This is a genomic window from Pseudomonas sp. AB39(2026) (assembly GCF_059831485.1).
Map to the genome: position 1 here is coordinate 3,650,158 of NZ_CP195212.1, position 112,343 is coordinate 3,762,500.

The 112,343-nt window shown below is 60.0% G+C and carries 103 protein-coding genes and 1 tRNA gene (2 of these 104 only partly in view); 40 read left to right on the forward strand and 64 right to left on the reverse strand.

What is annotated here, in order from left to right; translation table 11 throughout:
* On the forward strand, positions 1-131 hold the end of the coding sequence (fdhA, locus tag ACSAMW_RS16800) for a formaldehyde dehydrogenase, glutathione-independent (protein WP_168085447.1). It extends 1,069 nt beyond the left edge of the window; 131 of the gene's 1,200 nt are visible here — the last part of the coding sequence; the start codon falls outside the window, past its left edge; it ends in the stop codon at positions 129-131.
* Positions 132-560: 429 nt separating this feature from the next.
* On the opposite strand, the gene ACSAMW_RS16805 is transcribed toward fdhA, so the two are convergent.
* Positions 561-1,475, reverse strand: a complete 915-nt coding sequence (locus tag ACSAMW_RS16805; RefSeq protein ID WP_500591258.1) for an RHS repeat-associated core domain-containing protein — start codon at positions 1,473-1,475, stop codon at positions 561-563.
* A 181-nt stretch (positions 1,476-1,656) separates the two neighbouring features.
* On the opposite strand from ACSAMW_RS16805, the gene ACSAMW_RS16810 reads away from it, so the two are divergent.
* On the forward strand, positions 1,657-2,220 hold the full coding sequence (locus ACSAMW_RS16810) for a DUF2780 domain-containing protein (protein ID WP_500591259.1): 564 nt from the start codon (positions 1,657-1,659) through the stop codon (positions 2,218-2,220).
* On the opposite strand, the gene yihG is transcribed toward ACSAMW_RS16810, so the two are convergent.
* Complete coding sequence (gene yihG / locus ACSAMW_RS16815) at positions 2,217-3,104, reverse strand: 1-acylglycerol-3-phosphate O-acyltransferase, YihG family (RefSeq protein WP_500591260.1); 888 nt, start codon at positions 3,102-3,104, stop codon at positions 2,217-2,219. The two genes, ACSAMW_RS16810 and yihG, sit on opposite strands and share 4 nt — an antisense overlap.
* Positions 3,105-3,295: 191 nt before the next feature.
* On the opposite strand from yihG, the gene rloA2 reads away from it, so the two are divergent.
* Positions 3,296-3,799, forward strand: coding sequence for a retropepsin-like aspartic peptidase RloA2 (gene rloA2, locus ACSAMW_RS16820; protein WP_500591261.1), 504 nt, complete (start codon positions 3,296-3,298; stop codon positions 3,797-3,799).
* Here the strand turns inward: rloA2 and ACSAMW_RS16825 are convergent.
* Complete coding sequence (locus ACSAMW_RS16825) at positions 3,796-4,503, reverse strand: 3'-5' exonuclease (RefSeq protein ID WP_500591262.1); 708 nt, start codon at positions 4,501-4,503, stop codon at positions 3,796-3,798. The two genes, rloA2 and ACSAMW_RS16825, sit on opposite strands and share 4 nt — an antisense overlap.
* Positions 4,500-6,434, reverse strand: a complete 1,935-nt coding sequence (locus tag ACSAMW_RS16830; protein WP_500591263.1) for a putative nucleotidyltransferase substrate binding domain-containing protein — start codon at positions 6,432-6,434, stop codon at positions 4,500-4,502. Before ACSAMW_RS16830 ends, ACSAMW_RS16825 begins: the two co-directional genes overlap by 4 nt.
* Before the next feature lie 215 nt (positions 6,435-6,649).
* On the opposite strand from ACSAMW_RS16830, the gene ACSAMW_RS16835 reads away from it, so the two are divergent.
* Both ACSAMW_RS16835 and ACSAMW_RS16840 read left to right on the forward strand, forming a co-directional pair.
* A complete protein-coding gene (locus ACSAMW_RS16835) occupies positions 6,650-7,093 on the forward strand; it encodes a response regulator (protein WP_500591264.1) in 444 nt (147 codons plus the stop codon).
* Positions 7,094-7,355: 262 nt separating this feature from the next.
* On the forward strand, positions 7,356-8,708 hold the full coding sequence (locus tag ACSAMW_RS16840) for an OprD family porin (protein ID WP_500591265.1): 1,353 nt from the start codon (positions 7,356-7,358) through the stop codon (positions 8,706-8,708).
* 70 nt (positions 8,709-8,778) lie between these two features.
* Here the strand turns inward: ACSAMW_RS16840 and ACSAMW_RS16845 are convergent, their stop codons facing one another.
* Positions 8,779-10,953 (reverse strand): malate synthase G, encoded by a 2,175-nt coding sequence (locus ACSAMW_RS16845; protein WP_500591266.1) that lies wholly within the window; start codon positions 10,951-10,953, stop codon positions 8,779-8,781.
* A gap of 182 nt (positions 10,954-11,135) precedes the next feature.
* Here ACSAMW_RS16845 and ACSAMW_RS16850 point away from each other — a divergent pair, with 182 nt between their 5' ends.
* Positions 11,136-11,654: a glycine cleavage system transcriptional repressor gene (locus ACSAMW_RS16850; protein ID WP_500591267.1), complete on the forward strand. Its 519-nt coding sequence runs from the start codon at positions 11,136-11,138 to the stop codon at positions 11,652-11,654.
* Positions 11,655-11,867: 213 nt separating this feature from the next.
* On the opposite strand, the gene rarD is transcribed toward ACSAMW_RS16850, so the two are convergent.
* From rarD to ACSAMW_RS16875, 5 genes are all read right to left on the reverse strand, one after another.
* Complete coding sequence (rarD, locus tag ACSAMW_RS16855) at positions 11,868-12,755, reverse strand: EamA family transporter RarD (RefSeq protein ID WP_168085436.1); 888 nt, start codon at positions 12,753-12,755, stop codon at positions 11,868-11,870.
* 35 nt (positions 12,756-12,790) lie between these two features.
* On the reverse strand, positions 12,791-13,765 hold the full coding sequence (locus ACSAMW_RS16860; RefSeq protein ID WP_500591268.1) for a serine/threonine protein kinase: 975 nt from the start codon (positions 13,763-13,765) through the stop codon (positions 12,791-12,793).
* Positions 13,766-13,816: 51 nt separating this feature from the next.
* Positions 13,817-15,721: a PhoX family protein gene (locus ACSAMW_RS16865; protein WP_500591269.1), complete on the reverse strand. Its 1,905-nt coding sequence runs from the start codon at positions 15,719-15,721 to the stop codon at positions 13,817-13,819.
* A gap of 117 nt (positions 15,722-15,838) precedes the next feature.
* Positions 15,839-16,597, reverse strand: a complete 759-nt coding sequence (locus ACSAMW_RS16870) for a TOBE domain-containing protein (RefSeq protein ID WP_500591270.1) — start codon at positions 16,595-16,597, stop codon at positions 15,839-15,841.
* A gap of 53 nt (positions 16,598-16,650) precedes the next feature.
* Entirely contained in the window at positions 16,651-17,388 is a 738-nt protein-coding gene (locus ACSAMW_RS16875; protein ID WP_500591271.1) for a ComFC family protein, read from the reverse strand.
* An 83-nt stretch (positions 17,389-17,471) separates the two neighbouring features.
* Between ACSAMW_RS16875 and bioB the strand changes: the two genes are divergently transcribed.
* The 8 genes from bioB (at position 17,472) to ACSAMW_RS16915 (ending at position 26,535) form a co-directional block, all read left to right on the forward strand.
* The gene (gene bioB / locus ACSAMW_RS16880) at positions 17,472-18,530 is read left to right on the forward strand and encodes a biotin synthase BioB (protein WP_168085431.1); all 1,059 of its coding nucleotides are present in this window, start codon (positions 17,472-17,474) and stop codon (positions 18,528-18,530) included.
* Between the two features lie 4 nt (positions 18,531-18,534).
* The gene (bioF, locus tag ACSAMW_RS16885) at positions 18,535-19,722 is read left to right on the forward strand and encodes an 8-amino-7-oxononanoate synthase (protein WP_500594065.1); all 1,188 of its coding nucleotides are present in this window, start codon (positions 18,535-18,537) and stop codon (positions 19,720-19,722) included.
* Entirely contained in the window at positions 19,715-20,425 is a 711-nt protein-coding gene (locus ACSAMW_RS16890) for an alpha/beta fold hydrolase (RefSeq protein ID WP_500591272.1), read from the forward strand. Before bioF ends, ACSAMW_RS16890 begins: the two co-directional genes overlap by 8 nt.
* Positions 20,418-21,212 (forward strand): malonyl-ACP O-methyltransferase BioC, encoded by a 795-nt coding sequence (gene bioC / locus ACSAMW_RS16895; protein ID WP_500591273.1) that lies wholly within the window; start codon positions 20,418-20,420, stop codon positions 21,210-21,212. Before ACSAMW_RS16890 ends, bioC begins: the two co-directional genes overlap by 8 nt.
* 13 nt (positions 21,213-21,225) lie before the next feature.
* Positions 21,226-21,906: a dethiobiotin synthase gene (gene bioD / locus ACSAMW_RS16900; protein ID WP_500591274.1), complete on the forward strand. Its 681-nt coding sequence runs from the start codon at positions 21,226-21,228 to the stop codon at positions 21,904-21,906.
* Between the two features lie 68 nt (positions 21,907-21,974).
* Entirely contained in the window at positions 21,975-22,265 is a 291-nt protein-coding gene (locus ACSAMW_RS16905) for a pyrroloquinoline quinone biosynthesis protein PqqE (RefSeq protein WP_500591275.1), read from the forward strand.
* A 260-nt stretch (positions 22,266-22,525) separates the two neighbouring features.
* A complete protein-coding gene (locus ACSAMW_RS16910; protein ID WP_500591276.1) occupies positions 22,526-24,331 on the forward strand; it encodes a phenylacyl-CoA dehydrogenase in 1,806 nt (601 codons plus the stop codon).
* Positions 24,332-25,833: 1,502 nt separating this feature from the next.
* On the forward strand, positions 25,834-26,535 hold the full coding sequence (locus ACSAMW_RS16915) for an RES family NAD+ phosphorylase (RefSeq protein WP_500591277.1): 702 nt from the start codon (positions 25,834-25,836) through the stop codon (positions 26,533-26,535).
* A 46-nt stretch (positions 26,536-26,581) separates the two neighbouring features.
* On the opposite strand, the gene ACSAMW_RS16920 is transcribed toward ACSAMW_RS16915, so the two are convergent.
* Positions 26,582-27,226, reverse strand: a complete 645-nt coding sequence (locus tag ACSAMW_RS16920) for a hypothetical protein (RefSeq protein WP_500591278.1) — start codon at positions 27,224-27,226, stop codon at positions 26,582-26,584.
* A 915-nt stretch (positions 27,227-28,141) separates the two neighbouring features.
* Between ACSAMW_RS16920 and ACSAMW_RS16925 the strand changes: the two genes are divergently transcribed.
* From ACSAMW_RS16925 to ACSAMW_RS16935, 3 genes are all read left to right on the forward strand, one after another.
* Positions 28,142-29,428: a GGDEF domain-containing protein gene (locus ACSAMW_RS16925; RefSeq protein ID WP_500591279.1), complete on the forward strand. Its 1,287-nt coding sequence runs from the start codon at positions 28,142-28,144 to the stop codon at positions 29,426-29,428.
* 98 nt (positions 29,429-29,526) lie between these two features.
* A complete protein-coding gene (locus ACSAMW_RS16930; RefSeq protein ID WP_500591280.1) occupies positions 29,527-31,302 on the forward strand; it encodes an acyl-CoA dehydrogenase C-terminal domain-containing protein in 1,776 nt (591 codons plus the stop codon).
* A gap of 368 nt (positions 31,303-31,670) precedes the next feature.
* Positions 31,671-31,829 carry a YqaE/Pmp3 family membrane protein gene (locus ACSAMW_RS16935; RefSeq protein WP_168085420.1) on the forward strand — a complete coding sequence of 53 codons (159 nt, stop codon included), beginning with the start codon at positions 31,671-31,673 and terminating at the stop codon, positions 31,827-31,829.
* Here ACSAMW_RS16935 and ACSAMW_RS16940 read toward each other — a convergent pair.
* The 24 genes from ACSAMW_RS16940 to ACSAMW_RS17055 all read right to left on the reverse strand — a co-directional run bounded on the left by ACSAMW_RS16940 (position 31,826) and on the right by ACSAMW_RS17055 (position 60,031).
* Positions 31,826-33,661, reverse strand: a complete 1,836-nt coding sequence (locus tag ACSAMW_RS16940) for a S9 family peptidase (protein WP_500591281.1) — start codon at positions 33,659-33,661, stop codon at positions 31,826-31,828. The genes ACSAMW_RS16935 and ACSAMW_RS16940 overlap by 4 nt on opposite strands.
* The gene (gene pqqE / locus ACSAMW_RS16945) at positions 33,627-34,784 is read right to left on the reverse strand and encodes a pyrroloquinoline quinone biosynthesis protein PqqE (RefSeq protein WP_500591282.1); all 1,158 of its coding nucleotides are present in this window, start codon (positions 34,782-34,784) and stop codon (positions 33,627-33,629) included. Before pqqE ends, ACSAMW_RS16940 begins: the two co-directional genes overlap by 35 nt.
* Positions 34,756-35,031, reverse strand: coding sequence for a pyrroloquinoline quinone biosynthesis peptide chaperone PqqD (gene pqqD / locus ACSAMW_RS16950; protein ID WP_500591283.1), 276 nt, complete (start codon positions 35,029-35,031; stop codon positions 34,756-34,758). The genes pqqE and pqqD overlap by 29 nt, the downstream gene beginning before the upstream one ends.
* Positions 35,028-35,780 carry a pyrroloquinoline-quinone synthase PqqC gene (gene pqqC, locus ACSAMW_RS16955; RefSeq protein ID WP_168085416.1) on the reverse strand — a complete coding sequence of 251 codons (753 nt, stop codon included), beginning with the start codon at positions 35,778-35,780 and terminating at the stop codon, positions 35,028-35,030. Before pqqC ends, pqqD begins: the two co-directional genes overlap by 4 nt.
* An 8-nt stretch (positions 35,781-35,788) precedes the next feature.
* On the reverse strand, positions 35,789-36,700 hold the full coding sequence (pqqB, locus tag ACSAMW_RS16960; protein WP_500591284.1) for a pyrroloquinoline quinone biosynthesis protein PqqB: 912 nt from the start codon (positions 36,698-36,700) through the stop codon (positions 35,789-35,791).
* A 66-nt stretch (positions 36,701-36,766) separates the two neighbouring features.
* Positions 36,767-36,838: a pyrroloquinoline quinone precursor peptide PqqA gene (gene pqqA / locus ACSAMW_RS16965; RefSeq protein WP_168085465.1), complete on the reverse strand. Its 72-nt coding sequence runs from the start codon at positions 36,836-36,838 to the stop codon at positions 36,767-36,769.
* 132 nt (positions 36,839-36,970) lie between these two features.
* Entirely contained in the window at positions 36,971-39,445 is a 2,475-nt protein-coding gene (pqqF, locus tag ACSAMW_RS16970) for a pyrroloquinoline quinone biosynthesis protein PqqF (RefSeq protein ID WP_500591285.1), read from the reverse strand.
* 254 nt (positions 39,446-39,699) lie between these two features.
* Positions 39,700-40,782: a polysaccharide biosynthesis/export family protein gene (locus tag ACSAMW_RS16975; protein WP_500591286.1), complete on the reverse strand. Its 1,083-nt coding sequence runs from the start codon at positions 40,780-40,782 to the stop codon at positions 39,700-39,702.
* A 48-nt stretch (positions 40,783-40,830) separates the two neighbouring features.
* Positions 40,831-42,243 carry an undecaprenyl-phosphate glucose phosphotransferase gene (locus ACSAMW_RS16980; protein ID WP_500591287.1) on the reverse strand — a complete coding sequence of 471 codons (1,413 nt, stop codon included), beginning with the start codon at positions 42,241-42,243 and terminating at the stop codon, positions 40,831-40,833.
* A gap of 64 nt (positions 42,244-42,307) precedes the next feature.
* On the reverse strand, positions 42,308-43,513 hold the full coding sequence (locus ACSAMW_RS16985; RefSeq protein ID WP_500591288.1) for a glycosyltransferase family 4 protein: 1,206 nt from the start codon (positions 43,511-43,513) through the stop codon (positions 42,308-42,310).
* Positions 43,510-44,622 (reverse strand): glycosyltransferase family 4 protein, encoded by a 1,113-nt coding sequence (locus ACSAMW_RS16990; RefSeq protein ID WP_500591289.1) that lies wholly within the window; start codon positions 44,620-44,622, stop codon positions 43,510-43,512. Before ACSAMW_RS16990 ends, ACSAMW_RS16985 begins: the two co-directional genes overlap by 4 nt.
* 59 nt (positions 44,623-44,681) lie before the next feature.
* The gene (locus ACSAMW_RS16995) at positions 44,682-45,914 is read right to left on the reverse strand and encodes a hypothetical protein (protein WP_500591290.1); all 1,233 of its coding nucleotides are present in this window, start codon (positions 45,912-45,914) and stop codon (positions 44,682-44,684) included.
* Positions 45,880-47,187 carry a hypothetical protein gene (locus ACSAMW_RS17000; RefSeq protein ID WP_500591291.1) on the reverse strand — a complete coding sequence of 436 codons (1,308 nt, stop codon included), beginning with the start codon at positions 47,185-47,187 and terminating at the stop codon, positions 45,880-45,882. Before ACSAMW_RS17000 ends, ACSAMW_RS16995 begins: the two co-directional genes overlap by 35 nt.
* The gene (locus ACSAMW_RS17005; RefSeq protein ID WP_500591292.1) at positions 47,159-48,406 is read right to left on the reverse strand and encodes a glycosyltransferase family 4 protein; all 1,248 of its coding nucleotides are present in this window, start codon (positions 48,404-48,406) and stop codon (positions 47,159-47,161) included. Before ACSAMW_RS17005 ends, ACSAMW_RS17000 begins: the two co-directional genes overlap by 29 nt.
* Positions 48,403-49,404 (reverse strand): glycosyltransferase, encoded by a 1,002-nt coding sequence (locus ACSAMW_RS17010; RefSeq protein ID WP_500594066.1) that lies wholly within the window; start codon positions 49,402-49,404, stop codon positions 48,403-48,405. Before ACSAMW_RS17010 ends, ACSAMW_RS17005 begins: the two co-directional genes overlap by 4 nt.
* A gap of 19 nt (positions 49,405-49,423) precedes the next feature.
* Positions 49,424-49,897 carry a transcription termination/antitermination NusG family protein gene (locus tag ACSAMW_RS17015; RefSeq protein ID WP_500591294.1) on the reverse strand — a complete coding sequence of 158 codons (474 nt, stop codon included), beginning with the start codon at positions 49,895-49,897 and terminating at the stop codon, positions 49,424-49,426.
* Between the two features lie 9 nt (positions 49,898-49,906).
* Positions 49,907-50,692, reverse strand: a complete 786-nt coding sequence (locus ACSAMW_RS17020) for a WbqC family protein (RefSeq protein WP_500591295.1) — start codon at positions 50,690-50,692, stop codon at positions 49,907-49,909.
* Positions 50,693-50,722: 30 nt separating this feature from the next.
* The gene (locus ACSAMW_RS17025) at positions 50,723-52,933 is read right to left on the reverse strand and encodes a polysaccharide biosynthesis tyrosine autokinase (RefSeq protein ID WP_500591296.1); all 2,211 of its coding nucleotides are present in this window, start codon (positions 52,931-52,933) and stop codon (positions 50,723-50,725) included.
* Between the two features lie 118 nt (positions 52,934-53,051).
* Positions 53,052-53,981, reverse strand: coding sequence for a glycosyltransferase family 2 protein (locus tag ACSAMW_RS17030; RefSeq protein ID WP_500591297.1), 930 nt, complete (start codon positions 53,979-53,981; stop codon positions 53,052-53,054).
* Positions 53,978-55,501, reverse strand: coding sequence for a lipopolysaccharide biosynthesis protein (locus ACSAMW_RS17035; protein ID WP_500591298.1), 1,524 nt, complete (start codon positions 55,499-55,501; stop codon positions 53,978-53,980). Before ACSAMW_RS17035 ends, ACSAMW_RS17030 begins: the two co-directional genes overlap by 4 nt.
* A gap of 17 nt (positions 55,502-55,518) precedes the next feature.
* Positions 55,519-56,283 (reverse strand): hypothetical protein, encoded by a 765-nt coding sequence (locus tag ACSAMW_RS17040; RefSeq protein WP_500591299.1) that lies wholly within the window; start codon positions 56,281-56,283, stop codon positions 55,519-55,521.
* Positions 56,284-56,907: 624 nt separating this feature from the next.
* The gene (locus ACSAMW_RS17045) at positions 56,908-57,714 is read right to left on the reverse strand and encodes a carbon-nitrogen hydrolase family protein (RefSeq protein WP_500591300.1); all 807 of its coding nucleotides are present in this window, start codon (positions 57,712-57,714) and stop codon (positions 56,908-56,910) included.
* A gap of 4 nt (positions 57,715-57,718) precedes the next feature.
* Positions 57,719-59,401 carry a flavin monoamine oxidase family protein gene (locus ACSAMW_RS17050; protein WP_500591301.1) on the reverse strand — a complete coding sequence of 561 codons (1,683 nt, stop codon included), beginning with the start codon at positions 59,399-59,401 and terminating at the stop codon, positions 57,719-57,721.
* 171 nt (positions 59,402-59,572) lie between these two features.
* Positions 59,573-60,031: an Lrp/AsnC family transcriptional regulator gene (locus tag ACSAMW_RS17055; RefSeq protein ID WP_500591302.1), complete on the reverse strand. Its 459-nt coding sequence runs from the start codon at positions 60,029-60,031 to the stop codon at positions 59,573-59,575.
* Between the two features lie 271 nt (positions 60,032-60,302).
* On the opposite strand from ACSAMW_RS17055, the gene ACSAMW_RS17060 reads away from it, so the two are divergent.
* From ACSAMW_RS17060 to ACSAMW_RS17070, 3 genes are all read left to right on the forward strand, one after another.
* Positions 60,303-61,742, forward strand: a complete 1,440-nt coding sequence (locus tag ACSAMW_RS17060) for a DUF2723 domain-containing protein (protein ID WP_500591303.1) — start codon at positions 60,303-60,305, stop codon at positions 61,740-61,742.
* Positions 61,743-61,862: 120 nt separating this feature from the next.
* A complete protein-coding gene (locus ACSAMW_RS17065; protein WP_500591304.1) occupies positions 61,863-62,960 on the forward strand; it encodes an alpha/beta hydrolase in 1,098 nt (365 codons plus the stop codon).
* A gap of 120 nt (positions 62,961-63,080) precedes the next feature.
* Complete coding sequence (locus ACSAMW_RS17070) at positions 63,081-63,524, forward strand: hemerythrin domain-containing protein (protein ID WP_500591305.1); 444 nt, start codon at positions 63,081-63,083, stop codon at positions 63,522-63,524.
* A gap of 282 nt (positions 63,525-63,806) precedes the next feature.
* Here the strand turns inward: ACSAMW_RS17070 and ACSAMW_RS17075 are convergent, their stop codons facing one another.
* Positions 63,807-64,754: a hypothetical protein gene (locus tag ACSAMW_RS17075; RefSeq protein ID WP_500591306.1), complete on the reverse strand. Its 948-nt coding sequence runs from the start codon at positions 64,752-64,754 to the stop codon at positions 63,807-63,809.
* A gap of 146 nt (positions 64,755-64,900) precedes the next feature.
* On the opposite strand from ACSAMW_RS17075, the gene ACSAMW_RS17080 reads away from it, so the two are divergent.
* Positions 64,901-65,593, forward strand: a complete 693-nt coding sequence (locus ACSAMW_RS17080; protein ID WP_500594067.1) for an SOS response-associated peptidase — start codon at positions 64,901-64,903, stop codon at positions 65,591-65,593.
* Between the two features lie 287 nt (positions 65,594-65,880).
* Here ACSAMW_RS17080 and ACSAMW_RS17085 read toward each other — a convergent pair whose 3' ends face one another.
* Positions 65,881-67,017 carry a Fic family protein gene (locus ACSAMW_RS17085; protein ID WP_500591307.1) on the reverse strand — a complete coding sequence of 379 codons (1,137 nt, stop codon included), beginning with the start codon at positions 67,015-67,017 and terminating at the stop codon, positions 65,881-65,883.
* A gap of 249 nt (positions 67,018-67,266) precedes the next feature.
* Between ACSAMW_RS17085 and ACSAMW_RS17090 the strand changes: the two genes are divergently transcribed.
* Entirely contained in the window at positions 67,267-69,819 is a 2,553-nt protein-coding gene (locus ACSAMW_RS17090; protein ID WP_500591308.1) for a M10 family metallopeptidase C-terminal domain-containing protein, read from the forward strand.
* A gap of 509 nt (positions 69,820-70,328) precedes the next feature.
* On the opposite strand, the gene ACSAMW_RS17095 is transcribed toward ACSAMW_RS17090, so the two are convergent.
* The 6 genes from ACSAMW_RS17095 to rpsU all read right to left on the reverse strand — a co-directional run bounded on the left by ACSAMW_RS17095 (position 70,329) and on the right by rpsU (position 75,534).
* A complete protein-coding gene (locus ACSAMW_RS17095) occupies positions 70,329-70,583 on the reverse strand; it encodes an AbrB/MazE/SpoVT family DNA-binding domain-containing protein (protein WP_500591309.1) in 255 nt (84 codons plus the stop codon).
* Between the two features lie 68 nt (positions 70,584-70,651).
* Entirely contained in the window at positions 70,652-70,870 is a 219-nt protein-coding gene (locus ACSAMW_RS17100; RefSeq protein WP_500591310.1) for a hypothetical protein, read from the reverse strand.
* Positions 70,871-70,966: 96 nt separating this feature from the next.
* Positions 70,967-71,043, reverse strand: a tRNA-Ile gene (locus ACSAMW_RS17105).
* A 185-nt stretch (positions 71,044-71,228) separates the two neighbouring features.
* Positions 71,229-73,076 (reverse strand): RNA polymerase sigma factor RpoD, encoded by a 1,848-nt coding sequence (rpoD, locus tag ACSAMW_RS17110; protein ID WP_500591311.1) that lies wholly within the window; start codon positions 73,074-73,076, stop codon positions 71,229-71,231.
* Positions 73,077-73,143: 67 nt separating this feature from the next.
* Positions 73,144-75,105 carry a DNA primase gene (gene dnaG, locus ACSAMW_RS17115; RefSeq protein ID WP_500591312.1) on the reverse strand — a complete coding sequence of 654 codons (1,962 nt, stop codon included), beginning with the start codon at positions 75,103-75,105 and terminating at the stop codon, positions 73,144-73,146.
* A gap of 213 nt (positions 75,106-75,318) precedes the next feature.
* Positions 75,319-75,534, reverse strand: a complete 216-nt coding sequence (gene rpsU, locus ACSAMW_RS17120) for a 30S ribosomal protein S21 (RefSeq protein WP_002551877.1) — start codon at positions 75,532-75,534, stop codon at positions 75,319-75,321.
* A 201-nt stretch (positions 75,535-75,735) separates the two neighbouring features.
* Here rpsU and tsaD point away from each other — a divergent pair, with 201 nt between their 5' ends.
* Entirely contained in the window at positions 75,736-76,761 is a 1,026-nt protein-coding gene (gene tsaD / locus ACSAMW_RS17125) for a tRNA (adenosine(37)-N6)-threonylcarbamoyltransferase complex transferase subunit TsaD (protein ID WP_500591313.1), read from the forward strand.
* Here tsaD and plsY read toward each other — a convergent pair.
* A complete protein-coding gene (gene plsY / locus ACSAMW_RS17130) occupies positions 76,758-77,327 on the reverse strand; it encodes a glycerol-3-phosphate 1-O-acyltransferase PlsY (protein ID WP_500591314.1) in 570 nt (189 codons plus the stop codon). The genes tsaD and plsY overlap by 4 nt on opposite strands.
* Positions 77,328-77,398: 71 nt before the next feature.
* On the opposite strand from plsY, the gene folB reads away from it, so the two are divergent.
* Positions 77,399-77,752 (forward strand): dihydroneopterin aldolase, encoded by a 354-nt coding sequence (folB, locus tag ACSAMW_RS17135; protein WP_500591315.1) that lies wholly within the window; start codon positions 77,399-77,401, stop codon positions 77,750-77,752.
* Positions 77,743-78,246 carry a 2-amino-4-hydroxy-6-hydroxymethyldihydropteridine diphosphokinase gene (gene folK, locus ACSAMW_RS17140; protein ID WP_500591316.1) on the forward strand — a complete coding sequence of 168 codons (504 nt, stop codon included), beginning with the start codon at positions 77,743-77,745 and terminating at the stop codon, positions 78,244-78,246. Before folB ends, folK begins: the two co-directional genes overlap by 10 nt.
* Here folK and ACSAMW_RS17145 read toward each other — a convergent pair.
* The 11 genes from ACSAMW_RS17145 to ACSAMW_RS17195 form a co-directional block, all read right to left on the reverse strand.
* Positions 78,237-79,358 carry a tRNA nucleotidyltransferase/poly(A) polymerase-related protein gene (locus tag ACSAMW_RS17145; protein WP_500591317.1) on the reverse strand — a complete coding sequence of 374 codons (1,122 nt, stop codon included), beginning with the start codon at positions 79,356-79,358 and terminating at the stop codon, positions 78,237-78,239. The two genes, folK and ACSAMW_RS17145, sit on opposite strands and share 10 nt — an antisense overlap.
* 51 nt (positions 79,359-79,409) lie before the next feature.
* Entirely contained in the window at positions 79,410-80,972 is a 1,563-nt protein-coding gene (locus ACSAMW_RS17150) for a SpoVR family protein (RefSeq protein ID WP_500591318.1), read from the reverse strand.
* Positions 80,969-82,240 (reverse strand): YeaH/YhbH family protein, encoded by a 1,272-nt coding sequence (locus tag ACSAMW_RS17155; protein WP_500591319.1) that lies wholly within the window; start codon positions 82,238-82,240, stop codon positions 80,969-80,971. Before ACSAMW_RS17155 ends, ACSAMW_RS17150 begins: the two co-directional genes overlap by 4 nt.
* A 119-nt stretch (positions 82,241-82,359) precedes the next feature.
* Positions 82,360-84,282, reverse strand: coding sequence for a PrkA family serine protein kinase (locus tag ACSAMW_RS17160; RefSeq protein WP_168085383.1), 1,923 nt, complete (start codon positions 84,280-84,282; stop codon positions 82,360-82,362).
* 290 nt (positions 84,283-84,572) lie between these two features.
* On the reverse strand, positions 84,573-84,902 hold the full coding sequence (gene glpE, locus ACSAMW_RS17165) for a thiosulfate sulfurtransferase GlpE (RefSeq protein WP_500591320.1): 330 nt from the start codon (positions 84,900-84,902) through the stop codon (positions 84,573-84,575).
* A gap of 17 nt (positions 84,903-84,919) precedes the next feature.
* Positions 84,920-85,741, reverse strand: coding sequence for a symmetrical bis(5'-nucleosyl)-tetraphosphatase (locus ACSAMW_RS17170; protein ID WP_500591321.1), 822 nt, complete (start codon positions 85,739-85,741; stop codon positions 84,920-84,922).
* A complete protein-coding gene (apaG, locus tag ACSAMW_RS17175; RefSeq protein ID WP_500591322.1) occupies positions 85,741-86,121 on the reverse strand; it encodes a Co2+/Mg2+ efflux facilitator ApaG/CorD in 381 nt (126 codons plus the stop codon). The genes ACSAMW_RS17170 and apaG overlap by 1 nt, the downstream gene beginning before the upstream one ends.
* Before the next feature lie 63 nt (positions 86,122-86,184).
* Positions 86,185-87,009: a 16S rRNA (adenine(1518)-N(6)/adenine(1519)-N(6))-dimethyltransferase RsmA gene (gene rsmA, locus ACSAMW_RS17180; protein ID WP_500591323.1), complete on the reverse strand. Its 825-nt coding sequence runs from the start codon at positions 87,007-87,009 to the stop codon at positions 86,185-86,187.
* A complete protein-coding gene (gene pdxA / locus ACSAMW_RS17185) occupies positions 87,009-87,986 on the reverse strand; it encodes a 4-hydroxythreonine-4-phosphate dehydrogenase PdxA (RefSeq protein ID WP_500591324.1) in 978 nt (325 codons plus the stop codon). The genes rsmA and pdxA overlap by 1 nt, the downstream gene beginning before the upstream one ends.
* 5 nt (positions 87,987-87,991) lie before the next feature.
* On the reverse strand, positions 87,992-89,290 hold the full coding sequence (locus ACSAMW_RS17190; protein WP_195755889.1) for a peptidylprolyl isomerase: 1,299 nt from the start codon (positions 89,288-89,290) through the stop codon (positions 87,992-87,994).
* On the reverse strand, positions 89,265-92,036 hold the full coding sequence (locus ACSAMW_RS17195) for an LPS-assembly protein LptD (protein ID WP_500591325.1): 2,772 nt from the start codon (positions 92,034-92,036) through the stop codon (positions 89,265-89,267). The genes ACSAMW_RS17190 and ACSAMW_RS17195 overlap by 26 nt, the downstream gene beginning before the upstream one ends.
* Positions 92,037-92,164: 128 nt before the next feature.
* Between ACSAMW_RS17195 and ACSAMW_RS17200 the strand changes: the two genes are divergently transcribed.
* From ACSAMW_RS17200 to ACSAMW_RS17210, 3 genes are read left to right on the forward strand one after another with little or no spacing between them, the layout of a single operon-like run.
* Positions 92,165-93,190, forward strand: a complete 1,026-nt coding sequence (locus ACSAMW_RS17200; RefSeq protein WP_500591326.1) for an aminoglycoside phosphotransferase family protein — start codon at positions 92,165-92,167, stop codon at positions 93,188-93,190.
* A complete protein-coding gene (gene murU, locus ACSAMW_RS17205; protein ID WP_500591327.1) occupies positions 93,187-93,858 on the forward strand; it encodes an N-acetylmuramate alpha-1-phosphate uridylyltransferase MurU in 672 nt (223 codons plus the stop codon). The genes ACSAMW_RS17200 and murU overlap by 4 nt, the downstream gene beginning before the upstream one ends.
* Complete coding sequence (locus tag ACSAMW_RS17210; protein ID WP_500591328.1) at positions 93,858-94,622, forward strand: TerB family tellurite resistance protein; 765 nt, start codon at positions 93,858-93,860, stop codon at positions 94,620-94,622. The genes murU and ACSAMW_RS17210 overlap by 1 nt, the downstream gene beginning before the upstream one ends.
* A 5-nt stretch (positions 94,623-94,627) precedes the next feature.
* Here ACSAMW_RS17210 and ACSAMW_RS17215 read toward each other — a convergent pair whose 3' ends face one another.
* Positions 94,628-95,593: an alpha/beta hydrolase family protein gene (locus ACSAMW_RS17215; protein WP_246231500.1), complete on the reverse strand. Its 966-nt coding sequence runs from the start codon at positions 95,591-95,593 to the stop codon at positions 94,628-94,630.
* Positions 95,594-95,714: 121 nt separating this feature from the next.
* On the opposite strand from ACSAMW_RS17215, the gene rpe reads away from it, so the two are divergent.
* The 7 genes from rpe to ACSAMW_RS17250 all read left to right on the forward strand — a co-directional run bounded on the left by rpe (position 95,715) and on the right by ACSAMW_RS17250 (position 102,027).
* A complete protein-coding gene (rpe, locus tag ACSAMW_RS17220; RefSeq protein WP_168085371.1) occupies positions 95,715-96,389 on the forward strand; it encodes a ribulose-phosphate 3-epimerase in 675 nt (224 codons plus the stop codon).
* Entirely contained in the window at positions 96,386-97,204 is an 819-nt protein-coding gene (locus ACSAMW_RS17225) for a phosphoglycolate phosphatase (protein WP_500591329.1), read from the forward strand. Before rpe ends, ACSAMW_RS17225 begins: the two co-directional genes overlap by 4 nt.
* A 67-nt stretch (positions 97,205-97,271) precedes the next feature.
* Entirely contained in the window at positions 97,272-98,753 is a 1,482-nt protein-coding gene (gene trpE, locus ACSAMW_RS17230; RefSeq protein ID WP_500591330.1) for an anthranilate synthase component I, read from the forward strand.
* Between the two features lie 65 nt (positions 98,754-98,818).
* Positions 98,819-99,418, forward strand: a complete 600-nt coding sequence (locus ACSAMW_RS17235) for an anthranilate synthase component II (protein ID WP_500591331.1) — start codon at positions 98,819-98,821, stop codon at positions 99,416-99,418.
* A 10-nt stretch (positions 99,419-99,428) separates the two neighbouring features.
* Complete coding sequence (gene trpD / locus ACSAMW_RS17240) at positions 99,429-100,478, forward strand: anthranilate phosphoribosyltransferase (protein ID WP_500591332.1); 1,050 nt, start codon at positions 99,429-99,431, stop codon at positions 100,476-100,478.
* Positions 100,475-101,281 carry an indole-3-glycerol phosphate synthase TrpC gene (gene trpC / locus ACSAMW_RS17245; protein WP_500591333.1) on the forward strand — a complete coding sequence of 269 codons (807 nt, stop codon included), beginning with the start codon at positions 100,475-100,477 and terminating at the stop codon, positions 101,279-101,281. The genes trpD and trpC overlap by 4 nt, the downstream gene beginning before the upstream one ends.
* Before the next feature lie 29 nt (positions 101,282-101,310).
* The gene (locus tag ACSAMW_RS17250) at positions 101,311-102,027 is read left to right on the forward strand and encodes a lipoate--protein ligase family protein (RefSeq protein ID WP_500591334.1); all 717 of its coding nucleotides are present in this window, start codon (positions 101,311-101,313) and stop codon (positions 102,025-102,027) included.
* Here ACSAMW_RS17250 and crp read toward each other — a convergent pair.
* Entirely contained in the window at positions 102,012-102,653 is a 642-nt protein-coding gene (crp, locus tag ACSAMW_RS17255) for a cAMP-activated global transcriptional regulator CRP (RefSeq protein WP_500591335.1), read from the reverse strand. The genes ACSAMW_RS17250 and crp overlap by 16 nt on opposite strands.
* A 190-nt stretch (positions 102,654-102,843) precedes the next feature.
* Between crp and ACSAMW_RS17260 the strand changes: the two genes are divergently transcribed.
* Entirely contained in the window at positions 102,844-103,281 is a 438-nt protein-coding gene (locus tag ACSAMW_RS17260) for an OsmC family protein (protein WP_168085363.1), read from the forward strand.
* A gap of 206 nt (positions 103,282-103,487) precedes the next feature.
* A complete protein-coding gene (gene speD / locus ACSAMW_RS17265; protein WP_168085362.1) occupies positions 103,488-104,279 on the forward strand; it encodes an adenosylmethionine decarboxylase in 792 nt (263 codons plus the stop codon).
* A gap of 51 nt (positions 104,280-104,330) precedes the next feature.
* On the opposite strand, the gene coq7 is transcribed toward speD, so the two are convergent.
* The 5 genes from coq7 to hemJ all read right to left on the reverse strand — a co-directional run bounded on the left by coq7 (position 104,331) and on the right by hemJ (position 107,272).
* Entirely contained in the window at positions 104,331-104,978 is a 648-nt protein-coding gene (coq7, locus tag ACSAMW_RS17270) for a 2-polyprenyl-3-methyl-6-methoxy-1,4-benzoquinone monooxygenase (RefSeq protein WP_500591336.1), read from the reverse strand.
* A gap of 42 nt (positions 104,979-105,020) precedes the next feature.
* A complete protein-coding gene (locus tag ACSAMW_RS17275) occupies positions 105,021-105,359 on the reverse strand; it encodes a histidine triad nucleotide-binding protein (protein ID WP_500591337.1) in 339 nt (112 codons plus the stop codon).
* Positions 105,360-105,430: 71 nt separating this feature from the next.
* Positions 105,431-106,204 (reverse strand): SDR family NAD(P)-dependent oxidoreductase, encoded by a 774-nt coding sequence (locus ACSAMW_RS17280; protein WP_500591338.1) that lies wholly within the window; start codon positions 106,202-106,204, stop codon positions 105,431-105,433.
* A gap of 62 nt (positions 106,205-106,266) precedes the next feature.
* Complete coding sequence (locus ACSAMW_RS17285; RefSeq protein ID WP_500591339.1) at positions 106,267-106,761, reverse strand: DUF805 domain-containing protein; 495 nt, start codon at positions 106,759-106,761, stop codon at positions 106,267-106,269.
* Between the two features lie 85 nt (positions 106,762-106,846).
* Complete coding sequence (hemJ, locus tag ACSAMW_RS17290) at positions 106,847-107,272, reverse strand: protoporphyrinogen oxidase HemJ (RefSeq protein ID WP_500591340.1); 426 nt, start codon at positions 107,270-107,272, stop codon at positions 106,847-106,849.
* Between the two features lie 119 nt (positions 107,273-107,391).
* On the opposite strand from hemJ, the gene argC reads away from it, so the two are divergent.
* Positions 107,392-108,426 carry an N-acetyl-gamma-glutamyl-phosphate reductase gene (argC, locus tag ACSAMW_RS17295; protein ID WP_500591341.1) on the forward strand — a complete coding sequence of 345 codons (1,035 nt, stop codon included), beginning with the start codon at positions 107,392-107,394 and terminating at the stop codon, positions 108,424-108,426.
* A gap of 117 nt (positions 108,427-108,543) precedes the next feature.
* Positions 108,544-108,894, forward strand: coding sequence for an iron-sulfur cluster insertion protein ErpA (gene erpA, locus ACSAMW_RS17300; protein WP_168085355.1), 351 nt, complete (start codon positions 108,544-108,546; stop codon positions 108,892-108,894).
* Between the two features lie 48 nt (positions 108,895-108,942).
* Here the strand turns inward: erpA and ACSAMW_RS17305 are convergent, their stop codons facing one another.
* Both ACSAMW_RS17305 and ACSAMW_RS17310 read right to left on the reverse strand, forming a co-directional pair.
* Positions 108,943-110,034: an anhydro-N-acetylmuramic acid kinase gene (locus tag ACSAMW_RS17305; RefSeq protein WP_500591342.1), complete on the reverse strand. Its 1,092-nt coding sequence runs from the start codon at positions 110,032-110,034 to the stop codon at positions 108,943-108,945.
* 1 nt (position 110,035) lies between these two features.
* Positions 110,036-111,463, reverse strand: a complete 1,428-nt coding sequence (locus tag ACSAMW_RS17310; RefSeq protein WP_500591343.1) for a peptidoglycan DD-metalloendopeptidase family protein — start codon at positions 111,461-111,463, stop codon at positions 110,036-110,038.
* A 217-nt stretch (positions 111,464-111,680) separates the two neighbouring features.
* On the opposite strand from ACSAMW_RS17310, the gene tyrS reads away from it, so the two are divergent.
* Positions 111,681-112,343 carry the 5' portion of a tyrosine--tRNA ligase gene (tyrS, locus tag ACSAMW_RS17315; RefSeq protein WP_500591344.1) on the forward strand. Its footprint extends 537 nt past the window's final position, so 663 of the gene's 1,200 nt are visible here — the first part of the coding sequence; the start codon lies at positions 111,681-111,683; its stop codon lies beyond the right edge, outside the window.

Below are 112,343 nucleotides of genomic sequence, written 5' to 3' on the forward strand. Positions count from 1 at the left end.
TCAACATTGCCGAAGTAGTGGGTGTGCAGGTCATCAGCCTGGACCAGGCGCCACAGGGGTATGGCGAGTTCGATGCGGGTGTGCCGAAGAAATTTGTGATTGACCCGCATGGGTTGTTTAGCGCCGCTTGATAGGTTATTCATAAGCCTTTGCCAGAGCTGGCGAATTTAATATGTTTGTTAGCTCTGGCTAATAAAATTTGGTCAGAAGAGCGGACTCAAAGGCTAACCGCATCGCCATTTTGATCAGGCATTGGTAACCAAGCCGCTATTGCGGGCGAATATCAAACGAGTAGTCAATGGCGTCCAAATGCTTCTGAATGAGTCTGAGCAAGTTCGTGCTCTTGGGCAGTTACTAACGTATCAAGCCATTGATATCATGGCCTCGCTATCAAGGACGGAGGGGCGTAGAAGTAAACTGTTACGCCAGTACGCTAGGTAAGTTCGACATGGCGCGCCATTCACAATCGGCACGCCTGCCTGTAAGAAAATGATGCGCCTCATAGCCTTCGGGTCACCTAATACTGGAAGCAGTATATGTTTGCCCCGACGACTTTAATCCTAAGGCAGGCCTAAAGCACGCCGGTTAAGCAAGGCAGTAAAGTCAAATTTAGGTTCAAAGTATAAAGACGGCCCTGTTGGTGAACCAAAACTAAGTGCGGCCCTGTCTTTAACGACAATGTGACGATCAGTGTAGTTGGGTCCGTATCGACCTGAGCTTAGGGTCCTGGGCGAGGAGGAAGGATAATATGCAAGGTGGGGTTGATCTATCAGCGCCCCCCAAGCAGAGACTTCATTGCGGTAACTTTTTGTACGCAGCCCTGTGTGGTTTGCAATGGCTTGCCCGAAAGATATATTCCATACCGTTTGTTGGGCAGAATGACAGACTAGAGTGCGCACTCCGCCACTGCTGTAGGTGCTCAAATCTCCTGCACTTTGAATAACAAGTCTTGCTGCTTCATTGGAAGATACCCAGTTGCCAGGCCCCAAACCCACCATGCCGGGCTGTCCATGGGCTGCTATGTTCAGGCGCAGGGCGCCTTTACTAGTGTAGTCATCAAAAAGGTAACCGTTTTCTGAAAAGAAACGAATGTTTTTCGTTTCTGCTGTAAGGGTGTTGTTTTTTCTGGAATTTTTAAATATGGCTTTAGTCAGTGGTTTTAAAGCAACCTTTATGTGACCTGTGGGGTCGTCAAAATTTACCGGACTTGCTCCGACATACATATAGCTATTGATACCACCCGCTCCAAAGGGGCTCAATGAGTCCACTTGGCCGAACCGCATTAAACTCGGCAAGTACAGACGATATCCATTGCCCAGTAGATAACCATTGCTCGCTGCCTCATACCATTGCCCGTGGAAGGCGGAGTTCGACTCGTGATCCGGCGTATAGATGCCAAAAGGTGTATACCGCCGCCGCGCTTTGCCCTGTAGCGTTAATACGTTATTCAGTGCATCTGAATGAGTCAATGGCATAAGAAAGATCCTCGGTTGGCAGCCTGATGTTAGTTTAAGACATAGAAAGGCACTAGCTAGTAGTTAGATAGGCCGTTGATCGTACGCAAGCGTTGCAGCTATTTGTGAAGCAAAAGGCATCTGTTGAACCCTTGGCCTGAGGGGCGTCCAATGTGTGTCTTTTGTATCAGGAGCAACACCCATGCGTTTTCCCTCACGCCTGCTGGCCTTGTCACTCGCCCTTGCCGCCAGCCATGCCATGGCCTTCAACCTTAACGACGCGGTCAACGCCGCCGCCACCTTGCAGAACGGCAAGCAGAATGGCGCACCGGTGGCGGCGGCAGCCCCTGCAGCGGGGCTGCTCAACACCTTGGGCACTCAATTGAAGATCACGCCCGAACAGGCCATTGGCGGTACGGGCGCGATGCTAGGGCTGGCGAAGAACCAGATGCCTGCCACTCAATACACCGAGCTGGCTAAATCCGTGCCAGGGCTGGACAAGCTCTCGGGCAATAACGCGTTAGGTGGGCTGGTGGGTTTGAGCGGTTTGATGGGCAAATCCGATAGCAACAAGGTCAACGCCTTGAACAACGCCCTGAGCAACGTAAAAACCAAGCAGGACATGAACAGCGCCTTTACCCAATTGGGCATGAACAGCGGCATGGTGAGCCAGTTCGCGCCGATCATTTTGCAGTACCTTGGCCAGCAAGGGGCTACGGGTTCGGCCCTTACCAGCCTGGCGTCGGTATGGGGCACGAAACCCTAACCGTGCTGTGCCCGCAACGCCTCAATGCGGGCATCCTTCTCCACCCACAACTGGTTGACCCAGCCCTGCACCCGCTCACGAAAGACCGGGTCGTTCTCGTAGTCACCCTCGATCAAGGCCGGGTCGATGGGGCGGGCCTGAATGTCCACGATCACCTTGGGCACACGCCCGCACAGCAGGTCCCAGAAACCCGGGATGCGTTGGCTGGGATACACCACGGTCACGTCCAGCAGTTGGTTGAGCTGCGCGCCCATGGCCGCCAGTACGAAGGCCACGCCGCCTGCCTTAGGCTTGAGCAGGCGGCGGTAGGGTGAGGCCTGCTGGTCATGCTTGGCCTGGGTAAAACGCGTGCCTTCCAGGTAGTTCACCACGGTGACCGGCTGGCGCTTGAACAGCTCGCAGGCCTTGCGCGTGATGTCCAGGTCTTTGCCGCGCAGGTGGGGGTGTTTGGCCAGGAAGGCCTTGCTGTAGCGCTTCATGAAGGGGTAGTCCAGCCCCCACCAGGCCAGCCCCAGCAGCGGCACCCAGATCAGCTCCTTCTTGAGAAAGAACTTGAAAAAGGGCGCACGGCGGTTGAACGCCTGGATCAGCGCCGGAATGTCTACCCACGACTGATGGTTACTGACCACCAGGTAGGACGCATCCACCTGCAAGGCGTCCAGCCCACGGATGTCCCAGCGGGTGGGGGTGCACAGGGCAAAAATGGCCTTGTCGATTTCCGCCCAGCTTTCGGCGATCCACATCACCCCGCGCGAGGCGGCGTCGCGCAGGCGAACGGGTGTTACCAGCTTGACCAGCGCCAGCACCAGCAGCGGGCCGATCATGACCAGCGTGTTGAGCAGAAGCAGCGAGGCGGTAAGGCAGCCGTTGAGCAGGCGAAGCATGAAGAAACTCATATGCGAAGAAAGGTCGGCAATCATAAAGCCAAGTGCCATCGGCGCCAAATTTCGCCGACTGAACGGGACTTCACTAAATTTTTACTTTTTGTGTATGCGCTAACCCGTACTTTATTCCCACACGAACTAATCCGGGCCTGGGCATCTAACCCTTGGCGCCCCTGAAAAGGAAACCTTACGTGAAAGCTGTTCTTGCGTTGCTGTCCCTGCTGCCACTCACTGCCATGGCTGCCGACCCCACGCTGTATGGCCGCTACGAATACTTCAAGCTGCCGGAAATCGGGCAAACCCTTAAGGCAAAAATGGACACCGGTGCGCTGACCGCTTCGCTTTCAGCACGCGATATTCAGACCTTTACCCGCGATGGCGAAGATTGGGTGCGGTTCAAGCTGGCCACCCGCGACGCTGACGGCAAAGTGTACGAGCACAAGGTGTCGCGCATGAGCCGGATCAAGAGCCGCGCCGATGAGAACGATGGCGAGGAAGAGAACGTTGAAGTGGCCCACCGGCCGGTGATCGACCTGGACATGTGCCTGGGTGACGTGAAACGCACCATTGAGGTCAACCTTACCGACCGTAGCAGCTTCAACTACCCGTTGCTGATCGGCGCCAGGGGGTTGCGTGAGTTTGGTGCGGCCGTGAACCCGGCGCGGCGGTACGTGGCTGGCCAGCCCGAATGTTAAAGAGCAGGCTGATCGCGGCGCCTCCGCCAGCGCGCCAAGGCATCCTGCAGTTCACCTGATGTGGTCAAACCTTGGCGCCGCGCCAGGCTGAACAGCATCAGCCCCAGCTCTGCCGTCACAAGGGCATCGGCGCTGGCATGGTGGCGCTCGCCAATGCTCAGGCCAAACTGTTTTATCCAGTCATCCAGGCTGTGGTTATGGGCGGCCCAGTTGGGGCAGAGCAGCGGGGCAACTTCGGCAAGGTCGATAAACGGCGCTTGCCATTGAAACCCCAACGTCTGCTTGATGGCCCGCACCAGCATGCCTTGGTCAAACCCGGCATGAAACGCCAGCAAGGGCCGATCACCCACATATTCCAGAAACCGCAGCAGTGCTTCGGCCGGTGGCAGCCCTCGGGCCAGCACTGCCGGGCTCAGCCCATGGATAAGCGTACTGGGCACCGCCAGGTTGGCCTTGATCGCCAAGTGGCATTCAAAGCCGTCGCCTAAAGGAATGACAGGGCCTTCCAAGGCCACAGCACCGATAGCCACCACACTGTCTTTTTGAAGGTGTAGCCCTGTGGTTTCGACGTCTACCACCACCCACCGCTGGGCTTCCAGCGGTGTGTCATCCAGCGCGGCAGGTACATTCAGTGCTGCCAGGCGGCTGGCTTGCTCGGGTGCCACAGAGGGGGCGCGAAACCTGAACAGGTCAAGCAGGCTCATAGCTGGTATCGCACGGCAAGGCTGCCTTGCAGGCGCTGGGCCTGACGCAGAGATTCACGCAGGATGCGCCGGTCCAGTTGGTTGAGGCTGTCAGGGTCCAAACGGTTGGACCATGGCAGTTGCTGGCGGCTTTGGGCCTGATGCTGCTGCAGGCGCAGTTGCTGGATAAACGCGTAGGCCTCTTCATAGGCTGCCCCGTCCTGCGCATCAATCACGCCTCGCTGGGCCAACTGTCGGAACCGCTCCAGCGTAGGGGTGGCACTGATGCCATTGGCCAATGCCAACAACCGTGCGCCATCCACGAATGGCCCCAGCCCTTGTATTTTCAGGTCCAGAGTGGCGGTGCGGTCGGAGCCTTTGCGGGCCAGCACGAACTCGCGAAAACGCCCCACAGGGGGCCGCTGCCGCAAAGCGGTGCCTGCCAGCATGCGCTGAAAGATGCCGTTTTCCGCCACCTGGGCCAGCATGCGCTGCTGCAGCCAGTGGCCAGGTTCCGGGTTGCCCCAGACAGTTCGTACATCGAAATAGATAGTCGACGCCAACAGGTTTTCAGGGGTGGTTTCGCGGATAAACCCGGCAAAGCGCCGGGACCATTCCGCCCGAGATAGGCACAGCTCGGGGTTGCTGGCCATTACATTGCCCGTACACAAGCCAAAGCCACACAAGGCCAGGGCCTGGTTGATGTGATGAGCTAGGGGCAGCAACCGGCCACGCAGTTCGGCGGCATGCACCGGGTCGTCTGCGTCGAACAGCAGCCCGTTGTCCTGATCCGTGAACAGCGTTTGCTCATGCCGGCCTTCACTGCCAAAACATAACCAGCTGAACGGCACGCCGGGGTCGCCGTGGGTGGCTAGCGTCAGTTCGATCACACGGCACACGCTGTGGTCATTGAGCAGCGTCACAATGCGGGTGATCTGCTCCGAGGAGGCGCCGAAGGCCAGCATGCGTTCCACCAGCGGGCCAATGTCCTGGCGCATGGCGATTAGGCTGTCCAAGGTAGTGGCGGTACGGATGGCCCGCGCCAAATGGACCAGGTCTACCCTCTGCAGCGAGAACAGGTCCCGTTCGGAGACCACCCCACACAGGCGCCCCTCCCGTACCAGGCACACGTGGGCAATGTGCCGCTCGGTCATGGCCAACGCGGCTTCAAATGCCGTGGCCTCCGGGGGCAGTGCAAAGGGTGAGGGCACCATGGAGCGCTGGATCGGCTGGTTCAGGTCTGCATCGCCTTGGGCCACCAGTTCACGAAGGTCCCGCAGCGTGAAAATGCCCAGGGGCTCTTGGGCCGCATCCACCACCACAATGCTGCCCACTTGCTGTTCGTGCATCACCTTGACCGCCTGTTTTACGGGTAGGCTGGCTTCACAGGTGATGGGGTGGCGCATGGCAAGGTCGCCTAGGCGTGTGTCCAGGGAGTACTGGCTGCCAAGGGTTTCTGCAGCCTGGCGGCGCACTTGCCGGTTAACCTGGTCCAGCAGGCTGCTCACACCGCGCAGGGCAAAGTCGCGAAAGGGTGCCGACATGGCAAACAGGTGAATGAATGCCTCTTTTGGGAGGCGCAGGCAGAAGGTGTCATCGGCGGCCAAGTGTTCGGTACGGGTGGCCCTTTCACCCAACAGGGCGGCCAACGGAAAGCATTCGCCGCTGGCAATTTCGAACGTGGTTTCAATGCCGCCCGTGTCGCGGGGGCGCTGGCCGACCACGCGCCCTTGCTTCACGATATGAAAGTGCTCCACTGGCCCGTCATCGGGCCGCAGGATGCTTTCACCGTTGGCGTAAAAACGCAGGTGGCAGTGTTCTACCAGGTAGACCAGGTGCGGCTGTTCCATCTGGGCGAAAGGCGCAAAGCGTTGCAGGAACTGCAAGGTGCCTTGCACGTTTTGCAGGACGGCAGTTTTACCGGCTTGAAGGAAGGCGTCAGCTTTGCTCATGGGCTGTATCGTTTTTTTTATGCTTTATTGTCATCGTCTGCGCATGGGCAGCTTCTGCCCAGTGGACGTAAGTCGTATAACGCCCCTGCAATACACCGGTTTTTCACGTTGGCAATGCCGGGGCTATGCTTCACCGTATGCACCCTTACTGTGTGCTGGCACGTTTTCTGGCCAGCCTGTGGTCGTATGTTTGCATGTACTGGATGGCGAGCCCGATGTCTGACCTGGATATCCTCAGTGATGAGGAACGCGAGGCACTGAACGAAATTCTGCTCACGCCAACACTGGGGCCCCTTCGCGCGCTGGTGGTGGACGACGACGCCGACTCCCGCGAGCTGTTGGCGCAGATTCTCACTCTCCACGGTATTGAGTCCAGTACCGCTAGCACGGCACAGGCAGCGTTCGAGCGGCTTATGAGCGATCGCAGCATTGGCCTGCTGATCACGGACCTGCGCATGGCCCCCGCGTCTGGCCTGGACCTGATCCGGCAGATACGTGCATCTGAGCGCGCGGCATTGCCGATCATCATCATGTCTGGAGAAGCGGGCGTGAAGGATGCCATCGAGGCCATGCATCTGAGCGTGGTGGATTTTTTACTGAAACCCATCGATGTGGAGCAAATGCTGCTAATAGCACGGCGTGAACTGGGGGTAGGCTGAATAAACCCGATATTTGACATACCGATTTGCTATAAGCCATGGCACATCGATAAGTATCTTGAATCGGGTTAAATATGTGCCTTATCAACGAGTTAGCTTTATTGGCTGTTTGGGCCGAAGGCATCGGACAGCAAACCGCCGGTAAAATTGACAGTTTTTACTAAATTTTTTGTTACACACCCTGCAATACACCGTTGCAAGGGTCTAATCCGCCTGTTATCTATGCTCCCGAAAAAATTAGAAACACAACGGGGAGCACCAAATGACCATCAAAAACACCGCCACGCTTAGCGCACTGGCAGCGATTGGCGCGGGCCTTTGCCTGCCCTCGTTGGCATACGCTGATTTCATCAAGGACAGCAAAGCTACGCTGGCGATGCGTAACTTCTACTTCAACAACGATTTCCGTAACAACGAAAAGCCTGCCAGCAGCAAGATTGCAGAGTGGGGCCAGGGCTTTGTACTGGATTACAAGTCTGGCTTTACCGATGGCACCGTCGGCTTCGGTCTGGACGCGCAGGCCTTGTTGGGCCTGACCCTGAACAGCCCGAACGAAGACCACGTGGGCAGCACCATGATCCCGTCTGAGTCCAATGGCGATGCGGAAGATTCATGGACCCGCGCTGGGGTGACGGGGAAAATGCGTTTCTCCAAGACTGAAGCGCGTTATGGCAACCTTCAGCCCAAGCTGCCAATCCTGGTATCCAATGATGGCCGCCTGCTGCCTCAGACGTTCGAAGGCGGCATGATCACCTCCAACGAAATCGACAACCTCAAGCTGGTGGGCGGTCGTTTGGAGCACGTAGTTGGCCGCGCTTCGACCAACCGTACGGGCATGGGTGTAGCGGGTGCCACCCAGGACAGCAACGAATTCTGGTTTGGCGGCGGCGACTACACGGTCAATGACCAACTGACCCTGCAGTATTACTACGCCAACCTGGAAGATTATTACAAGCAGAACTTCGCAGGCCTGGTTCACGTGTACCCGATCAGCAAGGACTCGTCTTTCAAGACCGACCTGCGCTACTTCAAGACCGATGCGGATGGCAAGAACGACTCGGCAGCCGGGCGCTTGGCAGGTTACAAGACAAACGGATACAGCAACGGTACCAACGGCAAGATCGACAACGACACCTGGAGTGCCATCTTCACCTACAGCCTGGGCGGCCACTCGTTCACTGGCGGCTACCAGAGCGTGTCGGACAACAGCAACTTCGTTCAGCTGAACCAGGGCGGCCTGGTTAATGATCGCCGCGTCAGTGAAGGCGCCGGCGGCAGCAGCCTGTACCTGTTCACTGACCGCTTGATTGGCCAATTTATCCGAGCGGGCGAACAGACTCGCTTTGCCCAGTATGGTTACAACTTCAGCCAGGTAGGTGTGCCTGGCCTGACGGCTTCGATTACCTACCTGAAAGGTACCGGCATCGAAACCAATACCGGTGGCGATGCGAAGGAATGGGAACGTGACATGGCCGTGGACTATGTTGTCCAGGGCGGCACCTTCAAAGGTGTTGGCTTCGGCTGGCGTAACGGCAAGTTCCATACCGATGTAGCTAATGAATACAACCAGGACCAGAACCGCCTGATCGTCAGCTACACCCTGCCGCTTCTGTAAGTATGAAGTAAGCGCTGGCGCCGTTTGCGAAAACGGCGCCAGCTTAGTTACACAGTTTCTACCTCAGCTATTACCGGTTCGCCGCCTTGAACTCACGGCGCCGGCGGTGCAACACCGGCTCTGTGTAGCCATTAGGTTGCCGGGCGCCTTGCAGTACCAGTTCCAGCGCTGCCTGGAACGCGATGTTGGTGTCCAGGTTGGGGGCCATGGGCTTATAGGCTGGGTCATTGGCATTCTGCCGGTCCACCACTGCGGCCATCCGCGTCAGGCTTTCCACCACCTGAGCTTCACTCACTACCCCATGGCGCAGCCAGTTAGCCAGCAATTGGCTTGAGATGCGCAGCGTGGCACGGTCCTCCATCAGGCCGATGTCATTGATGTCCGGTACCTTGGAACACCCCACCCCCTGATCGATCCAGCGCACCACATACCCCAGAATGCCCTGAGCGTTGTTGTCCAGCTCGTTGCGGATTTCGTCGGCCGACCAGTGGGTGTCCGGCGCCAAGGGAATGCTCAGAATGTCATCCAGCGCAGCAGGCTCACGCGTAGCCAGTTCGGCCTGGCGCGCGAACACATCTACCTGGTGGTAATGCAGCGCATGCAAGGCAGCGGCGGTAGGCGAGGGCACCCAGGCGGTGTTAGCACCTGCCAGAGGGTGGGCGATTTTCTGCTCCAGCATGGCGGCCATCAGGTCGGGCATGGCCCACATTCCCTTGCCGATTTGCGCACGGCCCTGCAGGCCACACGCCAACCCCGTGTCCACGTTCCAGTTTTCGTAGGCCGCAATCCAGGGCTGTGCCTTCATCTGGGCTTTGCGCACCACGGCGCCAGCTTCCATCGAGGTATGGATTTCATCACCGGTGCGGTCCAAGAAACCTGTGTTGATAAACACCACGCGCTCGCGCGCCGCCTGGATGCAGGCCTTGAGGTTCACGGTGGTACGCCGTTCCTCGTCCATGATGCCCATTTTCAGCGTGTTTACTGGCAGGCCCAGCACGTTTTCCACACCGGCAAACAGCTCGTTGGCAAAAGCTACTTCATCCGGGCCGTGCATTTTGGGTTTGACGATGTACACCGAGCCAGTGCGGCTGTTGCGCCGAGGGCCATGGCCTTTAAGGTCGTGGGTGGCGGCCAGGCTGGTAAACAGCGCATCCAGGATCCCCTCGGGCACTTCACGGCCATCGCGGTCCAGCACGGCATCAATGGTCATCAGGTGGCCCACGTTGCGTATGAACAACAGCGAGCGCCCGTGCAGGGTCAGTTCGCCACCGCCTGGGGTCTGGTAAACACGGTCCGGGTTCATGGTGCGGGTAAAAGTTGTGCCTTGCTTGCTCACCTGTTCGGCCAAGTCGCCCTTCATCAGGCCCAGCCAGTTGCGGTACACCACCACCTTGTCATCGGCGTCTACGGCAGCGACCGAATCTTCACAGTCCATGATGGTGGTCAGCGCAGCTTCGACCAGCACGTCCTTCACACCGGCTGCATCGGTTTGGCCAATAGGGCTGTGCGGGTCGATCTGGATCTCGGCATGCAAACGGTTATGTTGCAGCAGCAGCCCGGTAGGCGCCTGGGCGGTGCCCTGAAAGCCTACGAACTGTTCGGGGTTGGCCAGGCCAGTGGTTTCGCCGTTTTCAAGTGTTACCACCAAGGCCCCGTGCTGAATGCCATAGCCGGTTGCCTGGGCATGGCTACCCGCTGCCAAGGGGGCCGCCTGGTCAAGGAACGCCTTGACGAAGGCCACCACCTTTTTGCCACGTACCGGGTTGTAGCCACTGCCTTTTTCGGCGCCGTCCGCCTCGCTGATTGCATCGGTGCCGTACAGGGCATCGTACAAGGAGCCCCAACGCGCGTTGGACGCGTTCAGTGCGAAACGGGCGTTCATGACGGGCACCACCAGCTGGGGCCCGGCCAACCGGGCGATCTCGTCATCAACGCCCGTAGTGGTGGCCTTTACATCGCCCGGCGCTTCCAGCAGGTAACCGATGTCTTTCAAAAAACGTTTATAGGCCGCCGCATCATGGTGCGTGCCCTTGTGGTCACGGTGCCAGCCATCGATACGGGCCTGGAGTGCATCGCGGCGTTCAAGCAGTGAGCGGTTTTTTTCACTGAGCGCGTGGATCAGCCTGCCTGCCCCAGCCCAGAACGTGTCAGCAGCCACGCCGCTGCCTGGAATGGCTTCGTTGTTCACGAAATCCAGCAGTACCTTGGCAACCTGAAGGTCACCTACCTTGACGTAATCGGTCATTGCGCGCTCGCTTTGGCTAAGGGTGGTTGGGGCGGTGGAATACAGGTATGTAGTGATTTTTTTCGGATACTACATGAGCCGGTCCCATAGGGAAAACCGGACTGGCCAGTCAGAAAACCGTTGCGTTAACGGCTTCGGTGGTGCCGCCTATACTACCTGTTCACTTCAGGGGGAGAAGTACCATGGAACAACTGGTGTTGACCGTGTTGGCGCAGGACAAGGCCGGGCATGTGGAACGTATCGCGCATTGCGTGGCAGAGCACCATGGGAACTGGCTGGAAAGCCGTATGGCGCGCATGGCTGGCCAGTTCGCAGGCATCCTGCGGGTTGAGGTGCCTGCTGCTGATCGCCCGGCATTGGTCCAGGCGTTGGAAGGGCTGAGCGAATACGGCATTCGCGTGCTGGTGGACCAGAGCAGCGGCGTGCAGGCGCAAGCCTTGAAGCGTGTGACCCTTCACCTGACGGCCAACGACCGGCCTGGCATTGTGCGGGATATCTCCCGCGTGCTCGCTGCCCGCGGCGTTAACGTGGAGCGCTTATCCACAGACGTGTCGCCCGCGCCCATGACCAATGAGCTGTTGTTCAATGCCGAGGCGCAATTGACCGTTCCGGAGGCCCTTACGCTGGACGCTTTGCAAGAAACCTTGGAAACCTTGGCGGATGAAATGATGGTGGACCTGAGCCTGCGTCAGGACCTTTGAAGTTATGCATACAAACCTTGCGCGTAGCTGTGGATAAGCTGGGGGGTATCCTCTACAGAGCACGTAATTCAAGGCTTGCAGAGGATTGATCAAAAAACGAGCAATAGTTTTAGTGTTGTGCACACCCTGAGTGGACTGGGCTGTGGATAAGCTTGGGAAACATGTCCACAGGCCAGGCAGCGCAGGCGTTTGAGAGAGCTGGTTAAAAAGTGATCAGCGATTTCGACGCAGCACCTGCCACACATCAACGCTGTACACCGCCAGTGCCATCCAGATAAACCCAAAGGCGATCAAGTTGGCGGTGCTCAAATGCTCGCCATAGAACGTCACCGCCAGTGCCAGCACCAGCGTAGGGGCCATGTATTGCAGGAAACCCAGCGTGGCGTAAGGCAGGTCACGGGCTGCTGCCGTAAAGCACAGCAGCGGTACCAGCGTGACCGGCCCGGCCGCAATCAGCAGCAGCCCTACGGGCGTTGGCCAGAACGCTGCCTGAGCTGTCATGGCATCCCCATGAAACAGCAGCCAGCCCAGCGCCAAGGGCAACAGCAGCCAGGTTTCTACCAGCAGCCCCGGCAACGCCGCCACAGGCGCCTTTTTACGAATCAGCCCGTAGAAGGCGAAGCTTAAGGCCAGTGCCAGCGACACCCACGGCAAGCTGCCTACCCGCCACAATTGCTGCGCAACGCCAATCACGGCTAGGCCAACGGCGATCCATTGCAACCGTCGCAGGCGCTCACCCAGCAACAACATGCCCAACAACACGTTCACCAACGGGTTGATGTAGTAGCCCAGGCTGGCTTCCAGCATGCGACCGTTGTTCACTGCCCACACGTACACCAGCCAATTGCCGGCGATCAACGACCCGCTGCACATCAGGATCAGGAACCGTTTGGGGTTATCCACAAGGGCTTTCCACCAGCCTGGGTGTTTCCACACCAGAAGGGTAAGTACCGCAAACACGGCGGACCACAGCACACGCTGTACGATGATTTCCATCGCGGGAACACTTTGCAGGGCCTTGAAGTAAATGGGGAACAGACCCCACAGGCCGTAGGCAATCAGGCCGAGAACATACCCGCGTCGCGGGTTGGCGGTTTGCATGGTGCGTCCTTTCTATTCTTGTAAGAGGATCAATATCAGAACAAACGCAGGGGCTCTTCATTGAGCGCTGAGATTTGTTCACGCAGTGCCAGTACCTGGTCGCCCCAGTACCGCTCGCTTCCAAACCAGGGGAAGCTATGGGGGAAAGCTGGGTCGTCCCAGCGACGGGCCAGCCAGGCACTGTAGTGCAGCAAGCGCAGGGCGCGCAAAGGCTCGATCAATGCCAGTTCACGCGGGTCGAACTCATGGAATTCGTTGTAGCCGTCCATCAGCTCGGACAACTGGCCCAGGCGTTCCTGGCGGTCGCCGGCCAGCATCATCCACAGGTCCTGAACGGCTGGGCCAGTGCGGCAGTCGTCCAGGTCTACCAGGTGATACACCTCGTCCCGGCACATGATGTTGCCGGGGTGGCAGTCGCCGTGCAGGCGCAGGCTGTTGAAACGGGTGGTGGCGTAGATGGCCTTGATACGGTCCAGCATGTCTTTGGCCACGGATGAATAGGCCGGTAGCAGGCTTTTGGGGATAAAGCCTCCCTCCAGCAAGGTGGCCAGGGAGGCATCGCCAAAGTTATCCACTGCCAGCGTTTCACGGTGCTGGAAGGGGCGGCTTGCGCCTACGGCGTGCAAGCGGCCCAGCAATTGCCCCAAGCGGTACAGCTGGTCAAGGTTGCCCGGCTCTGGTGCCCGGCCGCCACGGCGTGGAAACAGGGCAAAACGGAAATCGCCGTGTTCGAACAGGCTTACGCCATCGCGCACCAAGGGTGCTACTACGGGCACTTCACAGTCGGCCAGTTCGGCTGTAAAGGCGTGCTCTTCTAGAATGGCTTCGTTGGTCCAGCGGCCAGGGCGGTAGAACTTAGCGATCAGCGGCTCGGCGCCTTCAATCCCTACCTGATACACACGGTTCTCGTAGCTGTTGAGGGCGAGTACGCGGGCATCACTCAAGTACCCGATGCTTTCAATGGCATCGAGTACCCGGTCTGGGGTGAGTGTATCGAATGGGTGGGACATTACAGCTCCTGGGTGCGCCTGGCCTCACATGGTAGCGCACCCACACGGGCTTCATGCGCCTATCAGCCCGCCGTCTGCCCGGGTGATGGCCATGACCGAGGAGCGTGGCTTGCCATTGGGCAGGTGTTCCGGGAAGGTTGAGCCGCCGGTTTCGCCGGGGTGCTGAATGCCCACGAACAGCGTGCGGTAGTCCGGCGAAAACGCAATGCCGGTGACCTCGCAGCCCACCGGGCCGACCATGAAACGGCGAATTTCTCCCGTGGCCGGGTCGGCCGCCAGCATCTGGTTATTGCCCATGCCAGCAAAGTCTCCGCTGTTGCTCATGTCGCCATCGGTGAGTATCCACAGGCGGCCGGCGGCATCGAAGCCTAACCCGTCTGGGCTGTTGAACATGTTCTGCGCCGTGATGTTGGAAGAGCCGCGCTTGGGCGAGCCGGCATGGACGGCCGGGTTGCCAGCCACCACAAACAGGTCCCACTCGAAGGCGAGGGCGCCGTGGTCGTCGGCCTGTGGCTTCCAGCGCAGGATCTGCCCATACACATTTTTCTCGCGAGGGTTTGGGCCGCCCACGGGCTGGCCGTCTTCGCCGCGTTTGATGTTGTTGGTGAGCGTGCAATACACCTGCCCATCGAGCGGGCTCACTACGATCCATTCGGGGCGGTCCATGCGGGTCGCTTTCAGCTGGGTAGCGGCAAGGCGCGCATGAATCAGCACCTCAGCCTGGCTGGCAAAGCCTGCGGCGGCATCCAGCCCGCCCTGGCCATGGGTGAGCGCCACCCACTCGCCGGTGCCTTTGGGATGGTCCGGGTGGCTGTCTCCCGCGTCAAAACGCGCTACGTATAGGGTGCCGTGGTCCAGCAGGTCGCGGTTGGCTTTAGGGTTGGCATGGTCGATACGGTCGCGGCTGATGAACTTGTAGATGAATTCGCCGCGCTCGTCGTCGCCCATGTACACCACAGCATGGCCTTCGCGGGTTTCCGCCAGGGCGGCGTTCTCGTGCTTGAAACGGCCCAGGGCCGTACGCTTGACCGGCACTGACTTAGGATCAAAGGGGTCGATTTCCACCACCCAGCCATGGCGGTTCAGCTCGTTGGGGGTGCGCGACACGTCGAAGCGCTCATCGTGGGGGTGCCAGTTGATCTCTTTGCTGGCTGGCGTCAGGCCATAGCGCTTCTGCGCGGCATTCAGGCGCTGGTCGGCCTGGGTGCAGCCAAAGCAGTCAGTGAAGTTTTCTTCGCACGTGAGGTAGGTGCCCCACGGGGTCTTGCCGTTGGCGCAGTTCTGGAAAGTACCCAGCACGTCAAGGCCCTTGGGGTCGGCCTTGGTTTGCAGCAGGGCATGGCCAGCGGCGGGGCCGCTGAAGCGCAAGGGGCTGTTGCCATGGATACGGCGGTTGTAGGGAGACCCTTGCACAAACTGCCATTGGCCACTGTGCCGGCGTACTTCAATGACTGAAACGCCTTCCACGGCCAGCGCCTTGTGGACCTCGGCGGCTGACAGGGGCATGCCGCCGTGCTCATACAGGTAGCGGTAGTTGGTGTACTCGTTGTTGATGGCCATCAGTGCCCTGTCAGGGTCGCCGGGGAAGGGGAAAAAGCTCATGCCGTCGTTGTTGTCGCCAAACTGCAAGGCGTGGGCCTCGGCATCGGCCCGGCCACTGGGGTCGAACGCCGGGCTGTGAGCATGCAGAGGCTGGCCCCAGCTGATCAGTACCTGCGACTGGTAGCCAGGCGGCAGAGTGACGGTGTCGGCCGTGGCGGCAGCAACGGCGTCAAAGCCCAATAGTGGGCTATTGGCCGTCTCCACGGCCTGGGCCAGCGTGCTGCGTGTGAGCAGGCTACCGCCCATGAACATCGCAGCGCCACATAGCGCACCGGCACCGATGAAGCGTCGCCGGCTAAGGCCAACGTAGCGTTCAAGGTCGGTGGGTTGTAGATCGTCTTGGTACTGTTCCATGGCAAGGCTCCCGGCGGTTCAGCCAGCCACGTTAAACAGGCGCCATGAAGGTTTTGTGACGTTGTACTTGGGCGACGGCTTTATGCCGGCTTGGCGGATGGCTTGCGTATGGGGTGGCTAAAGCGGCCGCCCTAGTAGTACGGAGCCGGGGTCGAAGCTCACCGTCACGGGTGTTTCTGGCTCAAGCCCAGCCAAGCGCGGGTTATCCACAAGCGCGCAAAGGGTTTGCCCATTACTCAGGCTCAGGCGCACTTCGCCAGGGCCTGGCGCGGCCAGCTCCAAGGCTTCGACCGTTGCCGCCAGGGCATTGGCCGTGTCCGGTATGGGCTCACCCAAGGCATGCACGGTCAGCCAGCCGGCTTTCATCAAGGCAACCACTGGAGTGCCTGCCACCAGCTTCAGGCGGTCAGTACTGTCATGGGTAATGGCCGCCCGGAGGGACAAACCACCGCCGAGGTCCAAATGGATCATGTCGTTGATCCCTGTGTATTCGATGCGCGCCACGGTACCGGCCAACTGGTTGCGTGCGCTGGTGTGCAGCATCAAGCGGCCGAGCAGGTCCAGGTCGGCGTTGTCTTCGGCAGCGTCCAATAGCTGGGCATGCAATGCCTGCAAACGCTGGTACAGCCGCAGTACACGCAGGCCTTCTTCGCTCAGCCGTGCGCCACCACCCCCTCGGCCGCCTACGCTGCGTTCTACCAACGGCCGCAGTGTGAGGTTGTTCAGCTCGGCGATGGCGTCCCAAGTCGCTTTATAACTCAGGCCGGCAGCCTTGGCTGCACGGGTGATAGAGCCCTGCTCATCGATATGGGCCAGCAGGGCAATGCGTTGCGGGCGATGGGTAAGGTAATGGGACAGGACCGTAGGCAGCGACATGGCACAGGTACGCAGGCTAAAAAGGCGACCTTGCGCCGTCGCTGCTTTTCCCGTCAAGCGCCATCAGGTAAAGGCGTGCGTGCAAGGCAATACACATCGACCCGTTGCGCACCGGCCTGCTTCAACACGGTGGCCAAGGCGTGAGCCGTAGCGCCGGTGGTCATCACATCGTCCACCAGCGCCAGGTGCTGGCCCGCCACCTCGGCACCCGGTGCCAAGGCAAAGGCGCCCTGCAGGTTACGCTGGCGTGCGGCCAGGCCCAGCCCCTGTTGCGAGGGCGTTTCCCTTAGGCGTAACAGGATGTTGAACGCCCCAGGGATGCCCAACCCCTTGGCGAGCCACTGCGCTAGCAGCTGGGCCTGGTTGAAGCCCCGTGCCCGCAAGCGTTTTGGCGCCATGGGCACTGGCAACAGGTAGGCGGGCCGCGGCAGGCCTTCGTCGAAACGGTAGGCTAGAAAGGCACTTAACCGCTCTGCCAGCAAGCGCCCCAGGGGGCGATCCCCACGGTGCTTGAAGCGGTTGATGGCCGTATCCAGCGGAAAGTTGTATGTCCAAGGCGCTTCGACGCACTCGAAGGGCGGTGGTAACCATTGGCAGGCCGGGCAGGTTGGGCCGTCGAATACCAAGGGCAGTGCGCAGCGGGTACAGGCGAAGCCAGCCCAGGGCAGGTCGCCTTCGCAGCCGCTGCACAGGGAATAGGCGTTGTCTGAGACCCCACCACAGAACGTACAGGTTTGGTTAAATTTTGAGCATATGTCGACCAAGAGGTCGCGAAGCGGTTGACAGCGCATAAGGCCTTCCTTGACCATTTGTTCCATACCGTGATCACTGGCACCTTCGTGCCGGTTACCCAGCATAGAACAAGGAACCCCCGATGAGCGCCAGCCTGCACAGCCCGTTGCGTCATGATTGGACCCTGGCCGAAGTAAAGGCCTTGTTTACCCAGCCGTTCAACGATCTGCTGTTCCAGGCCATGAGCGTTCACCGGGCGCACTTCAACCCCAACGAAGTACAGGTGTCCACGCTGCTGTCCATCAAGACCGGCGCCTGCCCGGAGGATTGCAAATACTGCCCGCAGTCCGGTCACTACAACACCGGCCTGGAAAAGGAAAAGCTGCTGGAAGTGCAGAAGGTGCTGGAAGAGGCTGCCCGTGCCAAGGCCATTGGGTCTACCCGCTTCTGCATGGGTGCTGCCTGGAAGCACCCCTCCGCCAAGGACATGCCCTACGTGCTGGAAATGGTCAAAGGTGTAAAAGCCATGGGTCTGGAAACCTGCATGACCCTGGGCCGCCTGGACCAGGAACAGACCTTGGCCCTGGCCGATGCCGGCCTGGACTACTACAACCACAACCTGGACACCTCGCCGGAGTTCTACGGCAGCATCATCACCACCCGCACCTACAGCGAGCGCCTGCAAACCCTGGCGTATGTGCGTGACGCTGGCATGAAGATCTGCTCCGGCGGCATTCTGGGCATGGGTGAGTCCCTGGACGACCGCGCCGGGCTGCTCATTCAACTGGCCAACCTGCCGGAGCACCCGGAGTCCGTGCCCATCAACATGCTGGTGAAGGTCGCGGGTACGCCGTTGGCCAATGCCGAAGACATCGACCCTTTCGACTTCATTCGCATGCTGGCCGTGGCCCGTATTCTTATGCCTCAGTCCCATGTGCGGCTGTCCGCCGGGCGTGAGCAGATGAATGAGCAGATGCAGGCCCTGGCCTTCATGGCTGGCGCCAACTCCATCTTCTACGGTGACAAGCTATTGACCACGGCCAACCCCCAGGCCGACAAGGACATGATGCTGTTCGCACGCCTGGGCATCCGCCCCGAAGCTCGGGAAGAACACGACGACGAGGTACACCAGGCGGCCATCGAGCAGGCCTTGGTGGAGCAGCGCAGTGGTGAGCTGTTCTACGACGCGGCGACAGCCTGACTTCATGGCCGTTGACCTTCAGGCGCGCCTGGCCACCCGGTTGGCCGAGCGGCGCGCCAACAGCTTGTATCGCCAGCGCCCTTTGCTCGACAGCCCTCAAGGGCCGGAAGTTGTCGTAGACGGCACGCCCCTGCTGGCGTTCTGCAACAACGATTACCTGGGCCTGGCCAACCACCCTGAGGTGATCCAGGCCTGGCGCAACGGCGCCGAGCGCTGGGGCGTAGGCGGTGGTGCTTCTCACTTGGTGATTGGCCATAGCACGCCCCACCATGCCCTTGAAGAAGCGTTGGCTGACCTCACCGGGCGGCCGCGGGCGCTGCTGTTTTCCACCGGCTACATGGCGAACCTGGCAGCAGTCACCGCCTTGGTAGGGCAGGGCGATTCCGTGCTGGAAGATCGCCTCAACCATGCCTCGCTGTTGGATGCGGGCCTGCTGAGCGGCGCGCGTTTCTCCCGCTACTTGCACAACGACCCTGCCAGCCTCGCCACGCGGCTGGGCAAGGCGCCTTCCACCGGGGCCACGCTGGTGGTGACGGACGGCGTGTTCAGCATGGACGGCGACGTTGCCGACCTGCCTGCCCTGGCCCGCGAAGCCAAGGCACGAAACGCCTGGCTGATGGTGGACGATGCCCATGGTGTTGGGGTGATGGGTGCACAGGGCGGTGGTGTAGTGGAGCACTTCAACCTAGGGGTGGATGAGGTGCCGGTGCTGGTGGGTACCTTGGGCAAAGCCTTCGGCACCGCCGGTGCGTTCGTGGCGGGCAGCGAAGCCTTGATCGACTACCTGGTGCAATTCGCACGGCCCTACATTTACACCACCAGCCAGCCGCCTGCATTGGCCTGCGCCACCTTGAAAAGCCTGGAGCTGGTGCGTAACGAAGGCTGGCGGCGTGATCACTTGGCGGCCTTGGTGCAGCAATTCCGTAAGGGTGCCCAGGCACTGGGCCTGGACCTGATGCCCAGCCATACGCCCATCCAGCCTATCGTGCTGGGCAGCAGTGAGCGGGCCATGGCGTGGTCCCGGCGGTTGCGTGAGCAAGGCCTGCTGGTGACTGCCATTCGCCCGCCTACCGTGCCGGTGGACAGCGCGCGGCTCCGGGTGACCTTGTCTGCCGCCCATACCCAGGCGCAGGTTTCCCGCTTGCTCCAAGGCCTGGCGGACTGCTTGGCGCTGGAGCCGACCGATGAGTGAAACCCTTGCTGTGCTCCCGGGCTGGGGCTTGGGGCCTGCCGCCGTGGCGCCTTTAGTTCAGGCGCTAGGCACCGCCACGCCTCAGGCCAGCGTAACGGTTGCGCCGCTGCCCAACAGCGGCGATCTTGAAACCGCCCTGAATGTTCTCGACCAAAGCCTGCCACCGGGCGCTTGGCTATTGGGCTGGTCGCTGGGTGGCATGCTGGCCGTGGCGCTGGCCGCACGCCGTGGCCAGGCATGCCCTGGCGTTATCACCTTCGCCAGCAACGCGTCTTTCATCGCCCGTGAGGGCTGGCCGACGGCAATGGCATTGGAGACGTACACAGCCTTTGCAGGGCAGTGCGAAGCAGACCCCACCGGAACCCTCAAGCGTTTCGGTTTGCTGTGTGTACAAGGCAGCCAGGCTGGCCGTGGGTTGATCAAGCCACTGCTGGCCGACACTCGCCATGCCACTGCTGAAGGCCTGGCCCTGCTGGCTGCACTCGACAATCGGAACGCCCTAGCGGCCTTGGCGCTGCCCCAACTGCATGTATTTGCCACACGCGATGCCTTGGTGCCCGTGGGCACTGCGGCTGCACTTGCTCAGTTGGCGCCCCATGCGCAGGTGACCGAGAGGGAAGGCAGCCACGCGTTTGTGCTCGAATCGCCCCACGCGCTCGCCGCCATGGCAGCCGCCTTTATCGAGGAGGCTACCCATGGATGAGCCGACTTCAGCGTTGCCGAACAAGCGCCAGGTCGCCGCTTCATTCTCACGGGCAGCTTCTACCTATGACAGTGTGGCGGGGTTGCAGCGTGACGTAGGTGATCACCTGCTCGCCTTGCTCGAAGGCATAGAGCCCCCTGGCCAGTGGCTGGACCTGGGCAGCGGCACGGGCCATTTCAGCCGTGCCCTGGCCCAGCGCTGGCCCACGGTAAGCGGCGTGGCCATCGATATCGCCGAGGGTATGCTCCGCTACGCGCGCAGCCAGGGCGGGGCAGGTTGGCATGTGGCGGGTGATGCGGAACACCTGCCCTTGAAGGCCGGCAGCGTGGACCTAATGTTCAGCAGCCTGGCCCTGCAATGGTGCGACGACTTTGCCCAAGTGTTGGCCGAAGCCAGCCGCGTACTGACCGCCGGCGGGCGGTTCGCCTTTGCCAGCCTATGTACCGGTACCCTGGGCGAACTACGGCAGAGCTGGGAAGCCGCCGATGGCCAGGTGCACGTGAACCGCTTCCGTCGCTTCGAGGATTACCAGCAAGCGTGTGCCAACAGCGGCCTGCAGGTGCAGACGCTGGTCTGCCGCCCTCGCGTGCTTCATTACCCAGACGTGCGCAGCCTTACCCACGAACTCAAGGCACTGGGCGCCCACAACCTGAACCCCGGAAGGCCGGGTGGGTTGACCGGGCGCGCACGCCTGACCGCCATGATGGCGGCCTATGAAACCTTCCGCCAACCCACGGGCCTGCCTGCCACCTACCAGGTGGTGTATGGCGTGCTGAATAAACAGTGAAGCGTCCAAGACCATGAACCACGCCTATTTTGTCGCGGGCACCGACACTGAAGTCGGCAAAACCACCATTTCAGCCGGGCTGCTGCAGGCCGCGCGGCGTGAAGGCCTGAGCACCCTGGGGGCCAAGCCAGTGGCCTCTGGTTGCGAGCAGTCCTCGGCGGGCCTTCGCAACAGCGATGCGTTGGCGCTGATGGCCGAAAGCACCCTTGTGCTGCCCTATGAAGCGATCAACCCCATCGCGTTCGAGCCTGCCATTGCGCCCCATATCGCGGCCCATGAAGCCCAGGTGCCACTGACCGTGCAAGCCTTGCTGGCGCCCATGCAGCACATCCTGGCCCAGCAGGCCGAGTTCACGCTGATCGAAGGGGCGGGCGGATGGCGCGTGCCGTTGTCTGGCCAAGGTAACCTGTCGGACCTGGCCATCGCCTTGGGCCTGCCGGTCATTCTGGTGGTGGGGGTGCGCCTTGGGTGCATCAACCATGCGGTGCTCACGGCTGAAGCCATCGCGCGGGACGGCCTGACCCTGGCGGGGTGGGTCGCCAATATCATCGACCCGCACACCTCACGGCTGGAGGCCAACCTGACAACCCTCACTGAACGGTTGGCCGCACCCTGCCTGGGGCACGTACCGCATTTGCCTACCGCGAGCGCAGCGGCAGTGGCCGACCATTTGGCGCTTGGTCAACTGGCCTGACCAACGTGCCTTTACGGCATTGCGCAACGGCGTACACTGATGGCCAATAGCCAAGCCTGGACATTGCCATGAATATCTCGTCTTCGCTCACTTCGGGCCTGAGTGTCATCCAGGCGGCCTCTACCCGGTTCGATAATGCCGCGCTGCAAGTGGCCGGTATCGCCAACCACAGCAGCAACCTGGCCCAGTCCACCGGCTACCAGGCGCAACGCCTCGATGCCGTGGACGAGAGCCAACAGACCAGCCTCGCCGCCTTGAACGTGCAAATGACCCAGGCGGTGCTACAGGTAGAGGCCGGTGCGAAAGTGGAGAAGGCGTCTGACCGGGCATTGGGTTCAATGATCGATACCTACGCCTGAGGCAGTGTTACCGCTCCGAACCTAGGCCTTTCGTCGGCTGCCTCGCCCGTTTCAAATGACCACTCAACGCCCCGCCTGCTCCTTACAGCCGGCGGGGCGTTGTCGTTTGTCGCGTGCTGTTAGCCGCCGTTCCTAACTCCCCTTGACAACTCATCTGGCATAAACGTATGTTTCAAACACCTGTTTGACGCGTCCGCCGCGGGTGGATGAGTCGATTATTTGCGGTTCACCCCACCGGATTCAGCACAGAGGTTTTCCACATGCCCGATTTCAAGGCGCCCTTGCGCGACATTCGCTTCGTTCGCGATGAGTTGCTTGGCTATGAAGCCCACTACCAAAGCCTGCCCGGTTGCCAGGACGCTACACCGGACATGGTCGATGCCATTCTTGAAGAGGGCGCCAAATTCGCCGAACAGGTGCTGGCGCCGCTGAACCGTGTGGGTGACCTCGAAGGCTGTACGTGGTCTGAAAGCGGTGTGAAAACGCCCACCGGCTTCAAAGAAGCCTACCAACAGTTCGTTGAAGGCGGCTGGCCAAGCCTGGCCCACGATGTGGAGCATGGCGGCCAAGGCCTGCCGGAATCCCTGGGCCTGGCCATCAGTGAATTGGTAGGCACCGCCAACTGGTCCTGGGGCATGTACCCTGGCCTGTCCCATGGCGCCATGAACACCATTTCGGCGCACGGCACCCCTGAGCAGCAGGACGCCTACCTTACCAAGCTGGTGTCCGGCGAGTGGACAGGCACCATGTGCCTGACCGAACCGCACTGCGGTACCGACCTGGGCATGCTGCGTACTCGCGCCGAGCCACAGGCCGATGGCAGCTACAAAGTCAGCGGCACAAAGATCTTCATTTCTGCCGGCGAACACGACATGGCGGACAACATCGTCCACATCGTGCTGGCACGCTTGCCTGATGCGCCGGCCGGCACCAAAGGCATTTCCCTGTTCATCGTGCCCAAGTTCCTGCCCAATGCCGAAGGCGGTGTAGGCGAGCGCAACGGTGTGAGCTGCGGCTCGCTCGAACACAAGATGGGCATCCATGGCAATGCCACCTGTGTGATGAACTTCGACGGCGCCACCGGCTATTTGATCGGCCCGGCGAACAAAGGGCTGAACTGCATGTTCACCTTTATGAACACCGCCCGCCTGGGGACCGCGCTGCAAGGCCTGGCCCATGCTGAACTGGCGTTCCAGGGTGGCTTGAAATATGCCCGTGACCGCTTGCAGATGCGCTCGCTGACCGGCCCCAAGGCACCGGACAAGGCCGCCGACCCGATCATCGTGCACCCTGACGTACGTCGCATGCTGCTCACCATGAAGGCCTTCGCCGAAGGTAACCGCGCTATGGTGTACTTCACGGCCAAGCTGGTGGATACCCTCAAGTACAGCCAGGACGACGAAGAGAAGAAACGTGCCGATGGGCTGCTGGCCTTCATGACGCCTATCGCCAAGGCCTTCATGACCGAAGTGGGCTTCGAAGCCGCCAACCATGGCGTACAGGTATACGGCGGCCATGGCTTTATCGCCGAGTGGGGCATGGAGCAGAATGTGCGTGATGCCCGTATCGCCATGTTGTACGAAGGCACCACAGGCGTTCAGGCCCTGGACCTTTTGGGCCGCAAAGTATTGATGACCCAGGGCGAAGCCCTGAAAGGCTTTACCAAGATCGTGCACAAGTTCTGCCAAGCCCAGGAAGGCAATGCTGCCGTGGCCGAGTTCGTTGCCCCGCTGGCGCAGTTGAACAAGGAGTGGGGCGAGCTGACCATGAAAGTGGGCATGGCTGCCATGAAGGACCGGGAAGAAGTCGGCGCCGCCTCGGTGGATTACGTGATGTATTCCGGTTACGCCTGCCTGGCGTACTTCTGGGCCGACATGGCGCGCGTTGCAGCCGCCAAGCTGGCCGAAGGCACCTCCGAAGAGGCGTTCTATACGGCCAAGCTGCACACCGCGCGCTTCTACTTCCAGCGCATTCTGCCCCGTACCCGTACCCATGTGGCAGCCATGCTGTCGGGCGCTGGCAACTTGATGGCGATGGACGAAGCGATTTTCGATATGGGTTACTGATCGCGCACGCTGCAACCAAAGCCGCTACCCTTAACCGGTAGCGGCTTTTTCTGATTCTTCTTGAAATCTCAAAAGACAAGAAATACTGATTTGAGACAGCGGTTGATCATCAGAGGACGCATTAAATGCAGAGGTCGCGTATAGTGCGACCAGGTTATCTACTAACCTCCTCGCCTTGACTGGGGACTCCATGAAAACTGGACTCTGGTCGGGCCTTGTGATCGTCCGCAGCTGGGAACGTCGCCAGAACCTTTAGGTATCAGAGCGGCTATTACTTTCTACCGCGTTCAGCGACGGGTAAGCGTAGTGAGATAACGCGAGAAAAGCGGGCTTCGGGCAATGTACCGGACCCGCTTTTTCGTATCTAAAAATGTCATCCGTAGTAGTCGTTAGGGAACATGTTCAAGTGTGAGCGTTGCCTGTATCGGATTTTTGTAATTCGTGGCGTGCGGGTCGAAGTCGATAGGCGCTACAAAACAGGATTTCGTCATCTGGGAGACCTTGCTCTGCCAAGCTGCATCGACGAGCAACGCCACAATGTCAGATTTTTTTGAGACGTGTAGTACGTGATCCTGAATCTGACCGGTCGCCTGCGTCGGATTGAAAACGCTTGTAACGAACTTGAATCCCCAATCTCGAACGCGTTCATGTTTGCGCAAGCTCTGAGGAATCAGGGCCTCCTGATGTTTATAAAACAGGTCGCAGTTACGTCGTGTGCGACTGGGCAGGTGAGGGTGCGCGCGGTAGCTCGAAAATCCAACACTGAATAGCCCGCTCAAAGTTATCGCCTGAGAAGCGATAAAGGAGTGCTCTGTGAAGGCTGATGGCAATGCTATTGCTGATGTCATTTGCGACGTGTGTAGAGAGCCGTCAACACGATAACGATGGACGCAATTCACAACAAGAAGAACACCATCGGCCCAATAGTGCTGCCGGTGGGAGGCGCGCCCGCGCTGCCGATGGAGACCAATATAATGCTCAGTATCGCAAGTACCAAGCCCCAATGACTCCAGCTAGAAAATTCATGATTTGCCGCCAGAGTGAGAAGTTGGATGGCAATATGGAATTCCGAGCGATTGGCCTTCAATCCGTAAGAAACTTCCGACACCTTTGGGATTGCGCGGGCAGCTCCATCCTATACTCGCAGGAATTTACCCAACTCGCTATTCATTCAAGCTTAGTGTGGCATTTCAGCCAAAATCTCTACGTCTACGGCAGTTTTTGCACCCGTTAAAGATAGTGCTCTTGTTTTACGACTGATTTGAAATTTGCCGCAGCAGCATATCCATGTGGATACTCTGGCATCCAATTTTTTTCTAACTATTTGTCCCGCCAAGCTTGTTGCCACGCGAGCTTTCTAGCTCTATTTGCCTCCGCTTTTATTCTGTTAGAATCACCTAGCGCTCGGCATGTGTCGGCGCCGCTGGAATTCCAGCGCCTTTTTCGTAAGCAACCTTCAAATGGTGATCTTATGACAGTGCTTTTCTATAATGAGGTGATTAATGGTTACAGGAGACGACGATATTAAGCAAACCGAGCAACTGGTTCAAAGGCTGCACTCTGGCGGTAAACTGAGCGTTAAACTACTTCCGGGCGGCTCAACTTCCTACAGGGTTCAGGATTCCGGGCATGAGAATGCTGAGTACTACGGATGTCCTAAAAAGCCTAAAGAACTGGGTAGGTTTAATGATCCCATGGAAGAAATCGGGATCTGGTATGGGGCCGAACACCCCAGCGGGGCGCTGGCCGAAACGTTCGGAAGGCTTCGGCCCAGGGAATCGAAAGGGCTTGGTATCGTATTGAACACCACAGATCTTGAGAAAAAAGACATGTGCATGGTAGAGACGACCAGGGATTTGAAGCTGCTGAATCTGAAGCCATGTCTGTCCAGAATGAACCGGACGGTGGACGAAGTGACTGGCCCAGACTACACGCTTACGCAAGAAATTGTGGCAGCAGTGGCCAGGTTGCCAGGCAACCCTTTTGATGGAATTGCTTATGAGTCGCGGCATCACCCCGATGGACACAGTTGTTACGCGCTGTGGACGGCGCCAGGTGAGACCACAACGGTTAAGACCGTTGAGATGACCAAGCTTCCGGAGTTCGAATACAAGGGAAAACTTCCGGAAGGCTTTGAGGATGACAGCATTGATGCAGAGGAGATCTTGACCGAGATCCTCGGCTACAAGGTGCTTAGCTCTTGAGCTCCGCTACCATTCACGCAGCGCCCCAGTTTTGGGTGCGCTGTTTTTACGCAGGCGTTGAGCTCATGAAAAGAGACGCTTCACGTTTGATCGCTTCCAACTGGTTCTCATCAGCACCGTCTTTAAGAACTACATACGGCAATTCTGCTTTTCCGCCACCGAAGGCAACAGGATTTAGGAAGAATGTGCACTGAGCCTCCGCGCTGACATTTTTCATCAACCCTAAGATTTCCTCCAAGTGTGGAAGCTTTTCGTCCCCAATAAACTGAAATGCTGGATAAAGGTAATCGTTTCCTTCCTGGATCGCGATTAAGGTGCCTTTTTTCACATGATTGTTGATGGTTTGTCTTGTTGTTCCCAAGGCGCTGGCTACTGCTTGGCTTTTTAGTACTCCGCCAAAATCCTTGAGTCGATCAAAGAACTCGATCTTTGCAGCGACGCGTCGAGCTTGCTTGCGGGTTTCTCTGGTGCTTAAAGCCCCTGCGACGGAGCCACTAGCTGCAAGCTTCTGAAGCAGCTCCGCGTCCGTCAAGGATCCAAGGTTCTCCTTGGTTTTTTCCTCAGACCACTGCTGGAAGACATTGGTGAGAAGCTTAAGCACGCGCACCGATCCACCCGCCATATCTGGAACCTTTTCAAGGGTTGCGGCCAGGGTATCGACTATTGCGTGGATTGATCTTTGCGAGTCCATAAAGCACCTCAGTGTTCCTAATTGACGATTTACTATACCTATCAATTCAAAAAATCGTCAAATATATTTTCAGGGTATGGCGACAGACGCGTGATCAAGGCCTTAGAGAACACCGCTTAGGAGGCTTCGGAATCTGGCTAAAAGCCCATGACACCTTACGGTAGGGGCGGCATTAGAGGCTTTGGTACCTCCTTTCCACTCCAGATCTAAAATCAGTCGACTGAAATGGTAGCCACCAAAATCGGTTGGGCCGCATCGGAGACTTGTAATGCGTCCATCTGCTCTTCTGCCGGCATATGGTCTCTGGAAAAGGGTGGCATATTGATTTCTCGGCGGGTTGGCCTCCGACAGGCTGTATAGAGGTAGCTATTAGATGATTTTCAGGAGCTAGAGCGCGCTAGGATTACGGCGTTCTCCCAACCGATGGTGGGCAGGCTGAGCGACGTTACTTGGGCGAAAGGGGTGACGATGCGATTGAGGTTGAGGTTAACCGGTTACTGAAACGTAAATGAGAAGGGATAGGGGCTGTGTCAGGCTGATGATGAGCACATGAAGGCCATGAGTCGCAGGACGCTGATGCGGCCAGTGCTGATGCGCCACCTTTGAGCAGGGTTAGGTAGCCAATGCACACGGGAAAGCACCAACAACCGAATCAAGGTGATGAAGCGGATGGCCCATGCATACCGGGACATTGAGTCCCCTCTCATGAATGTCAAGGATGACTTTCCCGGCAATCCGTGAAGAACTTTTTTATTGCCCGCGCGGCGCCGTTCATTCCGCTAGGCTTGAGTTGTATAAAACCATTGCACACAGTTTTGCTCCGACCTTTGACAGAGGCCTCATTCTTTTTGAGGCACGGCCGATAAAAATAGAGGCACAATGCCACACTTCATTGCTGGGCCGGAGCCAGTTCATTTGTCGCGCTTATCTGCTGTTCGCTATAGCCATTTCGTGCCTTCGGTGCTGCTGTTGCTGGCAGGCCTGGGCGCCGCCTACGTGCGCGACCTGAGCACCTTTTTCACATCGTTGTTCAACGTGCTGCCCACCTTGGTACTGCTGCTGGGGGGCACCTACTGCGCGGTGTACCGACGGCAGCGGGAACTGTTTTTGATGGTCACGGTGTATGTGGCGTATTTTCTGCTGGATACGCAAACCGACTATTACCGGGACCATGGCAAGGTACGCGAAGACGCAGCGGTGGTGTTCCACCTGTGTTGCCTGCTGTTGCCCCTGTTGTATGGGCTGTTTGGTGCCTGGCAGGAGCGCACGCACCTGGTTCAGGACATGGTGGCCCGGTTTGCGGTGCTGCTGGCCGTAGGGGGCGTGGCGCTGGGGTTTGAACAGAGTTTCCCCCAGGCACTGTTAAACTGGCTGGCCGAAATTCGCTGGCCTGCCTTGCATGGCCAGTGGATGAGCCTTATCCAGCTGGCCTACCCGCTGTTCTTCATCATGTTCGTAGTGCTCGGTGCCCAGTACGTGCGCAATCCGCGCCCGCTGCATGCTGCGCAGATCGTGGGCTTGATAGGCCTGTTCTGGATGCTGCCGCAAACATTCATCCTGCCGTTTACCCTTAACATCATGTGCAGCCAAGTGATGCTGATCATTGCCGCGGCAGTAGCCCACGAGGCTTACCAAATGGCCTTCCGGGACGAGCTAACCGGCCTTCCTGGGCGGCGTGCCTTGAACGAAAGGCTGCAGCGCCTGGGTCGCAACTATGTGATTGCCATGAGCGATGTGGACCATTTCAAGCGGTTCAACGATACCCATGGGCATGACGTGGGTGATCAGGTGCTCAAGCTGGTCGCAAGCCGGTTGGCAAAGGTCAGCGGAGGCGGCCGTGCCTACCGCTATGGGGGTGAGGAATTTGCTTTGGTGTTTGCTGGCAAGACACTGGAAGAGTGCCTGCCGCACCTTGAGGCAGTGCGCGGCATGATCGCCGCCTACGTGATTCATTTGCGTGATGCGGACCGGCCGACGGATGACCAACAGGGGCGACAGCGCCGTGGGGCCAGCGCGGCGTCCCAAGTGTCTGTCACCATCAGCATTGGTGTGGCCGAACGGCAGCTGGAACAACGTAGCCCTGACGAAGTACTCAAAGCGGCCGACCAAGCGCTTTATGCCGCAAAAGGCGCCGGTCGCAACTGTGTGGTTGCCCATGGCCAGGCGCGCAGGGGGGCTGTAAGAAAGAGCAATGCTGCGTGACCAATTTATTTATTACGGTCACGCAATGACGCTATAGCTCTGATGCGTTGTTGGGCTACACTGGCGCCATTCTCTTCTGGCGTTCTGTGAGGTTGCCCATGGCCGAGTACAAAGCCCCGTTGCGCGATATGCGCTTCGTCCTTGAGGAAGTGTTCGAAGCCCCGGCCCTGTGGGCCAGCCTGCCGGCACTGGCGGAGGTTGTAGACGCCGAGACCGCCATGGCCGTGCTCGAAGAGGCGGGTAAACTGGCCAGCACGGCCATCGCGCCGTTGAGCCGTGCAGCCGATGAAGAAGGCTGCCACTACGCAGACACTGTGGTCACAACGCCGAAGGGGTTTATCGAAGCCTACCGAACCTATGCTGAAGGCGGCTGGGTAGGGGTAGGCGGCGACCCGGCGTTCGGTGGCATGGGTATGCCCAAGGCTATTTCTGCGCAGGTGGAGGAAATGATCAACGCCTCCAGCCTGGCCTTCGGTCTGTATCCCATGCTTACCTCTGGCGCCTGCTTGTCCATCAGCGCCCATGCCAGTGAAGCCTTGAAGCAGCAGTACTTGCCAAACATGTATGCAGGCACATGGGCGGGGTCCATGTGCCTCACAGAACCTCACGCCGGTACGGACCTGGGCATCATTCGCACCCGGGCCGTGCCTCAGGGCGATGGCCGCTACAAGGTCTCAGGTACCAAGATCTTCATCACCGGCGGCGAGCATGACCTCACCGAAAACATCATTCACTTGGTGCTGGCCAAGTTGCCTGATGCACCGCCTGGGCCCAAGGGTATTTCACTGCTGCTGGTGCCCAAGTTCCTGGTCAACGAAGACGGTAGCCTCGGCGCGCGCAACACCCTCAGCTGTGGCTCCATCGAGCACAAGATGGGCATTCAGGCGTCGGCCACCTGTGTGATGAACTTCGAAGAGGCTGAGGGCTACCTGGTAGGGGAGGAAAACAAAGGCCTGGCGGCCATGTTCACCATGATGAACTACGAGCGCCTGGGCGTAGGCATCCAAGGGCTGGCCTCAGGCGAGCGCTCGTACCAGAACGCTGTGGACTATGCCCGTGAGCGGCTACAGAGCCGGTCCCCCACAGGCGCCCAGGCCAAGGACAAGATGGCAGACCCTATCATCGTGCATCCTGATGTGCGCCGCATGCTGCTCACCATGAAAGCCATGAACGAAGGTGGCCGTGCCTTCTCCACCTATGTGGCCATGCAGTTGGATGTGGCCAAGTATGCCGAGGACGCCGCTCAACGCACACGCGCCGAAAACCTGGTGGCCCTGCTCACGCCGGTGGCCAAGGCCTTCCTGACGGACGCGGGGCTTGAAACCACGGTGCATGGCCAGCAGGTGTTCGGCGGCCATGGTTATATCCGTGAATGGGGGCAGGAGCAGTTGGTGCGCGATGTGCGCATCACTCAGATCTACGAGGGCACCAACGGCATTCAGGCACTGGATCTAATGGGGCGCAAGGTTGTAGGTAATGGCGGAGCGTTCTACCAAGCCTTCTCTGACGAGGTGCGGGCCTTTGCCAACAATGCCGGGCCAGCAGAGGCGGAGTTCACCGTGCCGCTACTGGCTGCGCTGGATAACCTGGATGCGCTTACGGCCTGGGTGCTGGACCGCGCCGCGGGCGATGCCCGAGAAATTGGGGCCGCGTCGGTGGAATACCTCCAAGCTTTTGGCTACACCGCCTATGCCTATATGTGGGCTCGCATGGCCAAGGCGGCCCTGGCCAGTGGCAGCGAAGCGTTCTATGCCAGCAAGCTGGGCACAGCACGCTTCTATTTCGCCCGCCTGCTGCCTCGTATTCACTCCCTGGCCGCTTCGGTAAAAGCAGGCAGCGCGTCACTGTATCTGCTGGAGGCGGAACAGTTCTGAGCCGGCTTACACGCTGTAAGCCATCACCTACACGCAGTGGTGGCAATAGCTGATTGGCGCCTGCCGCTGCGTTGAGTATCTTGAGCACATGGACGTAGCGCAGGAAGCGCCGAACAGAAAAGGGACACGATAGGGATTACTGCCAAGGTTGGCGGAATGATATGGATGTCAGGGATACAAGTCTGCGAACCCCGCCTCGGCGGGGTTTCTTGTTTCTGGCCAGGCAGCTATAGCGCTGTTTCTTGATCTTCCCAGATCATGCAATGGTTACACGGTCATGGCATGTAGGGGGAGGTAGCAAGACAACCGCTGAACCGCAGCGGCACTCAGGGGTCTGTGAGGTATACCCCTTCAAGGAAGTACCCCTCATGGACATTATTCGTATCATCTTCGCCATCCTGCTGCCCCCACTGGGCGTGTTTCTGCAAGTCGGTTTCGGCGGCGCCTTCTGGCTGAATATTCTGCTGACCCTGTGCGGTTATATCCCTGGCATTGTTCATGCAATCTACATCATCGCCAAGCGTTAAAGCAGCCCTTTGTAAAACAGCCACTCCTGCTCCAAGGCATGCGCCAGGTTTCGTGCCTGGCGGAAGCCATGCCGTTCTTCTGGGTAGTAGTGCACCTGTACCGGCACCTGGTTAGCCTCCAGCGAGGTAACCATGGCGGCGGTTTGCGCTGGCACTACTACGGTATCCAGTTCGCCTTGGAAGAAAATCACAGGTACACGGATCTGGTCCGCATGCCGCAAGGGCGTGCGCTCGGCATAGCGGCTGGCGTCCAGGTCGGGGTTGCCAATTAGCCAATCCAGGTAGTCGGCTTCGAACTTGTGGGTTTCCCGTGCCAAGGCCGCAGGGTCGCTAACGCCGTACAGGCTAGCGCCGCCACTGAATACATCAAGGAACGCCAGTGCGCAGAGCGTGGTGTAGCCACCGGCGCTGCTGCCTCGGATAAACGCATGGGTCTCGCCAGCCCAGCCTTCAGTGCGTAGCCAAGCCACCGCATTGCCCGCATCCTCCACATCACTTACGCCCCAAGCGTGCTTGAGCGCCATGCGGTAATCGCGACCATAGCCACTGCTGCCGCGATAATTAAGGTCTGCCACAGCGAACCCACGCTGGCACCAGAACTGAATGCGGGGCTCCAGAACCGGGTAGCAGGCGGAAGTAGGGCCACCATGGATAAACACCAGCAGCGGCGCATCGGTTGCCTCCCCAGCCGCGGGATAGAAAAAACCGTGGGCCTGGCTGTCACCGCTGGGGTAGGTAAACGGCTTGGGCATACTAATGTGCTCGGCCGGCAACAGCGGCTCACTGCCTGCCAGAATCTTCACAGCACCGCTGGCGCGGTTGATGGCAACCACGGCAGGTGGCTGGACTGCCGAGGCAGCGATGGCGTAAAGGTAATCAGCGTCCACGCCGACACTTCTAAAGCGCGTGTACTCTGCGCCATAGCTTGTGCAGGCACCTTCGCCGTCAACCTGCCCGAGCTTGCCAAACCCATCTTCAAACCAAGTGGCCACATAGCTGTGGTTCTCGAGCGGCCACCAGCTGTTAGTGCCCAGCTGCCATGGCGCCGTGGCATGGTCCGCCTCGGGGGAAAGCAGTGGCGCCCACCCTTCAGGGCTTTCCGCCCAGGGTTGCCAGAAACCATTACGGTCGCTAAGGCAGCACAACCGGTTGTCAGAGGTAAATCGCGGCTGTTGCAGGGCTTCGTGGGCGCGGTTCCCGGCAATGCAGCGCGGCGCCTCCCACGCACCATCAGCGCCCCGCTGTGTGCACATCAGGCGGGTGCGGGTCCAGGGCAGTTCAGGCCGGCTCCACTCTACCCACGCCAGGCGCTGGCCATCAGGGCTGATCACGCCAGCACTGTAGAAATCAGCGCCTTCGGCCAGTACCTGGCGTTCGCTGGTCACCTCATCCAGCGCCACTAGCCGGTGCTGGGGGTAAGGTTCGGCTGGAGTTTCTTCTATCGCCAGTACCAGCCCATGGTGCCAGGCTAACCCGCCGTAATGACAGCCGCCCTTGCTCAGTAGCTCGGGTGCCTTGTCGCCGGTCACGGCCTGCCTGTACACCTGCTGGTCGCGCTCATTCACGAAGTACAGTGCCGCTGGGCCGGCACAAAAGGCGCCACCGCCGTACTCATACACTCGGCTGCGTATGCTGGTGTCTTCTGGGGTCAGGCAGTGTGCCTTTCCCTTGCGCCAGTGGTACAGGCGGCAGGTGCCCTCTTCAGGGCGGTATTCATTCCAGAACAGGCCGGCTTCACTCACCGCCAGTTCCGCGAAGTCTCGGCCGGCCGCGACTACAGCGTTGGCATCCAGGCCGTTAGCCGCGGGCAATGATTTTTGAGTTTCGCTCATTTCGGTAGGTCAGCCCGTTGATAGGGGTGGTACTGCGTTCGGCGTCCTCCCGTGCAGCGAGGATCACCCCGTGGTGGGCGGATTTTGCGCACACCGGGTCGGCATTGCTGGCATCGCCGGTCAGCATGAAGGCCTGGCAGCGGCAACCGCCAAAGTCCTTTTCCTTTTCGTCGCAGGAACGGCAGGGTTCGGGCATCCAGTCGAAACCACGAAAACGGTTGAATCCGAAGGAGCGATACCAGATGTCGTCCATGGACTGCTCGCGCACATTGGGGAACTGCACCGGTAGCTGGCGCGCGCCGTGGCAGGGCAGGGCCGTGCCGTCCGGCGTGACGGTCAGGAAAATGCTGCCCCAGCCATTCATACAGCCCTTGGGCCGCTCTTCATAATAGTCAGGCGTGACGAAAATCAACTTGCACGGGTGGCCTTGGGCCTCAAGCCGTGCACGGTACTCGTTGGTAATGCGTTCGGCGCGCTCCAGTTGGGCGCGCGTGGGCAACAGGCCTACCCGGTTCAGCTCGGCCCAGCCATAGAACTGGCAGGTGGCAAGCTCAACAAAGTCTGCTTCAAGCGCCAGGCACAGCTCGATGATGCTGTCGATGCGGTCAATGTTATGCCGATGGGTCACGAAATTGAGCACCATCGGGTAACCACGGGCCTTGACCGCCCGGGCCATAGCCAGCTTTTGCGCAAAGGCTTTTTTAGAGCCTGCCAGGGCATTGTTCACCTCTTCGTCGCTGGCCTGGAAGCTGATCTGGATATGGTCCAGGCCTGCCGCCTTGAAGCTGTCCAGCCGGGCTTCGGTCAGGCCGATGCCCGAGGTGATGAGGTTGGTGTAGTAGCCCAGGCGCCGCGCCTCGCCGATCAACTCGGCCAGGTCTTGGCGAACCAGCGGCTCGCCGCCGGAGAAGCCCAGCTGGGCCGCGCCCATCTCCCGCGCCTCGGCCATTACCCGGAACCACTCTTGGGTCGTCAGCTCCTGGCCTTGTGCTGCGAAATCCAGCGGGTTGGAGCAGTACGGGCATTGCAATGGGCAGCGGTAGGTCAGCTCTGCCAGCAGCCACAACGGCAGGCCGATGGGCGGTGCCGCCGGCTCAAGCAAGCTGGAGCCAGTGTTTCTCACGTGCCACCTCCATGAACTGTTCCACGTCGTCGGCCAGTTCAGGTACGCCGGGGAATTGAGCCGTCAAATGATCGATGATGGCAGCCACACTGCGCTGGCCATCTACCAGCCCGCCAATAGCGCTGGCGCTTTCGTTCAGCTTGATCATGCCTTCTGGGTACAGCAGCACATGGCCTTTCTGGGCCGGCTCGTACTGAAAGCGGTAGCCTGGGCGCCAGGCGGGCACAAGGTGGCGGTTGAAGCTCATAGGGGAATGCCTTTATGCCAGACCCGTTCTGGGGTCACGCTGTGGTAAGGAGGGCGGTTCAGTTCGTAGGCCATGGTCATGGCGTCCAGCATGGTCCACAGGATATCCAGCTTGAACTGCAGGATCTCCAGCATACGCTGCTGGCCCTCAGCGGTGGTGTAGTGTTCCAGGGTGATCGCCAGGCCGTGTTCCACATCTCGCCGGGCCTGCCCCAGGCGAGTACGGAAATACTCATAACCGGCTGGGTCGATCCAGGGGTAATGGGCTGGCCAGCTGTCCAGCCGCGATTGGTGGATCTGCGGGGCGAACAGCTCGGTCAATGAGCTACTGGCCGCCTCCTGCCAGCTGGCGCGACGGGCAAAGTTCACATAGGCGTCCACGGCAAAGCGCACGCCCGGCAGCACCAGCTCCTGTGAACGCAGCTGGTCAGGGTCCAGCCCCACGGCTTGGCCCAACCGCAGCCAGGCTTCGATACCGCCGTCTTCACCCGGGGCACCGTCGTGGTCCAGCAGGCGCTGAATCCATTCGCGGCGCACTTCCCGGTCTGGGCAGTTGGCGAGGATAGCCGCGTCTTTCATCGGGATGTTCACCTGATAATAGAAGCGGTTGGCCACCCAGCCCTGGATCTGCTCACGGGTAGCACGGCCTTCATACATGGCCACGTGGAAGGGGTGGTAAATGTGGTAGTACGCACCCTTGGCGCGCAGGGCATGCTCGAACTGCGCCGGAGTCATTGCAGCGTTGTTCACAGGGCCTCCTATAGCTCGATGCTCATCCCATCGAACGCGATTTCCACCCCGCGCCGTTCAACCTCGGCACGTTCGGGTGAGGCTTCGTCCAGAATGGGGTTGGTGTTGTTGATGTGGATCAGCACCTTGCGCGGTACGTTCAGCCCGTCCAGCACTTCCAGCATGCCGCCAGGGCCGTTCTGTGCCAAATGGCCCATTTCCCGGCCCGTGCGCGTGCCCACGCCGCGGCGCTGCATCTCGTCGTCCTCCCACAGGGTGCCGTCTACCAGCAGGCAATCGGCCTGGGCCATGCGCGCCAGCAACTCGTCGTCGACCTGGCCCAGGCCAGGTGCATAGAACAAGCGCCCTCCGGTGTTCAGGTCTTCCACAATCAGCCCCAGGTTGTCACCGGGGTGGGGATCGAAACGGTGCGGCGAGTAGGGCGGCGCTGCGCTGCGCAGGGGAAATGGGGTAAAGCGCAGGGCTGGGCAGGCCGGTATGGTGAAGCTGCCGCTGAGCTCGATACCCTGCCATTGCAAGCCGCCATTCCAGTGGCTAAGCATGTTGAACAGAGGAAAGCCTGTGGTCAGGTCTTGGTGAACCATGTCGGTACACCACACTTGATGGGGGCAGCCTTCGCGCAGGCTCAGCAGGCCAGTGGTGTGGTCGATCTGGCTGTCTAGCAGCACAATCGCGCCAATGCCGGTGTCCCGCAGGGCACGGCCGGGTTGCAAGGGCGCGAAGCTTTGCAGTTGTGCACGAATGTCCGGGGAGGCGTTGCACAGAATCCAGGTCACGCCGTCATCGGACAAGGCGATGGAGGACTGTGTGCGTGCCGTGGCGCGCAGGGTGCCTTCGCGCAGGCCTCGGCAGTTGGGGCAGTTGCAGTTCCATTGGGGGAAGCCGCCACCCGCTGCAGAACCGAGGATTTGAACGTACATAAGGGCCCCTCAAAGCAGAAATGAAAACGCCCCGGCGAACCGGGGCGTTGTATCACCAAGCCGTTATCAACGGTTGGCGAAATACATGGTCACTTCAAAACCAATACGCAGGTCGGTGTAAGCAGGCTTGATCCACATGGGTATGATCCTCGGTCAGAACGCAGGGGGTGCAGGATTTAGTCCGCACCCGTGCGCGGACGTTCCTGTAAGTTCAGAGGGCATTGTACTCAAACTGTTGCCAGGCAACGGTGAAGAATGAAGAAAACCCCTTTACGGTTCTTGTAAGAATCCCTTAGCGGTATCCCAGCCCGAGGGCGCTTCCCCGCCATTGGCTAATACCAGCCACCCATGTTCGGCGTTGGCCAAGCGCCAGGCTGCGCTGACCAGGTCTGCCGAACGTAGTTCGCCCATGGCCTGCTGCAGCGCCTTGAGATAGTGCTCGCTGTGGCCGCCGAGGTGAGCTTGCCAAAGCGTATCGGCCAGCTGGCTGGTTTCCATTTCCTCCGGTTTGAGGCGGTTGATCAGCCCTTGGCGTTGGCCCACCAGCTTTTCGCTGCCCAGGTTGCCGATCAGCCGTGGCAACTGCTTGAGGAAGTGTTCGAGGTGGTTGAGCAGGGCGGCCTGGTCAGTACCTGGCGATTGCACACCAAACACCAGGCCTGGCACACCGGCGATTTGGCGGAAGCTGCTGAACACCGCATAGCCCAATTGCAGCTCTACCCGCAGGCGCTGGTAGAAAGGCGCCTGGGCGATCTGGGCAATCAGCCGCCAGGCGGCGTCTTCGCTGATCGACCCTGGCAGTGCCGGGCAGAACAATAGCAAGGCATGCTCGCCACCGGGGGTGGGCAGCACGTTCCAGCGTTTGCCCTGCATGCGGCGTGCACGCGCCGGCATGTGCGCGTCGGGGATGCCTGGCATGGCACGCAAGGCCTGGTTGAGTGCGCTACGGTTGGCTTCACCAAAGCCTACGGCCAGGCCTTCCCAGGTGGCTGTGCTCCAGAGTTTCTGCAACTTGCCGGGTTGTACCTCTTCGCTGTGCTGGCGAGCAGGGCCACGGGCAGTGCCCAAGCAGTGCTCCGGCAGCTGACGTAACAGCTCACGAATAGGTGTTTGCACCGGGCGCGCCAAGGGTTCAGCCGTGCGCCAGACTTCGGGCGGTGGCGCATTGAGCATGGCCAGCAGGTGCTCCAGCAGGCTGGGCATGGGCTCGCTGATGCCGCTCAGGCGCAGTTGCCAATCGTCACCCAGGCGGGTGAACAGCACTTTGACGCCTGCTTGCTGCGCTTCGTGCACCGTCCGTTGCAAGCCTCGGTCGAGCACTTGCCACAGGCCGGTCTGCTGGGAGGCACCCGTGTTCCAGCGCAGCAGCAACTCGGCTTCGTGGGCGCTGCTGTCCACACCTGGCGCATAGCGCATGGCACGGGCATCCCCCACAGGCTGGTCGGGGCGACGGTTGGGGCGCAGGAAACGGTTGCGCTGCGGCAGGCGCCAGTGGGCGGTCGGCATCAGAGGTGTACCGGCTTGCGCGGCATCAGGGACGGGATGCAACACGCGCTCGGGGCGCAATTGGGACAGCAGGTTACGCAGGGCAGCCAGGCCGTGGTCGTCCAGCAAGGCCCCGTGGCTTTCCGGCTGCGCCAGGCGGCGGGCCAGGTCCAGGGCGCCGCTGGTCAGGCGCTGGCGCTTGTGCAGCAGCGCGTACTCCTCACGTAACATGGGCCAGTCATCAACCGCTTCGAAAAACTCGAGCCAGTCGAACGTCAGGGCGCTAATGACCGGCAGGGCCTGCTGCCCTTGGGCGGTAAGGGTGAATTCGAAATCCAGCAGCGCCTGGCCTTGATACTGGTAAGGCACGCGGACTTGCAGGCTTTCTATCAGCTCGCGGCGCAGCAGTTCGGCCTGCAGGCCACCGGGCTGTGCGTTAACGGCCCATGTGGTGAAAAAAGCGATGGCCTGGGGCGCGGCCTCTGGCAGGTCGGTACAGGCAAAGGCCAGGTTGAAGCGGGCGCCAGCGGCCTGTGGTTGCGCTTCGCCGGTAGCGTCGCTTAGCGGTGGCGGGGCAGGGCGGGCCCGAGCCTTTCCACGCGGGACCGTCGCACACGCCCGCTGTGCCACCCGGATCAGATAATCCTCAGGCTGCGGCCCTACCAAGGTCAGGGTCATCTGCCCGCTGTGGTAGTGGTCCAGGTGAAACTGGCGCAGCGCCACCTGGAATTCTGGGCGTTCCAGGGGCAGGCTGTAGCGGTTGCCTGCATGGAACGCCCGCAAGGGATGCCGAGCGGACAACGGGCTGGTCAGCCACATCTGGTGGTGGGCTTGATGGTCGCGGGCCCAGCTGACGAACTCGGCATGCAGCACTTCGCGTTCGCGGCGCTGGTCGGTAATGCTCAACCGCGGGTTAGCGAGCATTTCGCATAGCCGCTCCAGTGCGCCTGAAAACGCGGTAACCGGTACTTCAAAAAAATAATCCGTGGTTCGCTCACGGGTAGAGGCATTGAGTTGCCCGCCCTGGCGTTGAACGAACGGCATCAGTGCCTGGTCGCCTGCGAACCGCGTGGTACCCAAGAAGAAAAGGTGTTCAAGAAAATGAGCGAGGCCAGGCCAGGCGAGGTCGACATCGTGGCTACCGGCATCCACCCGCAAGAAAGCAGCCGCGCGCTTGAGGCGCGGTTCGTGACAGATACGTACAGGTAGCCCGTTGTCGAGCACGAGCGTCTCGCCGGCAGCTGGATAAGCAGCAGACATAGGGATCCGATCCGAAAACAACAGGCCCTAATCCTAGCGGATACCTGAAGGGTAAGGGGGAAATTTCGTGTAATAGAACGGACATTCCAGAGCACTTGCGTACAAGGGGTGTACAGATTTTGCAGGCGATTCTGGGGAGGGCTGTAGCGTGGTGCAGTAAGGGTACGGCCAGGCTGGCTCTGCGGCTCAAGCGCAGGCAGAGCCTGGCGCCTACGACATAGCCAGCCGAAAAGATGCAACCGGCCCCACGGTGATCAATTACGGAAGGCTGCGCCTGTAGCCACTACACTGGCCGACGGCAGTAACTGGCTGATGAAGCGGTTCCAGCGCGTAATGTTGGCCGGGCCTACGAACACAACGTCGGCGCTTTGCAGGTCGAACTGGCGTGCAAGCAGGAAGGCCGTAGGCTTTTTCGCATTGAGGTAGAACACGGTTGGTGGCTGATGGGTGTCAGGTTGGGCACTTCGAATCACGTACACCGCTTCGGCGTTGGCCGTTTCCTGCGCAATGCCGCCAGCATTACCCAACGCTTCCATCAGGTTGAAGCTGCTGCCGCCATAGTTCATCACTTGAGGGTTGTGCACTTCACCCAGCACGTACACTTTGTTTGCGCGGTAGTTGCCCAAATGCAGCTGGTCGCCGTTTTTCAGGTAGAGGCGGCTGAGCGGCGAATCCTTGCGGTTAAGGGTGTCGATGTCCAGCACGTATTCCTTGCCGTCGCGCTTGAGAATCAGCCCTGCAAGGTTGGCATTGTCTGCCTCGCCACCGGCCTTGCTGATGGCGCTGACCATGGACAGCGGCACGTTGTTCAGCGGCTGGGTGCCTGGGTTGCGAAATGCACCGGACAGCACAACTTTCTGGCTTTCATAGGCCTGTACGTTCACGTCCACCTTGGCCACGGTGAGGTATTTGGACAGGGCTTGCTGAAGGTCGGCGCGGAACTGTTCTACCGTCTTGCCACCTGCCGTAATGGCATTGATGTAGGGGTAGTAGATGGTGCCATCATCGCGCACCACCCGGGCGGCGCCGTTGCCGCGTTCAGGGCCTGAAGGGGCGTTCAGTTCTTCATGCTCCCACACCGTGACCACCAGTTCGTCCCCTGGGCCGATGCGGTACTCCTCGGGCCTGTAGTTCAACAGCTCTGCCGACACCGGCTGGGGCGTGTAGAGGGTGTGCTGGGCATTGACGCTGGCGCTGGTGATCGGTACCACCTGCACCGGGCCATCAAGGCCCGTGTCTTCTGCGGCATCGTCTGGCGACATGTGCTGCCCCGGGGCGAAGGCACACCCTTGAAGCATCGCGCTCAACAGCAGGGCAACCAATACAGTGCGATTCATTTCAGTCTTCCTTAAAACAGATGGCGCGCGTGATGAGCGGCGTGTCCATCAGTAAGCGTTCTTGTTGACGAAGCCTTTGAACAGGGTGAGCGCGATGATCTTCACATCCAGCCACACCGACCAGCGCTCGATATAGTCCAGGTCGAACTCCACGCGCTTCTGCATCTTGTCGAGGGTGTTGGTCTCACCGCGCCAGCCGTTGACCTGGGCCCAGCCGGTGATGCCTGGCTTGACCTTGTGACGCAGCATGTAGCAACTCACCAGGCGGCGATACTGTTCATTATGGGCCACGGCATGGGGGCGTGGGCCTACGATGGACATATCACCCAGCAGAACGTTGAAGAACTGGGGCAGTTCGTCGAGGGAAGTGCGGCGCAGTACCTTGCCCAAAGGCGTAACGCGCACGTCGTCGCGGCTGGCCTGGCGTACGTTAGTGCCGTTTTCCTGCACGGTCATGCTACGGAATTTCCACACTTTGATCGGCCGGCCGTCGAGCCCGTAGCGCAGTTGGCGGAACAGCACCGGGCCGCGGGACGTGAGCTTGATGGCGGCGGCGATGAGCAGCATGGGCACCGCGATCATGGCCAGGATAAGGCTGGAGGCAACGATGTCCTCCAAGCGCTTGATCAGGCTGCTGGAGCCCTCCATGGGGCTGTCGATCAGGCTGATACTGGCCAAACCGTTGATGCTTTCACTACGGGCATGCAGCAAGTCGAACATGAACACGTCCGGGATCAGGTACACCGAAGCCGTGGTGTCGCTCAAGGCCTTGACCAGCCCCTTGATGACCGGCTCCTGCACCATGGGCAACGTGATATAGACCTTGTCGATACGGCCTTCGTGGGCGTGCTCGATCAACTGGTCCAGGCCTCCTTGCACGATGATGCGCCTGCCTGAACGGGACAGGTTCATCTGCTGGGGCTGGTCGTCGTAGAAGCCGAACAGGCGCAGGCCCATCCAGGGTGCCCGGGCCATGGAGCGCGCCAGGCGCTCGCCTACCTGGCCGGTGCCCACGATGGCCACATTGCGCGTGTTGTAGCCACGTTTGCGCAAGCTGTGCAGCAGGCTGCGGATCACCAACCGGTACCCGCCAAGGATCGCCAGCACCACGGCGAAGGCCTGCACCTGTTGCACGGGCGTCAAGGCTTCGTTCTGCGGCAGCAGTTCGTTGGCCAGCAGCAGGCAGACGAAGGTCAGGCACCAGTAGGTAGCGACCCGCCGCAGCTCACGGATAACCCGCTCTCCGCGCCAGGAGCCATAGAGGGTGTTGTATTCGCCCAGCCAGTGGAAGACCAGCACGGCCAGCAGCACCTTGCACCAGCTGTCACTGGTCAGGGGGCGGTGGTGGAGCCAGTCGGCCCACAGCGTGCCGCCGGCGACCACGGCCAGGTCCAGCAAGCGATGCGCCAGGGAAAGGAAAGACTGGTGGGCATGAAGGATGCCCTTGTGGGACGTTGACATGGCGGTGTCCTGTCAGTGAAACGTATGCATGGCAAAAGTGCGGAAGACGAAAGCGTGGTGCCGGTTACAGAGGCGCCATTGCAGCCGGTATGGGCACCTGCGGTGCCGCTGCCAGGGCCAGGTGTGGGGTGCTGGCAACGGGGGCCAGTAGCCCCGCCTCTGCACAACGCGTTTCCACACACTGGCGCAACTGGCGCTCGAAGCGGCGCTCACTGAACAGCTCGGCCTGTTCGCGGCAGGCGCGCGCGCTGATGCGGTGGGCTTCGCGCTCGAACGTCTGTACGGCGGCTACCAAGGACGCCACGGTTTGCTGCGGGTAGAACACGCCGGTAGGGGCGGTATCGTCCAGGCCGCGCACCGTTTCCAGCACGCCGCCTCGGCCAAAGGCGATCACCGGGGTGCCGCAGGCCTGCGCTTCTACCGGAGTGATGCCGAAGTCTTCTTCGGCCGCGAACACGAAGGCCTTGGCGTTCTGCAAATGCTGGCGCAGCACCTCAAAAGGCTGCTGGCCCAGAATGGTCACGTTAGGGCCTGCTACGGCGCGTGCCTTGTGGAGTTCAGGGCCATCGCCAATCACCACCAGGCGCTTGTCCGGCATGGCCGTAAACGCTTGCACGATCAACGGGATTTTCTTGTAAGGCACCATGCGCGAGGCGGTGACGTAGTAGTCCTGCTTATCGCCATTGAAGCTGAACCCACTGGTGTCCACGGGTGGGTAGATCACAGTGGAGGGGCGACGGTAGGCCTTGTCGATGCGCCGGCCAATGAACCTGGAGTTGGCGATGAACCCGTCCACGGCAGCGGCCGTGCGCTGGTCCCAGAGGCGCATGTAGTGCAGCACCGTGCGCGCCAGCAGGCCCTTGAGCCCTTTGTTCAAACCACTCTCGGCCAGGTACTGGTGTTGCAGGTCCCAGGCGTAGCGAATGGGCGAATGCACATAGCTGATGTGCAACTGATCTGGCCCGGTCAGTACCCCTTTGGCCACGGCATGGCTGCTGGACAGGATCAGGTCGTAGCCCGACAGGTCCAGTTGCTCGATGGCCATGGGCATCAGCGGCAGGTAGGTCTGGTAGCGCGTGCGCGCTTTGGGCAGGCCCTGAATAAACGTGGTTTTCGCCTGCTTGCCGCCCAAGCGGGCGCGATCCTCATCACTGAGAAAATCGATCACCGCAAACAGGTCGGCCTGTGGCCATAGCTTGAGCATGGACGCCAGCACTCGCTCAGCCCCCGCAAAAGTCACCAGCCAGTCGTGAACGATCGCGATTTTCATAGCTGCTCCGTGGCGCGCTGCGCAGCGCCCGTGGTGGGGGTGGGTGAAGCGGGGCGGGTGGTGTTCAGGGTGTCCAGGCGGTCGCTGATCAGCCGTGCCGAGGTATGCCAGTTGAAACGCGCTACGTTGCGCAACCCTAGGGTTCTCAGGTGCCCACCGATGGAAGCGTTATCCAGCACCAGGGCCATGGCACGTGACATCTGGTCCACGTCCAGCGGGTCGAAATACAGTGCGCTCGATTGCAGCACTTCCGGGATGGACGCCGCGTTGGCGGCCAGCACCGGGCAGCCACAGGCTTGCGCTTCAAGCGGCGGAATACCGAAGCCTTCGTAAAGCGAAGGAAACACGAAGGCGCTTGCGTTCTGGTACTGCTGGATCAGTTGGGCATCGGTCAACCGGCCCAGGAAGCGGATGCGCGCATCACCGGCAGCCTGTTGCTGCAAGCTGGGGTCGGCAAAAATACCGTTGGCGGCGCCCACAATCCGCAGCTCCACTTCGGGGTGGCCCTCGATGCGCAGGAAGGCTTGGATCATCCGGGCAAAGTTCTTGTGCGCACTGGGAGAAGACACGGCCAGCAGGTAAGGCCGCGGAATTTCCAGCGGGTGAGGCCTGAATTCACCGTTCACTGCATTGGGCACCACCATGATGCGTTCGGCAGGCAGGCCGTAATACTCGCCGATCTCGCGTTTGGAGAACTCGCTCACGGTGATCAGGGTATGGGCTTTCTTGAGCATCAATGGCGTCATCCACCGGTAGGCCGTACGGAAGGCGCGGCTGTAGCTTTCCGGGTGGCGTACATAAGTGATGTCGTGGTGGGTCACCACCTGTTTGCCATAGAACAGGGGCGCCGTGGCACACAATGACAGCAACCAGGGGTTGCCGTTGCGGCGCAGCCAGGTGGGCAGGTCCAGCTGCTCCCACAGGTGCCCGCTGCGTTGGCCGATGACCTTCACGTTCAGCTTGCGGGCGGTTTCCTCCATGACAATGCCAGGTGGCGACACGAACACCAGGTCGTTGCGCATGGCATTAAGGGCCAGGCAGATCTGCTCGGCAAACCGCTGTACACCACGCAATTCCTGCGTCAGAAAACGCGCATTGATGACAATCATCTTCGATACATCCTTGGGCAGCGCTTCGCTTGGAAACGGTCTGCCTGGCCGATAGAGGCTCATGGGTTGCCGGTTGTGTTGAGTGGGATCAGCAGCGGCATGCCGCTGACCTGCACAGGGTCATGGGGGGCGCCTGACACGGTCAGCGTGACGCTGGTTGGCGTACCCTGGGTCCAGACCGCCAACAGGCGTTCATGCCCTTTTTGAAACGTGAGTTGCACCAGGCTTTGGCTGTCAGCGGCGGCGGGCGCGGTATCCGGTATGTACTGATAGCCACTGAGTACTGGCGATAGGCGCTTGAGCGCTTCGTACGCTGGCTTGGGGCTAAGGTTGTGGCGCAGCAGCCCAAAGTTGTGTTCCTGCTCGGCCGGGTCACTGCCGTCATTGGCCAGGTCGTACCACCACAGGCCCTTCACGGCCGGGAGGGTTTTAGCCAGCAGGTAGGCCCGGGCCAGCCAGGCGGCCTGGGTCGCTTCATCGATCCCGCACGGGTGCAGGTTGGCCGTGCTGTGCCAGCCCATTTCGGTCAGGTACAGCGGCACTGGCTGGCCGGCGATGCTATCCAGGTGCGCGGAGACGTCACGCAGCCAGCGAATCCAGCTTTCCGGCGTATTGCCACCGCCGGTCTTTTCGCAGTGCACATAGGGGTGCAACGACAGGCCATCCACCACCTTCATCACGCCCCCTGCCACCAGGCGGTCGGCGAAGCCAGCCTTGATGCCTTGAGTGGTCACAGCGCCCGCCAGCAGCCGGGCTTTGGGGTCGATGCGGCGTACCTGGCTGGCCGTGTCGCGTACCAGTTCCAGGTAGGCGTCGCTGAAGGCCTGGGAGGTGGGGTCTTCCAGATCCCACTCGTTGTACACCTCGTAAAAGCCCACCTGGCCTTTCAACCGGTGAGCCACCACGTCCACAAAGCGTGCGTAGCCCTTGCGTACGTCAGGTGCAATCGGCTTGCTGTCATTGGCATAGAAGCGGTTACCGTACCCCAACACCAGCACGCTGTTGATGCCATTGTCACGCTGCGCCTTGAGGTACCTGAACCCTTCCTGCGGCAGGCCCAATTGGCCAGGGTGCTGCTCCACCGTGGACCAGAACGCGTCGTCCCGTACAGAGGCAACACCGGCCGCCTGCATCAGTGCAACAGGGGTGTTCACCGGCAGGGGCCGGTTGAACAGGTGCGTGCCTACGCCCACGATAAAGGGAGCGGGGGTGCTGGCTGCCAGTGCGCTCAGGGGGCCGCACAGCAGCAAGGCGGCGCTATACAGTGCGCGGCGCATGAAAGACAGGCTCATGGCTGAAGGCTCGAAAAGGCAGGCCAAAGGTGGAGACGGCAGGGCGCATAAGGGAATGGGAAACAGCCAGGCCCAGGAACAGCGACGCCACAGGCACCTCCAGCACGTCGGTGGTCCAGCTGATAAGCGTGATGCAGAAGGTGGCGGTCATCAGGGCGCCACTCATCCAGTCCTGGCGCGATGCCAGGCGGGCCATCACGGGCAGTAGTGCGCCGAACAGCAAGATCCCGCCTATACCCAGGGTGCTCCACAAGTACAGTGGCGTGCTGTCCGTGACCGACGGCATCATGGCCGAAAACACCGGGAACATCGCAATGCTGCTGCCTACCATGCCCAGCCCGGCACCGGTAATACCCCAGCCCTCCGTGTCAATGCTGTCGATTACCCTGGGCCAGGTGTTTACCAGGCGGTCATAGAAGGACGACAACAGGCTGCTGTCCGTGGTGGCGTGGCCGTCGAAATCGATCATTACCGATAGCACGGGCAGCGCGAAGCCCAGGCTTACCACCAGCAGGAACACCAGCCGGCACAGCAGCGGCTGGCGCAGGATCGGCAGCAGCATCAGGGCCAGAGCAAAGGCTGCTGCGGTGGACTTGTTGGTGGTGAGCAGAATGCCTGCGAATGCAGCGGCAAACAGCACCGCCAGCAGCAGCCTGGCGCGTGTGAAGGCGGTGAGGTACAGCGCATACAGCGCCATCATCATGGCTGCGGTGGTGGACATCCGCGCAAAGCCGCCGGGGCGGTCGGTACCGCCGTCAGACCAGGCCGTATTGCCGTGTACCGTGGTGTCACCCAAGGTGTAGCTGTAGCCCTTCCACGGCACGCTGGTGTACTTGTCCAGCAGGATGCCTGCGATAGAGGCCGCCAGGCACAGGCCTACCGCCCACACCATCAGCGGCTTGCGCTGTTGCAGGTAGCCGCCGCACAGCAGGCCGAACAGCAGCGGGCTGTAGATGAACAGGCTGAAGCCCACGTTGCTGAGGCTGGCACCGTGCAGCATGCCCAACAGGCTGGACGCGGCCAGCAGCAACAACCCCAGCCAGCCACCACGGCTCAGGCGCGCGGTCAGCAGTTCAAGCCCGAACAGCGCCAGGCAGGCTGCCTTGGGCAGGTACAGCAAGGCTGATGCACCGGCCATGTCCAGGTAGTAACGCAGCGCACCGGAGAAGGTTTCTACCCCGATCAGGCTGACGGCGGTGAGCGCGATCACCCAGGACTTGTTGAAGGCCAGCGAAGCCCGGCGTTCAGTGGCTGTGTACGGCAATGTCGCCACCCTGTATGGATGCGCCTTTGTAGGCGGCCTGATTGAAAATGCCTTGGTAGGCGTCCAGCATCCGCTCCAGGTCCTGCAGGTGAGCCACGCTGCCCGGTGCCTGGTCAGTCAGCCGTTGCCGCAGCCCAGTGTCTTGGGCGATGCGTGTCATGGCCGCACCCAAGGAATCGGTGTGTTCGGGGGCGCACAGCAGCCCGTTCACCTCGTGTTCGATGATTTCCGGCAGGCCACCCTGGCGGCTGGCGACCACCGGCACCGAGTAGGCGCAGGCCTCTACAGCGACCAGGCCAAAGGGCTCGTTCCACAGGGAAGGCACCACGGCCACGTCGATGCGTGGGTAGAACTGGTCAGGTGACTGATAGCCCACAAAGTGGATGCGTGGGTTGTCACCGGCCAGCGCCCTGAGCTGGGCTTCGTAATCGGCCTGGCCCCGCCCGGCAATCTCCAGGGTGGCGTCAATGGCGAGGGCGCTGAACTGGCGGATCAACCAGGCCAGGCCCTTCTGCTCGGACAACGTGCCCATGTAGCCGAAACGTACGGGCGCCAGCGCTTGGCTCGCGGGCATTTGATAGGCCGCAATGGTGGCCTCGGCGCGAGGGGTGGCGCTATAGACGACTGCGGGCTGGGCCTGGCGGAAAAAACCCGCAGCACGCACCCGTTGCAGCAGGTAATCACTTACCCCCACCACGGCCGCGACCTGGGTGGAACGCTGGGCATGCCCGTGGCGCAGGCTGCGGCACGGGGTGCACGGGGCCTTGCAGGCAGTGCCCTTCTTGAACATGTTGCTGCCTGGGCACATCAGGTACAGGTCGTGCAGCACCTGCACAATGGGAAGGCCTGCTGCAGTGATTTCGTCCCAGGCGGCTACTGACCACCCCGCCAGGTTGTGGCAGACCACCACGTCCACCTGCTCCTGCGTGATCACGCTCCGCACATACTGGCGCATGGCGGCGTTGTAGCGGTCACGCAGGTGCCAGCCCAGGCGAAGCAGCGCACCAGGGCGTTGAGGGCTGTACGGCCAGTACGTGTTCAACAACCCTGCCCGGTACACCTTTACACCACGTACATAGCTGACGTGCAGGCCCGGTTCAGATCCCGTGGCCAACACGCACACGTCATCGCCACGCTGCTGCAGGCCCTCTACGGTGCGCTGCAGCACAACTTCGGCCCCGCCCCCGATATGCGGGGCGTACAGGGTGTTGATGAACAGTAGTTTCATAGGGGGTAGGACTCGTGCATGCCCAGCCGCCCCGACTCACCGTCGCGAATGGCCTGCTCGATAAGGTTCAACCGCTCCAGGGAGCCCTTGCGGCGAGCTACCTGGCGCAACAGGAACAGAAACACTGACCGGTTCAGGGTGTACAGCCAGCCGGACGCAACCCACACATGCTTGTCGAACCAGGCTTGGTTGCGGGCGGCGTAGTAGGCGCGGAAGGACGAATTGCCCAGCAGGAAGGTCTCGTAGATGTTGGCAGTGCGTTCCTTGATGTTCCAGGAGTGCTCCAGGTCGTCCAGTACGGCTTCAGTGACCAGGAAAATCTCGCCGCCCGAGGCCGTGATGCGCCAGGTGTACTCGGTGTCGTCCGCGTACAGCAGCAAGTCGCCAAGGGGTGTGCCGATGCGCTCGTACAGGGACCGGTGCGCCAGCAGGCCGCCGTAGGTAGTAAACGGCAGCTTCACTAGCGGGCCTTTGGCACGTGAGCTGTCCGGGCGGCCCCAGGCCGTGCGGCGCCACACCTTGTAAGGCAACTGGGCAATGTGAAAACCGAAGCAACTGGAGCGCCATTGCACGGCAAAGGGACGGGGCACGCCAGCGGCGATATCGGCCTGGTGGGTAGGGCGGAAGCCGATCACGGCCGTCTTGTCCCAGCCCTTGCCCTGTGCGCATTCGAACAGGCGCTTGTGCAGCGCATTGATGGCGCCCGCCTTGGGGGCATTGTCGTCGTCCATCAGCCAAATGTATTCAGCGCCGCTGGCCAGTGCGGCCTCAATGCCCACCTTGTAGCCTACGGCCGAGCCGGTATTGGTGGGCAGGTCAATCACCTCCACCTGCCCTGGCCAGCTGTCACATAGTGAGCGCAGGTTGTCGGTGGAAGCGTTGTTGACGATGATCACACGCTGGATGCGCGGGTTGCCCAGCGACCGGCTGACCAGGGTCGTGAGGTAATGCAGCCGCTGCCCGTAGGTGAGCGTGACCAGTGTGGTAGTGCCGTTCATGGCGTGAGGCTCTTGGGTTTCAGTACGCATGGGTGACGACCTGTTTCAGCGGCTGGCGAGGCAGGGCCGCGCGTTGTTGGTGCGCTAGCAGCGCAAGCAGAATGACGGCACGCTTGTCGCCGTCATTGCACAGGAAGATCGCTTCCAGCCCGTTGCCTGAACACTGACGCAGGCCCGCAATCAGCCCGTCGCTCACCGGGCACGGTTGGGAGCCGAACGCCACGACGCGGGCCACCCCGCGTGTAGAGCGGATGGGATACCAGCTGGCCTCGCGCGGCATGCGAATGAACAGGTAGCCAGGAAACAGGGCTGTAGGCACCAGCTGTGCTACCGATGCCCCTGCGGCGTATTCGGCGACCGGGAGGTAGCACTCGAACCCTTGGCGTACCAAGTGCGCTTCAGCACGCGCTTCCTGGCGCGGCTTGGTCTGGATCACGTACCACTGGGCAGCGGGGCACTGGGTAGCGAGGCGGTGGGCAACGGCGGCGTCCATGGCGGCCTCCTAAGACAGCGAAAGCGCGGCGTGGGCCGGGCTATGTAAGGTGGCCACGGGCTGTGGGGCTTCCCTTCGCGGCATGGGCAGCAACAGGCTGTACTGGTCCAGCCATTGGCGCACCTGCGCAACCGGGTTGAACATCAGCACATCGATGATCGACAGGTGAGACACGAACGGCTGGCCGAGCTGGGGGTAGCTGATAGGGCCCATCTGGTGGAAACGCAGGCTCAGGCCGGCCTGGCGGAAGCGTGTGTCTTCATACAGCTCGCGGCCACCAATGGGGTTGACGTAGCGAGTGCCCCCTAGCCGGTGCATGGTCTTGATCACCCGGTCCTGCTTGTCGGTGATATCGCGGATACCCAGTTCAGAAGCACGCAGAATGGGTGTGTCGATACCCAGGTAGGCGCAGGTTTCACGCAGGGTATGCTCCAGGTAGCGCGCCAGGTTGGTTTCCGGGTGGCGCAGCATGGCTTCGAGCAAGGGCATTACGTTGGCGCGCTGGGGCGCACGGGCATAGTGCAGCGACAGGGTCTTGAGCAGGCTGTCGATGCTGCCTGCCCACGTATCGGCCAGGCGCCGCTGGTTGATGGCCAGACCATGGGCGTCGCGGGCCAGGGGCAGGCTGAACAGCCACGGCTTGCCGGCGCACAGCACACGGTTGCGGTTGATCCAGCCGTCCTTGACGTATTGCAGGTCGTCCCCAAGCACGAACACGTCCGCACCGGCAATCAGTTGGAAGTAGCCTAGGTAAGGGCACCAGTACGGCTGCATCATGGCGATGGTGGTGTTCATCCGTTGTCCTCCTTGAAGGGTGAGTGGCGCTTACTTGCGCGCGTCGCCGTAGTCGTAGCCGTATGAGGCACAGTCGTATTCAGCAGTGGAGGCCTTGCGGACTACACCGTTGAAAATCGCGCCTTTGAGGGTCACGCCGTTCTGCTGCAGGCGGCGGCGGGCCACGTCGATCTCCCGGACGGTGCTCTGGCCGAAGCGGCTGACCATCATGCTGGTGCCGGCATGGCGGCCGATCAGGCTGGCATCGGTCACAGCCAATACAGGCGGGGTGTCGATAATCACCAGGTCGTAGTGCGGCGACAGCTCATTCAACAGCTGCGTGAAGCGCTCATGCATCAGCAGCTCGGAGGGGTTGGGCGCGGCATAACCGCAGGAGATGATCTGCAGGTGCTTCACAGGGGTATCGTGCACCACGTCTGCGACCGTCACCTTGCCGGCCAAAGCGTCTGCCAGGCCGTGGCGCGGCTGCACGCCAAACTGCTGGTGCAGGTAGCCTTTGCGCATGTCCGCATCGATCAGCAGCACACGCTTGCCGGCCTGAGCGCTCACCACCGCCAGGTTGGTGCAGACGAACGACTTGCCCACCCCTGGGGTAGGGCTGGTGATCATCAGCACAGGGTTGTGTGCTTCGGCCATGGCAAAGTGCAAGCTGGTACGCAGGCTGCGCAAGGCTTCCATGGTGCCTTCTCGTGGCGCCACCACGCCCAGCAGGCGCGACGGTGCCTGGCCTTTGCGGGTCTGGCCGCGATTCAGGCGTTCCTGCTGGCGCGACAGTGGCAGCGAGGCATACACCGGCAGGCCCAACTGCTCCACGCTCTCGGGGTTTTCCACGCCACGGTAGAACGCCTGGCGCACGAACACGGTGGAGATGGCGGCCAGTGCGCCGAGCAGGGCGGCCAGGGCTACGATCAGCTTGCGCATGGGCTTGACCGGCTCTTCAACGTTGGCGTCGGCGCTGTCGATGATGCGCACGTTGCCAATGTTGCCGGCACGAATGATGTCCTGCTCCTGCACCCGGTTCAGCAGGTTGGTGTAGGTCTGGGTGGTCACTTGCATGTCACGGGTCAAGCGCAGCAGGTCTTGCTGGGTTTCCGGCAACTGGCTTACTTCACCCTGCAGCTTGGCTTTCTGGGCTTCAACCTGGGCGATCTGCTGCGACAAGGCGATGGATTGAGGGTGCTGACGGGTGTAGAGACGGTCCAGGTCGGTACGCTTGAGGCGCAGTTCCGAGAGCTGGTTGTCGTAGGCCACGACCTGGCTGAGCAGCGCGCTGGTCTGCTGGCCGATGTCCACGGCATGCGTGCGCAATTGGAAGGTGTGTAGGGCGTCTTCGGACTTCTCCAGCTCGGCACGTACCACGGGCAGCTGCGAGCGCAGGAAATCCAGCCGCTGGCCTGCTTCGGCCGAGCTGCGCTCCACATTCTGGCGCACATAACGGTCGCTCACTTCCTTGACCAGTTGCACGGCGCGGGCCGGGTCGGTGTCCTGGATGGACAGGTAGACAATGCCCGAGTCCTTGCCGGCCTCGTTGACCTTCAGGCGCTCCTGGTAGTCCAGTGCGGTCGCTAGCTCACGGTTGCGCACAACACGAAACTCAGTACCCGGCCGTGCAGTGAGTTGGGTGAGTAACAGGCTCACGCCATTGTTTTCGCTGGCAACACCCACTGTGCCGCTCAGCAGTTCGGTGCCGTTGGCGTCTTTGAGGGTATAGCCGCCGTTGTCACCGGCTGTCAGCACCATAGGCAGGCCCAGCAGCGACGGTGGTACGTCCAGGGTGCCTACGGTGATGGCTTCGCCACCCCAGGCGAACGAGTCCAGCCCCAGAGGGGCCGAGGCCAGTTGGCCTTTGGCTGGCGCAAACTGGCGGGCGTACCATTTGCCCAGCAGCGGCAGGTAGCGCGGGGTGGCGATCACATCCAGGTGCAGGTCCGTGATTACCCGGCCCAGCACTGCGCGGGACTTGATCAGCTCGATCTCGGTGGCGGCCTCGGACACAGACGTCGGCTTGCTGTTGAACACCGGCGTGGCGTCCAGGCCGATCTTTTTCGGCTCTATCTGGATCATCGCATTGGCCTGGTAGACCGGTGTGGCCACGAGCGCATAGCCGGCACCCAGCAGCGTGAACACCCCCACCATGGAAACGATCAAGGCCTTGTGATCGAACAGCATGCGCAGCAGGCTGGCCACGTCGATACGGGCGTCCTGCTGAGGCTCAAGGCTGGTACGAGACACTGTGTTCATGGTGTAGCTCCTGGGCCAAGGCCGCTGGCGTTGGCAATCGTTTCCGTAAGAGGGGCAGGGGGTGTAGGGCAGGTGTGGGTGGGTACGCCACCACCCGCTTCATCAGGCAGTGGCATGGTCAGCGGCCTCCCATGGGCAGCGTGAGGCGCCGGAACAGGTTGCGGCTGACATTCGTGAACACCAGCGCCAAGGCGCTGAGCTTCTGCCAGGGGGACACCGCCGCTAGCGACAGGCTGAACACTTGGGTGAGGAAGTATTCGTACAGCGGCTGGTTGCCCCGGTGGTGGTAGTAGTTGGCCAGGCAAGACGCTGTCTGCAGGGACATGTGCAGCTTTTTCTTCTCGCTGCGCATGGAGAAGATCCCGCCGCCATGCACCCGGTAGCCGCCTGGTGCAACATTGGCCAAGTACTTGCCCTTGCCATGGGCACCGAGCATCGACCACCAGCACACGTCCATCAGGGGCGCCAGTTCCAGCTCGCGGGGCAGCTCATGCAGCACGTTGCGAAAGCACGCCGTGAGGGTGGAAATGCGACGGCCCTGTTGCAGTTCCACGCTGGTGGCATCGCGCTGCCAGGTGCGACCAAGCTGAACCCCGTGCTCACCCTGTTCGTTGACCATCACCGCATCGTGGTAGGCGATCACGTAGTCAGGGTGCTGCTCAAGGAAGTCCACCTGCTTTTGCAGCTTCAGCGGGTCGGTCCAGTAGTCGTCACCGTCGCAGTAGGCCAGGTAACGCCCCTTGGCCATGTTGAACAGGGCGGGGTAGAACAGCTTGCCCTGGCGGAACTGGTTTTCGTCGTGCAGCACCGGCCGAATCAGGTTCGGGTAGCGCACGGCGTAGGCTTCGATGACCTGGCGGGTGCCGTCGGTGGAAGCGTCGTCGTTGATCAGGATCTCGAACGGGAAGTCGGTGCGCTGGGCCAGGAAGCTCTCGATCGCTGCGCCGATGAAGGCCTTCTGATTGAAGGCAGGGCACACCACGCTCACCAGGGGGGCTGTTGCACCGCCCCAGGTTTTCAGGATGTCGTGTTCGGTTCGAATGCTCATCGTCCTACGCTCGGTTTGCTCAACAGAAGAATGACGCGGGCCGCCAGCAGGCGATCGCTCCCAGCGACCACCGTCAAGGTGACAAGGCCGCAGATGGCCAGGCTTGCCATGGTCAGCAGGCGATTTTCTCCGGCCATCAGGCGCACGATCGGCTCGGCCAGGCCCAGGCCTACCAGCGTCATGAGGCTGATCCGCAGCATGTCCTTGAGCCACACGCCGTGAAGGCCGGGTGCCAGGTGGTTGTGCACCACCCGCGGCCAGATGGCGAAGGACAGCAGGCGGAGTACGAACCAGGCCGCCGCAGCGCCCTGGGCACCGCAGGCATTGATGGCCAGTACCATGACAGGAACGGTGATGGCGGCCGAGATCACGCTGTACCACACGTGCAGGCGAATGTGCCCGTAGGCGTATTGAAGGTGGTACTGGAAGGTGCTGGCCGCCATGATGGCGCTGCCCAGTGCATACCAGAACAGAACCGGCCGGCCCCAATCAGCCGCGGCGTGGTCTCCGCTCCAGGCGTACAGCAGGTCGCCAGCATGAACCGCCATGACGCTGGCCAGGGGGAACAGCAAGGTGCAGGTAAAGCGGCTGGCGCCCAGGTACAACTGGTGCAGTTCCTGGGAGCGCCCTTCGGCCAGCAGTACAGTCATGCGTGGCAGCAGGGTTTGCACCAGGGGGTTGATCAGCATGAGGATGCCAGTGGTCATCAAGGCCACTAGCGAGAAGTAACCGTATTCGGTCAGCAGCAGCCGCTCGGACAGCAGCATCTTGTCCAGTTGGGTAAGCACGATCCACAGCACGGACGTAAAGGACAGGCTTACGGCGAACGGCACAATAGGCTTGACCAAGGCCCAGTTGAACCCGCTGAACCAGCGTGGCGCGGGCAGCCGGGTATAGGCCTTGCTGGCGAAGATCAAGGTTTCGATCACGGCCACTACCAGCTGGAACTCGAAAAACACCAAAGCGTCTTGAGAAACCACGGCTACTAGGAACAGCCCACCGAAATACCGCAGCGTGGTGATCACTACGTTGGCGCCGTTGAGCCACCCATGCAGCTCCAAGCCCTGCAGGCCACTTTTGTAGAGGGTGGCGTACAGGCGCAGGGCGACCATCCCGCCCATCAGCGTGACGCACTGCACCAAGGTCGCGGCATCCAGTGCCTGGGCATTGAGCCAGTGTGCTGCGATCCAGGGGCTGCCTGCAGACACCCCCCACACGGTCAGCAGCGCCAGTGGCAGGAAGATCAGTTCGAACGAGCGCAGCAGCCAGCCACTTTCATGGCTGCCGGCCTTGTCAGCCTGCTGATGATGGGCGATCTGCCGAACCAGCGACGGCGACAGGCCTACATCCAGCAATTGCAGCCAGGTTTGCAGCACGGTATAGAAACCGATCAGCCCATACACCTCTGCACCCAGGTGGTTGAGGTAGAACGGCATGATCAGAATGCCGATCAGCAGGGTATACGCCTGCCCAACGTAATTGAGGGTGGTGTTTTGGAACATCGATCGATGCTTGGTCATCACGTGCTGGCTCCAGGTCACGGCTGGCGCGCAGGCGCGACGCTACGGCGTGCACGCTGCTGGTTGAGCGCAAGGATCAGCCGTGTTGCTGTGCTGCCAGCGTGGGGGTCACCGTAGTGGAACAGCGCGGTGGCACGGCGTACGTCCGGGCTGCACGGCTGGTTGGCATGCAGGGTGCGATAGCCCCAGAACAGGTAAACGTTGCCAGGCACCAGGGGCAGCGTTTTGGGTTTGAGCCAACCGGCCTCAATGCCATGGCTGATCAGGCGGCGGCTGGCCTTGTTCTGCAGCAGGGCTTTTTCGACCACGTTGGTAGCAACGCTGGAACGCACAGGGCGCAGGTTGGGGAACATCACCAAATCACCGCGCTGTTCGCCTGCTTCAGGAATAAAGATGGGCACCAGTACCGTGAGCAGGGTGGCGTCGTAGTGGAACGCGTTGGATTCGCGTGTGCCGCTGCCGCCTTGTACACAGCGCAGCACGGGAAATATCTCGCGGCTGGTGGCGGCTTCGCCGGTGGCATAGCGGTGGAGTTGGTCCAGGGTTGCCGACAGTTCCGCCGACTTTGCCAGCCGTGCCAGCGGGCTCCCAGCCAGAGCATTCAAACCGTGGTAGGCGAAGTATTGCCCGTAGTGGCGGTCGGCTTCGTGCGCCACGTACTGGCGAAGTTCAGCCAAGGCTTGGGCCGAAAACGCCTGCTCGATAACAGCGTGGCCGTGTTGGTCCATGTCCTGGGCCAGGCGCGCGATAGACGTTGGGTCGTTGTAGGACAATGGCGACATGAAAAGACACTCTATTCGTGAATTAACGCTTAACTTTCGAGCCAATTCTGCTGACTTAGGGCAAAGCTACCGCCAGGCGCGTCGTATTCAACGAACCCAAACTTCGTGTTGTATCCAAGTAAACTTTAAAAACGCTACGCGCCTTTTTTGATCAGTGCGTTACAGTCAATAAAGGCAAAACCAAACAGCAAGCCGAACCCGTAAACACGTCAAAAATGAGTATTTTTGTTTGCCAGCCTGAGGGTTTGGAGCGGGTTTCGCAGGTGCCTGGCATTGCGCAGGCCGCTGCGGCGTTTCCCGTCGGTGGGTGATATATCGGTTTTTAAGCGAAGCCTGTCAATCGCTTCGGATGAAAAAATCGCAGATAGTCAAAATGATACAATTCTTGATGCTTAAGTCTTTGAATTTATTGGTTATTTATTTTTGACGATATCGAATTGATGTCATTTTGACGTTAAGTAATGGCATATTTTTACAAGCTATTGATTTTATTGGTAAAAATAAGAGAATTTCCAGCTTTTGAGGGTGTTTCAGCCTTTTTCGGGGCCGCACTTGTGCGACCACCGTCAATGCCAAGGCGCCATCATAATGCCATCGCCTTGTGACACCTTTGGAGCCGTGTCGTTAAATTGACTGCGGGTATGGCGAACCGTAGAGGTCACGGCGCAAATCCAGCAGGTAAGGGCTCGCTCGGCGGCAGGCCGCTAGTGCGTCTTTGGTCAATAGGCTGAACAGCAAGCCCTCTTCAGTGGCTGACAATACCTGCTGGGTACCATCAGGCCTGTTCAGGCTACTCAGGCCACAATACGTAAGGTCGGCTTCAGGCCCACTGTAGTTGGCATAGGCCAAGTAACAGCCATTCTCGTAGGCTCTGGCCCTGACAGTCACGTCGGCTACAAACTCAAACCCCACCATATTGGCGGTGGGCACCAGTACAAGATCCGCACCGGCCAATGCCAGGTGGCGAACGGCCTCTGGAAATTCCACGTCATAGCAGATCAGCAAACCAAGGTTCCAGCCGTTGAGTTTAGCCGTTACAAAGCGGCCATCGCCTGGCGTGAACATGGCGCGGTCCAGCCCCCCGAACAAGTGTGCTTTGCGGTAGTTCAGCAACCGCTGCCCTTGGCTGTCCACCAACTGGGCCGCATTGTAGATGGCGCCATCAGGCCCGGCTTCCGGGTAGCCATAGGCAATTGCAATGCCTAGCCGTTGTGCCGTGGTGGCAACGTGCTTGAACCCGGCGCCGTCAGCCGGCTGGGCACGCTCGGCTGCCGCCTGTGCCCCAATGTTGTAGCCACTGAGGAACATTTCCGGGAACACCACCAGGTCGGCACCCTGGCGAGCGGCCTGGGTAGCCCAGGCCTCCAGCCGCGCTAGGTTGTCCTCAGGTGCGTGCGGCCCCGCGGGGCCTTGGTAGAGCGCTATCTGCATGGCGTCAATCCGGTAGGGCCACGGGGCCCAAGGTGTCGAAGACATCGCCAGGGCCTGGGTTGCTGGGGGAGGTGCTACCGCCAAAGTGGTTCATGATCCCCCACACGGCGTTGAGCGACGTTTGCACAGCGCCTTCTACCCAGGCGGGCGTCCAGGACACGTCGTCGCCCGCAATGAAGATGCCGCGCTGTTCAGCGGGCATGTCCCGCTGCATGAAGTGGGCGTACATACGCTGGTTGTAGCGGTAATGCCCCGGCAGGGCACCCTTGAATGCACCTAGGAAGTGAGGGTCGGCTTCCCATGAAACGGTGATAGGGTCCCCGATGATGTGCCCGGCGATGTCCACGGTAGGGTAGATTTTCTTCAGCGCGTCCAAGGCCAGCTTCACGCGCTTCTCCACAGGGTGAGGCAGCATTTTCAGGGCATCGCTCATCCAGGAGTAGGACAGGCAGATCACCCCCGGCTTGCCCTCGCCGTTGTCGAACAGGTAAGTGCCGCGTGTCAGGCGGTCTGTCAGGGTCATGCTCATGGTGTCACGGCCGGTCACTGGGTCCTTGTCCTTCCAGAAGGGTCGGTCGACCATTACAAAGGTCTTGGACGACTGCATGTAACGGGTGCGGTCCAAGGCCATCCACAGCTTCTGAGAGAACAGTGATTCTTCGCATTCGATCTGGGTGGTCAACAGCCAGCTTTGGCAGGTTGCCAATACGGCGGGGTAGGTGCGGGTGTGGCCCCATACGTCAGTGACCGCGAACTCACCGTTGGTTGCCCGCGCTATTTTCTGCACACCACACCGGGGTGCGCCGCTGTGCAGGCTGCTCAAGCTGGTGCCCGCTGGCCAGTGAGCGCAGCGTTCAGGCACATGCCGCCAGATACCCAGGGGCACCTGTTCAACGCCGCCCACCACCAGGTGCTGGTGGTCATCACAGTTGGTCATGACTACCCGAAGGATTTCCAGCATGGAGTTGGGAAAATCCGAGTCCCACCCGCCCGTGCCGAAGCCGACTTGCCCGAACACTTCACGGTGCTGGAAGGTCAGCCCGGCAAAGGACTTTGAGGTGGCTACAAAATCATAGAAGGTGCGGTCGTCCCATAGGGGCACCAAGGTGTCCCACAGCGCTTTTAGCTTGGTGACATCGCGGTCCCGGATAGCTTGCTGGATGTCGCCGAAATGAGCCCGTTCCTCCAAGGCATCGGCCCAGGCGTCAGCCACTTCGTGGAACAGGGCAGGGAGGTCCGCCACGTTTTCTGCATAATAGGTTTGCCCTTCCAGGTCGATCACCGTGCTGCCTGAGGCAGACGTGAGCGGGTTGGGAAAGGGCCGGGTTTCCAGCCCCAGCATGTCTACGTAATGGTAGAAAGCAGTGGAGGACACAGGAAAACGCATACCGCCCAGCTCAGCAATAATGCCCTCAGCTGCCTCGAATGGTTGAGAGCGTAAACGCCCGCCCAGCCGCGACGCCTCATACACCACTGGCCGAAGGCCTAGCTTCATCAGCTCATACGCGGCCACCAGCCCTGAAATGCCCGCCCCGATAATGGCAACCTCCTTGCCATGGTTGCCTTCGGGGATACTGCCCAAGCCTTCGGGGTGGGTAATCCACTCATCGAAAGCGAAAGGGAAGTCCGGCCCGAACACGGTAATGGGCTTGGCAGAACCGGCAGGGTGGCGGTCAGGTTTGAGCATGGGCACCTCGTGGAATGCAGTCAGAACAGTATAGGTAAGCTGCTGAGCATTCTAGGGAGGTGCAGACACGTTATTAAGACGCAATGTGTTGTCTTTTTGTGTGTTTTTCTGCCGTAATGACAATGCAATGGGTGATTATGACCGGCAGAGGCTTTGCCCAGGTCAAAGGCCTTAACCGCGACCGCGGTCTACCTTGGTGCTGAGGATGATCGAGGTGGTAGTTTTGTCTACGCCTTCCAGTGCGCCAATCTCGTCCAGCAGTTCGTCCAAGGCCTCTGGCGAATCAGTATGTAGCCAGGCGACGTAATCGAATTCACCACTCACAGCGCATAATTGCTGCACTTGAGCCATATTGCCGAGGCGCTTGAGTACTTCGCGGCCTGCCTTGGGCTGCACCGTGATGCCTACGTAAGCCTGTAGCCCGCCGGTAAGGGCCCGTTGAGCCAGGCGGACGCCGTAACCCACGATAACCCCGTTGCGCTCCAGGCGAGCCAGGCGCGAAGTGACGGTGGTGCGGGCAATACCCAGTTTGCGTGCAAGGGTGGCAACGCTTTCACGTGCGTTGACCTGCAGGGCAGCGATCAGTTGACGGTCTACCCCGTCGAGGGAAAAAGCGCTTTGGTCGTTCATCTCGGCTCAAACGCGTAGGGGCGTACCGCTATCCTAGTAAACCCCGACTCTTGCGTCACTTCTTATTGTGCAGGCGTGTATGCAGGTCTAAATTTTTTGTTTTGGCGCCAAATGCACGACGACTGAGTATTACCCTATTTAATAATTTGCAGTGGCATTTCAGTAATTGTCGTTATAGTCGCGTGCTGGCCAACTGCCGCCCTATTAAAGCGCTCACTTCACTGCGCCTTGTTGTTAAAGATTCAGGGCACACTCACAGGAAATACGCGAGATGAAACACGGACGTGTTTACCCCGTGACGGGGGCATGGCCACTGCTGTTGCTGTGCATGGCTATCAGTGCGAGTTTTCTGGCGGCCAGTGGTCCCGTACTGTGGGCAGACAGCGGCAACTTGCTTGCGGATGCGGCCAGTGGTCAGTGTTTCGATGGCGCCGCAGGGCCATGGGGGCACCCGCTCTACCGTTGCCTTACAACAGGCGTGTACGCACTGTTCGGCGCCCAGGTGCTCAGCGTGCTCAATGCTGCGCTATTGCTGCCGTTGGCGGGTGCCCTGTACTGGCTGGCACGCAGCGTGGGTGTGGCGCGCAACCTGGCCGTGCTGGCGACGACGGTCGCCGTGCTGTCACACGCAGTGTTCTGGGTGTCCACCAAAGCCGAGGTATACCTGTTTCACGCGGTGTTCGTGGTGCTGGCCTACGGGCTGTACATCGAGCGCCGCAGCGGGCTAGGTCAAACCGCCAAACTGTTGTTGATCGGGTTGCTCACTGGTCTGGCCGCCAGCATCCATGCCTTGACCTTTGTGGTGCTGCTACCTCTGTACCTGCGCTTGTTGTGGGAGCAGCGGGGCTGGGTGCTGCTCACCTTGCCTACGGCAGTGATTGGCTTCTGCGCGGCCTACCCTGGGCTGATAACAGGTCTGGATTCCGACCTGGGCCTGCTAGACGCAGGCCGCCGTTACACGGTGGAGGCTCCTTCCTACGCCAACACAGAGCACTGGGCAGACAACCTACTGCGCTTCGACGTGCTATGGCACGAACGCAAAGCTGTGGCCTTACTCTGTCTGTCATTGCTGGGCCCGTCGGTGCTGGGGCTAGTGATAGTGCCGAAGAACCGCCAGTTGCGGTTGCTGTGGTGGGCGCTGGTGGTGAACGTGGTGTTCGCCGCGTCCTACAACATCATGGAGCGGTTCACGCTATTCGTCCCAGGCGCCGCCTTTGCCGCCGTGCTGGGCGTGATACACCTGCACGCGCTGCTTCCTCATAACCGCAAGGGTGCATGGGCGCTGCGCCTGTGCGCGTTATGTTCGCCTGCGCTGCTCTTGTCGATGTGGGTGCTGTATGCCGTTGGCGCCGTATCGCTGCCTGTGCGTACCGAAGCACTGCCTTATCGGGACGACATTCACTACTACATGGTGCCCTACCTGCGCGATCGCTCGGCTCAGGCATTGGCCCATTATTATGACCAGGCATCGCCGCCTGGTGCATTGATTCTGGCAGATGATATGCCTATGGGCGCCCTGCGCTCGGCCCAGGCCGCTGGCCTGCTACCGGGCAGGGTAGTGCTCCCGTGCGATACCGTGAATGATGTAAGCGCCTACATACAGGGGCCAGGTGCCTTTCTACCGCGTACCAGTTTTTGTGAAGGCGTAAAGGCACGCTTCAGTCTGGAACCTGTGAACGTCGGGTATCAGCTGGTGGCGCCTTACCGTTGATCCGCACAATGGCAATCTGCCTTGAACGCCGTCTCGCTCATTTGAGCCAAAGGTGGGTAAGGGTGTGAAGCACACCTACCGCCATGCCCATGGCGCCCTGCAGATTGCCGAGGATTCACCATGCGCTCACCTCGTTTTGTTCGTTGTGCTCTGGTCGCTGCCGTTGCTGCGGCTGGCTTGGCTACACTGGCCGGCTGTGCCCGTGACCCAGAAAAGCCAACCCTGTCCGAACTGGCCGTAAGCTCTACCAAAAGCCTGTTCCGCACAGACAGCGACATGCAAAAGGTACTGAATGCCCAAGCAGCCTTCGACCCCAAGGCCATCGAAAAAACCACGCCAGATGAAGCGCGCAAACAGCCTACAGTGGCTGATGGTGTAAAGCGCGTACTGGCCGACCAGAAACGTGACAGCAGCCCCACCGCGCTGGTGCCGGGTGTGACCACCAAAGACATTACAGTTGCAGGCGCCGCAGGTAACTTGCCTGCAACGGTCTACACCCCGGCCGGTACTGGGCCTTTCCCCGTAGTGCTGTACTTCCACGGTGGTGGTTGGGTGATCGCTGACCGTACGGTATATGACGGGGGCGCTCGTGGCTTGGCCAAGCAAGCCAATGCCATTGTGGTCTCGGTAGACTACCGCCGCGCGCCAGAATACAAATTCCCGGCAGCCCACCAGGATGCCGTAGCCGCGTACCGCTGGCTCACGACCAACGCCGCCAGCATCGGCGGTGACCCTAAGCGCTTGGCACTGGCCGGTGAAAGCGCTGGCGGTAACCTGGCTGTGGCGACGGCCATTGCCGTGCGTGACCAAGGCCTGACCGCACCTAAAAGTGTAGTAGCCGTTTACCCTGTTGCTCAGACCAGCACGGACACTGAGTCCTACCTTAAATACGCTGATGCCAAGCCCCTCAACCGCCCCATGATGTTGTGGTTCGTGGCCAACGTCACCAAGGGCCCGGCAGACTTGAAAGACCCACGCCTGGACCTGGTGCATGCCGACCTGCATGGCCTGCCGCCGGTGACCTTGATCAACGCCGAAATCGACCCGTTGCGTGATGATGGCGCACAGTTGGAGCAGGCACTGCGTACCCAAGGCGTTAGTGTGGAGCGCAAGCTATATGACGGCGTGACCCACGAGTTCTTCGGCACCGCTGCCGTGGTGGAGAAGGCTCAGGAAGCACAAGCCTACGCGGGCGCCCGTTTGAAGGCGGGTTTCTAAAGGCATATTGGGGCGGCTACAGGCGCCCGCCTGGCCGCCCGCATCCACATCAAACGCAACGAGAACGCCGCCGGTTGCCGCCTGTCAAACCTCCACAAAGCACATTTCCCAGGGGGCACTATGAACATCTTCGAAGCCTTGCGCGCCAGCCATGACCGTCAGCGGGGCTACGCTGAAGCACTGCTGCAGACCCACGGCGATAGCGCAGAACGCAAAGACGCCTACCAACGGCTGAAAGCCGAGCTGCATGCACACGAAACAGCCGAAGAACGCTGCTTCTACATTCCTCTGATGGCCCATGACAATGGGGTAGACCTGAGCCGCCACGCCATCTCTGAGCACCATGAAATGGACGAGATGATGGAGGAGCTGGATGCCACTGAGATGTCCAGCCCAAGCTGGCTGGCCACTGCCAAGAAGCTGTCCGAAAAAGTGCATCACCATTTGAAAGAGGAAGAGCACAAGTTCTTCCAAGCCGCAGGTAAGCTTCTGGATGACAAGCAAAAGCAAACCCTGGCCGATGACTACCTCACTGAGTATGACAAGCAGCTGGTGACCGCCTGACGTTTACACCCAGGCTGGGCGCTTCAACGGCGCCCTACAAGGTACTGAACACCCTCCGGCCCGAATACCTCTGAATGCGGCTCATTAGCCTGCAAATGAAAGATATCCCCCTCTTTGTACGTGTGCGCTGAAGCATGGGTGTGAACGGCCAACTTGCTTTGAGGCACCAAGGCCTTTTTCGAACGGGTGCGCCAGGCTCTAGGTATGGCGCCTGAACGCACGGCCCGGTGGTCCGCCCCTTTTAAAACACTGTGCTCCTTCAATGGGTGCCAATCACTACAGCTAGTAATTAAAGCCCGTAGAATTTTTTGCTGTGTCTTCCATAAATTTCTTATTAGACTCTTGTTGTTTTGCGCGAATCTCATTGAGCAAGTTTTGAGTATCTATCCGACGTTCTTCATGGAGCTTAAGACCGTTCGCTGCTATTCCGTCTTTTTCTGTTCTTCTTTTTTGTTTTCTTATCCTTCTATCTTGAATTGCTTCCCTTATTACTTTTACTGCATGCTGTATTGCAGTTTTTGTTGGCTTCGCCGACAAGCGTGGCTGTTCAGGGGCTACCTCCTCGCGTGGTTTGATATCGGGCTCAATGTCTCTTTGTGCGCTTTTGGACAAGGGAGGGGCCGTATCCTTGGGGGCCGACTGCGGCTGCGGCTTGGACTGCGGTGGCATCTGTGTTCGCGCTTTTTGTGACGAAGGCTGCTGCTGGCTCAGCCTCTGAAACATCGAATTCAAACCTGCGCCCGGAGGTGGGCGATGAGGTAGCTGCGACGTATCCGGACCAGGTTGGCCCTGAGGAGTAGTTGAGGGCGACGGGGGCGGGGGAGTGCCGGCTTGAGAGGAAGGGGTCCAGGCCTGTGGTTTTTCGCCTGGGTTTTTACCCTGCATGTAGATACCCGCCAAGTTCACGCCTTCGCCTTGCTTCTCGAACTGTACTATCGGTTTATGATCAATTTTCTGATTGTCCGAGTCCCGCCCAGGAATGGGGGGGGTGTCATAGGCGAGGTCACTTGCCTTGAAATGCTCGGAAATATGCTGGAACAGCTCTCCGCTTTTAATGCTTTTGATGATGTTTGCGGCGATCGCGTCCCCGGCTTTACTAGCCTCTTCCAATATTTTGAGCGACGCTTTATTGAGCGCGACTTTGAGCCTGGGTACAAAAATTTTGTCTACGGCTTGGCTTGCCGCGCTTTTCGCCTGCATAGCAAAATTGCTAATCGCACCTACGCCCATTGGAACTCCCCCTCTTTGGGAGCTAAGTGGTCGTTTTTGCGCATGGGTTCCATTAGCGGCGAAAAAATGTCGACCCGGCCATGGAGCGGTCTCTAGGCCGTTACAATAATGGCTTGACGGGCAACAACCCCAAGACAGGTGAACCCATGTGTGGCCGCTATTCCGTGTACAAATCCATGGACCACTACCTGCGCGAGCTGGGCGCTCACCAGTTGGTGATCGACTACGTACCGCCCGAGCCGGTGAACCGCTACAACGTGGCCCCTACCACCAAGTGCCCGGTGATCCGCGCCAGTGCCGAAGGTATTCATCTTGAAGCGGTGAAATGGGGCTGGAGCCCGTTCTGGGCCAAAGGCAAGCGGCCGGCCCCTATCAACGCCCGAATCGAGACAGTAGCCACCGGAAAGTTCTTCAAGCCGCTTTGGCCGCAGGGCCGCGTTCTGGTGCCGGCTGATAATTGGTTCGAGTGGGTCAAGGATTCTGACGACCCCAAGAAAAAGCAGCCGTACTGCATTCGGCTCAAGACCCAAGCCCCGATGTTCTTCGCCGGCCTGGCACAGGTGCACCCAGGGCTGGAGCCCCACGATGAAGACGGCTTTGTGATCATCACAGACGCCAGCGATGCGGGCATGGTGGACATTCACGATCGACGACCCGTGGTGCTAAACCCTGAAGCCGCAAGGGCCTGGCTTGAGCCTGGCCTGGAGGTGGAAACGGCCCTGGAGGTCATCCAGCAGCAAAGCCGACCGGTTGCTGATTTTGAGTGGTACGCAGTAGGCAAGGCTGTGGGTAACGTGAAGAACCAGGGGCCTGAACTGATCGACCCTTTGAGTACGTAAACGCGTACACCGTGACGCTGTAATCTGAGGCGCAGCAAAACCGACGGGATGGGTAGTACGGTTGCTTCACCTTCGGCCGGGGATGCCTCACCTCAAGAGTGGCGTAACCCTTAGCGGCGCTGGTGCGGGTGCCACCACCTTCAAGCTGGCTGATGGGGCGGCTGGGGTGGACGGCATCTTGTCCTTGCTTGGGACAAGCGCAGTGCACGAAGCCTGATGTAGACGGCGACGCGCCTGCTTGAGTGCGTCGCCGGTTTGCAGGTGAGGGTTTAGAGAGGTTAAGGCCTCTACTGCAATGGCTCGGCCGCAACGATCTGATATCGGGTGCTACGCCCGCCCCCAGGCAAACGAGCAATGCAGCCCCGCTCCAGAAGGTCGCTCAAGTGCCGCGTTGCAGTGGCCTTGGAGACCTTGGCAACGGCTTGGTATTGAGCGGCACTGAGGCCGTTCTCAAAACCACGCTCGCCGCCGTCCAGCAAGCGATTCAGCACTTTAACTTGTTCAATGGACAAGGCTTGGTCGCGGTGCGCTTGCCAGAACCGCGCCTTGGCCAATACCCGATCAATGCGTGCCAAGGCCTGTTCCAGGCTCTTGAGCAGCGTGCTCAGGAACCACTGGAGCCAAGCGGTGATATCAAGGCTGCCTTTCTGGCTGGCCTCAAGGATGCGGTAGTAGCCTGCACGGTCGTCAAGGATGCTTGCTGACATGGCATAAAAGCGTATGGCCCGGGGTTCGCCTTGGGCTAGAGCCATGTCGGTAATAACCCGCGTAAGGCGGCCATTGCCATCGTCAAAGGGGTGCAGGGTAACGAACCAGAAATGGGCAATACCTGCTCGCAGCAAAGGGTCCAGGGAGGCATCGTTACGGCTGGTATCGAACCAGGCCAGGAAGGCGGCCAGTTGCTGGTCCAGCCCTTCGCGAGGCGGGGCCTGAAAGTGGACGGTGGGTCGATCAATCCGGCCAGAGACCACCTGCATAGGCGCTTCACCTCGCAGTTCACCCACCCGTAACGGGTAAGCCAGCAAGCCCTCAACCGGCGGGAACAACCATTGGTGCCAGCTCAATAAACGCTCTAGCGAGAGGCGCGACTGACATTGGCGCGTGGCATCCATAAGCAGCTCCGCCAGCCCCTCTGAGCGGGGGGTAGTGCGGCTTTCTTCGGCCAGGCCCAACCGCCTGGCGAGCGATGAGCGCACGGACTCTACATTCAGTGGCTCATCTTCAATGGCCGAGGACGTAATGATGTTTTGCAGCATGGCATCCAGGTTACTGCGGGCTTCCGTATCCTGGCCAACAGCGCCAAGCCTGCCCAGCAATAATCCCTGTGCATGCGTGCAGGCACGCAGTAGCGGGGCCAGCTGTTCAAGTTGCCAATTGAAACGCGGCCATTCGGGCTGCTGCCAGATCCAGTGGAAAGAGGTCATCACCATTGCTCACACGTGAGCCGATTAGCCACTCTATTCGGCTCATGATATGAGCCGAATAGTGAAGGTTATTCGGCTCATTGTCCAATCTCAGGGGGGAGGGTGGAAGACCAAGCTCTGGCACCATCAGCAGCATCACCCTGTTCGCCTTGCACGGGGTTGTGCGCCTTAAGCCTGGGGAGCTAAGTGGTCTATCCTGGGGTCGATTACGCAGCGTTATCCCCCCAGTCAGGCACCAGGAATAATGTAATGGCTACCCTCTTCAACGTGAAAGATTACGGCGCGGTAGGCAATTCGCGTACGGACGACACCCAGGCCATTCAGGCCGCCATCGATGCGGCTGCGGCAGCAGGCGGCGGCACCGTGTATATCCCTACTGGGACGTACAGGGTCAGCACCCAAAGCCCAGGTACTGTGCTGGTGCTTAAAGACAATGTGACGCTTGAAGGGGGTGAAAAGTCGGGCGCGATTCCCCTGATTCAGCTGGACCCGGACGCCTCTAAAGGCGACATCGATGGCATTGTGCGCATCGAAGGCACGGATACGCGTATCAACCACCTCTATATCGAGGGCTATACCCCCTACGATGGCGAGGTGAGCGCGGTGTCCGTGGGTGACAACGTAAACGTCACCCTCAACCAGCTGTATGCGAGCAGCGTCACGGGCGCGGCGATGGACTTTCGGGCCCAAGGCAGCCAGGTGCTGCTGACCAACTCCAGTGCGGGCTTCAGTGGCACCGGCCTTCTGGCCGAGGGCCTGGTCAACAGTACCTTCAGCGACGTTACGGCCAGCGACAACGGCAACGACGGCCTGGACCTGACAGGGCCGCTCACTCTGCTGGATGTACACACTTACAACAACAACGGGACAGGCCTGATTCTGCGGGGCGATGCCCAGGGGCGGACGGCCACTGTGGAATCCGGTAATAGCAACAGCAACGGCGGCCCGGGTGTATTGATCGATAGCGCCCAGGGCGCTGTGCTCGACCACGTTTGGGTATCGGACAACGGCTCCTCAGGCATTGTGGTTCAGAACGCTCAAGGCACCCAGATACTGGGCAGCGAGATTGCCAGTAACGCTCAGTATTTCAAGGCGGCCCCGGAAATCCTGATCAAAGACAGCACTGGTACGCAGGTGCTGGGTAATACCCTGGGTGACCAGATTCTAAGCGAGGTGGGCATGCCCACCTACGGTGTAGAAGAGCAGGGCAGTTCCAACACCAGCCTTATAGAAGGCAACTTCATCGGCGGCATGCCACAAGGCGAGGCCAAACTGGTGGGCGCGGGCTCGGTCGAGGTCAATAACACGGCGGTGATGACCACGTACGGCACCGCTGGCAACGACACCATCAGCCATTACCAGGCGACCTATGACACGTTGATGTACGGCGGCGCTGGCAGCGATACGCTGATCGGCGGCAGGGGGGACGATACCTTGATCGGTGGCGCGGGCGCAGACCTGATGTTCGGCTACCAAGGCCATGACACCTTCCGCTTCACCCAGCTGACGGATAGCTTCGCCACCGCCACGGGCAGTTTTGCGGACACGATCAATGGGTTCAACGTCAATCAGGACACCCTCGATGTGACCGCGCTGGGCTTCAAAGGGCTGGGCAATGGGCACAAGGGCACACTGGCGCTCAGCTATGATGCCGACGCTGGGCTTACCTACCTGTCCAGCCTTGATGCCAACGCCCAAGGCCAGCGGTTCCAACTGGCCCTGGACGGCGACTATCGCGGCCGCTTAACGAACGACAACTTCCTGCCTTTGGTCAAGGGCTCCTCCGGCGATGATGACCTGCGCGGCACCACCCACGGGCGTGACACCCTGGTTGGCGGCGACGGCAGGGATGTGCTTGCCGGCCTGGGCAGCGACGACCGTTTGATTGGCGGCGCCGGGGCCGACCGGCTATATGGCGGGGCGGGCGCGGACACCTTCGTGTATACCCAGCTCACGGACAGTCAGGTTGACGCCACCGGCCATGACCTCAGCCGCGATCTGATCCAGGACTTTAACGGAGCAGAGCATGATCAGGTTGACCTCACCGCGCTGAACTTCACCGGGCTAGGTGATGGCTATGGCACCACCCTGGCACTGACCTACGACAGTGCCCGGGATGTCACCCGCCTCACCTCCAAGGAAGCAGACAGCCAGGGTCACTTTTTCCAGATTGCGTTCAAGGGCGATCACCAGCAGGACCTGGCGTCCAATGCCCTGCAGTTCAAGCCACTGGAAGGGGACCGCATCACCTCCTCGTATAACAACTACGATTCCCGCGTGACCGGGACTACAGGTAACGACCTGTTGGAGGGCGGTGCAGGCAGGGAGCAGCTCTACGCCTTGGCGGGCGATGACGTGGTGCGTGGAGGCCCAAATGCCGACGTGATCGTAGGGGGGATTGGGGCTGATCGCCTCAGCGGTGGCAGTGGGAGCGACCATTTTGTTTTTGAACGGGTAGAAGACAGCTACCGCACAGCCAATGAAAACCATACCGACCTGATCAGCGACTTCAGCACAGGCTCAGACAGTCTAGACGTCAGAGCCCTAGGTTTTAGCGGAAGCGGCAATGGGTACGATGGCACCCTGAACATTCACTACAATGCCTCCACAGACCGCACCTACGTGCGAGACCTGGAAGGTGATGCTCAAGGGCGGTTTTTCCAGGTGGCGCTGAGTGGCGACCATGTTGGCGCGCTCGAAGCGTACGGCGGCATCAACTACGGGCGTGTGGGCACTACCGAAGCCACGGCCCTGACGCTGCTGGGTACTGCGACGGCAACGGATGACGCTGTGGCTGCTTGATTGTTGGTTGGCGGGTGGGGGTGGGCGGTAGTGCCTATCTTCACCTGCCAGGGGAGCATTTGGTTACTGCAGTCGCTAGTTTCCAATGAATATTAATTAAGAAAGTGTGCTGCTATACGAAGAAGAATAAGGCAGAAAATTAATAAAGAGCCTGCGATGATGGGTGTTATTAAAAGTTTTTTATAAAAAAGAGGAAGGTTTCCTACCTCGGCGCTATCAATCAACCCGCGTTTCGCATGAATGTTGGGCATCATCAGAATGGTGGCGATTATCCCTCCTCGCATGATTTTTCCTAACAAACCCGCGTGGCCCCAGATTTTTTGGTGTCATTCAAGTAAGGGCAGTTTGATAAGCGTGCCTCTATGGTTTCAATGTATTTGTGTGCAATAAATGCTATTGCGCAACATACAGTAATTAAAAGCCCTAATACAACACCACTGGCCAGGCCGATTTGAATAGTATTCATCGCTTCATATTGCCGTACAAGATTTCACCAAAAGCTTCACCGCTCACCGCTCACCGCTCACCGCTGCGGCTCCTTGAGAAGCGATTGTTGCGTTTATATCATCAATGCTTACGGGCTTCATCGGCTTGCGAATCCTGCCTTTGAGAGCTTGAACAGGATGATTGGATGGCTTGATAGCAAACTTCCCGCGCTCTGGCGCCACGGATTCAATCCGATCACCAGCCCCTGTGCCAAGGGATGCGCGAATCCGGGCCGGAATGGTGACTTGGCCTTCAGACGTTAACGTTGCAGTGGTCATGGGGCTTTCCTGCTGAAAATTGTGTTCCTTACCTTTATGTAAGGAGTCACGAAAATCAAGAAAATCCTCTATGCCTTTATTGAGGCTGGTGGCATGCCATAGCGGTAGGGGTAGCGGTGCTGGCGCAGCGCTTCGTGATCGTAGCCTTTATCTGCAAGCAGCCGCGTGCAACGTTTGCGGGAGCGGCCATATTGAGTCGGCACATGAGCGCCAGCGAGCAGTGGCTGTGCATGGGTGATGTCACTGGTATTGCCACCTGAGAGGCCTCCAAAGATCTGCTGACGCACCACCGCTGTACCGCTTTTTTACCATCGGCCCATAGGACAGTACCTGAGGTGCTCCCACCAGAAACGCAAAAGCCGCGCAACGCGCGGCTTTGAAGTTGGTGGGCCCACACGGACTCGAACCGTGGACCAAAGGATTATGAGTCCTCTGCTCTAACCAACTGAGCTATAGGCCCTTTAGAGAGCCGCGATTATAACGAGGGTTTTGGTTGGGTGCCATCCGAAATAGCCATTCGTTGGCATCTGCATGTGTCTAAACCACAGGCAGCAGAGGGGTAGGGCAGTACGGCGTGCCCAAAACAGAAAACCCCAGGCAGGGCCCGGGGTTTCTTGTAAAGCGCGTTACACACTCAGCAGCGCATCACTCGTCCAGGAACGAGCGCAGGTGCTCGCTACGGGTAGGGTGGCGCAGCTTGCGCAGGGCCTTGGCTTCGATCTGGCGGATACGCTCGCGGGTCACGTCGAACTGCTTGCCCACTTCCTCAAGGGTGTGGTCTGTGTTCATGTCGATGCCGAAACGCATGCGCAGCACTTTGGCTTCGCGTGCAGTAAGGCCGGACAGGACTTCGCGGGTCGCTTCCTTCAGGCTTTCTACCGTAGCCACGTCGATCGGGGACTGCATGGTGGAGTCCTCGATGAAGTCGCCCAAGTGGGAGTCTTCGTCGTCACCAATCGGCGTTTCCATGGAGATCGGCTCTTTGGCGATCTTCAATACCTTACGGATTTTATCCTCAGGCATTTCCATGCGTTCGCCCAGCTCTTCCGGCGTCGGTTCACGACCCATTTCCTGCAGCATCTGGCGGGAAATGCGGTTGAGCTTGTTGATCGTCTCGATCATGTGCACCGGAATACGGATGGTGCGTGCCTGGTCGGCAATGGAGCGAGTGATCGCCTGGCGAATCCACCAGGTGGCGTACGTGGAGAACTTGTAGCCACGACGGTATTCGAACTTATCCACCGCCTTCATCAGACCAATGTTGCCCTCCTGGATAAGGTCCAGGAACTGCAAGCCACGGTTGGTGTACTTTTTGGCGATGGAGATCACCAGACGCAGGTTCGCCTCGACCATTTCTTTCTTGGCGCGGCGAGCCTTGGCTTCGCCGATGGACATGCGACGGTTGATGTCCTTGATTTCAGCGACGGTGAGGCCGGTTTCGGCTTCAAGGTCGATCAGCTTCTGCTGGCAACGCTCTACCTCAGCCTGCACACGGCCGATGGCTTCAGCGTATTTCGCCTTGCCACGGGCCAGGAAGGCTGCCCAGCCCTGGTCCACTTCGTTGGTAGGGAACAGGCGCAGGAAGTCTGCACGGGGCATGCGAGCATCACGCACGCACAATTGCATGATGGCGCGCTCTTGCGCACGCACGCGGTCCAGTGCACCACGCACCACCTCGACCAGCACTTCGAATTGCTTGGGTACCAGCTTGATCGGCATGAACAGCTCGGCCAGCTGCAGCATTTCGACAACAGCCTCCTTGCTGGCACGGCCGTGCTTCTTCAGTACCTTGCGGGTGACCGCCAGCTGCTCGGCAACAGCGCCGAAGCGTTGCTGGGCAATGACCGGGTCCGGACCGCTTTCGACTTCGTCTTCTTCCGAATCGCTGGCGTCGTCGTCCTCGTCGTCATCCTTCTCGGCCGCGGGAGCGGCTTTGGGGTCGACAGGCGGCGGCATGTCCGAGGGGCTGGCGATGGCGTCGTCAGGGTCGATGTAACCGCTAAGCACGTCCGACAGGCGGCCACCTTCGGTGGTGACGCGTTCGTACTCGCTAAGGATATATTCGACGGTACCCGGGAAGTGGGAGATAGCCCCCATGACTTCACGAATGCCTTCTTCGATACGCTTGGCGATTTCGATTTCGCCTTCGCGGGTCAGCAGCTCTACAGTACCCATTTCACGCATGTACATGCGCACTGGGTCCGTGGTGCGGCCAATGTCGGTCTCGACGGCGGCCAGCGCAGCGGCGGCTTCTTCGGCTGCGGCTTCGTCCGTGTCGGCTTCGGCCAACAGGAGAGCGTCCGCATCCGGAGCAGTCTCGAATACGTTGATCCCCATGTCGTTAATCATGCGGATGATGTCTTCCACCTGCTCCGGATCTGAAATATCCTCAGGCAGGTGGTCGTTGACCTCGGCATAAGTCAGGTAACCCTGCTCACGACCACGGGTGATCAACTCTTTGATACGAGATTGCTGTTGCGCTTTTCCGGACATAACACCCTATCCACTGAAGGTCTTGGCGGGCAAAAAACAAGCCGAGGATTATACCCGAGCTAGGACCTCACGCGCCAGTTGAGGTCGGGTTTTGTGCGTTTGCGTTTTGGCTAAGCAGTTCGCGCAGCAGGTTTTTTTCCTCTGCGTTCAAGTCGCCTTGCCGGGCCTTTCGAAGCAACAGTTCCAGGCTGCGCTCACGTTGGCGGGCTGACAGCCTGGAAATGGTGTCGAAAAACTGTTGTTCAAGGTTGTCGGCGTCAATCAACCATTCTTTCTCTGCCAAGGCCCGTAACAGGCGCCCCTGGTCAGTCCCGTGCCACCGGGCAATCAATTGCAGAGCACGTAGCCGAGGGTTTTTCTGTAGCGCCTCGAGCAACGCGACCAGCAATTGAGCATGCTTCTGATCTTCATCGGCCAATTGGCTGGCAACTTCAACTTTCGTCGCCAGTTCCGGGTGGTGCAGTAACGTTCGTAGTGCGCTGAGCGTAGGTGGTTCCACCGCGGCCGGTATTCTCGGCCCTTTGGGCACAAAATCTGCGCGCTGGCCGGTGCGGTCCCACTTGCCGTCGCGTTTTTTACCGCTGTACCCGTTGCCCTGCTTACGCGGCGTCCAGGCCTGTTCCGGCTCGTACGCTGGTGCTTCCAGGTACGCTGGCATATAGGCTTCCGAAGCCTCGAAGCTCCCGTGCGCACTGGCGTCCATGACCGGTGGCGCTTCCCGTTGCGCCGGTGCCAGCCGGCTCATGGCCTCACTGCTCAAGCCGGTGATTTCGCTGAGCCGGGCGCGCATCAGCGCTTTGAGGTTGGCCCCAGGCACCTGGTCAATCAAAGGCGCCGCCAGGGTTGCCATGTGGGCCTTGCCTTCCAGCGAGCGCGGGTCCGCTTCTTCGGACAACTGCTGAAAGAAATAATCCGCTAGCGGTTGTGCGTGCTGCGCAATACGCGCCTTGAAGGCATCCAGGCCCTCGGCACGAATCAGCGTGTCTGGGTCTTCCCCTTCGGGCAGGAACAGAAAGCGTGCCTTGCGGCCATCCTGCAAGCTGGGCAACGCGGCTTCCAAGGCGCGCCAGGCTGCATTACGGCCTGCCTGATCGCCGTCAAAGCAGAACAGGATGCTGGGCACAATGCGAAACAGCCGCTTGATGTGCTCTTCACTGGTTGCCGTGCCCAAGGTCGCAACGCCATTGCGCAAACCTTGCTGGGCTAACGCAATCACGTCCATGTAGCCTTCGACCACGATCACTTCATCGAGGTTGCGATTGTACTTGCGCGCTTCGAACAGCCCGTACAGCTCCTGCCCCTTATGAAACACCGGTGTTTCCGGAGAGTTCAGGTATTTGGGCTTGTCGTCGCCTAGCACGCGCCCGCCGAAAGCAATGGTCCGCCCACGGCTGTCGCGTATGGGAAACATCACGCGATCGCGGAAACGGTCATACCGTTTGCCGGTTTCGGCATTTTCGATCAACAAACCTGCATCGATCATCGCCCGCTGCTGCAGCGTATCGCTACCCAAGTGCTTGAGCAGGTTGTCCCAGCCCGGTGGGGCAAAGCCCAGGCCGAAATCCCGTGCGATTTCACCGGTAAGCCCCCGGCCTTTCAGGTACTCCACGGCGCTTTTGCGCGCGGGGCTTTGCCGAAGGGCCTGGCGGTAGAAATCCGCTGCCGCTGCCAGCAATGGGTACAGCGGAGAATCCGTTGGCTGGCGAGGTTTGCTCCCGCGCCGAGACTCCTCGCGTGGCACTTCCATGCCTGCGGCCTTGGCCAGGTCCTCGACCGCTTGGACGAAATCCAGGTTGTCGTGGTCCATCACGAAACCGAGGGCATTGCCCCCTGCACCGCAACCAAAGCAGTAATAGAACTGCTTGTCAGGGCTGACGCTGAAGGAAGGCGTCTTTTCCTTGTGGAACGGGCAGCAGGCGGTAAAATTCTTGCCGGCTTTTTTCAATTGAACGCGTGCGCTTACCACATCCAGGATGTCGGTGCGGTTCAGCAGGTCGTCAATGAAGCCTTGCGGGATAAGCCCGGCCATTCCATGCCCTCAGGCTAAGGTGTGGAGGGGACAAGATGTTTGGCACCTAGGCAGTGCACTACGCAGCGAGCGGCGTGTAACCAAGCGGGGAGAGTAAAGCGTTTGGATCGCGGTTGGCAGCACAAGGCCGCCCGCCGGAATGACCTGATACACAATTGCCAACAGCCCGGCGTTTAAAGGCCGGGCCAGACAAATGCTTGCAGCGAACGCCTATTAGTACAGGCGAACGGCGCGGCGCTGTTCGCGCTGGACTTTCTTGGCATGACGCTTGACTGCGGCTGCAGCCTTGCGCTTGCGCTCGGAAGTCGGCTTTTCGTAAAACTCGCGGCTACGAACTTCAGCCAGTACACCGGCTTTTTCGCAGGAGCGCTTGAAACGACGCAGAGCTACGTCGAAGGGTTCGTTCTCTTTAACTTTGACGGCTGGCATCCAGGGCTACCTTAATTCATTACCGGGGCAACGTACCCCTGCATAAAGCGCGGTGGAATACGTCGGTTTTCAAGGGTTGCGGATGTTACCCCTTGGAGGCGCGGAATGCAAAGCCTCTGATCGAAAACCGCTGGTCGGCGCCGCGGGCCACGACTATGATGCGCGCCTTCGTTACCGCCTCGGCAAAGGCTATTGATACCCATGCTAGTACTGGGACTGGAAACATCCTGCGATGAAACGGGCGTTGCGCTGTACCACAGCGAGCATGGCCTGCTCGGCGACGCGCTATTCAGCCAGATCGATCTGCACCGCGTCTATGGCGGTGTAGTACCTGAACTCGCCTCACGCGATCACGTCAAGCGCATGCTGCCCCTGATCCGGGAAGTACTGGGCCAGGCCGGTCGTACTTCCCGCGATATCGACGCCATCGCCTACACCGCAGGCCCTGGCCTGGTAGGCGCGTTGCTGGTCGGCGCCTCCTGCGCTCAAGCCATGGCGTTTGCCTGGGGCATTCCTGCGCTGGGCGTGCACCACATGGAAGGTCACCTGTTGGCCCCCATGTTGGAAGACAACCCGCCTGCGTTTCCCTTTGTGGCCTTGCTGGTGTCGGGTGGGCACACCCAACTGGTGCGAGTCGACGGCATCGGCCGCTACGAACTGCTAGGTGAAAGCCTGGACGACGCGGCCGGCGAAGCCTTCGATAAAACCGCCAAGCTGATGGGCCTGCCGTACCCAGGCGGACCGGAAATCGCACGCTTGGCCGAGCAGGGCACCGTTGGTCGCTTCACGTTCCCGCGGCCAATGACAGACCGCCCCGGCCTGGACTTGAGCTTCAGCGGCCTGAAAACCTTTACCCTCAACACCTGGCAGCAGTGCAAGGCCGCAGGTGATGACAGCGAGCAGACCCGTTGTGACATCGCATTGGCCTTCCAGCAAGCAGTCGTGGATACGCTGGCCATCAAGTGCAAGCGGGCGTTGAAGCAAACCGGCCTCAATCAGTTGGTGATTGCCGGTGGGGTAAGCGCGAACCAGGCGTTGCGCACGTCGCTCGAAGCGCTTACGGCGCAGCTGGGCGGTGGGGTGTTCTACGCACGGCCCCGTTTCTGTACGGACAATGGAGCGATGATTGCCTATGCCGGTTGCCAGCGGCTACTGGCTGGTCAGCACGAGCAACTGGGTATACACGTTCATGCGCGCTGGCCCATGGAGCAATTGCCGCCGATTTAAAAATGCCGTTCGTGCCCACCAAGAAGGGCACGCAGGTTGGCCCGGTGGCGCCATACAACCAGCAATGTGAGCACCGCCATGGGCAGCAGCGCCTGGGGTGCTTTCCAGGCCAGCAAGGGCAACGTAAGTGGAATGGCCGTGAGGGCCGCCAGCGAAGCGGTACGGCTGAGTGCGAAGGTTAGTAGCCACAGGCCTACGGCCAGGGCCAGAGCAGGCGGATACAGGCCTAGAAGCACACCGGCTGCAGTCGCAACGCCCTTGCCGCCGCGGAAATTGAAATACAGCGGAAACAGATGGCCAATCACCGCACACAAGCCGACCCAGGCCTGGGCCTGCAAGCCCAGCCCCAGAGCCTTGGCCAGCAGTACAGGGGCTACGCCCTTGAGAAGGTCGCCTAACAAGGTCAGTATGGCCAGCTTGCGCCCTGCCACCCGTAACATGTTAGTGGCGCCTGCGTTGCCCGAACCGCTGGCACGGGGGTCCGGCATGCCGGCCTGGCGGCTGAGCAGGATGGCGAAGGACACGGAGCCAAGCAGGTAGGCCAAGGCGGCCAGTAACCAGGACATGCTAACCCTTCCGAGCGTGGACGTTCGGATTCTAACGGCGCAACGCGCCTTTGTCGTTACAGGAGAGGTACGTGGACATCGTGTTCATCGAAGGGCTGGAGGTCGATACGGTCATCGGCGCCTATGATTGGGAACGTGAGATTCGCCAATGCCTGCGGCTGGACTTCAGTTTTGGCTGGGACAACCGTTTGCCCGCCGCCAACGATGACCTCACCCAGGCGCTGGACTACGCCAAGGTGTCCGAAGCGGTACAAACCTTTGCTGAAACCGCCCGTTTCGAGTTGGTGGAAACCTTCGCAGAGCGCCTGGCAGCGACCCTTATGCGTGATTTTTCCATCACCTGGTTGCGTGTACGGGTCACCAAGCCGGGTGCCGTTCCCGCGGCCAAGGGCGTAGGCGTGGAGATCGAGCGCGGATGCCGCTGACCCGTGTCTACCTGGGGCTCGGTAGCAATATCGACCGCCATACACACTTGCACGCGGGCCTGGATGCCCTGGCTTGCATGCTGGAAGATATGCGCCTTTCACCGGCCTTCGAAAGCGAAGCCGTGGGGATCAAGAGCGATCCTTTCATCAACCTGGTGGTAACCGGCCTTACCGACTTGCCGCTGATGGCGCTGGACCGCAAGCTCAAGTTTATCGAAGCGGACAACGGCCGCTATGCCCCCGACCGCAAGGGGCTACCGCTCGATATCGACGTGTTGATGTATGGCGAGCAAGTAGGCAATTTTGATGGCCTGGTGCTGCCGCGTGCCGAGATTCTGCGCAACGCCTTTGTGCTATGGCCGTTGGCGTTGCTGGCCCCGGACACGCTACACCCCGGCGAGGGGCGTAGCTTTGGCAGCCTGTGGGAAAACGCAGCCATTGACCAGCGCCTTGAGCCAGTGCCTTTCCACTGGCAACCCAAGGGTCAAGGCTGAGCACCCCCCCTGCAATAGTCGATCACGGCGTGCAGGCGCGCCTGCTTCAATGCCTCGCCCAAGGCTGGGCCTGAAAAACCTGCCTCGATCAGCGGCTTCACCGCCACACCCCGCACGGCGGCTGCCAGGTCCTGCAGTTGGGTGGCCAGCGGGTCCGGCTGCTGGCCTTGAGCACGCAGGGCCAGTGCACACACCTGCACGAACTCCTCGAACCGTTGTGGGCGCCGGTACACATCGAACGCCTGCAGCATATCCAGCAGGGGTTGCGGTCCGAGCGCGACGCCCTGGCAAGCCTGGCCTGCGTAGCGGTCGCTGAGTTGAGCCAGCTCCTGGCACTCCCTTGGCACCTTGAACCGCTGGCTAAGGGCGAGCACGGCCGGTTCCCCCAAGCCCAAGAGCAGGCTGGCCCAGCGCACGGTAAGGGGTTGGTCCGTTTGGGCGGCGAGCTGAAGGCTGCTCAGGTTCAAGTTGCTTACCGTCTCCAGTTCCGGGAAAAGCACGTCTTGGGCCCCGCAGGCCGTCAATACCTCGAAGAAAACGCGCGGCGTAGGCTCCATCAGTGCTCGCGAAATTTCTTTCCAGCTGCGCTCCGGCGTCAGCGCTTGCAGTTCTCCAGAGGCGCTCAGGGTGTGCATCAGCTCAAGAGTTTGAGGGGCAATACGAAAACCCAGCGGGGCATAGCGCGCGGCGAACCGCGCCACGCGAAGCACACGCAAAGGATCTTCAGCGAAGGCGGGGGCTACATGACGTAACCAGCGACCGTTCAGGTCAGCCTGGCCGCTGTAAGGGTCTATGATGTGGCCGTCGTCGTCTTCGGCCATGGCATTGATGGTCAGGTCACGGCGTAACAGGTCTTCTTCAAGGGTGACCTCCGGGCTGGCATGGAACACAAAGCCACCGTAGCCGCGGCCACTCTTGCGTTCGGTGCGGGCCAGGGCGTACTCCGCCCCGGTGGTAGGGTGAATAAATACGGGAAAGTCTGCACCTACTGGGCGGTAGCCCAGGTCAAGCATGTCTTGAGCACTGGCACCGACCACCACCCAATCCACATCCGTAACAGGCAGGCCTAGCAACTGGTCGCGGACGGCACCGCCAACCTTATACATTTTCATGGTGTTCTCCTTCAGCGCCACAGGATATACCCACGGCGCAGAAGGATCAGCTCAGAGGTGAACCACGGCCATGTCCAGGCGGCCATAGTCACCGTCGTTGTGGTCGGTGCGTGGCGGTACGTGATGGGTTTTCACGATACGGTCGCCTTGCACGGTTTCCAGGTGCACGTCGAAACCCCACAGCCGGTGAAGGTGCTTGAGCACTTCTTCGGTAGACTCCCCAAGGGGTTTACGGTCGTGCTGCTGGTGGCGAAGCGTAAGGGATCGGTCGCCGCGGCGATCGATACTGTAGATCTGCACGTTAGGCTCTCGGTTGCCCAGGTTGTATTGAGCCGCCAGGGTTTCGCGGATCAACCGATAGCCGTCATCGTCGTGAATGGCTGGGACCATCAGGTCATCGCGCTGGTCATCATCCAGAATGCTGAACAGCTTGAGGTCACGGATAACCTTGGGCGACAGGTACTGCAGGATGAAGCTCTCGTCCTTGAAGCTGCTCATGGCAAATTTGACCGTCGAAAGCCAGTCGCTGCCGGCTATTTCCGGGAACCAGCGCCGATCTTCCTCATCTGGGTTTTCGCAGATACGGCGGATGTCCCGGTACATGGCAAAGCCCAGCGCATAGGGGTTGATGCCGCTGTAGTACGGGCTATCGTAGCCCGGCTGGAATACAACGCTGGTGTGGGATTGCAGAAACTCCATCATGAACCCGTCGGTCACCAGCCCTTCGTCATACAGGTCGTTCATGAGCGTGTAATGCCAGAACGTTGCCCAGCCTTCGTTCATCACCTGGGTTTGCCGCTGGGGATAGAAATACTGGGCGATCTTGCGCACAATTCTTACCACCTCACGCTGCCAGCCCTCCAGCAATGGCGCATGCTTTTCAATAAAGTACAGGATGTTTTCCTGGGGCTCGGGCGGGAACCGTGAATGGTCCTGATCGCTGATCTTTTCCATGGCTTTGGGAATGGTTCGCCACAGGTCATTGATCTGCCGCTGCAAGTGTTCTTCACGGTCTTTCTGGCGGCGGCGCTCTTCTTCGGCCGAAATAGGGTAGGGGCGCTTGTAGCGATCCACGCCGTAGTTCATCAGGGCATGGCAGGAGTCCAGCAGTTCCTCTACGGCGTCGATGCCATGGCGCTCTTCGCACTGCACGATGTACTGCTTGGCAAACACCAGGTAGTCGATGATCGAACTGGCATCTGTCCAGGTGCGGAACAGGTAATTGCCTTTGAAGAAGCTGTTGTGGCCATAGCAAGCGTGGGCAATGACCAGCGCTTGCATACCGATGGTGTTTTCCTCCATCAGGTAGGCAATGCACGGGTCCGAGTTGATCACGATCTCGTAGGCCAGGCCCATTTGCCCACGGGTGTAGGACTTTTCGGTGCTAAGGAAATGCTTGCCATAGGACCAGTGGTGGTAACCCAAAGGCATGCCCACCGAGGCATAGGCATCCATCATCTGCTCGGCCGTGATGACTTCGATCTGGTTAGGGTAGGTATCCAGGGCATAGCGCGCTGCGATACGGCCAATTTCACGGTCGTAGGCCTGGATAAGCTCGAACGTCCATTCCGAGCCAACGGACAGCGGTTGACGCTTCTGCTCTCTCGCGTTCATGTCACAAGCCTGCGCTGGAAAAGTTCACGGAACACCGGGTAGATGTCCCCGGCTGTCACCAACTGTTGCTGGGCGAACGTGTCCGGGAAATGATCCCCGATTCGCTCGTACTCGAACCATAGGGCCTGATGTTCCCGTGGCGTGATCTCCACATAGGTGTAGTACTGCACATGAGGCATGATCTGCTTGGTGAGAATCTCCCGGCAGAGGGGCGAATCATCGTTCCAGTTGTCTCCGTCTGAGGCCTGGGCGGCATAAATATTCCAGTCGTTGCTGGGATAACGCTCGGCCATGATTTCCTGCATCAGTTTCAAGGCGCTGGACACAATGGTGCCGCCGGTTTCCCGGGAATAGAAAAACTCTTCTTCATCCACCTCGCGGGCGCTGGTGTGGTGCCGAATGAACACCACTTCGATCTTGTCGTAATTACGCTTGAGGAACAGGTAGAGCAGGATAAAAAAGCGCTTGGCGATGTCTTTGGTCGCCTGGGTCATGGACCCTGACACGTCCATCAGGCAGAACATCACCGCCTTGGAGCTAGGCTTGGGGTGCTTGACCAGCAGGTTGTATTTCAAGTCGAACGTGTCGAGGAATGGCACCCGGTGAATGCGAGCGCTGAGCTTTTCCACTTCTGCTTCAAGTAGCTGAATATCGCCGAAGTTATCCGGCTCCTCCCGTCGCAAACGCTCCAGTTCGGCTTTTGCCTCGCGCAGCTTGGCGCGGCTGCTGCCCGAGAGCGCGATACGCCTGGCGTGGGCTGAACGAAGGGTACGTACGATATTGATACGGGAAGGGTTGCCTTCGTTGGCAATACCAGCCCGCACGGTCTTGAACGTTTCCGAACCTGTGAGGTGGCGTTTTACAAGGTTGGGCAGTTCCAGGTCTTCGAACATGAATTCAAGGAATTCTTCCTGGGTAATCTGGAACACGAACTCGTCCATGCCTTCGCCGGAGTTGCCTGCCTTTCCAGCGCCTTTCCCACCCCCTCCACCTTGAGGGCGGGGGATATGCTGGCCTGAGGTGAACTCCTTGTTGCCAGGGTGAACAGTGGTCTGCTTGCCACCGCGGCCGTGGTGAAGTACGGGCTCATCGATATCACGGCCAGGAATGCTGATCTGCTCGCCGTGCTCCATGTCCGTGATGGAGCGGCGGCTTACGGCTTCTTCTACCGCTTTCTTGATGTGGTCACGGTAGCGCCGCAGAAACCGCTGGCGGTTTACCGTGCTCTTGTTCTTGCCATTCAGGCGTCGGTCGATCACATAACTCATCAGAGCCCCCCCGGGGCAGCTTCAAGCCTCAGGCTTCAAGCTGCAAGAATTCGGCGTACGCAAGGCTGCCCGGCGATACCGGGCAGCTTGCCGCTTGGAGCTTGTCACTTGCCGCTTGGCTACTGAGACTTGCGCACGCGCAAGTACCACTCTGACAGCAACCGCACTTGCTTGTCGGTATACCCACGCTCGACCATACGGGTAACAAAGTCGTTGTGTTTCTGCTGGTCCTCTTTGCTGGCTTTGGCGTTGAAACTGATAACCGGCAGAAGGTCCTCGGTGTTGGAGAACATTTTCTTTTCGATTACCACACGCAGCTTCTCGTAGCTGAGCCAGGTGGGGTTCTTGCCATTGTTATTGGCACGCGCACGCAACACGAAGTTGACAATTTCGTTGCGGAAATCCTTCGGGTTACTGATGCCGGCTGGTTTTTCGATTTTTTCCAGTTCTTCGTTCAGGGCTACCCGATTAAGGATTTCGCCGGTTTCCGGGTCGCGGTACTCCTGGTCCTGAATCCAGAAGTCAGCATAAAGCACGTAGCGGTCAAAGATGTTTTGCCCGTATTCGCTATAGGATTCCAGGTAAGCCGTTTGGATCTCTTTGCCGATGAACTCGATGTAGCGGGGGGCAAGGTACTCTTTCAGGTAGCGCAGGTAGCGCTCACGTGTTTCGGCAGGGAATTGCTCCTGCTCGATCTGGTGTTCCAGCACGTAAAGCAGGTGAACAGGGTTTGCCGCCACTTCGTGAGGGTCAAAGTTGAATACCTTCGAGAGAATCTTGAAGGCAAAGCGCGTGGACAGGCCGTTCATGCCTTCGTCGACACCCGCCGAGTCTCGGTATTCCTGAATAGACTTGGCTTTAGGGTCTGTGTCCTTCAGGTTTTCGCCGTCATACACGCGCATCTTTGAATAGATATTAGAGTTATCGGGCTCCTTGAGGCGTGAAAGCACCGTGAATTGCGCCAGCATCTTCAACGTGTCTGGTGCGCAATGCGCTCTTGAGAGCGAGCTGTTGACTAGCAGCTTGTCGTAGATCTTGATCTCGTCGCTGACCCGCAAGCAGTAGGGCACCTTCACGATGTAGATCCGATCGATAAAGGCTTCGTTGTTCTTGTTGTTGCGGAAGGTATGCCACTCCGATTCGTTCGAATGCGCCAGCAGTACGCCGGTAAAGGGAATGGCACCCAACCCTTCCGTACTGTTGTAGTTGCCTTCCTGCGTGGCGGTAAGCAAGGGGTGAAGCACCTTGATCGGTGCCTTGAACATTTCCACGAATTCCATCATGCCTTGGTTGGCACGGCACAGCGCGCCTGAATAGCTGTAGGCGTCTGCGTCGTTCTGCGGGAATTCCTCAAGCTTGCGGATATCCACCTTGCCCACCAGGGCAGAAATGTCTTGGTTGTTTTCATCCCCAGGCTCGGTCTTGGCCAAGGCAATCTGGTTGAGGATGGAAGGGTAGAGCTTGACCACTTTGAACCGGCTGATATCGCCACCGAACTCCGCCAGGCGTTTGGTCGCCCACGGGGACATGATGGTGTTCAGGTACCGCTTGTCGATGCCGTAGTCTTCTTGAAGGATGTCACCGTCTTCGGCCACGTTGAACAGCCCCAGCGGGGACTCGAACACAGGCGACCCTTTTATGGCGTAAAACGGCTCCTTTTCCATCAATTGCTTGAGTTTTTCTGCAAGCGAGGATTTGCCGCCCCCTACTGGGCCCAACAAGTAAAGGATCTGTTTCTTCTCTTCCAAGCCCTGCGCCGCATGCCGGAAGTAGGAGACGATCTGGTCGATGCAGTCTTCCATCCCATGGAAGTCCTTGAACGCTGGGTAGCGCCGGATCGTCTTATTGGAAAAGATGCGGGACAGCCTGGAATTGTTCGCCGTTTCCACCAGTTCCGGCTCGCCAATGGCCGTAAGCAAGCGCTCGGCCGCAGACGCATAGGCCTTGCGGTCGGTCTTGCAGAGCTCCAGGTATTCCTGAAGCGAGAGTTCTTCCTGTCGCGTGCTTTCGAAACGTTGTTGGAAGTGGCTAAAAATACTCATGACGTCACCTCGCTCGATACCGGAGCCGACGTCGGATCACTCAGCCGATGCTTGGTGGCAGCCGGCATGAGCCTGCTGCCATTACCCCCCAGAACACCTGAAAATCTCCACCGATGACCCGCGCGCCGGTGTACCGGCTCTCCCCTGTTTTGGATGGCCTGGGCTTAAGGATAGTTGGTAATCCAGAAATTCAAGGCCAACTAGGGCTAGTTTCACAAACGGCGGGGCGCAAAAGCGCTAGGGCGCCCGTAAAACGGGTCCCCTGCGGGTGTTACAGGTGACAAAAAAATTCAGCTAGGTGCTGGCGGATCTATTTCATCAGGGAAGGTTGTGCGCCAGCGCTCAAAACCGCCATCAAGACTATAGACGTCCGAAAAGCCTTGGCTAGCCAGATAAGCGGCTGCCGACTGGCTTGAATTGCCGTGGTAGCACACAACCACCAGAGGGGCATCAAGGTCAGCCTTGGCAATAAAGTCATGCAACGAGTGATTGTCCAGGTGCGTTGCCTGGCGTATGTGGGCATTGGCAAAGGTCTGCGGGTCGCGAATATCGACCACTACGGCGCCCTTTTCCCTCAGGCTTTGGGCTTCCTGCGGGGCAATACGTTTGAATTCCGACATGTTGGCTTTTCTACCCCTCAAGGGTTGGGTGAACATTTGCAGCGGTGGAGCTGCAAGGTGTCCACGTTCATCAGTGTCATGGCGTTGCCCCACACGCACCCGGTGTCCAAGGCAAACACGCCTGGCTCGTTGCAGCGGCCTTCCAGTGCTGCCCAGTGACCAAAGACGATGCGCACATGGCGGCTACGGCGGCCCTTGTGGCTAAACCAGGGTGCGTACCCTGGTGGTGCATTGTCGGCGCCTTCCTTGCCTTTGAGGTCCAGCTTGCCTTCGCGCGTGCAGAAGCGCATACGCGTAAAGTAATTGGTGATCACGCGCAGGCGGGTGACGCCGGACAGGTCCTTGCTCCATTTGGCCGGCTCGTTGCCGTACATACCGTCCAGGTAAGCAGTGATGAGGTTGTCATCGCGCAGCGCGTTTTCCACTTCAGCGGCATAGCCCAGCGCCTTGCCCAGTGTCCAGTTTGGCGGAATGCCGGCATGCACCATGGCAATGTTGCGTAGCTCGTCGTAATGCAACAGCTTTTGGCCGCGTAGCCATTGCACCAGCTCGGGGGCATCGGCTGCATCCAGCACTTCCCTTAGCGTGTCTCCCTTCTTCAGGCGCTCGATGTTATACCAGGCCGCAATCAGATGAAGGTCATGGTTGCCCAGTGTGCACACCAGCGAATCGCGGATGGCATACAGAAAGCGCAGTGTTTCAAGAGACTGTGGCCCCCGGTTCACCAGGTCACCCACCGACCATAGCTGGTCGCGTGCGGGATCGAAGGCCACCTCGTCCAGCAGGCGCTTGAGTGGGTCCAGGCACCCTTGCAGGTCACCGACGGCGTACACGGCCATCAGTGAAGGGCACCTGGAACAGCGAGCCGGAAGGGCGCGATAATGGCATCGAAGGGTGTTCCATCTTCTGCCACCATCTGGTAACTGCCTTGCATGATACCCACCTGGGTCGCCATGATGGTCCCGCTGCTATAGGTGTGGCTTTGCCCTGCGCCGATCAACGGCTGCTGGCCAATCACCCCTGGGCCGCGTACTTCTTCGACCTTGCCATTGCCATCCGTGATGACCCAATGCCGAGACACCAGGCGCGCAGCCATCTGCCCTTGGTTACGCACAGTCACGGTATAGGCGAACGCGTAACGCCCTTGGGCAGGGTTCGATTGTTCGGACAGAAAACGGGTGTCGACAGAAACATCTATGCGGTAACGAAGCTCGGGCATGAGGCGGCCTTTAAAGCGAAAGCGGAGAAACAAGCCATACGTGGAGTCTAGGCCATCGTGTGATCAATGGCCTGAGCCATGCTCGTGCGCCGATGTGCTATCGGCCAACTGGTCGGCCAGGCGTACGAACGCGGCCAGGTCCAGCTGCTCCGGGCGCAGGCTGCCATCCACCCCGGCGGCTTCAATGGCCGTAGCGGGCAGCAGGGCCTTGAGTGTATTGCGCAGGGTTTTGCGACGCTGGTTGAACGCTTCCCGCACCACGCGCTCAAGCAGGTGATGGTCCTTGGCCGGGTGGGGCAGGGTGCTGTGAGGCACAAGCCGCACGATGGCCGAGTCCACCTTTGGCGGTGGGTTGAACGCGCCGGGGCCTACGTTGAACAGGTGTTCTACACGGCAGTGGTACTGCACCATGATCGACAGCCGGCCCCAGTCTCCGCCACCTGGCCCTGCGGCCATGCGCTCGACCACTTCCTTCTGCAGCATGAAGTGCATGTCCTTGATCAGGGCGGCATTGCTGAGCAGATGGAAAATCAGGGGCGTGGAAATGTTGTAGGGCAGGTTGCCAACAACACGCAGGCTGTGCGGGGCCGCGCCTAATTGAGTGAAGTCGAACTTGAGCGCGTCACCTTGGTGCAGGCTGAAATTGCCACGCTCGGCAAAGCGGTGGTTGAGGATAGGCACCAAGTCCTTGTCCAGCTCGATGACGTCCAGCCGGGCATTGCTGGCCAGCAAGCCCTCTGTCAGGGCGCCCTGGCCAGGGCCGATTTCCAGCATGCGGTCGCCTTCACGTGCATGAATGGCCCGCAGGATGCGGTCGATCACGCCAGCGTCATGGAGGAAGTTCTGGCCGAACCGCTTGCGCGCCCGGTGTTGGTAATGCTCGGTCATTAACGTGCCTCAGCCATTTGATAGGCAGTTTCAAGGGCGACCTGAAGGCTGCCGGTGTCCACCTTGCCGCTACCGGCCAGGTCCAGGGCCGTACCGTGGTCGACTGAGGTGCGGATGATCGGCAGGCCCAGAGTGACGTTGACCGCCGCGCCAAAGCCTTTGTACTTCAGCACCGGCAGGCCCTGGTCGTGATACATGGCAAGCACCGCGTCGCAGTGCTCCAGGTGTTTGGGGGTGAATAGCGTGTCGGCGGGCAGTGGCCCTATCAGGTCGAACCCCTGGGCGCGCAAGCGCTCCAGCACAGGCTCGATCACGTCGATTTCTTCTCGGCCCAAGTGGCCGCCTTCGCCTGCATGGGGGTTAAGCCCACAAACCAGAATGCGCGGGGCCGGTAGGCCGAACTTTTCTTTCAAGTCCTGGTGAAGGATACGGGCAACGCGTTCTACACGGGCCTGGGTGATGGCGTCTGCCACCTCGCGCAAGGGCAGGTGCGTGGTGACCAAGGCGACACGCAGCCCACGCGTGGCAAGCATCATGACCACCTGTTCGGCACCACACAGCGCCTGCAGGAACTCGGTATGCCCCGAGAACGCCGTACCGGCCTCATTGATGACGCCCTTGTGCACGGGGGCAGTAATCATGCCGGCAAACTCGCCTGCCAGGCAGCCTTCACCTGCACGGGTAAGGGTGTCGAGCACAAACTGGGCGTTGGCGGGATTCAGCTGGCCAGCTGCCACAGGCGCGGCCAGGGGCACGTCCAGTACGTAGAGCGTGCCTGCCGGTGCCGGCGTATCGGGCAACGCCATGCTGTCCACAGTGTGAAGCGCAACAGCCAGCCCTAGCTGGGTGGCCCGCTCGGCGAGCAGGTCACGGCTGGTAATGGCGATAAGCGGGTAGGGTTGGGCGTTGGAAGCCAGCAGCAGGCAAAGGTCTGGACCTATGCCTGCTGGCTCGCCAGGCGTGATAGCAAAGCGCATCACGCTCACTGCTTGATTTCGACGTAGGCCTCGTCACGGATCTGACGGAGCCAGGTTTGCAGCTCTTCGTCGTATTTGCGGTTACGCAATACGTTGAGGGCCTGTTGCTCGCGCGCTTGCTGGGTAGCGTCGGTTGCACGCCGGCCCAGCACTTCCAGAATGTGCCAGCCGAACTGGCTCTGGAAGGGCTTGGAGACGGTATCGACAGGCGTTTGCGCCATCACGTCGCGGAATTCCGGGACCAGGGACTGCGGGTCGATCCAGTTCAGGTCGCCACCGTTGAGCGCCGAACCAGGGTCTTCCGAGTAGTTCTTGGCCAGGGTAGCAAAGTCTTCGCCGTCCTGGATGCGCGTGTACAGCGTTTCGATCAGCCGCTGGGTTTCAGCAGGGCTACGAATTTCGCTAGGCTTGAGCAGGATGTGGCGCACGTGCACTTCATCACGCATTTCAGCCTGGCCGCCCCGAGCTTCCATCAACTTGAGGATGATGAAACCGCCTGGCGTACGTACCGGCTGGGTCACATCGCCCGGCTTCATGCCGGCCAGCATCTGGTCGAAGGGAGGAGGCAGTTGCGCAGCCTTGCGCCAGCCCATGTCACCACCTTCCAGGGCGTTGTCACTGGCCGACTTGGCGGTCGCCAATTGCGCGAAGTTCGCGCCTTCACGCAATTGCTGATACAGCGCCATGGCCTGGTTGCCAGCGGCTTGTATCTGCTGCGCATTGGCCGCTTCAGGAGTAGCGACCAGGATGTTGGCCAGGTGGTATTCCTGGGACAGCTGCGCCTTGCCGCTTTCAGAGGCCAGGAAGTTCTTCACTTCCTGCTCGCTCACTTGAATACGCTCGGCAACGCGGCGCTGGCGCACCCGGCTGATGATCATCTCGCGACGCACCTGCTCCCGGGCGGTGTTGAAGGACAGGCCGTCGTGGCTCAAGGCTGCACGGAACTGGTCCAGGCTCATGTTGTTGCGCTGAGCAATGGTCCCCATGGCACTGTTGAGTTCTTCGTCGGTAATGCGAATGCCGGAGCGTTCACCGATCTGCAACTGCAGGTTTTCCAATACCAGGCGGTCCAGGACCTGCTTTTGCAGTTCTTCTTCCGGTGGGGTGCCACCACCGCGCTTGGCGATGGTTTGCCGCACTTCCTGCACACGCTGTTCAAGCTGGCTTTGCATGATCACGTCGTTATCGACGATGGCCACTACCTTGTCCAGCGGTTGAACCTGCGCGTGCGCCAGGGAACCCAGAAACAGTGCGCCCAACAGCAAGGGGCGCAGTCGATCACATAGCATGGTCTTCACGTTCACGATAACCCTGAATGCCTTTGTCGAGGAAACCTTCGACTTTATTGCCCACTACGCCACCCAGGCCCTTGAGCACGATTTGCAGGAAGATGCCGCGATCGCCCTTCTCGTTTTCAGGAGCGTTCTGGCTGTACTCGTCATAATCGACCCAGTAACGGTTGATCAGGCGCAGTTTCCAGCAGCAATTGTCGTACTCGAAGCCACCGAAGGCTTCCAGCGTGCGGTTGCGGTTGTAGTCGTACTGCCAGCGGCTGATGAGGTTCCACTGCGGAACCAGCGGCCAGATGACCGAGAAGTCATGCTGCTGGATCTTGTAGTAGTCCTTCACGTAGTTGGCCTGGCCAGGGGTGCCGTAGTCGCCCCCGAACTGCCAGCGACCCGTCGCTGTGTCGTAATGGATAGTGTCGTCGCGGTAGCGGAAGCCGGCGTTGACCACCTTGTTGGGGTTGTCTTCAGGCTGGTAGTGGAACATGGCGCTGCCCGAGCGGGTGCTGCGGCTGTCCGGGTCCCAGTTGAAGTCCGAAGTGAAGCGCCAGTCGCGGTTGAAGCGGTATTCGTACTCTAGGGCGTACGGCGAAACGTTGGCTTGTGCTTCGTCGCGGTCGCGGTAGTTGATGTCCGGCAACTGAACCTTGCGGTCCTTGAAGTACACCGCCTGGCCAATGGCGAAGCGCTGGCGTTCAAAGCCGTTGTCTTCGATCCAGCGGCTGGTCACGCCCAGCGACAGCTTGTTCTCGTCACCGATACGGTCGCCACCGCTGAAGCGGTTGTCCCGGAACAGCGACGCATAGCTGAATACGCTTTCGCTGGTATCGAATACGGGAATGTCGCTCTGCTTCTCGTAAGGCACATACAGGTAGAACAGGCGCGGTTCCAGGGTTTGGCGGTAGTTGGTGCCAAACATCTGGGTGTTGCGGTCGAAGTACAGGCCACTGTCGATACTGGTGATCGGGACGCTGATGTTCTGGGAGCTGTCGAAGCTTTGGCCGTTCTGGGCCATGTACGCCTTGCCCTGGCTGTCCAGGTCCAGATCATACTGGGTGTACTTGTACTTGAGCGTGGGCCGGATGTAACCGTAGGTCCATTCCATGGGCAAGGAAACCGCGGGTACGAAGTCCAGGCGGTCGCCATTGGCACGGTTCAGGCCTTGAACGTTTTCGTCGATCCGCCTATCCGTTCCATTGTCTTCGTTACGATAGGTCCCGGTGCGCAGGTCACGATCAAACCGCACGGCTTCGGTGTGGTAGCTGAACTGCAAGCCGGCCGGCTGGAAGGGCAACATGCCATCCAACGTCAGTTGCGGCAGGCGATCATATGGCGTGATGTCTGCTACGGTGGCCAGCTGGTAGGACTGCACGTTAAGCCGCGCCGTATAACCCTGCCCACGGTAGGTCAGGGCACCTTGCTGGTTCACGAAGTCCCGGCGCTCGACGCCGATGACATCCGTTTGCAGGTCTTGGAAGTAGTACGGGTCGCTGATGCGGGTGTAGTCCACCTCGCTCAGCAGGCGAGTGTCCATGCCACCCTTGTGCTGCCAGTTGATCATCCAGCGGCGATCGGCGTAGTCGGACTGATCCTTGCGGTCGTCGTTCTCGTCGTTCAGGTACGAAGCACCCAGTTGGCCTTCGCTGCCCGGCGTGAGGTAGCGGAATTCGCCTTCCATCATCAGGCCGCGCTTGGCCATGTAGCGCGGGTACAGGGTGGCGTCGTAGTTGGGCGCCAGGTTGAAGTAGTACGGGGTGACCAGCGTGAAGCCGCTGTCGCTGCTGCTCGAGAAGCTCGGCGCCAGGAAGCCGGATTGGCGGCGGTCATCGATCGGGAAATAGAAGTACGGCGTGTACAGAACAGGAATGTCCTTCACCCGCAGCGTGGCGTTGGTCGCAGTGCCGAAGCCGGTCGCCGGGTTGAGGGTAATGTTGTTGCCCTTGATGGACCAGGCATTGCTGCTGGGTTCGCAGGTGGTGTAGGTGCCGTCCTTCAAGCGGATGATAGCGTTCTCGGCACGCTTGGCGTACAAGGCCGACCCCCGGGCCTTCTGCTTGTGCAGCACGTATTCGGCGTTGTCGATTTGCGCCGCACCGGTATCCAGTTGAACCTCGGCGTGGTCGCCGACGATCAATGCGCCGTTGTCACGCAGCTTCACATTGCCGTTCAGCTCACCGCGGTTTTCGGACTGGTGCAGCGCCGCCTCGTTGGCTTCGACCTGCATGCTGCCCTGGCGCATGACCACATCACCGGCGAGGGTAGCGGTTTGCGACTGCTCCTCGTAACGGGAGGCGCGGGCATTCAGGTAGGTCGGTGCATCGGACTTGGACGTTTTGTCGTTCATGCCCGGGCGCAGCGGCTCTACATAGGTACCGGAGCAGTAGGGGCCAGTTTCGGCCAGCTGGGCCGGGGTCAGCTTCTCGCGAGGGACCCAGTCCAGGTGGCTGTAGTCGGCGCTGCGGGACTTGAGCCCACGGCCCTTGCTTTCGGTCACCAGCGTGGTCGCCGGGCCTGTGCCTTCAGCCGTAGTACCTTGTTCGGTACCCTGCGCCGAGCTCACCGAAGTGGCATTATGCTGCGGGCGCGGCGGAAGCGCCGTATTGGCGTCGCGGGTTTTGCAGTCCCAGGAACCCGAAGCGGACACTTGGCAGTCATACTGCGGTGCCGCACTTGCGAACGGTACGGCAAAAGGCTGCATCGCCAGCAGTGAGCCGGTTACCAGCAACGGGAATTTTCTACGAAACGCGGGGGATTTCAATGCCATCTTATTAGTCCGGGCTTCCTGCGTGCCATCTGCCCGTGCGGGTATGCACGCCTCTCGATGGTCTGAAAAAGATGCTGGATAATAAAGCATGACCCGCTTGACGGCTAGCGCCGTCGGAGACTCTGTAAATGCTTGATCATGATGTACGCCTTCAGTTGCTGGAACCTTGGCTCCAAGCTGAACTGCATAACCTGTATCGGAACGAAGGGTGGGGCCAGGTGCCGGAGGGCACCCTAACCCCGGCCAGCAGCGACGCGAGCTTCCGCCGTTATTTCCGCTGGGCAGGTGATGGCCGCAGCTTTATTGTGATGGACGCGCCGCCGCCCCAGGAAAACTGCACCCCTTTCGTAAACATTGCAGCACTGCTGGCCTCGGCTGGTGTGCATGTGCCCACCCTCCATGCACAGGACCTGGACCGTGGCTTTCTGCTGCTCAGCGACATGGGCACGCAAACCTACCTGGATGTGCTTACGCCGGAAAATGCAGACGAACTGTTCGATGCGGCCATCGGCGCGCTGCTGAAATTCCAGCAGTTGCCAATGACGGCGCCCTTGCCCAGCTATGACACTGCTCTGTTGCGCCGTGAGTTGGAGCTGTTCCCCGAATGGTATGTGCAGCGCCACTTGGGCGTGCGGTTTACCGAGCAGCAGCAGGCGCTGTGGAACGAGGCCAGCCAACTGTTGATCGATAGCGCGTTGGCACAGCCCAATGTGCTGGTACACCGGGACTACATGCCACGTAACCTGATGGTAAGCACCCCCAACCCAGGTGTGCTCGATTTCCAGGATGCCGTGTACGGGCCGGTTACCTACGACATTACGTGCTTGTTCAAAGACGCGTTCCTGAGCTGGCCAGAAGCTTTCGTGAGCGAGCAGTTAAATCGCTACTGGCAGAGAGCACGCGCCCAAGGCATACCCGTGCAGAGCAATCTGGCCGACTTCCTCAAGGCCAGTGACCTCATGGGCGTGCAGCGCCATTTGAAAGTGATCGGGATCTTCGCCCGCATTTGCCACCGGGACGGCAAGCCACGTTACCTGCAAGACGTGCCACGTTTCTTTGCCTACATGCGTGCGGTGACTCAGCACCGTAAAGAACTGGCGCCCCTGGCCCAACTGCTGGACAGCCTGCCCCCAGCGACCGAAGGTGCCGCATGAAAGCGATGATTCTGGCGGCGGGCAAGGGGGAACGCATGCGCCCCCTCACCTTGCATACACCCAAGCCCTTGCTCAAGGTAGGCGGTATGCCCCTGATCGAGCACCAGTTGCGGGCGTTGGTGAGCGCTGGCGTTCACGAGCTGGTGATCAACCATGCCTGGCTGGGCGAGCAGATCGAGGCGTACCTGAAAGACGGCGAAGGGTTCGGTGCCCACATTCAGTATTCCGCTGAAGGCGAGCCTTTGGAAACCGGCGGCGGAATCTACAAAGCACTGCCGTTACTAGGAAGCGAGCCGTTTGCAGTCGTCAACGGTGATGTGTGGAGCGATTACGATTACACCTCGCTTCACTTGCCAGAGGGCGCGCTGGCGCACTTGGTGATGGTAGACAACCCGCCCCACCATGTTACCGGCGACTTCGCCTTGAGTGACGGGCGCCTGGCCGACTTGCCTGCGCAGGGGCAGGCCCTTACGTACAGCGGCATTGCCGTGCTGTCGCCTGAGCTGTTTGCCGGGTGCAGCGGAGGTGCCTTCAAGCTGGCACCCTTGCTGCGCCGTGCCATGGCCGTAGGGCAGGTCACCGCGGAGTATTTCAAGGGCACCTGGGTGGACGTGGGCACGGTAGAGCGCCTGGCCGAGGTTGAACAGTTGCTGGCAGGGCGTTGCTGATGCTGTGGCCAGTGACGGTGGTAGGCGCAGCGGCGGGCTTTGCACTGGCACACATTCCCGGCAGCATTCTGGGCGCCCTGATCGGGCAAGCGGTGGACCGCCGGTTGGAGGTCTACACCTGGTCCCAGCTATGGGCGCGTATGAAGGGCCAGCCGGCATTGCCACTTAACGACCTATTGTTCGTGATGCTGGGGCGGCTGGCCAAAGTCGACGGCCGTGTGCAAGAGAGCCATATCGCCCAGGCCCGCCATGAAATGACTCGGATGAGCCTGAACGAGGGCGCCCGCAAACAGGCAATTGCTGCGTTCGGCCGGGGCAAGACCGGCAAGGATAATTTGCGCGGTCCATTGCGACGGCTTCAGGTACAGCCTGCCACGGCGGAGGGGTTGCTGCGGGCATGCTGGCGAATGGCGTGGGCGGACGGTCAGCTCGGGCAGGGTGAGCAACGCCTGTTGGTGGAATGGGGTGGCTGGCTAGGCTTGACCGTACCCCAGGTGCGGGCCCTGGGTGTCGATTACGCGCCCGCTTCACGCACGTTGGCCAGTTCCACAAACGCCTATCATGAAGCCCTCAAGGTCTTGGGCGTTACGGCGGCAACGGAGGGGGACCAGATCAAGCAGGCCTATCGCCGGCTATTGAGCCGGCACCATCCCGACAAGCTTCAAGGCAAGGGCGCTAGCGCGGCACAGGTCCGCTCGGCGACGGAGCGTACCCGGGAATTGCATAGCGCTTACGACATCGTGCGCAAACGTCGGGGGCTGTAGCCGTGTCAGTCTGGCTTCGGGTTCAGCCAGCCCCGCACGCGGCGGTAGAGCTGCTCCTGTTCTGAAGCCTGATCGCCGGGCAAGTCGTTGAGCTCCGTTTGCCGATACTGGCTGCCAGCCTGGCGCTTGCTGGCCTGCAGCCGCTGTGCGGCTGCGCTGCGCAAGTTAGGGCTGGTCGCATAATAGATGTCATACACCGGCACCTTGAGTTGCGGTGCCAACTGGTCCAGCCCGGCCGGGGCCGCTTCGGGCGTTTTACCGGCCACCATTATCAGGCGCTGCGCACGGGAGGGTTGGCGCTCGCTCAAATAGCGGGCTGCCCAGTACGCCCCTGTGCCGTGGCCCAGCAGTACGATATTGCGCGCTTTCACTTGCTGAGCGAAAGCGATGCCGGCGTCTATACGGGCAAAGATCCGGGCGGCATCGGTTTTGAGCTGGTCGTCGACGCTGGGTGGCTGGGCGTCGGCGGGGGCTGTGGCATCTGCGCCACTGGCTGCGGCTTGTTCAATGGGCGCGTTGGCATCGGCTGGCGTGGCGGAACTGCCGGCCGCTGCAGGCGCTGGCGGCTCGATGCCACGGGGTTGCACGGCCTCCTCCAGCAAGTCTGGCAGCGTTAGGCTAAGGGTGCTCCATTGGGCGTCAGGCAAGCGGTTGCGCAGCGGTGCTACCACGTCTGGCCAGTTGGCGCTTTCTCCCGCGCCTGGCACGATAATCGTCACACCTGTAGGGTCTGCCGTGTTGGCAGGGTTCCACAGGGCCATGAAGTTATCGCTGCCGGCTTGCAGGGTTTGCACCGCCTGGGCCGGCAGTTGCCGGGCCAGGGCCTGGGCTTCCTGCTCGCTGCGCTCCTGCAACGGTGCGCGTTCGGCAGGTTTTGGCGTATCGGCGGGGGCGTCGGCGGCTACGGCGCAGCAGGCGAAGGGCAGGGCAGTGACCAGCGTGAAGAGGGTGGCACGTTGAAAAGCGCGCATCATGGTTTCCGTTTCAAATGCTTGCCCGCAGCCTAAAGGCATTCGGGGGCGACCGCCAGTGCTGCCCGCTCTGGTCGCCATCGGCTACAATGCGCCATCGTGACCAGCCTGCAGGTTCAGCATGCAACCCTTTGCTATTGCACCGTCCATTCTCTCCGCCGACTTCGCTCGCCTGGGCGAGGAGGTTGACAACGTACTTGCCGCCGGTGCGGATGTGGTGCACTTCGATGTGATGGATAACCATTACGTGCCCAACCTCACCATCGGCCCCATGGTGTGCGCTGCCCTACGTAAATACGGTGTTACGGCCCCCATTGACGTGCACCTGATGGTAAGCCCGGTAGACCGCATCATCGGCGATTTCATCGACGCTGGCGCTACCTACATCACGTTTCACCCTGAAGCCACTCAGCACATCGATCGCTCGCTGCAACTGGTGCGCGAAGGTGGGTGCAAGTCCGGGTTGGTGTTCAACCCCGCCACGCCACTCAACCTGCTCGAATATGTGATGGACAAAGTGGACATGATCCTGTTGATGAGCGTGAACCCCGGCTTCGGCGGGCAGAAGTTCATCCCTGGCACCCTGAACAAGCTGCGCGAGGCTCGGGCCCTGATCGATGCCAGTGGCCGGGACATCCGGTTGGAAATCGACGGCGGTGTGAATGTGCACAATATTCGCGAAATCGCTGCCGCGGGGGCAGACACCTTCGTAGCGGGTTCGGCCATTTTCAACGCACCGGATTACCGTCAAGTGATCGATGCCATGCGCGCCGAGCTCGCCCTGGCCCGCCCATGAGCGCGCTGGATCGCTTGTTCCCAGGGCGCTTGCCCAGCCTGGTGATGTTCGACCTTGATGGCACCTTGATCGATTCGGTGCCGGACATCGCCGCCGCCGTGGACCACATGCTGGTACAGCTAGGGCGCGAGCCTGCCGGCCTTGAGGCCGTACGCACCTGGATAGGCAACGGCTCCAAGGTGCTGGTACGCCGTGCGCTAGCGGGTAGCCTTGACCACACTGGCGTCGATGACGCCAGTGCCGAGCAGGCCCTAGGGTTGTTCATGGCCGCCTATGGGCAGGCCCACGGCCATACCGAGGTGTACCCTGGCGTCCGGGAGGCCCTTAAATGGCTGGCAAAGCGCGGCGTGGAAATGGCGCTGATCACTAACAAGGCCGAGCAGTTCGTCGCGCCTTTGCTGGATGAACTGAAACTGGGGCAGCACTTTCGCTGGATCATCGGCGGCGATACCTTGCCGCAGCAGAAACCAGACCCCGCTGCCTTGCTGCATGTCATGAAAATGGCCGGCGTTACGCCTGAGCAAGCCCTGTTCGTGGGCGACTCGCGCAACGATGTATTGGCCGCCAAGGCGGCCGGGGTCGCCTGTGTGGCCTTGAGTTATGGCTACAACCATGGCAGGCCTATTGCCGAAGAACACCCTTCGATGGTCATCGATGACCTACGCGCGCTTTTGCCTGGTTGCTTCGAGCGTTCCGCTGAGATAACGTTGCCCGACACCCCTGCCCCTTCAGGTCGAGAATCTCCCGTGGCGGTTACCTGCAAACTCTGGATGAAAGTCATCAAGGCCCTGGCCCGCTGGCGCTGGCGCGCCTGACTTCCCCTGGCCGGTCCGCCGGCGCGTTTGCTCGTATCCCTGTTATTTCCTCCGCCACGAGGCAGCTATGACCCGCGAAGACTTCTTGCGTTTGGCCGATGCCGGTTTCAACCGTATTCCCCTGGCCCACGAAACACTGGCCGACTTCGACACCCCATTGTCGATCTATCTGAAGCTGGCCGACCAGTCCAACTCCTACCTGCTCGAATCCGTACAGGGTGGCGAGAAGTGGGGCCGCTACTCGATGATTGGCCTGCCGTGCCGCACCGTACTGCGGGTATACGGCCATACGGTGTGCATTACCTGTGACGGCGTCGAGATCGAACGGCACGAGGTGGACGACCCACTGGCCTTCGTTGAACAGTTCAAGGCCCGTTACACCGTGCCGACCGTCGCTGGCCTTCCGCGCTTCAATGGCGGCCTGGTAGGGTATTTCGGGTATGACTGCGTGCGTTATGTGGAAAAGCGCCTGGGCGCCAGCCCCAACCCAGACCCGATTGGCGTGCCGGACATCCTGCTGATGGTGTCCGACGCCGTGGTGGTGTTCGACAACCTGGCGGGCAAGATGCACGCCATCGTCCTGGCCGACCCTGCACAACCTGATGCCTACGACCAAGGTCACGCGCAACTGGCTGAGCTGATGGAGCGCCTGCGCCAGCCCATCACCCCACGGCCAGGGCTGGATCTTTCCAGGGCGCCAGGCCCGGAGCCGGTGTTCCGTTCCAGCTTCAGCCAGGGCGATTTCGAGCGCGCAGTCGGCACCATCAAGGACTACATCCTGGCGGGCGACTGCATGCAAGTGGTGCCTTCGCAGCGTATGTCCATCGACTTCGCGTCAGCCCCCATCGACCTGTACCGCGCCCTGCGCTGCTTCAACCCTACGCCATACATGTACTTCTTCAATTTTGGCGACTTCCATGTGGTGGGCAGTTCGCCAGAGGTGCTGGTACGGGTGGAAGACAGCCAGATCACGGTTCGGCCCATCGCCGGTACACGCCCCCGAGGTGCCACGGAAGAAGCGGACCATGCGCTTGAAGTAGACCTGCTCAGTGACCAGAAGGAGCTGGCCGAGCACTTGATGTTGATCGACCTGGGCCGCAATGACACGGGCCGTGTGTCCGAAATCGGCAGCGTGAAGCTGACGGAAAAAATGGTGATCGAGCGTTATTCCAATGTGATGCACATTGTGTCGAACGTGACCGGTCAACTGAAGCAGGGGCTGACAGCTATGGATGCGCTGCGCGCGATCCTGCCAGCGGGCACCCTGTCCGGCGCGCCGAAAATTCGCGCCATGGAAATCATCGATGAGCTGGAGCCGGTCAAGCGCGGTGTGTATGGCGGCGCAGTGGGCTACTTCGCCTGGAACGGCAACATGGACACGGCCATTGCCATCCGCACGGCCGTGATCAAGAACGGCGAGCTTCATGTGCAGGCAGGCGCGGGCATTGTGTCCGACTCGGTGCCAGCCCTGGAATGGGAAGAGACCCTGAACAAACGGCGGGCCATGTTCCGTGCGGTCTCCCTGGCCGAGCAAGCCAAGGCTGAATAAGCGGCGCAGCCCCAGCCGGGGTTGGCCTTTTCCAGATTAGAGAGCCAGATTCCAGAGGTCGCACCATGCTGCTGATGATTGATAACTACGACTCCTTTACCTATAACGTTGTGCAGTACCTTGGCGAGTTGGGCGCCGAGGTGAAGGTGGTACGCAACGACGAGCTGACAGTCGCCGAAATAGAAGCCCTGGCGCCTGAGCGTATTGTGGTATCCCCCGGGCCTTGTACGCCCAGCGAAGCGGGCGTTTCCATTGATGCCATCCTGCACTTCGCCGGCAAGCTGCCGATTCTAGGGATCTGCCTGGGCCATCAGGCCTTGGGGCAGGCCTACGGTGGCGAGGTGGTGCGCGCACGCCAGGCCATGCATGGCAAAACCAGCCCGGTGACCCATGGTGACGTGGGGGTGTTCGAAGGCCTGGCACAACCGCTGACGGTTACCCGCTACCACTCGCTGGTGGTTAAGGCGGACAGCCTGCCCGACTGCCTTGAAATGACCGCCTGGACCCAGCACGCCGACGGCAGCGTGGACGAAATCATGGGCCTGCGGCATAAAACCCTGAATGTCGAAGGGGTGCAATTTCACCCCGAGTCGATCCTGACCGAGCAAGGCCACGAGTTGCTGGCCAACTTCCTCAAGCAAACCGGCGGCACTCGCCAGGGTTAAGGACAGGTACATGGATATCAAGACAGCCCTGGCGCGCGTCGTCAGCCAACTTGACCTGAGCACGGATGAAATGCGCGATGTGATGCGCCAGATCATGACCGGCCAGTGTACAGAAGCGCAGATTGGTGCCTTTCTCATGGGCATGCGCATGAAAAGTGAAAGTATCGACGAGATTGTCGGCGCAGTGTCCACCATGCGTGAGCTGGCCGGCCGGGTAGAGCTTCAATCGCTGGACCGGGTGGTGGACATTGTGGGCACCGGTGGCGATGGCGCCAATATTTTCAATGTGTCCACGGCCTCGGCCCTGGTCGCGGCAGCCGCAGGCTGCACAGTGGCCAAGCACGGCAACCGCGCGGTCTCAGGTAAAAGCGGCAGTGCCGACGTGCTGGAAGCCGCAGGGGTCTACCTGAATCTGACGCCGGTTCAGGCTGCGCGGTGTATCGACAGCATCGGCATCGGCTTCATGTTTGCACAGGCGCACCATGGCGCCATGAAGTTCGCGGCGGGCCCTCGCAAGGACCTGGGCCTGCGCACACTGTTCAACATGCTGGGCCCGCTGACCAACCCGGCAGGGGTAGTGCATCAAGTGGTCGGCGTATTCAACCCGGCACTGTGCCGCCCTCTGGCACAAGTGCTGTTGCGCCTGGGCAGCAAGCATGTGCTGGTGGTGCATTCCCGTGATGGCCTTGACGAGTTCAGCCTGGCTGCGCCGACTACCGTGGCCGAGCTGAAAAACGGCGAAATATTCGAGTACAGCGTAGAGCCTGAAGACCTTGGGCTGCGCAGCCAGAGCCTGCATGGCCTGACAGTGGGCAGCCCGCAGGGCTCCCTCGAACTGATCCGTGATGCCATTGGCCGCCGCAAGACCGAAAATGGCCAGAAGGCGGCTGAAATGATCATTCTCAACGCAGGCGCAGCACTCTATGCCGCTGACCATGCCAGCACCTTGAAAGAAGGTGTGGCGTTGGCCAGCGATTCGCTGCATACAGGCCTGGCCCGTGAAAAACTGGAAGAACTGGGGGCCTTTACGGCCGTGTTCAAGCAGGAGAACGAAGTATGAGCGTGCCCACCGTGCTGGAAAAAATCCTTGCTCGCAAAGCCGAGGAAGTGGCTGACCGCAAGGCGCGTATCAGCCTCAGTGAACAGCAGGCTGCTGCCCGTTCCGCTTCGCCGGTGCGTGGTTTCGCCGAGGCCCTGTTGCAGCGCCAGCGCAACAAGCAAGCGGCCGTGATTGCAGAGGTCAAGAAAGCCTCTCCTAGCAAAGGCATCATCCGGGAAGCATTCTACCCTGCAGAAATTGCCACCAGCTACGAAGCGGGCGGTGCCACCTGCCTTTCTGTGCTCACAGATGTGGATTTCTTCCAGGGGGCCGACCATTACCTCCAGCAAGCGCGTGAGGCCTGTTCGCTTCCCGTCATCCGCAAGGATTTCATGATCGACCCATACCAGATCTACGAAGCCCGTGCCTTGGGTGCCGATTGCGTACTGCTGATTGTATCGGCGCTGGGAGACAGCATGATGGTCGAGCTAGCGGGCGCAGCCAAGGATGCCGGGCTGGATGTGCTTGTGGAGGTGCACGATGGCGATGAGCTGGAGCGTGCTCTCAAGCACTTGGACACCCCGCTGATCGGTGTGAACAACCGCAACCTGCACACCTTTGAAGTGAGCCTGGAAACGACGCTGGACCTGCTGCCACGTATTCCACAGGATCGCATGGTGGTCACCGAAAGCGGCATTCTGAACCGTGCCGATGTGGAGTTGATGGAGATCAACAACGTCTATGGTTTCCTGGTAGGCGAAGCCTTCATGCGGGCCGAGCACCCAGGTGACGAACTGGCGCGGTTGTTCTTTCCCAACCGTTGAGCAGGGTTCGCCTACCTGGAGCCACGACCATGGCCGATGTGCAGCAACTGACCACCGAACAGGGCCTGCAGGCTGAATTGGCGTTGTTGGCTTCAGTGTGCGAAGGGCGGCAGGAAGACGGCGTGTTGCTATGGCAGCCCGTGGACCAGGCGTTGGTCATGCCCCGGCGCATGGAGAGGCTGTCTGATTTTGCTCAGGGTGCTGCTGCCGTCGAGGCGTTGGGGTGGCCAGTACTGCTGCGGGAAACCGGTGGCGAACCCGTCCCGCAGTCCTCCGCGACTGTAAACGTGGCGTTGGTGTATGCCGCACCCCGCATCGAAGGGGACCTTAATCGCCTGGAGCGCGCCTACCTTCGGTTGTGCCAACCTTTATGCCGCGCCCTTGAGTGCCTGGGAGGCGAAGCAACGTTGGGTGAAGTACCCGGTGCGTTTTGCGACGGGCGTTACAACGTTAACCTGGATGGGCGCAAGTGGGTAGGCACGGCCCAGCGCTGGCGCCAGTCACGCCAGCACGGCGGGCCTGTGGTGCTTGTGCACGGCGCCATGCTCATGCATGACCAGCGTGAAGCCATGGTGGCGGCCGTTAATCGCTTCAATGAAGCCTGCGGGTTGCCACAGCGCTGCAACGCCGACAGCCATGTGGCGTTGGAACAGCGTTTTCCTGGCCAGTACGTGCTAGATGATGTGCAGGCCTGGATAGCGCGGGAGCTGACAGATATTCGCGGGCTGCATCAACGCGTGCCGTAGACCACCATGGTTTTTCCCTTCACCTGGATCAGCTGGCGTACTTCCAGGTCTTTGAGCACGCGCCCTACCATCTCCCTGGAGCAGCCTACAATTCGCCCGATTTCCTGGCGCGTGACCTTGATCTGCATACCATCGGGGTGTGTCATGGCATCGGGTTCCTTGCACAGGTCGGTCAGGCAGCGGGCTACACGCCCCGTCACATCATAAAAAGCGAGGTCGCCCACCTTACGTGTCGTTCGGCGAAGCCGATTCGCCATCTGCGAGCTGAGGCTGTACAGGATTTCCGGCTCCAACCGGGCCAGCTCGCGAAACTTCACATAGCTGACTTCGGCCACTTCGCATTCGGTCTTTGCCCGCACCCAGGCGTTGCGTTCGCCTTCCATATGGGGCGGGTCGAAAAGCCCAAGTTCGCCGAAGAAATCACCTTGGTTCAGGTAGGCAATGACCATTTCCCGGCCATCGCTGTCTTCGATCAGGATGGTGACCGAGCCTTTGATGATGTAGGACAGAACGAGCGACTTGTCGCCGGCGCAGATGATGTTGCTCTTGGCGGCGTATCGACGCCGTTGGCAATGCCCCAGGAGTTTGTCAATCGGGCTGGTTTTGGTAGCAACTAACGCAACCATGGGCTGGATTCCGGTACGAGGCGACAGATAAAGATGAGAAGTCAGAATGCCATCAAATTGGCGTCAGCTTATCAGCACTTCATTTGTATCGCGATATTTGCCAGGAACTTGAGACCTTTAAGAAAAATGCGCTGATTTTGCCTTGAAATGGCTGTGCTAAGCTGGCCGCCTTTTTAAAGGAGAGCCAGTAATGAAGGCACGTATCCAGTGGGCCGGTGGGGCTATGTTCATCGGAGAATCCGGTAGCGGCCATGCCGTAGTCATGGACGGTGCACCTGAAAGCGGCGGGCGCAACCTGGGCGTTCGGCCGATGGAAATGGTGTTGATCGGCCTGGGTGGCTGCAGCAGCTTTGACGTGGTTGCCATTCTCAAGAAAGCACGCCAGCCCGTGGAAAGCTGTGAAGCCTTCCTGGACGCCGAGCGTGCCGATGAAGACCCCAAGGTGTTTACCCGTATTCACTTGCGGTTCGTGGTGCAGGGGCGGGGTTTGAAAGAATCTCACGTGAAGCGCGCGGTGGAGCTATCCGCCGAAAAGTATTGTTCGGCCTCCATCATGCTGGCCAAAGGTGGGGTGAGCGTGACCCATTCGTACGAGATCATCGAGCTGGGCGACGCTCAATTATCATAAAAGGCTTTCATACTGGCGTGAGGTGGCGCAGGTCTGCATAATGCGCCACTTTTTCAAGGCTACCTTGAAGCCGGTTAGCAACCGGGCAGAACAACCAAAATCGCCAACGCGAAGAGGTGTAAACCGTCCTACGCAGTCGCCAGCTGGCGCCTGACGGGCATGCTTGATCACGCGGCTCGGCCGCATTCAAAGAGAGTTTTCAGACGGTGAAAAGCAAACTCAAGCTCCACGGGTTCAATAACCTGACCAAGACCTTGAGCTTCAACATCTACGACATCTGCTATGCGCAGACGCCGCAGGACCAGCAGGCTTACGTCGAGTACATCAACCAAGAGTACGACGCCGCTCGCCTGACCCAGATCCTGACAGACGTTGTCGACATCATTGGTGCCAATATCCTGAACATCGCGCGTCAGGACTACGAGCCGCAAGGCGCCAGTGTGACGATCCTCATTTCAGAACAGCCGGTCACGCCTACCGACAGCCAGATTGAAGAGTCGCCTGGGCCACTGCGCGATACCATTCTGGCACACTTGGACAAAAGCCATATCACGGTCCATACCTACCCGGAAATTCACCCAGACAACGGCATAGCAACGTTCCGTGTGGACATTGACGTTTCCACGTGCGGCGTGATTTCTCCGCTCAAAGCGTTGAACTACCTTATTCACCAGTTCGATTCAGACATTGTGACTGTGGATTACCGTGTGCGCGGCTTTACCCGCGACATCGAAGGGCGCAAGCACTTCATCGATCACGAAATCAATTCGATTCAGAACTACCTGTCTGAAGACACCCGCGACGCCTATCAGATGATGGACGTGAACGTTTACCAGGAAAACCTGTTCCACACCAAGATGCTGCTCAAGCAGTTCGAACTGGATAATTACCTGTTTGGCGATGCCACCAGCAATTTCTCCACCGAGCAGCGGGCACAAGTGACTGAGCGTGTGAAACACGAAATGCTCGAAATCTTCTATGGGCGCAATATCGCCTGATTTGGCCCAAGGTATGGCCCGCTGCTTGAGCGGGCCGTGGCTACCTACCGGTTATACCCGGTAGGTGCTTTTGGTCATGACCTTGGCCATCAGGCTCATGCCGAGCTTTACCGGAAGCGGAAAACGAAAGCCGCCAGCATCCAGCGCGGCCTGGGCGTGGTGGGATTCGTCCGTATGCATCTGCTCTAGAATGGCGCGGGATTTCTGGTCTTCCACGGGAAGCTGGTGCAGGTGCTCTTCCAGGTGCTTGCATACCTGATGCTCTGTCGCCGCCACAAAGCCAAGGCTTACCTTGTCACTGATAAGCCCGGCCACGGCACCCATCCCGAAGGACATGCCATAGAATAGTGGGTTCAGCACGCTTGGCCGGCTGCCCAGTTGGCGAATGCGTTGCTCGCACCACGCCAAGTGGTCCACTTCCTCATTGGCGGAGTGCTCCATGGACGCGCGCACTTCTGGCAACCGTGCTGTCAGCGCCTGCCCTTGGTAGAGCGCTTGCGCACAGACCTCACCTGTATGGTTCACGCGCATCAGGCCGGCCACGTGTTTGCTCTGGCTGTCGCTCAGGGGGACATCCGGCTGCAGTAGGGCAGGGGAGGGCCTGGACGGCTGGCCGCTGAACGGCAGCAGCGTACGGGCGACGTTGTCAGCCTGGAGCAGGAGTTTATCAAGCGTTGAATAATGGCGGTCGTTGGCCACGAATACCTCCCGGGAACATGAAAAGCGAAACAGGAACAGGCATCAGCCCGGCGGCCAGGTCATCTGGCGCTTGCCCAGTACGTGCAAGTGAATGTGGTAGACCGTCTGGCCACCGTCTTCATTACAGTTCATCACTACCCGGAAGCCTTTCTCGCAACCTTGCTCCTTGGCCAGGCGCTGGGCGGTGTACAGAATATGCCCGGCCAATGGCACGTCCTCTTCCTTAAGGTCGGCTAAGGTAGCGATGGCCTTTTTCGGCACTACCAGGAAATGCACCGGCGCCTGGGGCGCGATGTCATTGAAGGCAATAACCTGGTCATCTTCATAAAGGATGGTGGCCGGTATTTCTCTTCGGATGATCTTGTCGAAAAGCGTGTCCACAGCGTTTCTCCCTGACTGTCGTGCGTGGCCCAGTGTACTCACCTACGGGTGGTTACGCCCAGCCTCTTTGGTCATGGTCGCATATAGGCCTTGTTAACCAAGGCCATGGCCTTGCGTACTAGCCACCGCGGTGCAAGCCGAGCGGCACGGCTTGCCCAGCGTGCCCGCCACCCTGGAATGATCACCGCTCGGTTTCGCTCCAACGCCAACACTGCCTGGCGCGCGACTTCTTCCGGGGGCAGTGCAAAGCGGCTGCGCTGCCCAGCGCGTGGAGGAGTACCCACCGCGCTCAAGGGGCCGGGGCATAGTACTGAAACGTCTACCCCGCTTTGCCTGAGCTCCTCGCGCAGGCCCTCGGACAAATGCAGCACATAAGTAGCGCTGGCAGCATAGCTGCTTCTCCAAGGGCCTGGCTGGAACGCCGCTATGGAGGCCACGTTCAGGATCTGCCCGCCACCGTTGACGGCCATGCTGTTACCGATGGCATGGCACAGGCGAGCCAGGGCCAGCATGTTCAGCTCGATCAGGTCCTGTTCGCGCAACCAGTCTTGGGCAAGGAAGTGCCCTTGTGAGCGCAAGGCCGCGCCGTTCACCAGCAGGTCAATGTGCTGCCCGCTTTCTTCCAGCTCCAGCAAGAAACCGGTCAGGCGCAGAGGCTCGCTCAGGTCGCAGGCCCTAAACAGCACCTCTACCCCGAAGCGCTGGGTGAACTCGATGGCAATGGGTTCCAGGTCTTCACGGTAGCGCGCTACCAACAGCAGGTTGCGCCCCCGGCGGGCCAGGGCTTCAGCAAGGGCCAGGCCAAGGCCGCTTGAGGCACCGGTTACCAAAGCGTAGGAAGGCATAGAGAAAAACAGGCACGGTGAGTGAAGAAGGGGTGCAGTTTATCCCTATGCCTTGGGGGCTGTCACAGCGACTGAACAAGAGTTTGAAAAGTCTCGCTGAAAGGCAGCATGGCGCCTCCAATGAAGGCGGCTATCAATGATGTAACGACTATCAGCACCTCGCACTTGGTGGCTGGTGCAGGTGGAGGGCCATATTTGTTGGCCCCTTCCGTGCCACGGCGAAACAGAATAAATAGCGAGAAGGCTATGCCTGCAATAGGGATGAACGCTGCACCAACCGACCACCATGGCCAGCCGAAGTCCATCGCACGGCGTGCGGCAAACACAAAGTTGGCAAGTGTCAGAGGCACAAGCACGATGAAAACGACAAGTGCAGAGTCGTTAGCGTTAAGCATCACCCAATACAGGGAGAGCATGACAATGGTTGTCAACGATCCCCAACACAGGTAACGGAGGCGATTGATGCGCCCGCTGAAAGCCAGTATGCGACCAGGGGCGTACAGGGTGGGAGGCACAACTTGAGCGGGTATGTCTTGAGTGGGGATGTCGCGGTTCATATGAAACAAGCCTTATAGCCAAAAATGGATCCGAACTATAAGGGGCCGAAGCCTCCTGTGCTTCGGCATTGTTTTACCTCTTTTTTCAGAATGGCTTCACCACCGCCAGCGACACAATAAGCAGCAACAGCACTGCAGGCACTTCATTAAAGAAGCGATAGAACTTATGGCTGTGTCGGCTTTCGTTGCGCTCGAAGCGCTTGCGGTGAGCACCGCACACGTGGTGATAGCCAATCAGCAACACCACTAGGGCAATCTTGGCATGTAACCATCCCATGCTCATCCAGCTTGGGTTCAGGTACACCAGCCAGGCACCGAAGATCAGTGTCAGCAGCATGGAGGGCGTCATGATACCCCGGTAGAGTTTGCGCTCCATAATCACGAAGCGCTCCCGGCTAGGCGCGTCCTCGCTCATGGCGTGATACACGAACAGCCGAGGCAGGTAGAAGAGCGCTGCAAACCAGCACACCAGGCTGACGATGTGCAGGGCTTTGATCCAGAGATAGAGCATGTAAGGGGCTTCCCACGGGTTAGGACGGCTCGATAGTAGAGCACCCTGGCGGTTGTGGCCAACGGCACACACCCCTATCATCGGGGCTTTCCAATTGCACGTTCAGGGTGGGCAGCTAGATGGTCAAGGTCGGTATCGTTGGCGGCACGGGGTATACCGGTGTCGAACTGTTGCGCTTGCTGGCGCAGCATCCGGAGGCTGAAGTCGCGATCATCACGTCCCGATCGGAAGCCGGCGTATCGGTAGCCGACATGTACCCCAACCTGCGTGGGCACTACGACAACCTCACCTTCAGTGTGCCGGACGTCGCCACCTTGGGCGCCTGCGATGTGGTCTTCTTTGCAACGCCCCATGGTGTAGCCCATTCGCTGGCGGGTGAACTGCTAGCTGCAGGCACCCGGGTGATCGACTTGTCTGCTGACTTCCGCCTGGAGGATGCCGATGAGTGGGCGCGCTGGTATGGCCAGCCCCACGGTGCGCCTGAGTTGCTGAGTGAAGCGGTGTATGGCCTGCCCGAGGTAAACCGCGAGCGCATTCGCTCGGCCCGCTTGATCGCTGTTCCCGGTTGCTACCCCACTGCTGCCCAGTTGGGCCTGCTGCCGCTACTTGAAGCCGGCCTGGCCGATACGTCGCGCCTGATTGCGGATTGCAAATCGGGCGTCAGTGGTGCCGGCCGAGGCGCGAGCGTGGGTTCGTTGTTCTGCGAGGCGGGCGAGAGCATGAAAGCCTATGGCGTGAAGGGGCATCGCCACCTGCCAGAGATCAGCCAAGGGTTGCGCAAAGCGAGCGGTGGTGACATCGGGTTGACCTTCGTGCCGCACCTTACCCCTATGATCCGGGGTATTCATGCCACGCTTTATGCAACGGTCACCGACCATTCCGTTGATTTGCAGGCGCTTTACGAGCAACGTTATGCCAGCGAGCCCTTCGTGGATGTGATGCCTGCTGGCAGCCATCCGGAAACGCGCTCTGTACGTGGCGCCAACGTATGCCGCATGGCCGTGCACCGCCCTCAAGGCGGCGACCTGGTTGTGGTGCTGTCGGTGATTGATAACCTGGTGAAGGGTGCTTCCGGCCAGGCCGTGCAGAACCTGAACATCATGTTTGGTTTGAACGAACGGCTTGGGTTGGCCCATGCAGGCCTGATGCCCTGAGCCGTGCGTAAGGTTGTGCCCTTGTCCGCCCCTGCACAATTGTTGACCAATTTGCTCGGGAAAGCGGATAATGGCCACCTTTCGCATTAAAGTTCGGCGTGCGCCGGGAGAGTCAGCATGAGCGTTGAAACCTTCACCCCCACGGTTTTGCAGTTCACTCAGGGTGCCGCCCATAAGGTGAAAACCCTGGTTGATGAAGAGGGCAATGACCGCCTCAAGCTTCGAGTATTCGTAACCGGTGGTGGCTGCTCGGGGTTCCAGTATGGCTTTACCTTCGATGAAGATATCGCTGACGACGACACGATCGTTGAGCGCGAGGGCGTGAGCTTGGTGGTAGACCCCATGAGCTTCCAATACCTGGCAGGCGCCGAAGTGGATTACCAGGAAGGATTGGAAGGGTCACGTTTCGTGATCAACAACCCTAATGCCAGCACCACGTGTGGGTGTGGGCAGTCGTTCTCGATCTAACGCCTGGGCTGTTCCTGTAAACGCCGCGCACTGTCGCGGCGTTTTCGTTCAGGCGGGATAGATGGCGCCCAGTATGCGCAAGCCCTTGGCGCCAGTCACGGCAGGCCGGTTGGTTGGGATATGTTCCAGGCAGCAATGGGCCAGCCAGGCAAAGGCCATGGCCTCCATCCAGTCCGGGTCAACTGCCAAGGCCGCTGTACTGGCCACGGTAGCGCCGGGGATAAGCGCTTGCAGGCGAGCCATCAACGCTGTGTTGTGAGCGCCACCGCCACAAACGAATACGCCATCAGGGGCTGGCATCGCCCTGAGCAGGGCATCGGCGATAGTGCGTGCCGTCAGCTCAAGCAGGGTAGCTTGCACATGATGAGGCGCAACCATGGGGTGGCGAGCCAGGTGCGTATTCAGCCAAGGCAGGTTGAACACTTCCCGGCCTGTGCTTTTGGGGCCTTTTGTAGCGAAGAAGGGATCTGCCATGAACGTGCTCAGCAAAGGCTGATCGACGGTTCCGCTGGCGCCCCAGTTGCCATTCCTGTCATACAGTTCGCCTTTGCAGGTGTGTATCCAGGCATCCATCAGTACATTGCCTGGCCCGCAGTCGAAGCCGCTCACGGGGTGTTCGGGGCAGATCAAGCTGAGGTTGGAAAAGCCGCCAATGTTCACCACGGCAACGGCTTCGCCGTGATGGCCGAAAAGCGCTTCATGGAAGGCCGGTACCAGAGGGGCGCCTTGGCCGCCGGCGGCCACGTCGCGACGGCGGAAGTCCGCAACCACTGTGATGCCGCAGCGTTCGGCCAGTAAGGCTGGGTTGCCGATCTGAACCGTGAAGCCACGCGCTGGCTCGTGGCGGATGGTTTGGCCATGGCTGCCAATGGCGCGGACTTGTTGCGGCGCAATGCTCAGGCTTTGGAGAAGATGGGCAATCCCTTCGGCGGCCAGGGATGCCCAAGCGTTTTCAGCCAGGGCAACCCTGGCGACTTCGTCCTGCCCGCTGGTGCATAGCGACAGCAGTTCGTCCCGTAGTACTGACGGTAGGGGCACATAATGCGACCCCACCAAGCGTGTAGACGGCCCTTGCTCGACCAGCGCGATATCCAGGCCGTCGAGGCTGGTCCCGGACATTACGCCAACGTACAGCGCCATATCAGCGTTTGCTCGCAACCAGGGTAGAGCGCTCCTGATCCATCCGTGCCATCAACGGCTGTGCTATCTGCAGGAAGCGCTGGCGTTCGTTACGGGCAATAGGGTCAGCCATGGGCAGTTTCTGCCCCAGGGGGTCTACGTGTACGCCATTTACCTGGAACTCATAGTGCACGTGCGGGCCTGTGGACAGGCCGGTGGTACCGATGTAGCCAATGACCTGGCCCTGTTTGACGGCGCTGCCATCGCGAATGCCCTTGGCAAAGCCCTGCATATGGCCGTAAAGGGTGCGGTAGGTGTTGCCGTGCTGGATGATCACGGTATTGCCGTAGCCGCCTTTTCGCCCAGCGAGCAATACCTTGCCGTCACCTGTGGCCTTGATCGGCGTGCCCCGGGGGGCGGCGTAGTCCACACCTTGGTGGGCGCGGATCTTGTTCAGGATGGGATGCTTGCGGCCACCTGAGAAGCGTGAACTGATACGTGCGAAATCCACAGGCGAACGCACGAAGGCCTTGCGCATGCTGTTCCCGTCGGCGGTGTAGTAGTTGGTATTGCCCTGCTTGCTGGTATAGCGCACCGCGGTGTACACCTTGCCGCGGTTGACGAAGCGTGCAGACAGCACATTGCCAGTGCCAATCACCTTGCCATTGAGCACGCGCTGCTCATACACCACATCGAATTGGTCCCCAGGGTGGATGTCCTGAGCGAAGTCCACGTCATAGCCAAAGATGCTGGCCAGGTCCATGACCTGGGCGTGGGAAAGGCCGGCGCGCTGCGCCGATGCCGACAGCGAACTGGTGATGGTGCCGTGTACATAGGCTGCACGCATGACTGGCGTTTGCACGTCACGCTGGAAGGCGAAACTACCTGTGCTGCCGCGCTCAAGGCGGATGGATTCCAGGTTCGACAGTTTGGTGTGCAGGGTTTGCAGGTTGCCTTCAGGGGTTAGCTCAAACTCCAGTACCTGCCCTTTCTTGAGGTGGGTAAATTGCTTGGCCTGCTTGTCGCTGTCCAGGGCTGATTGAACCTCGCTGGAAGACAGCCCTACCTTTTCGAACAGCCCGGACAACGTGTCACCTTTTCCAACCACAACCTGGCGGTGCAATTGAGCAGGTGCCATCGCTACGGCCGGTTTTGCAGCTTCCGATGCAGGTGCATCAAGGGCAGTAACAGGTGCATCGTCCTCTTCACCCTCTATTTGAGCGAAAGGGGAGGGCTCGTTTCCAGCGTCTGCCGCTGGTGTGTTCAGGCTTTGTTCCTGGAACGTCTGGGTAGGCGGCTCAAGGTCTATGGCCAGGGATGTTTTCTTGGCCTCAACGTCGGCGGAAGGGAATACCAGCAAGGCCAGGCTGAGCAAGGCGGCGATGCCGCTAGCGGCCAGCAGGTGCGTTTTGGGGTAGAAGGGCGGCGCTTTGGAGGGTGCGTCGGTCATAGTTTTTGGCTTTTTAAATAGTAATGAAAATGAATTGGAAAAGATGAATGACATGATGAATATGAAATAACTGCCTAAAATATAACCAATTCATCCTTGAGGCAAGCTTTCCCAGACGCTTCGGCCGCAGGGCGGAGTCACATCGCCGCACTGCTTGGGTTTGTTCGGGTGATCTTGTATGTTGAGCGTTTGTTAATCGCAGCCGGTGGGGCGTTACATGCATTCTGTTGAGGAGCAGCTCGCGCTGATCAAGCGCGGCGCGGAAGAGGTATTGGTTGAAGCCGAGCTGATCGAAAAGCTGAAGCGTGGGCAACCCTTGCGCATCAAGGCAGGTTTCGACCCAACGGCGCCAGACCTGCACCTGGGGCATACGGTGTTGATCAACAAGCTGCGCCAGTTCCAGGAGCTGGGGCATCAGGTGATCTTCCTTATAGGAGACTTCACCGGGATGATCGGTGACCCCAGTGGCAAGAGTGCTACCCGGCCCCCGCTGACGCGCGAGCAAGTGCTCGAGAATGCTGAAACCTATAAAACGCAGGTGTTCAAGATCCTGGACCCGGCACGTACCGAGGTTGCCTTCAACTCAACCTGGATGGACCAGATGGGGCCGGCAGACTTTATTCGTCTGACTTCCCAGTACACAGTGGCCCGTATGCTAGAGCGCGATGATTTCCAGAAGCGCTACAGCACCAGCCAGCCCATCGCGATTCACGAATTCCTGTACCCGCTGGTTCAAGGCTATGACTCAGTCGCTTTGCGTGCAGATGTAGAACTGGGCGGGACAGACCAGAAATTCAACCTGCTGATGGGGCGCGAGCTTCAGCGCAGCTACGGGCAAGAAGCCCAGAACATCGTGACCATGCCGTTGCTTGAAGGGTTG

Excerpts from the sequence above, each read along its gene's own strand:
- ACSAMW_RS16920 (WP_500591278.1), bottom strand. The coding sequence starts at position 27,226 with ATGGACTCGCAAAGATCAATCCACGCAATAGTCGATACCCTGGCCGCA.
- ACSAMW_RS17285 (WP_500591339.1), bottom strand. The coding sequence starts at position 106,761 with ATGAACCGCGACATCCCCACTCAAGACATACCCGCTCAAGTTGTGCCT.
- tsaD (WP_500591313.1), top strand. The coding sequence starts at position 75,736 with ATGCTAGTACTGGGACTGGAAACATCCTGCGATGAAACGGGCGTTGCG.
- ACSAMW_RS16930 (WP_500591280.1), top strand. The coding sequence starts at position 29,527 with ATGGCCGAGTACAAAGCCCCGTTGCGCGATATGCGCTTCGTCCTTGAG.
- rpsU (WP_002551877.1), bottom strand. The coding sequence starts at position 75,534 with ATGCCAGCCGTCAAAGTTAAAGAGAACGAACCCTTCGACGTAGCTCTG.
- pqqB (WP_500591284.1), bottom strand. The coding sequence starts at position 36,700 with ATGTACGTTCAAATCCTCGGTTCTGCAGCGGGTGGCGGCTTCCCCCAA.
- rarD (WP_168085436.1), bottom strand. The coding sequence starts at position 12,755 with ATGCAAACCGCCAACCCGCGACGCGGGTATGTTCTCGGCCTGATTGCC.
- bioC (WP_500591273.1), top strand. The coding sequence starts at position 20,418 with ATGGATGAGCCGACTTCAGCGTTGCCGAACAAGCGCCAGGTCGCCGCT.
- ACSAMW_RS16940 (WP_500591281.1), bottom strand. The coding sequence starts at position 33,661 with ATGAGCGAAACTCAAAAATCATTGCCCGCGGCTAACGGCCTGGATGCC.
- ACSAMW_RS17025 (WP_500591296.1), bottom strand. The coding sequence starts at position 52,933 with ATGAACACAGTGTCTCGTACCAGCCTTGAGCCTCAGCAGGACGCCCGT.
- ACSAMW_RS17020 (WP_500591295.1), bottom strand. The coding sequence starts at position 50,692 with ATGAACACCACCATCGCCATGATGCAGCCGTACTGGTGCCCTTACCTA.
- ACSAMW_RS17260 (WP_168085363.1), top strand. The coding sequence starts at position 102,844 with ATGAAGGCACGTATCCAGTGGGCCGGTGGGGCTATGTTCATCGGAGAA.
- ACSAMW_RS16825 (WP_500591262.1), bottom strand. The coding sequence starts at position 4,503 with ATGAGCCTGCTTGACCTGTTCAGGTTTCGCGCCCCCTCTGTGGCACCC.
- bioB (WP_168085431.1), top strand. The coding sequence starts at position 17,472 with ATGAGCGCCAGCCTGCACAGCCCGTTGCGTCATGATTGGACCCTGGCC.
- murU (WP_500591327.1), top strand. The coding sequence starts at position 93,187 with ATGAAAGCGATGATTCTGGCGGCGGGCAAGGGGGAACGCATGCGCCCC.
- ACSAMW_RS17040 (WP_500591299.1), bottom strand. The coding sequence starts at position 56,283 with ATGTCGCCATTGTCCTACAACGACCCAACGTCTATCGCGCGCCTGGCC.
- ACSAMW_RS16915 (WP_500591277.1), top strand. The coding sequence starts at position 25,834 with ATGGTTACAGGAGACGACGATATTAAGCAAACCGAGCAACTGGTTCAA.
- ACSAMW_RS16830 (WP_500591263.1), bottom strand. The coding sequence starts at position 6,434 with ATGAGCAAAGCTGACGCCTTCCTTCAAGCCGGTAAAACTGCCGTCCTG.
- plsY (WP_500591314.1), bottom strand. The coding sequence starts at position 77,327 with ATGTCCTGGTTACTGGCCGCCTTGGCCTACCTGCTTGGCTCCGTGTCC.
- ACSAMW_RS16805 (WP_500591258.1), bottom strand. The coding sequence starts at position 1,475 with ATGCCATTGACTCATTCAGATGCACTGAATAACGTATTAACGCTACAG.
- hemJ (WP_500591340.1), bottom strand. The coding sequence starts at position 107,272 with ATGCTCTATCTCTGGATCAAAGCCCTGCACATCGTCAGCCTGGTGTGC.
- trpD (WP_500591332.1), top strand. The coding sequence starts at position 99,429 with ATGGATATCAAGACAGCCCTGGCGCGCGTCGTCAGCCAACTTGACCTG.
- ACSAMW_RS16980 (WP_500591287.1), bottom strand. The coding sequence starts at position 42,243 with ATGTCAACGTCCCACAAGGGCATCCTTCATGCCCACCAGTCTTTCCTT.
- ACSAMW_RS16865 (WP_500591269.1), bottom strand. The coding sequence starts at position 15,721 with ATGGAACAGTACCAAGACGATCTACAACCCACCGACCTTGAACGCTAC.
- yihG (WP_500591260.1), bottom strand. The coding sequence starts at position 3,104 with ATGCTTCGCCTGCTCAACGGCTGCCTTACCGCCTCGCTGCTTCTGCTC.
- ACSAMW_RS17080 (WP_500594067.1), top strand. The coding sequence starts at position 64,901 with ATGTGTGGCCGCTATTCCGTGTACAAATCCATGGACCACTACCTGCGC.
- ACSAMW_RS17250 (WP_500591334.1), top strand. The coding sequence starts at position 101,311 with ATGGCCGATGTGCAGCAACTGACCACCGAACAGGGCCTGCAGGCTGAA.
- ACSAMW_RS17050 (WP_500591301.1), bottom strand. The coding sequence starts at position 59,401 with ATGCTCAAACCTGACCGCCACCCTGCCGGTTCTGCCAAGCCCATTACC.
- ACSAMW_RS16985 (WP_500591288.1), bottom strand. The coding sequence starts at position 43,513 with ATGAAAATCGCGATCGTTCACGACTGGCTGGTGACTTTTGCGGGGGCT.
- ACSAMW_RS17195 (WP_500591325.1), bottom strand. The coding sequence starts at position 92,036 with ATGGCATTGAAATCCCCCGCGTTTCGTAGAAAATTCCCGTTGCTGGTA.
- ACSAMW_RS17305 (WP_500591342.1), bottom strand. The coding sequence starts at position 110,034 with ATGGCGCTGTACGTTGGCGTAATGTCCGGGACCAGCCTCGACGGCCTG.
- pdxA (WP_500591324.1), bottom strand. The coding sequence starts at position 87,986 with ATGCGCTTTGCTATCACGCCTGGCGAGCCAGCAGGCATAGGTCCAGAC.
- rsmA (WP_500591323.1), bottom strand. The coding sequence starts at position 87,009 with ATGACCGAGCATTACCAACACCGGGCGCGCAAGCGGTTCGGCCAGAAC.
- ACSAMW_RS16810 (WP_500591259.1), top strand. The coding sequence starts at position 1,657 with ATGCGTTTTCCCTCACGCCTGCTGGCCTTGTCACTCGCCCTTGCCGCC.
- ACSAMW_RS16990 (WP_500591289.1), bottom strand. The coding sequence starts at position 44,622 with ATGATTGTCATCAATGCGCGTTTTCTGACGCAGGAATTGCGTGGTGTA.
- bioF (WP_500594065.1), top strand. The coding sequence starts at position 18,535 with ATGGCCGTTGACCTTCAGGCGCGCCTGGCCACCCGGTTGGCCGAGCGG.
- ACSAMW_RS16910 (WP_500591276.1), top strand. The coding sequence starts at position 22,526 with ATGCCCGATTTCAAGGCGCCCTTGCGCGACATTCGCTTCGTTCGCGAT.
- ACSAMW_RS17280 (WP_500591338.1), bottom strand. The coding sequence starts at position 106,204 with ATGCCTTCCTACGCTTTGGTAACCGGTGCCTCAAGCGGCCTTGGCCTG.
- crp (WP_500591335.1), bottom strand. The coding sequence starts at position 102,653 with ATGGTTGCGTTAGTTGCTACCAAAACCAGCCCGATTGACAAACTCCTG.
- ACSAMW_RS17070 (WP_500591305.1), top strand. The coding sequence starts at position 63,081 with ATGAACATCTTCGAAGCCTTGCGCGCCAGCCATGACCGTCAGCGGGGC.
- ACSAMW_RS17075 (WP_500591306.1), bottom strand. The coding sequence starts at position 64,754 with ATGGGCGTAGGTGCGATTAGCAATTTTGCTATGCAGGCGAAAAGCGCG.
- glpE (WP_500591320.1), bottom strand. The coding sequence starts at position 84,902 with ATGTCGGAATTCAAACGTATTGCCCCGCAGGAAGCCCAAAGCCTGAGG.
- ACSAMW_RS17035 (WP_500591298.1), bottom strand. The coding sequence starts at position 55,501 with ATGACCAAGCATCGATCGATGTTCCAAAACACCACCCTCAATTACGTT.
- ACSAMW_RS16845 (WP_500591266.1), bottom strand. The coding sequence starts at position 10,953 with ATGACCGATTACGTCAAGGTAGGTGACCTTCAGGTTGCCAAGGTACTG.
- argC (WP_500591341.1), top strand. The coding sequence starts at position 107,392 with ATGGTCAAGGTCGGTATCGTTGGCGGCACGGGGTATACCGGTGTCGAA.
- erpA (WP_168085355.1), top strand. The coding sequence starts at position 108,544 with ATGAGCGTTGAAACCTTCACCCCCACGGTTTTGCAGTTCACTCAGGGT.
- ACSAMW_RS17155 (WP_500591319.1), bottom strand. The coding sequence starts at position 82,240 with ATGAGTTATGTGATCGACCGACGCCTGAATGGCAAGAACAAGAGCACG.
- pqqF (WP_500591285.1), bottom strand. The coding sequence starts at position 39,445 with ATGTCTGCTGCTTATCCAGCTGCCGGCGAGACGCTCGTGCTCGACAAC.
- ACSAMW_RS17090 (WP_500591308.1), top strand. The coding sequence starts at position 67,267 with ATGGCTACCCTCTTCAACGTGAAAGATTACGGCGCGGTAGGCAATTCG.
- trpE (WP_500591330.1), top strand. The coding sequence starts at position 97,272 with ATGACCCGCGAAGACTTCTTGCGTTTGGCCGATGCCGGTTTCAACCGT.
- ACSAMW_RS16890 (WP_500591272.1), top strand. The coding sequence starts at position 19,715 with ATGAGTGAAACCCTTGCTGTGCTCCCGGGCTGGGGCTTGGGGCCTGCC.
- ACSAMW_RS17145 (WP_500591317.1), bottom strand. The coding sequence starts at position 79,358 with ATGAAAATGTATAAGGTTGGCGGTGCCGTCCGCGACCAGTTGCTAGGC.
- ACSAMW_RS16995 (WP_500591290.1), bottom strand. The coding sequence starts at position 45,914 with ATGAGCCTGTCTTTCATGCGCCGCGCACTGTATAGCGCCGCCTTGCTG.
- trpC (WP_500591333.1), top strand. The coding sequence starts at position 100,475 with ATGAGCGTGCCCACCGTGCTGGAAAAAATCCTTGCTCGCAAAGCCGAG.
- ACSAMW_RS17215 (WP_246231500.1), bottom strand. The coding sequence starts at position 95,593 with ATGCGCGCTTTTCAACGTGCCACCCTCTTCACGCTGGTCACTGCCCTG.
- ACSAMW_RS17150 (WP_500591318.1), bottom strand. The coding sequence starts at position 80,972 with ATGAACGCGAGAGAGCAGAAGCGTCAACCGCTGTCCGTTGGCTCGGAA.
- dnaG (WP_500591312.1), bottom strand. The coding sequence starts at position 75,105 with ATGGCCGGGCTTATCCCGCAAGGCTTCATTGACGACCTGCTGAACCGC.
- ACSAMW_RS17015 (WP_500591294.1), bottom strand. The coding sequence starts at position 49,897 with ATGGACGCCGCCGTTGCCCACCGCCTCGCTACCCAGTGCCCCGCTGCC.
- folK (WP_500591316.1), top strand. The coding sequence starts at position 77,743 with ATGCCGCTGACCCGTGTCTACCTGGGGCTCGGTAGCAATATCGACCGC.
- ACSAMW_RS16870 (WP_500591270.1), bottom strand. The coding sequence starts at position 16,597 with ATGTCGCTGCCTACGGTCCTGTCCCATTACCTTACCCATCGCCCGCAA.
- ACSAMW_RS17030 (WP_500591297.1), bottom strand. The coding sequence starts at position 53,981 with ATGAGCATTCGAACCGAACACGACATCCTGAAAACCTGGGGCGGTGCA.
- pqqD (WP_500591283.1), bottom strand. The coding sequence starts at position 35,031 with ATGAGCTTCAACCGCCACCTTGTGCCCGCCTGGCGCCCAGGCTACCGC.
- ACSAMW_RS16905 (WP_500591275.1), top strand. The coding sequence starts at position 21,975 with ATGAATATCTCGTCTTCGCTCACTTCGGGCCTGAGTGTCATCCAGGCG.
- rpoD (WP_500591311.1), bottom strand. The coding sequence starts at position 73,076 with ATGTCCGGAAAAGCGCAACAGCAATCTCGTATCAAAGAGTTGATCACC.
- ACSAMW_RS17310 (WP_500591343.1), bottom strand. The coding sequence starts at position 111,463 with ATGACCGACGCACCCTCCAAAGCGCCGCCCTTCTACCCCAAAACGCAC.
- ACSAMW_RS17055 (WP_500591302.1), bottom strand. The coding sequence starts at position 60,031 with ATGAACGACCAAAGCGCTTTTTCCCTCGACGGGGTAGACCGTCAACTG.
- ACSAMW_RS16935 (WP_168085420.1), top strand. The coding sequence starts at position 31,671 with ATGGACATTATTCGTATCATCTTCGCCATCCTGCTGCCCCCACTGGGC.
- ACSAMW_RS17210 (WP_500591328.1), top strand. The coding sequence starts at position 93,858 with ATGCTGTGGCCAGTGACGGTGGTAGGCGCAGCGGCGGGCTTTGCACTG.
- ACSAMW_RS17060 (WP_500591303.1), top strand. The coding sequence starts at position 60,303 with ATGAAACACGGACGTGTTTACCCCGTGACGGGGGCATGGCCACTGCTG.
- bioD (WP_500591274.1), top strand. The coding sequence starts at position 21,226 with ATGAACCACGCCTATTTTGTCGCGGGCACCGACACTGAAGTCGGCAAA.
- ACSAMW_RS17045 (WP_500591300.1), bottom strand. The coding sequence starts at position 57,714 with ATGCAGATAGCGCTCTACCAAGGCCCCGCGGGGCCGCACGCACCTGAG.
- ACSAMW_RS16840 (WP_500591265.1), top strand. The coding sequence starts at position 7,356 with ATGACCATCAAAAACACCGCCACGCTTAGCGCACTGGCAGCGATTGGC.
- ACSAMW_RS17200 (WP_500591326.1), top strand. The coding sequence starts at position 92,165 with ATGCTTGATCATGATGTACGCCTTCAGTTGCTGGAACCTTGGCTCCAA.
- ACSAMW_RS17095 (WP_500591309.1), bottom strand. The coding sequence starts at position 70,583 with ATGACCACTGCAACGTTAACGTCTGAAGGCCAAGTCACCATTCCGGCC.
- ACSAMW_RS16975 (WP_500591286.1), bottom strand. The coding sequence starts at position 40,782 with ATGAATCGCACTGTATTGGTTGCCCTGCTGTTGAGCGCGATGCTTCAA.
- ACSAMW_RS17225 (WP_500591329.1), top strand. The coding sequence starts at position 96,386 with ATGAGCGCGCTGGATCGCTTGTTCCCAGGGCGCTTGCCCAGCCTGGTG.
- ACSAMW_RS17170 (WP_500591321.1), bottom strand. The coding sequence starts at position 85,741 with ATGGCCGTGTACGCCGTCGGTGACCTGCAAGGGTGCCTGGACCCACTC.
- rpe (WP_168085371.1), top strand. The coding sequence starts at position 95,715 with ATGCAACCCTTTGCTATTGCACCGTCCATTCTCTCCGCCGACTTCGCT.
- ACSAMW_RS16835 (WP_500591264.1), top strand. The coding sequence starts at position 6,650 with ATGTCTGACCTGGATATCCTCAGTGATGAGGAACGCGAGGCACTGAAC.
- ACSAMW_RS17160 (WP_168085383.1), bottom strand. The coding sequence starts at position 84,282 with ATGAGTATTTTTAGCCACTTCCAACAACGTTTCGAAAGCACGCGACAG.
- ACSAMW_RS17065 (WP_500591304.1), top strand. The coding sequence starts at position 61,863 with ATGCGCTCACCTCGTTTTGTTCGTTGTGCTCTGGTCGCTGCCGTTGCT.
- ACSAMW_RS16860 (WP_500591268.1), bottom strand. The coding sequence starts at position 13,765 with ATGTCCCACCCATTCGATACACTCACCCCAGACCGGGTACTCGATGCC.
- ACSAMW_RS17010 (WP_500594066.1), bottom strand. The coding sequence starts at position 49,404 with ATGAACGGCACTACCACACTGGTCACGCTCACCTACGGGCAGCGGCTG.
- ACSAMW_RS17085 (WP_500591307.1), bottom strand. The coding sequence starts at position 67,017 with ATGACCTCTTTCCACTGGATCTGGCAGCAGCCCGAATGGCCGCGTTTC.
- ACSAMW_RS17005 (WP_500591292.1), bottom strand. The coding sequence starts at position 48,406 with ATGAAACTACTGTTCATCAACACCCTGTACGCCCCGCATATCGGGGGC.
- ACSAMW_RS16850 (WP_500591267.1), top strand. The coding sequence starts at position 11,136 with ATGGAACAACTGGTGTTGACCGTGTTGGCGCAGGACAAGGCCGGGCAT.
- ACSAMW_RS17235 (WP_500591331.1), top strand. The coding sequence starts at position 98,819 with ATGCTGCTGATGATTGATAACTACGACTCCTTTACCTATAACGTTGTG.
- ACSAMW_RS16875 (WP_500591271.1), bottom strand. The coding sequence starts at position 17,388 with ATGCGCTGTCAACCGCTTCGCGACCTCTTGGTCGACATATGCTCAAAA.
- apaG (WP_500591322.1), bottom strand. The coding sequence starts at position 86,121 with ATGCCCGAGCTTCGTTACCGCATAGATGTTTCTGTCGACACCCGTTTT.